Source organism: Streptomyces sp. ISL-98 (genome assembly GCF_018614055.1).
Taxonomy (GTDB): Bacteria; Actinomycetota; Actinomycetes; order Streptomycetales; family Streptomycetaceae; genus Streptomyces; species Streptomyces spiramyceticus.
This window is the reverse complement of the sequence record NZ_JAGGPB010000020.1, coordinates 1-114604: the sequence shown is the minus strand read 5'-3', so window position 1 is coordinate 114604 and position 114604 is coordinate 1. Positions and strand designations below refer to the sequence as shown.

Annotated in this window: 104 protein-coding genes and 1 riboswitch; of the genes, 33 read left to right on the top strand and 71 right to left on the bottom strand. The window is 70.4% G+C overall.

The window, feature by feature from the left end:
* Window positions 1-50: 50 nt before the first annotated feature.
* The 6 genes from J7I98_RS15120 to J7I98_RS15095 all read right to left on the bottom strand — a co-directional run bounded on the left by J7I98_RS15120 (window position 51) and on the right by J7I98_RS15095 (window position 4012).
* Window positions 51-425: an ectoine synthase gene (locus J7I98_RS15120; RefSeq protein WP_214921201.1), complete on the bottom strand. Its 375-nt coding sequence runs from the start codon at window positions 423-425 to the stop codon at window positions 51-53.
* Window positions 426-490: 65 nt separating this feature from the next.
* Window positions 491-769, bottom strand: coding sequence for an acyl carrier protein (locus J7I98_RS15115; RefSeq protein WP_214921200.1), 279 nt, complete (start codon window positions 767-769; stop codon window positions 491-493).
* Window positions 766-2289 (bottom strand): AMP-binding protein, encoded by a 1524-nt coding sequence (locus tag J7I98_RS15110; RefSeq protein WP_214921199.1) that lies wholly within the window; start codon window positions 2287-2289, stop codon window positions 766-768. Before J7I98_RS15110 ends, J7I98_RS15115 begins: the two co-directional genes overlap by 4 nt.
* A gap of 232 nt (window positions 2290-2521) precedes the next feature.
* Window positions 2522-2842 (bottom strand): multidrug efflux SMR transporter, encoded by a 321-nt coding sequence (locus J7I98_RS15105; RefSeq protein ID WP_069927346.1) that lies wholly within the window; start codon window positions 2840-2842, stop codon window positions 2522-2524.
* A 56-nt stretch (window positions 2843-2898) separates the two neighbouring features.
* Window positions 2899-3582 carry a DsbA family protein gene (locus J7I98_RS15100; RefSeq protein ID WP_214921198.1) on the bottom strand — a complete coding sequence of 228 codons (684 nt, stop codon included), beginning with the start codon at window positions 3580-3582 and terminating at the stop codon, window positions 2899-2901.
* Between the two features lie 34 nt (window positions 3583-3616).
* Window positions 3617-4012 (bottom strand): multidrug efflux SMR transporter, encoded by a 396-nt coding sequence (locus J7I98_RS15095; RefSeq protein WP_251020650.1) that lies wholly within the window; start codon window positions 4010-4012, stop codon window positions 3617-3619.
* A 103-nt stretch (window positions 4013-4115) separates the two neighbouring features.
* Here J7I98_RS15095 and J7I98_RS15090 point away from each other — a divergent pair, with 103 nt between their 5' ends.
* Window positions 4116-4475: a transcriptional regulator gene (locus tag J7I98_RS15090; protein ID WP_214921197.1), complete on the top strand. Its 360-nt coding sequence runs from the start codon at window positions 4116-4118 to the stop codon at window positions 4473-4475.
* A gap of 99 nt (window positions 4476-4574) precedes the next feature.
* Here J7I98_RS15090 and J7I98_RS15085 read toward each other — a convergent pair whose 3' ends face one another.
* The gene (locus tag J7I98_RS15085) at window positions 4575-5771 is read right to left on the bottom strand and encodes a glutathionylspermidine synthase family protein (protein WP_214921196.1); all 1197 of its coding nucleotides are present in this window, start codon (window positions 5769-5771) and stop codon (window positions 4575-4577) included.
* A 23-nt stretch (window positions 5772-5794) separates the two neighbouring features.
* The gene (locus J7I98_RS15080) at window positions 5795-6076 is read right to left on the bottom strand and encodes a hypothetical protein (protein ID WP_214921195.1); all 282 of its coding nucleotides are present in this window, start codon (window positions 6074-6076) and stop codon (window positions 5795-5797) included.
* 128 nt (window positions 6077-6204) lie between these two features.
* On the opposite strand from J7I98_RS15080, the gene J7I98_RS15075 reads away from it, so the two are divergent.
* Window positions 6205-7083, top strand: a complete 879-nt coding sequence (locus tag J7I98_RS15075; RefSeq protein ID WP_214921311.1) for a DMT family transporter — start codon at window positions 6205-6207, stop codon at window positions 7081-7083.
* 152 nt (window positions 7084-7235) lie between these two features.
* Here the strand turns inward: J7I98_RS15075 and J7I98_RS15070 are convergent, their stop codons facing one another.
* From J7I98_RS15070 to J7I98_RS15010, 13 genes are all read right to left on the bottom strand, one after another.
* Window positions 7236-7691 carry a DUF3592 domain-containing protein gene (locus tag J7I98_RS15070; RefSeq protein ID WP_214921194.1) on the bottom strand — a complete coding sequence of 152 codons (456 nt, stop codon included), beginning with the start codon at window positions 7689-7691 and terminating at the stop codon, window positions 7236-7238.
* A gap of 83 nt (window positions 7692-7774) precedes the next feature.
* A complete protein-coding gene (locus tag J7I98_RS15065) occupies window positions 7775-8740 on the bottom strand; it encodes an ABC transporter substrate-binding protein (RefSeq protein ID WP_374225125.1) in 966 nt (321 codons plus the stop codon).
* Between the two features lie 51 nt (window positions 8741-8791).
* Window positions 8792-10804 (bottom strand): proline/glycine betaine ABC transporter permease, encoded by a 2013-nt coding sequence (locus J7I98_RS15060; protein ID WP_214921192.1) that lies wholly within the window; start codon window positions 10802-10804, stop codon window positions 8792-8794.
* Window positions 10801-11901: a glycine betaine/L-proline ABC transporter ATP-binding protein gene (locus tag J7I98_RS15055; RefSeq protein ID WP_214921191.1), complete on the bottom strand. Its 1101-nt coding sequence runs from the start codon at window positions 11899-11901 to the stop codon at window positions 10801-10803. Before J7I98_RS15055 ends, J7I98_RS15060 begins: the two co-directional genes overlap by 4 nt.
* The gene (locus J7I98_RS15050; protein ID WP_214921190.1) at window positions 11901-13433 is read right to left on the bottom strand and encodes a GMC family oxidoreductase; all 1533 of its coding nucleotides are present in this window, start codon (window positions 13431-13433) and stop codon (window positions 11901-11903) included. Before J7I98_RS15050 ends, J7I98_RS15055 begins: the two co-directional genes overlap by 1 nt.
* A 105-nt stretch (window positions 13434-13538) precedes the next feature.
* Window positions 13539-15041: an aldehyde dehydrogenase family protein gene (locus tag J7I98_RS15045; protein WP_214921189.1), complete on the bottom strand. Its 1503-nt coding sequence runs from the start codon at window positions 15039-15041 to the stop codon at window positions 13539-13541.
* A gap of 228 nt (window positions 15042-15269) precedes the next feature.
* Entirely contained in the window at window positions 15270-15821 is a 552-nt protein-coding gene (locus J7I98_RS15040; protein ID WP_214921188.1) for a hypothetical protein, read from the bottom strand.
* Entirely contained in the window at window positions 15821-16066 is a 246-nt protein-coding gene (locus J7I98_RS15035) for a helix-turn-helix transcriptional regulator (protein WP_214921187.1), read from the bottom strand. The genes J7I98_RS15040 and J7I98_RS15035 overlap by 1 nt, the downstream gene beginning before the upstream one ends.
* Before the next feature lie 119 nt (window positions 16067-16185).
* The gene (locus J7I98_RS15030) at window positions 16186-17175 is read right to left on the bottom strand and encodes a malate dehydrogenase (RefSeq protein WP_214921186.1); all 990 of its coding nucleotides are present in this window, start codon (window positions 17173-17175) and stop codon (window positions 16186-16188) included.
* Window positions 17176-17488: 313 nt separating this feature from the next.
* Window positions 17489-18583, bottom strand: a complete 1095-nt coding sequence (locus J7I98_RS15025; protein ID WP_214921185.1) for an XRE family transcriptional regulator — start codon at window positions 18581-18583, stop codon at window positions 17489-17491.
* A gap of 432 nt (window positions 18584-19015) precedes the next feature.
* Entirely contained in the window at window positions 19016-20254 is a 1239-nt protein-coding gene (locus J7I98_RS15020) for an NADP-dependent isocitrate dehydrogenase (protein ID WP_214921184.1), read from the bottom strand.
* A gap of 78 nt (window positions 20255-20332) precedes the next feature.
* Entirely contained in the window at window positions 20333-21073 is a 741-nt protein-coding gene (locus J7I98_RS15015; protein ID WP_214921183.1) for a DUF3017 domain-containing protein, read from the bottom strand.
* A 20-nt stretch (window positions 21074-21093) separates the two neighbouring features.
* Window positions 21094-21969 carry a bifunctional methylenetetrahydrofolate dehydrogenase/methenyltetrahydrofolate cyclohydrolase gene (locus J7I98_RS15010; RefSeq protein ID WP_214921182.1) on the bottom strand — a complete coding sequence of 292 codons (876 nt, stop codon included), beginning with the start codon at window positions 21967-21969 and terminating at the stop codon, window positions 21094-21096.
* 246 nt (window positions 21970-22215) lie between these two features.
* Here J7I98_RS15010 and J7I98_RS15005 point away from each other — a divergent pair, with 246 nt between their 5' ends.
* The 3 genes from J7I98_RS15005 to J7I98_RS14995 all read left to right on the top strand — a co-directional run bounded on the left by J7I98_RS15005 (window position 22216) and on the right by J7I98_RS14995 (window position 25143).
* Window positions 22216-22824 (top strand): hypothetical protein, encoded by a 609-nt coding sequence (locus J7I98_RS15005; protein WP_214921181.1) that lies wholly within the window; start codon window positions 22216-22218, stop codon window positions 22822-22824.
* Between the two features lie 121 nt (window positions 22825-22945).
* The gene (locus tag J7I98_RS15000; protein ID WP_214921180.1) at window positions 22946-23719 is read left to right on the top strand and encodes an FHA domain-containing protein; all 774 of its coding nucleotides are present in this window, start codon (window positions 22946-22948) and stop codon (window positions 23717-23719) included.
* Window positions 23716-25143, top strand: coding sequence for a serine/threonine-protein kinase (locus J7I98_RS14995; RefSeq protein ID WP_214921179.1), 1428 nt, complete (start codon window positions 23716-23718; stop codon window positions 25141-25143). The genes J7I98_RS15000 and J7I98_RS14995 overlap by 4 nt, the downstream gene beginning before the upstream one ends.
* Before the next feature lie 83 nt (window positions 25144-25226).
* Here the strand turns inward: J7I98_RS14995 and J7I98_RS14990 are convergent, their stop codons facing one another.
* From J7I98_RS14990 to purN, 3 genes are all read right to left on the bottom strand, one after another.
* On the bottom strand, window positions 25227-25625 hold the full coding sequence (locus J7I98_RS14990) for a hypothetical protein (protein WP_214921178.1): 399 nt from the start codon (window positions 25623-25625) through the stop codon (window positions 25227-25229).
* Window positions 25626-25801: 176 nt separating this feature from the next.
* A complete protein-coding gene (gene purH, locus J7I98_RS14985) occupies window positions 25802-27364 on the bottom strand; it encodes a bifunctional phosphoribosylaminoimidazolecarboxamide formyltransferase/IMP cyclohydrolase (RefSeq protein ID WP_214921177.1) in 1563 nt (520 codons plus the stop codon).
* Window positions 27361-28014 carry a phosphoribosylglycinamide formyltransferase gene (gene purN, locus J7I98_RS14980; protein ID WP_214921176.1) on the bottom strand — a complete coding sequence of 218 codons (654 nt, stop codon included), beginning with the start codon at window positions 28012-28014 and terminating at the stop codon, window positions 27361-27363. The genes purH and purN overlap by 4 nt, the downstream gene beginning before the upstream one ends.
* Window positions 28015-28275: 261 nt before the next feature.
* Here purN and J7I98_RS14975 point away from each other — a divergent pair, with 261 nt between their 5' ends.
* On the top strand, window positions 28276-29094 hold the full coding sequence (locus tag J7I98_RS14975) for a hypothetical protein (RefSeq protein ID WP_214921175.1): 819 nt from the start codon (window positions 28276-28278) through the stop codon (window positions 29092-29094).
* A gap of 4 nt (window positions 29095-29098) precedes the next feature.
* On the opposite strand, the gene J7I98_RS14970 is transcribed toward J7I98_RS14975, so the two are convergent.
* Entirely contained in the window at window positions 29099-31039 is a 1941-nt protein-coding gene (locus J7I98_RS14970) for a DUF6350 family protein (protein WP_214921174.1), read from the bottom strand.
* 116 nt (window positions 31040-31155) lie between these two features.
* Between J7I98_RS14970 and J7I98_RS14965 the strand changes: the two genes are divergently transcribed.
* Entirely contained in the window at window positions 31156-32619 is a 1464-nt protein-coding gene (locus J7I98_RS14965; RefSeq protein WP_214921173.1) for a helix-turn-helix domain-containing protein, read from the top strand.
* 119 nt (window positions 32620-32738) lie between these two features.
* On the opposite strand, the gene sucD is transcribed toward J7I98_RS14965, so the two are convergent.
* The 8 genes from sucD to J7I98_RS14925 all read right to left on the bottom strand — a co-directional run bounded on the left by sucD (window position 32739) and on the right by J7I98_RS14925 (window position 42563).
* The gene (gene sucD, locus J7I98_RS14960) at window positions 32739-33623 is read right to left on the bottom strand and encodes a succinate--CoA ligase subunit alpha (RefSeq protein WP_214921172.1); all 885 of its coding nucleotides are present in this window, start codon (window positions 33621-33623) and stop codon (window positions 32739-32741) included.
* 21 nt (window positions 33624-33644) lie between these two features.
* On the bottom strand, window positions 33645-34826 hold the full coding sequence (gene sucC / locus J7I98_RS14955; protein WP_214921171.1) for an ADP-forming succinate--CoA ligase subunit beta: 1182 nt from the start codon (window positions 34824-34826) through the stop codon (window positions 33645-33647).
* A gap of 422 nt (window positions 34827-35248) precedes the next feature.
* Complete coding sequence (locus tag J7I98_RS14950; RefSeq protein WP_214921170.1) at window positions 35249-36148, bottom strand: hypothetical protein; 900 nt, start codon at window positions 36146-36148, stop codon at window positions 35249-35251.
* A 108-nt stretch (window positions 36149-36256) separates the two neighbouring features.
* Entirely contained in the window at window positions 36257-37129 is an 873-nt protein-coding gene (locus J7I98_RS14945; RefSeq protein WP_214921169.1) for a hypothetical protein, read from the bottom strand.
* A 96-nt stretch (window positions 37130-37225) separates the two neighbouring features.
* A complete protein-coding gene (locus J7I98_RS14940; protein WP_214921310.1) occupies window positions 37226-38338 on the bottom strand; it encodes a VWA domain-containing protein in 1113 nt (370 codons plus the stop codon).
* A gap of 206 nt (window positions 38339-38544) precedes the next feature.
* Window positions 38545-40911: a DUF5682 family protein gene (locus J7I98_RS14935; protein WP_214921168.1), complete on the bottom strand. Its 2367-nt coding sequence runs from the start codon at window positions 40909-40911 to the stop codon at window positions 38545-38547.
* Entirely contained in the window at window positions 40908-42056 is a 1149-nt protein-coding gene (locus J7I98_RS14930; RefSeq protein WP_251020648.1) for an AAA family ATPase, read from the bottom strand. The genes J7I98_RS14935 and J7I98_RS14930 overlap by 4 nt, the downstream gene beginning before the upstream one ends.
* 102 nt (window positions 42057-42158) lie before the next feature.
* Window positions 42159-42563, bottom strand: a complete 405-nt coding sequence (locus J7I98_RS14925; RefSeq protein WP_214921167.1) for a hypothetical protein — start codon at window positions 42561-42563, stop codon at window positions 42159-42161.
* A 146-nt stretch (window positions 42564-42709) separates the two neighbouring features.
* Between J7I98_RS14925 and J7I98_RS14920 the strand changes: the two genes are divergently transcribed.
* Both J7I98_RS14920 and J7I98_RS14915 read left to right on the top strand, forming a co-directional pair.
* Window positions 42710-44089, top strand: a complete 1380-nt coding sequence (locus J7I98_RS14920) for an SWIM zinc finger family protein (RefSeq protein WP_214921166.1) — start codon at window positions 42710-42712, stop codon at window positions 44087-44089.
* 533 nt (window positions 44090-44622) lie between these two features.
* A complete protein-coding gene (locus tag J7I98_RS14915) occupies window positions 44623-46263 on the top strand; it encodes a DUF5691 domain-containing protein (protein WP_214921308.1) in 1641 nt (546 codons plus the stop codon).
* Window positions 46264-46425: 162 nt separating this feature from the next.
* Here the strand turns inward: J7I98_RS14915 and J7I98_RS14910 are convergent, their stop codons facing one another.
* Window positions 46426-46839 (bottom strand): cobalamin B12-binding domain-containing protein, encoded by a 414-nt coding sequence (locus J7I98_RS14910; RefSeq protein WP_214921165.1) that lies wholly within the window; start codon window positions 46837-46839, stop codon window positions 46426-46428.
* Window positions 46840-47190: 351 nt separating this feature from the next.
* Here J7I98_RS14910 and J7I98_RS14905 point away from each other — a divergent pair, with 351 nt between their 5' ends.
* Together J7I98_RS14905 and J7I98_RS14900 are read left to right on the top strand one after the other, a co-directional pair.
* A complete protein-coding gene (locus J7I98_RS14905; protein ID WP_214921164.1) occupies window positions 47191-48051 on the top strand; it encodes a triacylglycerol lipase in 861 nt (286 codons plus the stop codon).
* A 215-nt stretch (window positions 48052-48266) separates the two neighbouring features.
* On the top strand, window positions 48267-49859 hold the full coding sequence (locus J7I98_RS14900) for a M23 family metallopeptidase (RefSeq protein ID WP_214921163.1): 1593 nt from the start codon (window positions 48267-48269) through the stop codon (window positions 49857-49859).
* 54 nt (window positions 49860-49913) lie between these two features.
* Here J7I98_RS14900 and pcrA read toward each other — a convergent pair whose 3' ends face one another.
* On the bottom strand, window positions 49914-52379 hold the full coding sequence (pcrA, locus tag J7I98_RS14895) for a DNA helicase PcrA (protein WP_214921162.1): 2466 nt from the start codon (window positions 52377-52379) through the stop codon (window positions 49914-49916).
* Between the two features lie 293 nt (window positions 52380-52672).
* Window positions 52673-52836: riboswitch (cyclic di-AMP (ydaO/yuaA leader) on the top strand.
* Between pcrA and J7I98_RS14890 the strand changes: the two genes are divergently transcribed.
* Entirely contained in the window at window positions 52835-54046 is a 1212-nt protein-coding gene (locus J7I98_RS14890) for an NlpC/P60 family protein (protein WP_214921161.1), read from the top strand. Its footprint overlaps the riboswitch before it by 2 nt.
* 63 nt (window positions 54047-54109) lie before the next feature.
* On the opposite strand, the gene J7I98_RS14885 is transcribed toward J7I98_RS14890, so the two are convergent.
* Complete coding sequence (locus J7I98_RS14885) at window positions 54110-54463, bottom strand: hypothetical protein (protein ID WP_214921160.1); 354 nt, start codon at window positions 54461-54463, stop codon at window positions 54110-54112.
* A 331-nt stretch (window positions 54464-54794) separates the two neighbouring features.
* Between J7I98_RS14885 and J7I98_RS14880 the strand changes: the two genes are divergently transcribed.
* On the top strand, window positions 54795-55868 hold the full coding sequence (locus J7I98_RS14880; RefSeq protein ID WP_308377771.1) for an NlpC/P60 family protein: 1074 nt from the start codon (window positions 54795-54797) through the stop codon (window positions 55866-55868).
* A gap of 23 nt (window positions 55869-55891) precedes the next feature.
* Here J7I98_RS14880 and J7I98_RS14875 read toward each other — a convergent pair whose 3' ends face one another.
* The gene (locus tag J7I98_RS14875) at window positions 55892-56278 is read right to left on the bottom strand and encodes a VOC family protein (protein ID WP_214921159.1); all 387 of its coding nucleotides are present in this window, start codon (window positions 56276-56278) and stop codon (window positions 55892-55894) included.
* Window positions 56279-56353: 75 nt separating this feature from the next.
* The gene (locus tag J7I98_RS14870) at window positions 56354-56860 is read right to left on the bottom strand and encodes a DinB family protein (protein ID WP_214921158.1); all 507 of its coding nucleotides are present in this window, start codon (window positions 56858-56860) and stop codon (window positions 56354-56356) included.
* A 100-nt stretch (window positions 56861-56960) separates the two neighbouring features.
* Between J7I98_RS14870 and J7I98_RS14865 the strand changes: the two genes are divergently transcribed.
* From J7I98_RS14865 to J7I98_RS14855, 3 genes are all read left to right on the top strand, one after another.
* Window positions 56961-57296, top strand: a complete 336-nt coding sequence (locus J7I98_RS14865) for a helix-turn-helix transcriptional regulator (RefSeq protein ID WP_214921157.1) — start codon at window positions 56961-56963, stop codon at window positions 57294-57296.
* 1 nt (window position 57297) lies between these two features.
* Complete coding sequence (locus J7I98_RS14860; RefSeq protein WP_214921156.1) at window positions 57298-58050, top strand: cation transporter; 753 nt, start codon at window positions 57298-57300, stop codon at window positions 58048-58050.
* 62 nt (window positions 58051-58112) lie between these two features.
* Complete coding sequence (locus J7I98_RS14855) at window positions 58113-58685, top strand: NADAR family protein (protein ID WP_214921155.1); 573 nt, start codon at window positions 58113-58115, stop codon at window positions 58683-58685.
* Window positions 58686-58694: 9 nt separating this feature from the next.
* Here the strand turns inward: J7I98_RS14855 and J7I98_RS14850 are convergent, their stop codons facing one another.
* Complete coding sequence (locus J7I98_RS14850; RefSeq protein WP_214921154.1) at window positions 58695-59393, bottom strand: response regulator transcription factor; 699 nt, start codon at window positions 59391-59393, stop codon at window positions 58695-58697.
* Window positions 59390-60682: an ATP-binding protein gene (locus J7I98_RS14845; protein ID WP_214921153.1), complete on the bottom strand. Its 1293-nt coding sequence runs from the start codon at window positions 60680-60682 to the stop codon at window positions 59390-59392. The genes J7I98_RS14850 and J7I98_RS14845 overlap by 4 nt, the downstream gene beginning before the upstream one ends.
* 168 nt (window positions 60683-60850) lie before the next feature.
* Between J7I98_RS14845 and J7I98_RS14840 the strand changes: the two genes are divergently transcribed.
* Both J7I98_RS14840 and J7I98_RS14835 read left to right on the top strand, forming a co-directional pair.
* On the top strand, window positions 60851-62194 hold the full coding sequence (locus J7I98_RS14840) for a PspC domain-containing protein (protein ID WP_214921152.1): 1344 nt from the start codon (window positions 60851-60853) through the stop codon (window positions 62192-62194).
* The gene (locus J7I98_RS14835; RefSeq protein ID WP_308377770.1) at window positions 62181-62504 is read left to right on the top strand and encodes a hypothetical protein; all 324 of its coding nucleotides are present in this window, start codon (window positions 62181-62183) and stop codon (window positions 62502-62504) included. Before J7I98_RS14840 ends, J7I98_RS14835 begins: the two co-directional genes overlap by 14 nt.
* Here J7I98_RS14835 and J7I98_RS14830 read toward each other — a convergent pair.
* The 4 genes from J7I98_RS14830 to guaA form a co-directional block, all read right to left on the bottom strand.
* Window positions 62414-62911 (bottom strand): DoxX family protein, encoded by a 498-nt coding sequence (locus J7I98_RS14830; protein WP_214921305.1) that lies wholly within the window; start codon window positions 62909-62911, stop codon window positions 62414-62416. The two genes, J7I98_RS14835 and J7I98_RS14830, sit on opposite strands and share 91 nt — an antisense overlap.
* 190 nt (window positions 62912-63101) lie before the next feature.
* Window positions 63102-64367: a hypothetical protein gene (locus tag J7I98_RS14825; protein WP_214921151.1), complete on the bottom strand. Its 1266-nt coding sequence runs from the start codon at window positions 64365-64367 to the stop codon at window positions 63102-63104.
* A 105-nt stretch (window positions 64368-64472) separates the two neighbouring features.
* Window positions 64473-65261, bottom strand: coding sequence for a class II aldolase/adducin family protein (locus tag J7I98_RS14820; RefSeq protein WP_214921150.1), 789 nt, complete (start codon window positions 65259-65261; stop codon window positions 64473-64475).
* A gap of 227 nt (window positions 65262-65488) precedes the next feature.
* The gene (guaA, locus tag J7I98_RS14815; protein WP_214921149.1) at window positions 65489-67072 is read right to left on the bottom strand and encodes a glutamine-hydrolyzing GMP synthase; all 1584 of its coding nucleotides are present in this window, start codon (window positions 67070-67072) and stop codon (window positions 65489-65491) included.
* Between the two features lie 316 nt (window positions 67073-67388).
* Between guaA and J7I98_RS14810 the strand changes: the two genes are divergently transcribed.
* Both J7I98_RS14810 and J7I98_RS14805 read left to right on the top strand, forming a co-directional pair.
* Window positions 67389-67679, top strand: a complete 291-nt coding sequence (locus tag J7I98_RS14810; RefSeq protein ID WP_214921148.1) for a chorismate mutase — start codon at window positions 67389-67391, stop codon at window positions 67677-67679.
* Window positions 67680-68436: 757 nt separating this feature from the next.
* Window positions 68437-69648 carry an LAETG motif-containing sortase-dependent surface protein gene (locus J7I98_RS14805; RefSeq protein ID WP_251020645.1) on the top strand — a complete coding sequence of 404 codons (1212 nt, stop codon included), beginning with the start codon at window positions 68437-68439 and terminating at the stop codon, window positions 69646-69648.
* A gap of 122 nt (window positions 69649-69770) precedes the next feature.
* On the opposite strand, the gene J7I98_RS14800 is transcribed toward J7I98_RS14805, so the two are convergent.
* From J7I98_RS14800 to J7I98_RS14770, 7 genes are all read right to left on the bottom strand, one after another.
* Complete coding sequence (locus J7I98_RS14800; protein WP_214921147.1) at window positions 69771-71579, bottom strand: GMC oxidoreductase; 1809 nt, start codon at window positions 71577-71579, stop codon at window positions 69771-69773.
* Between the two features lie 42 nt (window positions 71580-71621).
* Entirely contained in the window at window positions 71622-73241 is a 1620-nt protein-coding gene (locus J7I98_RS14795) for a succinic semialdehyde dehydrogenase (protein ID WP_214921146.1), read from the bottom strand.
* Between the two features lie 130 nt (window positions 73242-73371).
* Window positions 73372-75003 carry a serine/threonine-protein kinase gene (locus tag J7I98_RS14790; protein WP_214921145.1) on the bottom strand — a complete coding sequence of 544 codons (1632 nt, stop codon included), beginning with the start codon at window positions 75001-75003 and terminating at the stop codon, window positions 73372-73374.
* A gap of 166 nt (window positions 75004-75169) precedes the next feature.
* Window positions 75170-76876, bottom strand: a complete 1707-nt coding sequence (locus tag J7I98_RS14785; protein WP_214921144.1) for a serine/threonine-protein kinase — start codon at window positions 76874-76876, stop codon at window positions 75170-75172.
* Between the two features lie 22 nt (window positions 76877-76898).
* Window positions 76899-79799 (bottom strand): protein kinase, encoded by a 2901-nt coding sequence (locus J7I98_RS14780; protein ID WP_214921143.1) that lies wholly within the window; start codon window positions 79797-79799, stop codon window positions 76899-76901.
* A gap of 144 nt (window positions 79800-79943) precedes the next feature.
* Window positions 79944-81836, bottom strand: coding sequence for a serine/threonine-protein kinase (locus J7I98_RS14775; RefSeq protein WP_214921142.1), 1893 nt, complete (start codon window positions 81834-81836; stop codon window positions 79944-79946).
* 272 nt (window positions 81837-82108) lie between these two features.
* A complete protein-coding gene (locus J7I98_RS14770) occupies window positions 82109-83818 on the bottom strand; it encodes a glycerol-3-phosphate dehydrogenase/oxidase (RefSeq protein ID WP_214921141.1) in 1710 nt (569 codons plus the stop codon).
* A 234-nt stretch (window positions 83819-84052) separates the two neighbouring features.
* On the opposite strand from J7I98_RS14770, the gene J7I98_RS14765 reads away from it, so the two are divergent.
* Together J7I98_RS14765 and J7I98_RS14760 are read left to right on the top strand one after the other, a co-directional pair.
* Window positions 84053-85315, top strand: coding sequence for a nucleotide sugar dehydrogenase (locus J7I98_RS14765; protein WP_214921140.1), 1263 nt, complete (start codon window positions 84053-84055; stop codon window positions 85313-85315).
* 131 nt (window positions 85316-85446) lie between these two features.
* Window positions 85447-85932: a hypothetical protein gene (locus tag J7I98_RS14760; RefSeq protein ID WP_214921139.1), complete on the top strand. Its 486-nt coding sequence runs from the start codon at window positions 85447-85449 to the stop codon at window positions 85930-85932.
* Window positions 85933-86002: 70 nt separating this feature from the next.
* On the opposite strand, the gene J7I98_RS14755 is transcribed toward J7I98_RS14760, so the two are convergent.
* The 4 genes from J7I98_RS14755 to J7I98_RS14740 all read right to left on the bottom strand — a co-directional run bounded on the left by J7I98_RS14755 (window position 86003) and on the right by J7I98_RS14740 (window position 90309).
* Entirely contained in the window at window positions 86003-87127 is a 1125-nt protein-coding gene (locus J7I98_RS14755; protein ID WP_214921138.1) for a GuaB3 family IMP dehydrogenase-related protein, read from the bottom strand.
* A 103-nt stretch (window positions 87128-87230) separates the two neighbouring features.
* Window positions 87231-88733, bottom strand: coding sequence for an IMP dehydrogenase (guaB, locus tag J7I98_RS14750; RefSeq protein WP_214921137.1), 1503 nt, complete (start codon window positions 88731-88733; stop codon window positions 87231-87233).
* Window positions 88734-88868: 135 nt separating this feature from the next.
* Complete coding sequence (locus J7I98_RS14745; RefSeq protein WP_274561418.1) at window positions 88869-89444, bottom strand: sigma-70 family RNA polymerase sigma factor; 576 nt, start codon at window positions 89442-89444, stop codon at window positions 88869-88871.
* Between the two features lie 253 nt (window positions 89445-89697).
* Complete coding sequence (locus J7I98_RS14740; protein ID WP_003948568.1) at window positions 89698-90309, bottom strand: response regulator transcription factor; 612 nt, start codon at window positions 90307-90309, stop codon at window positions 89698-89700.
* 381 nt (window positions 90310-90690) lie between these two features.
* Between J7I98_RS14740 and J7I98_RS14735 the strand changes: the two genes are divergently transcribed.
* Window positions 90691-91041 (top strand): WhiB family transcriptional regulator, encoded by a 351-nt coding sequence (locus J7I98_RS14735; RefSeq protein ID WP_214921135.1) that lies wholly within the window; start codon window positions 90691-90693, stop codon window positions 91039-91041.
* An 86-nt stretch (window positions 91042-91127) separates the two neighbouring features.
* Here the strand turns inward: J7I98_RS14735 and J7I98_RS14730 are convergent, their stop codons facing one another.
* Complete coding sequence (locus tag J7I98_RS14730) at window positions 91128-92024, bottom strand: LysR family transcriptional regulator (RefSeq protein WP_214921134.1); 897 nt, start codon at window positions 92022-92024, stop codon at window positions 91128-91130.
* A gap of 90 nt (window positions 92025-92114) precedes the next feature.
* On the opposite strand from J7I98_RS14730, the gene J7I98_RS14725 reads away from it, so the two are divergent.
* Entirely contained in the window at window positions 92115-92771 is a 657-nt protein-coding gene (locus tag J7I98_RS14725) for an MOSC domain-containing protein (protein WP_214921303.1), read from the top strand.
* 87 nt (window positions 92772-92858) lie between these two features.
* The gene (locus J7I98_RS14720) at window positions 92859-93632 is read left to right on the top strand and encodes an SDR family oxidoreductase (protein WP_214921133.1); all 774 of its coding nucleotides are present in this window, start codon (window positions 92859-92861) and stop codon (window positions 93630-93632) included.
* A gap of 29 nt (window positions 93633-93661) precedes the next feature.
* Here the strand turns inward: J7I98_RS14720 and J7I98_RS14715 are convergent, their stop codons facing one another.
* Entirely contained in the window at window positions 93662-95485 is a 1824-nt protein-coding gene (locus J7I98_RS14715; RefSeq protein WP_214921132.1) for a DUF2264 domain-containing protein, read from the bottom strand.
* A gap of 185 nt (window positions 95486-95670) precedes the next feature.
* Between J7I98_RS14715 and J7I98_RS14710 the strand changes: the two genes are divergently transcribed.
* The 6 genes from J7I98_RS14710 to J7I98_RS14685 all read left to right on the top strand — a co-directional run bounded on the left by J7I98_RS14710 (window position 95671) and on the right by J7I98_RS14685 (window position 101771).
* Window positions 95671-96771: a substrate-binding domain-containing protein gene (locus J7I98_RS14710; RefSeq protein WP_214921131.1), complete on the top strand. Its 1101-nt coding sequence runs from the start codon at window positions 95671-95673 to the stop codon at window positions 96769-96771.
* Between the two features lie 100 nt (window positions 96772-96871).
* Window positions 96872-98188 (top strand): ABC transporter substrate-binding protein, encoded by a 1317-nt coding sequence (locus J7I98_RS14705; protein ID WP_214921130.1) that lies wholly within the window; start codon window positions 96872-96874, stop codon window positions 98186-98188.
* A 7-nt stretch (window positions 98189-98195) separates the two neighbouring features.
* A complete protein-coding gene (locus J7I98_RS14700; protein ID WP_214921129.1) occupies window positions 98196-99092 on the top strand; it encodes a carbohydrate ABC transporter permease in 897 nt (298 codons plus the stop codon).
* Window positions 99089-99943, top strand: a complete 855-nt coding sequence (locus tag J7I98_RS14695) for a carbohydrate ABC transporter permease (protein WP_214921128.1) — start codon at window positions 99089-99091, stop codon at window positions 99941-99943. The genes J7I98_RS14700 and J7I98_RS14695 overlap by 4 nt, the downstream gene beginning before the upstream one ends.
* Before the next feature lie 24 nt (window positions 99944-99967).
* Window positions 99968-101011 carry a hydroxyacid dehydrogenase gene (locus tag J7I98_RS14690; RefSeq protein ID WP_214921127.1) on the top strand — a complete coding sequence of 348 codons (1044 nt, stop codon included), beginning with the start codon at window positions 99968-99970 and terminating at the stop codon, window positions 101009-101011.
* 64 nt (window positions 101012-101075) lie between these two features.
* The gene (locus tag J7I98_RS14685) at window positions 101076-101771 is read left to right on the top strand and encodes an ester cyclase (RefSeq protein ID WP_214921126.1); all 696 of its coding nucleotides are present in this window, start codon (window positions 101076-101078) and stop codon (window positions 101769-101771) included.
* 118 nt (window positions 101772-101889) lie between these two features.
* Here the strand turns inward: J7I98_RS14685 and groL are convergent, their stop codons facing one another.
* From groL to J7I98_RS14665, 4 genes are all read right to left on the bottom strand, one after another.
* Window positions 101890-103515: a chaperonin GroEL gene (groL, locus tag J7I98_RS14680; protein WP_214921125.1), complete on the bottom strand. Its 1626-nt coding sequence runs from the start codon at window positions 103513-103515 to the stop codon at window positions 101890-101892.
* Window positions 103516-103611: 96 nt separating this feature from the next.
* On the bottom strand, window positions 103612-103920 hold the full coding sequence (gene groES, locus J7I98_RS14675) for a co-chaperone GroES (RefSeq protein WP_028812332.1): 309 nt from the start codon (window positions 103918-103920) through the stop codon (window positions 103612-103614).
* 228 nt (window positions 103921-104148) lie between these two features.
* Window positions 104149-104877 carry a polysaccharide deacetylase family protein gene (locus J7I98_RS14670; RefSeq protein WP_308377768.1) on the bottom strand — a complete coding sequence of 243 codons (729 nt, stop codon included), beginning with the start codon at window positions 104875-104877 and terminating at the stop codon, window positions 104149-104151.
* The gene (locus J7I98_RS14665; RefSeq protein ID WP_251020644.1) at window positions 104874-105773 is read right to left on the bottom strand and encodes a polysaccharide deacetylase family protein; all 900 of its coding nucleotides are present in this window, start codon (window positions 105771-105773) and stop codon (window positions 104874-104876) included. Before J7I98_RS14665 ends, J7I98_RS14670 begins: the two co-directional genes overlap by 4 nt.
* A gap of 109 nt (window positions 105774-105882) precedes the next feature.
* Here J7I98_RS14665 and J7I98_RS14660 point away from each other — a divergent pair, with 109 nt between their 5' ends.
* On the top strand, window positions 105883-107097 hold the full coding sequence (locus J7I98_RS14660; RefSeq protein WP_374225127.1) for a methyltransferase domain-containing protein: 1215 nt from the start codon (window positions 105883-105885) through the stop codon (window positions 107095-107097).
* A gap of 65 nt (window positions 107098-107162) precedes the next feature.
* On the opposite strand, the gene J7I98_RS14655 is transcribed toward J7I98_RS14660, so the two are convergent.
* From J7I98_RS14655 to tsaB, 5 genes are read right to left on the bottom strand one after another with little or no spacing between them, the layout of a single operon-like run.
* Entirely contained in the window at window positions 107163-107774 is a 612-nt protein-coding gene (locus J7I98_RS14655; RefSeq protein WP_214921122.1) for a hypothetical protein, read from the bottom strand.
* Between the two features lie 24 nt (window positions 107775-107798).
* Window positions 107799-108065 (bottom strand): hypothetical protein, encoded by a 267-nt coding sequence (locus tag J7I98_RS14650; RefSeq protein ID WP_214921121.1) that lies wholly within the window; start codon window positions 108063-108065, stop codon window positions 107799-107801.
* Window positions 108062-109159, bottom strand: coding sequence for a tRNA (adenosine(37)-N6)-threonylcarbamoyltransferase complex transferase subunit TsaD (tsaD, locus tag J7I98_RS14645; protein ID WP_214921120.1), 1098 nt, complete (start codon window positions 109157-109159; stop codon window positions 108062-108064). Before tsaD ends, J7I98_RS14650 begins: the two co-directional genes overlap by 4 nt.
* Window positions 109152-109655, bottom strand: coding sequence for a ribosomal protein S18-alanine N-acetyltransferase (rimI, locus tag J7I98_RS14640; RefSeq protein ID WP_214921302.1), 504 nt, complete (start codon window positions 109653-109655; stop codon window positions 109152-109154). The genes tsaD and rimI overlap by 8 nt, the downstream gene beginning before the upstream one ends.
* A 17-nt stretch (window positions 109656-109672) precedes the next feature.
* On the bottom strand, window positions 109673-110326 hold the full coding sequence (gene tsaB / locus J7I98_RS14635) for a tRNA (adenosine(37)-N6)-threonylcarbamoyltransferase complex dimerization subunit type 1 TsaB (RefSeq protein WP_214921119.1): 654 nt from the start codon (window positions 110324-110326) through the stop codon (window positions 109673-109675).
* A gap of 94 nt (window positions 110327-110420) precedes the next feature.
* Here tsaB and J7I98_RS14630 point away from each other — a divergent pair, with 94 nt between their 5' ends.
* A complete protein-coding gene (locus J7I98_RS14630; protein WP_251020643.1) occupies window positions 110421-111008 on the top strand; it encodes a hypothetical protein in 588 nt (195 codons plus the stop codon).
* Window positions 111009-111065: 57 nt separating this feature from the next.
* Here the strand turns inward: J7I98_RS14630 and J7I98_RS14625 are convergent, their stop codons facing one another.
* The 5 genes from J7I98_RS14625 to J7I98_RS14605 form a co-directional block, all read right to left on the bottom strand.
* Complete coding sequence (locus J7I98_RS14625) at window positions 111066-111203, bottom strand: hypothetical protein (RefSeq protein WP_374225123.1); 138 nt, start codon at window positions 111201-111203, stop codon at window positions 111066-111068.
* A gap of 190 nt (window positions 111204-111393) precedes the next feature.
* Entirely contained in the window at window positions 111394-111918 is a 525-nt protein-coding gene (gene tsaE / locus J7I98_RS14620) for a tRNA (adenosine(37)-N6)-threonylcarbamoyltransferase complex ATPase subunit type 1 TsaE (RefSeq protein WP_214921117.1), read from the bottom strand.
* The gene (locus tag J7I98_RS14615; RefSeq protein WP_214921116.1) at window positions 111890-113125 is read right to left on the bottom strand and encodes an alpha/beta fold hydrolase; all 1236 of its coding nucleotides are present in this window, start codon (window positions 113123-113125) and stop codon (window positions 111890-111892) included. Before J7I98_RS14615 ends, tsaE begins: the two co-directional genes overlap by 29 nt.
* A 12-nt stretch (window positions 113126-113137) precedes the next feature.
* Window positions 113138-114286 (bottom strand): alanine racemase, encoded by a 1149-nt coding sequence (gene alr / locus J7I98_RS14610; protein WP_214921300.1) that lies wholly within the window; start codon window positions 114284-114286, stop codon window positions 113138-113140.
* Between the two features lie 22 nt (window positions 114287-114308).
* Window positions 114309-114604, bottom strand: a 296-nt coding sequence (locus J7I98_RS14605) for a hypothetical protein (protein WP_214921115.1), incomplete at its 5' end; no start/stop codon positions are given.

Here is a 114604-nt window from a genome sequence, read left to right as displayed (position 1 = left end):
GGGGGAAGAGGGAAGGGAGAAGAGGTGAAACGGTGTGGACAAGAACCGGCTCAGTAGCGTGAGTAGCCGTCCGCGCTGAGCGAGTGGACCTCGTCGCCGCGCAGGGCGGGGGCGAAGGCGCACACGAGGCGGAAGTCCTCGTTCTCCGAGGCGATCAGCAGATGCGCGTCGTGCTCGTCGAGGGCGTACATCATTCCCTCCGATATCTCGATGCGCTCGCCCGCGACCGTCTCCACCGCACCGCTGCCGGAGATGCAGTAACAGGCCTCCAGGTGCTGCTGGTACTGGAGCTTGGAGACGGTGCCCTTGAAGACGACGGTGTCCGTGAGGGAGTACCCCATGCCGTCGGCCTCGGTCAGGAAGCGCCGGCTCAGGCCGTTGCCCCACTCCACGTGCTTGACGTCTGTCAGACCGCGAATGATCATTTCTGTTCTCTCCTCAACGGATCTCTGTCGATGGGTGATTCGGAAAAAGAGGGGTGCGTGACGGCTCAGAGAGCCGCGACGGGGGCCTTCGCCTCGGTGACGAAGCGGTCGATGGCCTCGACGGAGCGGAAGTTCTCGGCGGCGATCGGGATGTCGTCCAGGGGAAGCTCGAAGGTCTCCGAGACCCAGGAGATGACCCGTATCAGGCCCAGGCTGTCGATCACGCCGTTGTCCACCAGGTCGTAGTCCGCGGCCAGTTCGGAGGCGTCGACGTCCGGCAGGAACTGGCTGGTGACGAACTCGGTGATCTGGTCAGTCGTGGTGCTGGTGCTTCTGCTGCTCATGCTGCGTTCCTCTCGATCTGGTTCTTCTTGATGAGGTTGCGGTCGGGCTTCCCGGTCGGCGTGCGCGGCAGCGGTACGTCGCCGACGACGATCGATCCGGGGATGGCCGGGCGCGGGAGCGCCGCGGCACAGTGGGTGCGCAGCGACAGGCCGCCGAGCTTGGAGCCCTCCCGGCGCTGCACCAGGGCGTGCAGTTTCACGCCGGCCAGCTCGTCGGGGAGGGCGACCACGGCCGCCTCCCGGACGTCCGGGTGCTGGAGGATGACCTGCTCGACCTCCTGCATGTTGGTCCGCACACCGCGGACCTTCACGTGGAAGTCGTTACGGCCCTCCAGGACGTACGTACCGTCCCGGCGGCGGGTGACCATGTCGCCGGTGCGGTAATAGGCACCGAGGTGGGCGCCGTCCGGGTGCGGCACGAACACGCCCTCGTTGCGGGCGGTTTCGAGGTACCCGGAAGTCTGGAACGGCGTGGCGACCAGCAGTTCGCCGGTGCCCTCGCCGGGGATGATCCGTCCGTCCTCGTCGAGCAGCAGGGCGTCGACACCGGGGAGCGGGCGGCCGATCGGGATCTTCTCGTCCGGGGAGAGCCGTTCGACGTCGACCGTGTGGATCAGACTGTCGTTGGTCTCCGTGCAGCCGAAGAGGTTGTGGAAGCGGGCGGCGGGGAAGAGCGACGCGAGCCGGGTGAGCAGGGCGTACGGCATCGCGTCGCCGGTGAAGACGACATGCCGCGCCTGCTTGAAGACCAGACCGCCAACCTGTGCAGCCTCGGCCGCCTCCGCCAGCAGGCGGAAGAACATCGGCACGGCCTGGACGAGTTCGGGCCCCTCCTGCTCGAAGAGGCCGAGCAGATACGCCGGATCGGTGGCCCGGTCCTGGTCGACGAGGACGACCTTGCCGCCGGCCGCGAGGGTGGACCAGATGTCCAGCAGCGACAGGTCGAAGTTCAGGGGGGCGTAACTGAGGACCGCGCTGCCCGCCGCCACGGCGAACTGTTCGGCGCCCCAGTCGAGGAAGTTGTCCACGGCCGTACCGAGCAGCGGGACGATCTTCGGGGTGCCGGTCGAGCCCGAGGTGGTGAGGAACAGCGATGCCTGGGCGGTCGGCGGCAGTACGAACCCTTCGGCGCCCGGGGGCCCTGTCACCTCCCGTGCCTCCACCGTGGCACGGTCGCCGCCGTCGGCGTCGTACGAAACCGTCAGGATGTGGGAGCAGGAGGCCTGCCGCCCAAGGGTCTGCAGGACGTCCTCGCCGAGCTCCGGCGAGGGCAGCAGGATCTGCCGCTGCTCCATCAGAAGGGCGATGACCAGGGCGATCGCGCCGGGTGACTTCTTGGCGGAGACGGCGAGCGGCCGCCCGGCCGGGAGGCCGAGGTCCGCGAGCTGCTTACGCAGGTTCTCTGCCGTACTCAGAAGGTCCCGGTAGCTGACACGCTCCTCGCGGAAGACGAGGGCGGTCCCGTGCGGTCGCAGTGCCGCCTGGTCGGTGAGGTGGTCCAGGAATCCGTGGGAAGGCATGGTCTCCTCGCAATCGCTTTCGCAGAGGGGGGTGGGAACCCCGGCCGCCGGGCGGGGGATCGGTACTGGCGGCCGGGGTTCCGTCTTGGGTTTCGGCGCCGCGGTGCGGGCACGGGGCGCCGGAGTGGCGGGAGCGCGGTGGAGGCGCGGTGGGGGCGCGCGGTGACACTCCCGGCCGGGAGGCTCTGCTCGGGGAGGAGCACCAGCCGGAGCACCGGCCGGAGCCGGCCGGTCAGATGCCCGAGGCCAGCTTGAGGCCGATGATTCCGCCGACGATCGACGCGAAGCACAGGACCTTCTCCTTGGTGATCTTCTCCTTGAAGATCACCGAGCCGAGGAGGACGGTGCCGACGGAGCCGATGCCGGTCCAGATCGCGTAGCCGACGCCGACGTCCAGCGTCCTGAGCGAAAGGCTCAGGGTGAAGATGCCGCCGGCGGCGGCCAGCAGGGTGAAGACCGAGGGCCACAGGCGGGTGAAGCCCTTGGTGGCGTTGGTGCCGAGGGCGAAGGCGACCTCGAAGACGGAGGCGATGAGCAGCCAGATCCAGGCCATGACGTGGTTCTCCTTGGTGATGTGGGTTCTTGGGGGGGGTGCGGCGCGGCGGGCCTTCAGGCCACGGGGAGCGGTACTGCTGCGGGGTGTTCTGCCGCAGGCTGTTGTTCTGTCGCAGGGTGTTCTGCTGCGAGCTGTTCTGCCGCGAGTACCTCGTCGACGACCTTGGTGAGGAAGGAGCGTTGGGGCATGCCCTCGACCTTGGTGCGGCCCTCCCCGATGAAGATGGTGGGCACGGTCTTGATCCCGAGGTCCTCGTGTGCGTGGCGCTGGATCCGCTGGTGTGTCTCGTAGTAGCGGCCGGTCTGCAGGGCGGTGCGGTACTGCCCTGCGTCCAGGCCCAGTCCGGCGGCCAGTTCGGTGAGGACCTCGACATCGCCGATGTCGCGCTCCTCTATGAAGAAGGCCGTCAGGAGTCGTTCGTTGTACTCGGTTCCCTTGCCGTGCTCCAGCGCGAACTGGTAGCCCTCGAAGGCAAGCCGGCTGTACGGCTGCGGTGACACGTCCGGCAGGACGATCGGCGATTCCATGCGGGCCGCCATCGGGTAGACCACGCTTTTCCAGATGGTCTGGAGGTAGTCGCCCTCGACCAGCAGGGTCGGCGTCGGTTCCGGCCGCAGCTCGTACGGATGCCAGGTGATCTCCACGTCCTTGTCCTCGGTCGCCTGATCCAGGACCTTCTTGGCGAGAAGGCAGAACGGGCAGACGTAGTCGGACCAGATCTCGATCTTCAGAGGCATGTCGGTCACCCGTCGGTCGTCGTGGCGGGCCGCGTCAGCGGACCGGCTCGGGGACCGTCGCCGTCGCTGCGGGGATTGTCGCTTCGGCTTCGGCGGAGCTGCGGTCGACCAGCTTGAGGCCGATGATTCCGCCGAGGATGGCGACGAAGCAGACGACCTTGCCGAGGTTCAGCGACTCGTCGAAGATCACCGTGCCGAGGAGGACGGTGCCGACGGAGCCGATGCCGGTCCAGATCGCGTAGCCGACGCCGACGTCCAGCGTCTTCAGCGCGAGGCTGAGGAAGAAGATGCCGAAGCCGGCTGCGACGGCGGTGAGCAGGGACGGTCCGAGCTTGGTGAAGCCTTCGGTGGCGTTGGTGCCGAGAGCGAAGATCACCTCGAAAACCGAGGCGATGAGCAAGTAGATCCAGGCCATGTCGAGATCCTCCATATTCATTGCTTGCGCAAGCGTTGCTTGTGCACGCAATATTGCCTCGTGAAGGAGAGTGCGTCAACCCGGAAAAGTGAAGACGTCAGGAAGAGGGGGAACCGCCGTGCAGAACACGGGAGTTGGGGGCGCCGGCCGCGAGCTGGCGCACCCGGCGCGGGAGGAGATACGGCTGGAGAGCGTGCTTCAGGCTCTGGCCGATCCGGCACGGCTGCAGGTCGTCTGCGTGCTCGCGGCGCTCGACGAGGGGGGCCTGGTCAGTTGCTCAGCGGCAGCGGCGGAGCTGGGGGTGAGCAAGTCGACGTCGACGCATCACTTCAGGGTGCTGCGGGTGGCGGGCGTGATACGCCAGCGGTACCGGGGGACGGCGAAGATGAACACGCTGCGGTGGGCGGATCTGGAGGCGCGGTTTCCAGGGCTGCTGGGGGCGGTTGTGGGGGCTGCGAGAGGTGGCAGAGTCCGCTAAATAGGGCGCGGTGCGCGGCGGTGCGGTGCGGCGCAAGCGGTGCGCGGCGCAAGCCTGCGGCGCATCCCGCCCGCATCCCGCACCCGCACCGCGCCCCGCCTAAAGAATCACGTGCGGCAAGAAGCGTGCGTATTCGTCCGTCACCAGGCCCGACGACTCGCGGATGCCGAGCCCCGCCGCCTCGTTCTCCACGACCCACGCACCGAGCACCACCCGGTTGCCGTCGAAGTCCGGCAGCGGCGCCAACTCCTGGTAGCAGACCGGGGGTTCGCCGGGGCTCCGAGCCGGAGGAGGCGAGCCCGGCTCGTGGATCGTGACCCCCGCCCCCTCACGCCCGAGCAGCGGCTTCGCGACGTACCCGGGACCGTCCGCCCCCGCCAGCTCGCGCGGCCCGTCCACGTACGCGGCCAGCAGGTTCGGGTGGCCGGGGTAGAGCTCCCAGAGGATCGCGAGCAGCGCCTTGTTGGAGAGCAGCATCTTCCAGGCCGGCTCGATCCAGCACGTAGTGCCCGTACCGCCACCGTTGTCGAGCGTATTGAGGACGTGCGGCCCGAAGCGGTCGGTCGCCAGCCACTCCCACGGGTAGAGCTTGAAGCAGCTGCGGATGAAGCGCAGCTTGGTGTCGACGAAGCGGCCCGAAAGCCGGTCCCAGCCGATCTGTTCGACCGACAGCGCCTCCGTGGCGAGCCCGGCCTGCTGCGCGGTCTCGCGCAGATACGCGACCGTCATCAGGTCCTCGCCCAGCTCGTCGCCCTCCGAGTGGACGAAGTGCACAGGACCGGGCGGCAGCAGCGGAGCCTGCCGCTTCCAGGCGTCGACGAGCCGCTCGTGCAGCGAGTTCCACTGGTCGGCGCCGGGGAAGCGCTCCTCCATCCAGAACCACTGCGGGCTGGCCGCCTCCACCAGGGAGGTGGGCGTATCGGCGTTGTACTCCAGCATCTTGGCCGGGCCGGTGCCGTCGTACCGCAGATCGAACCGGCCGTAGATCGAGGGGAGTTCGGCACGCCGGCGCCAGGACGTGGCGATCCGCGAGACCAGCCTCCGGTCGGTGATGCCGAGGTCGGCGAAGCGGTCGTGCTCGACGATGTGCGCGGCCGCGGCCAGGCACATGGCGTGCAGTTCCTCGACGACGTCCTCCATCGCCTCGACCTCGGGCAGCGAGAACTCGTAGTACGCGCTCTCGTCCCAGTACGGGCGCAGAGAGCCGTCGGGATAGCGGGTCAGCGGATAGATCAGGCCCTGTTCCTCGACGGTCTGCTGCCAGCCGGGGCGCGGTTCGATCGTGTGACGCTTCATCAGTACGTGCCGCCTGCGATCCGTCAGCCGCCGCTGGAGCCGGAGGACCCGAAGCCGCCGGTGTCGACCGCGGACTTGTCGAAGCTGCCGCCCGAGACCCTGCCGTTGCTGACGCTGCCGCCGTAGTAGTACCGACCGCTACTGCTGCTGTCGTCGCACTCGTAGTCCGGCAGCACTTCTTGGGTGATCGCGTCGACGCACCGCTCGTCGGGCTCCGAGCCGCACGCCGTGAGCGTCGCGGCGAGCACCCCCATGCCGCCGAGCAGCACCGTGCCGGACCTCATCTTGCGCCGTGTTACCGCCATGTACTGGCCCCTACCCCGTCGTTCGAACACACTCTCCAGACCGTCCGACAGACTAGAGGGCCCGCTCCCGCCGCCGGAACCCGGTGCACGATCCCTCCCCATCTAAAGTCGCTTTTGTGATCCTTGGGATGATCTGCGCGCTCTCTTCGGCGGTCTGCATCGGTACGGCCTCCGTGCTGCAGGCCACCGCGGCCCGCTCCGTGCAGCCGGGCACCGGCAGCGGCGTCGACCTCGTTCTGCTGATGCGCGCGCTGCGCCAGTGGCGTTACGTCGCCGGTCTCACCCTCGACTTCTTCGGCTTCGTACTCCAGCTCGTCGCCCTGCTCACCGTCCCGATCTACGCCGTCGAGGCGGCCCAGGCCGGCAGCCTCGCGGTCACAGCGGTGATCGCCGCCCGCGTCCTGAAGGTGCCCCTCAATCGCATCGAGTGGAGTGCGGTGGCCGTCGTCTGCGCGGGCCTGGCGGCGCTCGGGTTCTCCTCGGGCGCGGAGGGCGACATCCACACCCCGCCGGCCCTGCCGTACGCCCTGCTCGGCGTCGCGTGCGCCGTGCTGGTCGCGGGCGCGCTGGCGGGCCGCCTCCGCGACCCGGCCCGCTCCCTGCTCCTCGGCTTCGGCGCGGGCACGGGCTTCGGGGTGGTGTCGGTCTCCGTGCGGCTGATCAACGAAGACCCGGCGCCGTCGGCGGTCTTCGCCAATCCGGCCCTGTACGCGCTGCTGCTCGGCGGCGGCACGGCGTTCCTGTTGTTCACCTCGGCGCTCCAGCGCGGCTCGGTGACCACGGCGACCGCGGGCATGGTGATCGGCGAGACGATCGGCCCCGCCCTGGTGGGCGTCGTCTGGCTCGGCGACCGTACGCGCGAGGGCCTGGCATGGCTGGCGATCAGCGGCTTCGCGGTGGCGGTGGCGGGCGCACTGGCCCTGGCACGGTTCGGGGAGGCCCCGGTCGCGGCGGTCCCGGGCGCCGAGCGGGCCGCCACGCCTTCCGCAGATGACGGACGCAAATGACTCAGGTGTGCGGGAACAAGCCGGACTGGTTTATCGTTCATCTTTACGTGAGCGTGGCACCGCCATCCGCACTCACCCATGTACGGCCCCGGTCGGTCCCCCCGTCCGGCCGGGGCCTCTTTTTCTGCTCAGAAACCGCTCAGAAGCAGAACTCAGAAGTCGAAGACCGTCGCGTACGTCAGCGCGAAGAAGACGCAGAACGCCGTCACCACCCCGCAGAACCCCACCACGAACACCGCACCCACCGTGGCCCGCGTCGCACGCTCCGGCGACAGCGCCGTGGCCCGTTCCGGGCGGTCGGCCGGGTAGTGGACGGGAACGATGTCGCCCTCGATGACCGTGCCCGGACCGTCCGTCTCCTCGAAGCGGACGGGGCGGCCGTCTCCGCCGGGGACAGTGAACTCGTACACGTGATGCATCGTCGTGCGGAGGCGGTTGTCGTCGCCGCTCCGGCTCGTCGTTGTGTACGTACGGACGCAGCGCCCCTCCGCGGTGAGCCCGCTGCGCCAGGCCGCTTTCAGCCGCAGCAGCGAGGCGACGGTCTTGCCCGCCATGAAGAGCGCCAGCGCGGCGATGAGCGCGGGTATGGCATAGAACATGAAGTCCATCGGTGGTCCCCCGTGCTGTACGTCGTCGCATGACGAAGGGCCTGTTTACCAGAAACAGGCCCCTCGTCACCGCGCGCCGAAAGCTACTTCTTCGGCATCCAGGCCTTCCATGTCGACTCGTTCGCCTTGACCCACTTCTCGGCCGCGGCCTCGGGCGAGAGCTTCTCGTCCGCGATCATCAGGGCGACCTCGTTCTGCTGCTCGGTCGTCCACTTGAAGTTCTTCAGGAACTCCGCCGCCTTGCCGCCCTTCTTCGCGAAGTCCGCGTTGAAGAACTTCTGGAGCGGCGTGTTCGGGTAGGCGCAGGCGACCTTCTTCGGGTCGTCCGCACAGCCGTCCTTGTACGCCGGCAGCTTGACCTCGACCATGTCGATCTCGGCGTTCAGCCACTGCGGCGTCCACCAGTACGTCAGGAACGGCTTCTTCGCCTTGGCGTACTTCTTCATGGCCGTGATCTGGCTGGCCTCGGAGCCCGAGTAGTTGGTCTTGAGGTTCAGCTTCAGGTTCTTGATGATCGCGTCGTCGTTGGTGACGTAGTCGGGCGAGCCTTCGAGGATCTCGCCCTTGTCACCGCTCTCCGCGGTCTTGAAGTCCTTGGCGTACTTGTTGAGGTTCTTCCAGTCCGTGACGTCCGGGTGCTTGTCGGCGTAGTACTTCGGCACGTACCAGCCGATGTGCCCGGTGACACCGAGGTCGCCGCCCTTGACGACGGTCTTCTTGGTGTCGACGTACTGCTTCTCCTCCTTGGGGTGCCCCCAGTCCTCCATGATCCCGTCGATGTCGCCCTTCGACAGGGCGTCCCACGCGAGGACCTCGCCCATCTGCTGGGTCTTGACGGTGTAGCCGAGCTCCTTCTCCAGGAGGTACGAGGCCACGGCCGTGTTGGCCTGGGCGCCGACCCACGACGGGACCGTCAGCTTCACGGTCTTCTTGCCGCCGGGCTCGTCGCTCTTGCCGGTCTCGGCGGCGCCGCACCCGCTGAGGGCAAGCAGGCCGAGGGCGGCGGCGGAAGCGGTCGCGGTACGGAGTATTCGCGTATTCATGCGCATGGTGAGGGTGTCTCTTTTCTTTGGCGGGGAGTCAGGCAGAGGGGGAGGTGGTCAGCTGTCGTTACGGCCGCGGGAGCGGCCCGCGCCGGGCTGAGTCAGGCGGTCGAGGACGAGGCCGAGGCAGACGATCGCGGCGCCGGCCGTCATGCCGATGCCCATCTCGCCGCGCGAGAGGCCCTTGACCACGTCGTAGCCGAGCGCGCCACCGCCGACGAGGGCGCCGACGACGACCACGGCGAGCACCAGGACCACGCCCTGGTTGACGGCGAGCTGAAGCGCCGGACGGGCCAGCGGCAGCTGCACCTGGAAGAGCTGCTGCCGGGAGCTCGCACCCATCGAACGCGAGGCCTCCAGCGCCGAGGGGTTCACGTCCCTGATGCCCTGGGTGGTGATGCGTACGACCGCGGGCAGCGCGTACACGACGGCCGCGATGATGGCGGACGCGCGCGTGACGCCGAACAGGGCGACCACCGGGATCAGATAGACGAACTGCGGCATGGTCTGCATCGCGTCCAGCACCGGCCGCATCCACCGTTCGAACCGGCCCGCCCGCGCCGCCGCGACACCCAGCGCGAAGCCGAGCGCCAGGGTGACCACGAGCGCCGCTATCACCTGGGACAGCGTGTCGAGGGACTTCGTCCATACGCCGAGTACGCCGATGAGGCCCATTGCGAGTGTCGACGTGAGCGCGGTCGCCCACGTGCCGACCAGCCACGCCAGCGCCGCGACGAGCAGCAGCACGGACCACCAGGGCAGCCAGAGCAGGCCGTCGCGCAGCGGGTTGAGCACCCACAGCGTGAAGGTCTCCGACCAGACTTCGGTGCCGCCGAGAACGGGGACACCGGAGGAGATGTGCTCGGTGATCCAGTCCTGCGCCTTGTTGACGGGCGTGGAGATGTTGTACGTCCAGCTCTCCGGCCAGGTCTGCGAAGCGAGCGCACGCCCGGCGACGGCGGCGGCCGCAGTGACGGCGCCGACCAGGGCCCAGGCTCGCCAGCCGTGCAGCAGCGAGAAGCCTTCGCCCGGCACGGACGTGCCGATGCGCTCGCCCGCCGCAGCAGTCGTACGGTCCAGCCAGACCGCGATCAGCACGATCGGGATGCCCGCCGCGAGCGCCTTGCCGACGTCGACCGTGGAAAGCGCCGAGTAGACCTCTTCGCCGAGACCGCCGGCGCCGACGAGGGCCGCGATGACGACCATCGAGAGAGCCATCATGATCGTCTGGTTGAGGCCGAGCAGCATTTCCTTGCGGGCGAGCGGCAGCCGCGCCGTCCACAGCCGCTGGCGGCCGCTGGCGCCCAGCGAGGCCGAGGCCTCCAGCACACCGGCGTCCGCGCCGCGCAGGCCGAGCGCCGTGAGGCGGGCCATCGGCGGGGCGGCGTAGATGACGGTGCAGAAGAGGGCCGCGGGCGTACCCGTGCCGAAGACCAGCACGAACGGCAGCAGATACGCGAAGGCCGGCATGACCTGCATGGTGTCGAGCACCGGGCGCAGCATCCGGTTGAAGCGGTCGGAGAGACCCGCCGCGAGCCCGAGCAGGATGCCGACCACGGAGGCCAGCCCGACCGCGACCACCATCAGGGCGATGGTGAGCAGCGTCGCGTCCCACATGCCCAGCAGCCCGCACACCGCGAACACGCCGACCGCGATGCCCGCGGTCTTCGCGCCGCGCCGGTCGAGCCCGGCAGCGCGCCAGGCGAAGAGCACCGCCATGACGGCGAAGCCGACCCAGCCGAGCGCGTCGAGGCCGTTGTAGACGGCGTTGACCGCGTCGGTGGCGGTGTTGGAGAGGTGCAGGAGGAAGTAGAGGAAGAGGGGGTGGGTCTCGCGGTTGTCGATGACCCACGCGTTGGCGTCGTCGAGGGGCCCGGAGATGTCCACGGTCAGGCCGGCGGGCCAGCTGCCGCCGCCCCACAGCACGACCCCGAGCGGTACGAGCACGAACGCGGCGACCGCGAGCGGCAGCAGCTTCCGGCCGACCCGGTGGCGTACAAGGGCGGCGAACCGGCCCTTCTCGCTTGCCGTTGCCCGGTCCTTCACGGGCGCGGTGACGGCCGCCGTCATGCGGCGACCGCCTTCGGGTCCGAGGGCCCGATGCCCGCGACGACGGCGAGCAGCCCCTTGTGGTCCACGATGCCGATGCAGCGGCCGTCCTGCATGACGCGGGCGGGCTCGCCGGTGCGGGCGACGGCCTCGATGGCGTCGGAGACAGTGGCGTCGGGGGCGACGGACGCGCCGGTCTCGGCCTCGCCGGCGTCGGCGGGGCGCATGGCCGTGCGTACGGTCATGACCTGCTCGCGCGGTACGTCGCGGACGAAGTCGCGTACGTAGTCGTCGGCGGGCGCTCCGACGATCTCCTCGGGCGTGCCGAGCTGCACGATCCGGCCGTCGCGCATCAGCGCGATCCGGTCGCCGAGCCGCAGCGCCTCGCTGAGGTCGTGGGTGATGAAGACCATCGTGCGGCCCTCTTCGCGGTGCAGGCGGATGACTTCTTCCTGCATGTCACGGCGGATCAGCGGGTCGAGCGCGCTGAACGGCTCGTCGAAGAGCAGCACTTCCGGGTCGACAGCGAGGGCGCGGGCGAGGCCGACGCGCTGCTGCTGGCCGCCGGAGAGCTGACCGGGGCGGCGCTCTTCCATGCCCGCGAGGCCAACCTTCTCGACGACCTCGGCGGCCTTGGCGCGGCGCTCGGACTTGCCCATGCCCTGGATTTCCAGGCCGTAGGCGACGTTGTCGACGACGGAGCGGTGCGGCAGCAGGCCGAAGTGCTGGAAGACCATGGAGGCGCGGTGCCGGCGCAGTTCGCGCAGCCGCGACTTGTCCATGGAGAGAACGTCCTCGCCGTCGATGGCGACGGCGCCGGAGGTGGGCTCGATGAGGCGGGTGAGGCAGCGTACGAGGGTGGACTTGCCGGAGCCCGACAGCCCCATGACGACGAAGACCTCGCCCTTGTGCACGTCGAAGGAGACGTCACGCACGGCGGCGGTGCAGCCGGTGCGGGACCGCAGCTCTTCGGCGGACAGCTCCGCGTACTCCTTGCTGGCCGGTATGCGGTCGGCCTTCGGTCCGAAGACCTTCCACAGATTACGAACGGAGAAGACCGGTTCGGTGGCGGTTGTCTTTTCGGTGGTTGCTTCGGTGGCTTTTTCAGTGGCGGTCATCACGCATCACCTCCCGGTGTAGTGGTTGCGGCAAGCAGTTCGGCGCACTTCTCCCCCACCATCAGGACCCCGATCATCGGGTTCACGGCTGGCATCGTCGGGAAGACGGATGCGTCGGCGATACGGATGCCTTCGAGGCCACGGATTTTCAAGTCCGGTGACACTACGGCAAGTTCGTCGTCGGAAGCGCCCATTCGGCAGGTTCCCGCAGGGTGGTAGACGGTGTGCGCGACCTTGCGGGCGTACTCGCTGATCTCCTCGTCGGTGGTGACGTCGGGACCGGGGCACACCTCGCGCGTCAGCCACTTCGCCAGCGGTTCGGCCTTGGCGATCTCGCGGGCGATGCGGATGCCGTCGACGAGCGTGCGGCCGTCGTAGTCGTCCTCGTCCGTGAAGTAACGGAAGTCCAGCGAGGGCTTGACCGACGGATCGGCGCTGGTCAGGAAGAGACGGCCGCGGCTGCGCGGCTTGGGGATGTTCGGGGTCATCGACACACCGTGCTCGGGGCGCTCGTACCCGAGCCGTTCCGGGTTGTCGGTGAACGGGATTTGGTAGAAATGGAACATCAGGTCGGGGCCCCGGCTCTCGGGGTCCCTTCGTACGAACAGACCCGCGTCGGAGTCCATCGCCGAGTTCTCGGGGATCGGCCCGTCCGTCTCCCAGACGATGACCGACTCGGGGTGGTCGAGCAGGTTCTCGCCGACGCCGGGCAGGTCGAGCACGACGGGAATGCCGAGCGCTTCGAGGTCGGCCTTCGGGCCGATGCCGGAGTGCATCAGCAGCCGCGGGGTGTCCACCGCGCCCGCGCACACCAGCACTTCACGGCTCGCCTCGACGAGGATCTCCGTGCCGTCCTTCGTCCGGACCTGCACGCCGGTCGCCCGGGTGCCGTCCAGCTCCAGCTTGTACGCCCAGGTCTCCAGCATGATGTGGAGGTTCGGCCGGTCGAGGAACGGGTGCAGATACGCGACCGAGGCGGACGAGCGCTTGTTGTTCTCGGGGTGGTACGCGAGGTCGAAGAAGCCGACACCCTCGTGGAAGGGCTTCTTGTTGAAGCCCTCGACGCGCGGCACCCCGAGCGCGTCCTGGGCCGCGTCGACGAAGTCGCGGGCGATGGCGTTCCGGTCCTTCTCGTCGACCGGCACGATGTTGTTGCGGAGCTTGTGGAAGTACGGCCCCATGGCCGCGGCGTCCCACCCCTCGGCCCCGGCCTCCGCCCACTCGTCCCAGTCGGACGGCAGCGGCTGGAAGGCGATGAGGGTGTTGTGCGAGGAGCAGCCGCCCAGGACGCGGGCGCGGCTGTGCCGGATGTGGGAGTTGCCGCGGGGCTGCTCGGTGGTGGGGTAGTCGTAGTCGAGGTCACCGCCGAGCAGGCCCATCCAGCGGCGCAGCGTCAGGACGTCGGGCCGGTCGATGTCCGTGGGGCCGCCCTCGATGACGGCGACACGGACCGACGGGTCCTCGGTGAGACGGGACGCGATCACCGATCCTGCGGTGCCGCCCCCGACGACGACGTAGTCGTATACGGGCATGGGTTGTGCTCCTCTTTCGTGCGGCCACTGGTCCGGGACGAAGCCCCTCACGCGGCGGCAGCCGCAAAATGTCACTGCGGGAAGGGATGGGGTGGGGAAGAACCCTCAGCCCGCGAACCAGCGCACAGGGCGCGGATCCAGGTTCTGGTAGACGTGCTTCGCCTCGCGGTACTCGGCCAGTCCGGACGGCCCGAGCTCACGCCCGACACCCGACTTGCCGAACCCACCCCACTCCGCCTGCGGCAGGTAGGGATGGAAGTCGTTGATCCATACCGTGCCGTGCCGCAGCCGCCCCGCGACCCGCCGCGCACGCCCGGCGTCCGCCGTCCATACGCCGCCCGCCAGGCCGTACTCGGTGTCATTGGCGAGGGCCACGGCCTCGTCCTCGGTGTGGAAGGTCTCCACGGTCAGGACCGGCCCGAAGACCTCTTCCCGTACGACGCGCATCTCGCCGTGGCACAGGTCGAGGACGGTCGGCTCGTAGAAGTACCCGCCCTCGGGCCGTACGTCGGACGGCCCGGGCCGCGCGCCGCCGGCGCGCAGTACGGCGCCCTCCTCCAGCGCGGAGGCGACGTACATCTCGGTCTTCGCCAATTGCTGCGCGGACACGAGCGGTCCGCACTCCACGCCGTCGGCCGTGCCGCGGCCGAGGCGTATCTTCGCGGCCCTGCGGGCGAGTTCGGCGACGAAGCGCTCGCGCACCGACTCCTCGATGATCAGCCGGGAGCCGGCCGAGCAGACCTGGCCGCTGTGGATGAAGGCGGCGTTGAGCGCCTGGTCGACGGCGGTGTCGAAGCCCTCTTCGGTCGCGCAGGCGTCGGCGAAGACGACGTTGGGGTTCTTGCCGCCCAGCTCCAGCGCGACCTTCTTCACGGTCACGGCGGCGGCCTGCATCACCTTCGTGCCGCTGGCGAGGCCGCCGGTGAACGAGACGAGGTCGACGTCGGGGTGCTCGGACATGCGCGCGCCGACGGGGTCGCCCGCGCCGGTCACGAGGTTGGCGACACCGGCGGGAAGGCCCGCTTCGACGAGGAGCTCGACGAGCGCGACGGTCGTCAGGGGGGTGATCTCGCTGGGCTTGAGCACAAAAGTGTTGCCCGCGGCGAGAGCCGGGGCGATCTTCCAGCTGGCCTGGAGCAGCGGATAGTTCCATGGCGCGATGAGCGCACAGACGCCGACCGGCTCGTGCACGACGACGCTGTGGATGTCCGGGGAACCGGCGTCGACGACGCGGCCGCCGCTCTCGTTCATCACGAGGTCGGCGAAGTACCGGAAGGCGTCGGTCACGCAGTCGACGTCGACCCGGCCCTCCTCCAGCGTCTTCCCCGCGTCGCGGCTCTCCAGGAGCGCGATCTCCTCGCGGTCACGCTGGAGGAGCTCACCGACGCGGCGCAGCAGCGCGGCCCGCTCGGCCACCGGGGTACGGGGCCACTCGCCGGTGTCGAAGGCCGTACGGGCAGCCCCCACGGCCGCATCGACATCCGCGGCACCGCCCTCGGCGACAACGGCGAAGGGCTTGGCGTCCGCGGGGTCGATGATCTCGCGCGTGGCGCCGGAAGCGGCTGCTTGCCACTTTCCGCCCACATGGATGGTCTGTTGTGCCGACACGTCGCGTTTTGCCTTCCGTTCCCGTTATGTTCCTCGCCGGTTTGTAACCAGCAGCCTGGAGCCCTCCCCCCGGGGCCGGGAACCATGCGCAATAGGTGTCCGAAAGTGCCCTGTATCACGACCGCGATCGGTCAAAAAGGGTCATTTTGGTGCGAAGAGGCGACGGGTACGACAGAGGGGTGTGGCGTCGCCACACCCCTCGGCCCTTCAGGCGTACGACTCGCTCACTCAGTCGTCCACAGACGTGTCGGCGGGATCGTCCCGCACCATCAGGCCGGCCACCCACAGCGGCATGAGCCAGTGCGCGACAAGCACGGCGATCAGCACGGGCGCGATCAGCCCCTCGACCCGCACATCTCCGAGCCACCCGGCCGCACCGACCCCGAGAGCGGCAGCCAGCAGCAGCCCGGACGTCAGACGGTGCGCACGCGCGCGGGCCCGGTCGCGCTCGGCGAGCTGCCGCTCGTCCAGAACGCGGCCACGCAGTTCCAGGAGGCCACGGGTGGCACTGTTGATCACGCCGGTCGCGAAGCACCAGGGCAGGAGCAGCGCGAGCGTGACGACGAGGGCCCACACCTGGCGCTCCCCGAAGACGACCAGGTTCCACGCCGCGACAGAGGCGACGGTCAGCAGCACATGGGCGCCGACGACAATCCGCCTGCGGCTCGCCGTGGCGTGGAGGGCGGCACCCTCCGGCCGGTTCATCAGCGCGAACATGCGCCGGTCGTAGCGCGTGCCCTTGGCGCCGGTGCCTGCACCCGCGCCCGTAACTGCGGTCATTACTGCTTCCTCCCGTAGACCTCATCAGTGAGCGGCCGGAACGGCCGGAGGGAGAACAGCGCCTCCACCGGCAGTTCGAAGAACTCGGCGACTTTCAGGGCGAGGTCGAGACTCGGGTTGTACTGCCCGCGCTCGATGTACCCGATGGTCTGGTAGTGCACCCCGACCGCCTCGGCCAACGCCTGCCGGGACACCTTGCGCTCGGCCCGGACCATCGCCAGCCTGTTGTGTACCTGCTCGCTCATATATAAGAAGTACTACATTCCGAAGCTGAAGTGCAAGGCGCCGCGCGGAACTTGGCGCGGGAACGCAAAAGGTCCCGGCCACCCGAGTGGGCCGGGACCTCCGTGCGTAAAGGGTCGTACTAGATCAGGCCGAGCTCGCGGACCGCGTCGCGCTCTTCCTTGAGCTCCTGCACCGACGCGTCGATGCGCGCGCGGGAGAACTCGTTGATGTCCAGGCCCTGGACGATCTCGTACTTGCCGTTCTTCGTCGTGACCGGGAAGGAGGAGATGAGGCCCTCCGGGACGCCGTACGAGCCGTCCGACGGGATGCCCATCGAGGTCCAGTCGCCGTCCGCCGTGCCGTTGACCCACGTGTGCACGTGGTCGATGGCGGCGTTGGCGGCCGAAGCGGCCGAGGACGCGCCGCGGGCCTCGATGATCGCCGCGCCGCGCTTGGCGACGGTCGGGATGAAGGTGTCGGCGAGCCACTTCTCGTCGTTCACTACCTCGGCGGCGTTCTTGCCGGCGATCTCCGCGTGGAAGATGTCCGGGTACTGCGTGGCCGAGTGGTTGCCCCAGATCGTGAGGCGCTTGATGTCGGAGACCGTGGCGCCGGTCTTCTTCGCGAGCTGCGAGAGCGCGCGGTTGTGGTCCAGGCGGGTCATCGCGGTGAAGCGCTCGGCCGGTACGTCCGGGGCCGCGGCCTGCGCGATGAGCGCGTTGGTGTTGGCCGGGTTGCCGACGACGAGGACCTTGATGTCGTCCGCGGCGTTGTCGTTGATGGCCTTGCCCTGCGGCTTGAAGATGCCGCCGTTGGCGGACAGCAGGTCGCCGCGCTCCATGCCCTTGGTACGGGGGCGGGCGCCGACGAGGAGCGCCACGTTCGCGCCGTCGAAGCCGACGTTCGGGTCGTCGGTGATCTCGATGCCGCGGAGCAGCGGGAAGGCGCAGTCGTCGAGCTCCATCGCGGTGCCCTCAGCAGCCTTCAGGCCCTGCGGGATTTCGAGGAGACGCAGCTTGACCGGCACATCCGCGCCGAGCAGGTGGCCGGATGCGATGCGGAAAAGCAGCGCGTAACCGATCTGGCCGGCCGCGCCGGTGACGGTGACATTCACGGGAGTGCGGGTCATGGCGATCTCCGTAAGACAGCTGGCGGTTGGGGGTCCCTGCCCCTGGTGCGGGACATCTCCGCACATCGCGCAAATCTTGACGTGAAGAGATATCCAGCGGTCAGGCTATCCGACCCCGGCAGTGCCGGTCCCCCGGCCCCATGTGGTGCCGCGCACATACCCCCGAAAGCGGGCGGCCGTCCGCGCCAGAGGGGGGAGCGCGGACGGCCTGCACAGGGGGCTGTGCACCCGTGGGGGGATACCGTGCGCCTGCCCCGTAATGGCGCGGGCATTCCCCCTTACTCCACCTGCTTCACCAACTTCTGTTCGTCGGTCACTCCTGCGTGGTGGTGCAGCCCTTCACGCCGGTCGTCAGGGTGACGCAGGCCTTCGCGTCGGCGGCCTTGGTGACGGCGACCATCGGCGTGTACGCGTCCTTGTCCGCGTTGACCGTGCCGTTCTGGCCCTTGTCACCGGCCTCGGAGGCCGACGTGACCTGCACCTTGTCGCCCGGTGTGGCCTGGGTGATACGCGCCCACGCCGCCCCGCACGTCTTGCTGTACCGGACCTCGACGAGGGCGGTACCCACGGTCACGCTGGACGTCGTCCTGGCGAACTCGCCGCCGCAGCCCATGTTCTCCGGGTCCTCGCCCGTGCAGTCGTCGCCGCTGCACTTGACGCCGAGCGGCAGCTCGGGCGCCGAAGTGGTCGGGCTGGGCGTGGGCTTGGTGTTCGCGACGGGGTCCTTGTCCTTGCCGCCGAGATCGGTCAGCAGCACGGCCGCGGCTATCACCAGAAGCGCGCCGACGACACCCGCGAGGAACATCGTCACCTTCCTGCGCCTGCGACGGCCGTCCGGCGAGCCGGAGCCGCCGCCGAAACCGCCGGGAGGCGACTGCGGCGGTATGCCGGAGCCGGGCGGCGCGGTGACCGGCATACGCCCGCCCGTGCCCGTACCCACGGAGCCGAGGCCCGGACTGCCGATGGAGCTCGCACCGGCTCCGACTCCCGCGGCAGCCGGTCCGGGGGCGGAGTCCGTGGCGGTACGCCGGGCCGACCTGCCGCCCTTGACGGGCGCGGGGCTCTGGCCGAACTCACCCAGCGCGGCGCGCGCCTGGGAGATCCGTATGGCTTCCATCGTCATGTCGTGGCGCATCTCGGAACGGCTCCAGGCGCGCTCCGCAAGCTCCCACATCGTGGTCAGGTGGCCCGAGTTCGTACCGGTCACCTCGGCCAGTGCCACAACCGCGCCCTTCGGCGCGAGCAGCCGGCCGTTCAGATAGCGCTCCCAGGACGTCTTGCTGTACCCGGTCCGGTCCGCCACCGCCGCGATGCTGAGACCGCTCCGGTCGACGAGCCGGCGCAACTGGCTCGCGAATTCCCTGACCTGTGGGTCGAGTTCCTCCGGTAGAGCTTTCCAACGAGGCATTGCTTCCCCCCTTGTCCCCCCATATGTGCCTGATGTGCCCCGTGCTCTCGTGCTCCCCCTGCCCCGCCCTCCGCGTCGTTCCGGACTACTCCGGACTACTCAGAGGGATGCGCAAAGCCAGGATGTCAGTTCCTCGGGTGGGAGCGCACGGGAGCATTCAGGACTCTGGCGAGCCCCCTTGCGCGCCCCCGGTCCCGAATTCCCTGCACAGTGTCCCATCTGCCGCCGCCCGGATCCGCCCGTAACCCCCCTGTTGCGCAGTGTTCGCGGGGTGCCGGAATGGTCACCTCCGTGCTACAGGGCGTAACCGGCCCTTGATCGCCTTTGGCGCGTCCATGACGCTTGAGCAGGTGACGGCGCCCGTCCTCCCTCGGGGGAGAGGACGGGCGCCGTCGTGTTCGCTCATCAGGCGGATCGGGCCGACCGGGCGGATCAGGCCCCGGAGCCGTACTCAGTCCCCGCCATCTTCTTCTGCAGGTTCTCGTCGAGCGCGTCGAGGAACTTCTCGGTCGTCAGCCACGGCTGGTCCTTGGACACGAGCAGCGCCAGGTCCTTCGTCATCTGGCCGCCCCCGACGGTCTCGACGCAGACCTGCTCCAGCGCCTCCGCGAACCTCGTGACCTCGGGGGTGCCGTCCAGCTTGCCGCGGTGGGCGAGAGCGCGGGTCCAGGCGAAGACCGACGCGATCGGGTTGGTCGACGTGGCCTTGCCCGCCTGGTGTTGACGGTAATGACGAGTGACGGTCCCGTGCGCGGCCTCGGCCTCGATGGTCCTGCCGTCGGGGGACATGAGGACCGAGGTCATCAGGCCGAGTGAGCCGAAGCCCTGGGCGACGATGTCGGACTGGACGTCACCGTCGTAGTTCTTGCACGCCCAGACGTAACCGCCCTCCCACCTCATGACGGCGGCGACCATGTCGTCGATGAGGCGGTGCTCGTAGGTGAGCCCCTGCGCGTCGAACCGGTCCTTGAACTCGGCGTCGAAGATCTCCTGGAAGAGGTCCTTGAAGCGACCGTCGTACTTCTTGAGGATCGTGTTCTTCGTGGACATGTAGACCGGGAAATTCCGGCTCAGGCCGTACGCGAACGAGGCGCGCGCGAAGTCGCGGATCGACGCGTCCAGGTTGTACATGGACAGCGCGACACCGGCGCCCGGGAAGTCGTACACCTCGAGCTCGATCGGCTCCGAGCCGTCCTTCGGGGTGAAGGTCATGGTGAGGGTGCCCTCGCCGGGGACCTTGAGGTCGGTCGCGCGGTACTGGTCGCCGAAGGCGTGACGGCCGACGACGATCGGCCTGGTCCAGCCGGGGACGAGCCTCGGCACGTTCTCCATGATGATCGGCTCACGGAAGATCACGCCGCCGAGGATGTCGCGGATCGTGCCGTTCGGCGAGCGGTACATCGCCTTGAGCTTGAACTCGGCGACCCGGGCCTCGTCCGGCGTGATCGTCGCGCACTTGACCCCGACGCCGTGCTCCTTGATGGCGTTGGCGGCATCGACGGTCACCTGGTCGTTGGTGGCGTCGCGGTGCTCGATGCCCAGGTCGAAGTACTTCAGCTCGACGTCGAGGTACGGAAGGATCAGCTTGTCCTTGATGAAGGACCAGATGATGCGGGTCATCTCGTCGCCATCGAGCTCGACGACGGGGTTGACTACCTTGATCTTGGCCATGAGGCGGAACATCCCTCTCACGCTTCGGCTGGGTCGGCGAGGCCGGATGACAGCGATCCGAGCGTACGGGACAGACCTCTAGCGCACGGTGAAGCGGACCGCCGACTCCAGGAACGGGATTTCCAGCCACGGTTTGGGCTGCGCCATCAGTGCGAGCAGCACGATGACGATGCCCAACAGTCCGTACGTCGCCATGTCGGTGAAGCGCGAGCGCACCGCCAGCATGCCCACTGACGGGATCAGCCGGCGCAGCACGGCGGCGGCGATCAGGGCCAGACCGATCAGCAGCGTGCCGAGCCGGAAGCCGATGCCGAAGGCGTTGACGCCCACGAGCAGCAGCCCGAGCGCCACCGCCCCCAGGACGGTCAGGAACGGCCACTGCCGGACCGGCGCGGCCGCGCCCCCGGGCGCGGCGCGACCGCCGCCCTCGGGGCGTGCGGTGTCGCGGGTGAAGAGCGGAAAGCGCCGCGACCGGACGGGCGCGGCGGGCGCGGGAGCCGTGCCGCGTTCGCGGCCGGATCCTTCAGGCCCGGCCCCGCCGGACTCGGGAGCCGCACAGCCGTCGGACCGGGGGCCGTCCGGCCCGTGGGCCGCAGAACCGGCAAGCCCCGCGTCCCCGGCCAGAGGCACGTCGTCCTCAAGCGCGGCGCCCTCAGGGCCGCCCGACCCGGGGGCGAGCGGCTGCTGTTCGGGGGCCGCCGCACGGGCGGCGACGGAGCCGGCTGCGGTCGTGTCCTCCGGGCCTGCGTCCTGCACCGCGTCGGCGTCGCCCCGGCGGGCGGTCGCCGGGTCGTCCGGGCTGCTCGTACTGGCACCCATGGGAGGCACTTCCTTCCCGCTCAGCTCGTGGCAGCGTCGGCGTCGGCAGCGGCTCGCTCTGCTGCCTCCACCACGTTGACCAGCAGCTGGGCGCGCGTCATCGGGCCGACACCGCCCGGGTTCGGGGCGACCCAGCCGGCCACCTCGGTGACGCCCGGGTGGACATCGCCGACGATCTTGCCCTCCTCGTCACGGCTCACGCCCACGTCGAGCACGGCCGCGCCCGGCTTGACGTCCTCGGGCTTGATCAGGTGCGGCACACCCGCCGCGGCGATGATGATGTCCGCCTGCTTGAGGTGCGCGGCCAGGTCGCGCGTACCGGTGTGGCACTGCGTCACGGTCGCGTTCTCGGACTTGCGGGTCAGGACCAGCGGCATGGGGCGGCCGATGGTGATGCCGCGGCCGACGACCACGACGTTTGCGCCGTTGATCTCCACGCCGTGGTGACGGAGCAGCTGGACGATGCCGTACGGCGTGCAGGGCAGCGGGCCCGGCTCGCCGATCACGAGCTTGCCGAGGCTCATCGGGTGCAGGCCGTCGGCGTCCTTGGCCGGGTCCATGAGGGCCAGGACGCGGTTGGTGTCGATGCCCTTGGGGAGGGGGAGCTGGACGATGTAACCCGTGCACTCCGGGTTCTCGTTGAGCTCCCGTACAACCGCCTCGATCTCCTCCTGGGAGGCGGTCGCGGGCAGTTCGCGCTGAATCGACGCGATGCCGACCTGGGCGCAGTCGCGGTGCTTGCCCGCGACGTACCACTTGCTGCCCGGGTCGTCGCCGACCAGCAGAGTGCCCAGCCCGGGGACGATGCCCTTGGCCAGGAGGTCCGCCACGCGGGCGGCCAGGTCGGACTTGATCGCGGCTGCGGTGGCCTTGCCATCGAGAATCTGGGCGGTCATGCCGCCCATCCTCGCGGATGGACCCGCTCTGGTTCCAATCCGGCCGCCAAAGACCGGCCCGCGAGCGCCTGTGAGGTTGCACTTGCACAACACATACGGATACCGACTGGACAAATTAACGACACAACTACGACGATGATCGGCGCAGTGCCGCGGGCAGCGGCGGGGGGCAGACGGCTTGTCATGGTGCAGTTCCTTCCGCGCCGGCCGCGTCGTCCCCAGCACTTCCAACGGAGGAAACCCGCCATGAGCTTCGGCGACCCGAACAACCCGTACGCCCAGGGCCAGCAGCCCCAGCAGGGCCAGCCCGGCTACGGCTACCCGCAGCAGGCGCCGCAGGGCGTACCGCCGCAGGGCCAGCCCGGCTACGGCTACCCGCAGGCGCCCCCGGTCCAGCAGGCCTACGCAGGCGGCGGCTACCCCGGCGTCCCGCAGGAGATGCCGGGTGGCGTGAAGGCCGCCCGCGTCATGCTGTACGTCATCGCGGGCTTCCAGGTCCTCGGCGCGATCCTCTGCGGTCTCTCCGCCGCGACCATCGGCGCTGCGCAGGACGACCCGGCCCTCAAGGACGAGGTTCAGTTCCAGCAGCTGGCCGACTACTCGACCGGTGGCCTGTGGGCCGCGACCATCGCGATCCTGCTGTGGGGCGCGCTCGCGATCTTCCTCGCCGTGAAGTTCGGCAGCGGCGGCAACGGCATCCGCATCACCGCGCTGGTGTTCGGCATCATCACCGCGATCCTCGGCATCTACCCGTTCGTCCTGGTCGGCCTGGTGCACACGGTTCTCGCGATCCTGATCGCCGTGTTCGTCGGCAAGCAGGACGGCGGCGCCTGGTTCAACCGCCCGCGCTTCTGAAAGCAGCACTGACGGGTTCCGAAGGCCGCAATTCCTATGGGAATTGCGGCCTTCGGCCTTTCTCCGGCCGCTCTTTTCTCCCTAGGCTGTCTGGCTGGTCCATCGGGGGAAGGAACCAGAGATGCACAGCATCATTGTGGTGCCCGCACACAGCGCGGGACCGCGAGACCAGGTCCGGCTCGAACCGGGCGAGACTCTCCGCTTCGGGCGCTCTTCGTCCCCGCCCGGGGGCAAGTGGCTCTCCATCGCGCACGACGGAGTGTCCCGGTCGGCAGGGGAGATCACGGCGAACGGCGCCTACTGGGTACTCAGCAACCTCAGCGCCCGTCAGACGTACGTCGTCGAGAACCCGGAGGGGGCCGGCGAGCACATCAAGGTGGCGCCGGGCCGACTCGACGCACCCGTGCCGTTCGAGTTCTCGCGGGTGGTACTGCCCGCCGCCGGGGACCTGCTCAGCTTCGAGGTGTGGGCGCCTCGGCACGATTACGCGAGCGGGCCGCGCGAAGGGGCGGAAGCGGCGGGAGCGACCGAAGGAGCCGCCACCGCACCGGCGTTCGCGCTCGACCGCTCCAAGCGCTATTTCGCCGTACTGACCGCACTGTGCGAGCCGCGGCTGCGCGGCGAGCCGCACGCCCCGCTGCCGACGATGGAGCAGGCCGTCGAGCGGCTGCGGCCCGGCTGGCCGTCGGCCAATCGGGCCACTGTGCAGTGGAACATCGACTACCTGGCGGTGAAGCTGCGTCTCAAGCCCGCCCCGGACACGGGTGACTGCGGACCCCGCCTCAACGGCAAGAAGGAATCGCTGGTCTCGCTCGCGCTGCGCTTCGACCTCGTACAGGAGACCGATCTGCGCGGCCTCCCGTCCCTCGGGCAGGCCGGGAAGGTGCAGCCGTGACCGGCCGGCCGCCGCACTCCACCATCGCCGTCGCCGTACCCAAGGGCTACCGGGTCGGGCGCTGGGAGGTGGGCGAGCACCTCGCGTCCGGGGCCTTCGCCAGCGTCTACGCGGCACGCCGCGTCGCGGGGCCCGCAGGGCCCGGGCAGGGCGTCGGACTGCCGCGGCGGGCCGCGCTGAAGTTCCTGCCGACCGGGACCCGTACGACCCGGCAGCTGCGCCACTTACAGGAGCTCGCCGAGCGCGAGCTGGCGTTGCACCGCAGGCTCCGCCATCCCCGGCTGATCCGGATGTACGAGGCGCTGACGGTGGACGACGCCGCGCAGCCGGGACTCGACGGCGCCACCGTGCTCGTACTCGAACAGGCCGAGACGTCACTGGACGAGCTGCTGGCCCGGTCGCCCCGCCCGCCGACGGGCCCCGCGCTGCTCGCCCAGATCTGCGAGGGCCTGCACCAGCTCCACCACGCGGGCTGGGTCCACGGTGATCTCAAAACAGCCAACGTCCTGCTGATGGCGGATGGTTCCGCACGCCTGGGTGATTTCAACATGGCGGCCGAGATGGACGGTACGCACGCCTACACAGCGGCCTTCGCGACACCCGACTACACACCGCCGGAGCTGCTCTGGGCCGAGATGGGCGAGCACGGCCAGCAGATCCGCCCCACCGCCGACATCTGGGCCTTCGGCGTCCTCGCGCACGTCGTGCTCACCGGTTCGCCGCCGCTGCCGGGCGGCACGCCGGCGGCTCGCAGGGACGCGGCGGTCCGCTATGCACGCGGCGCCGACGATCTGCGGCTCTCCGCCGAACTGCCCGCCGAGTGGCGGCAGATCGTCACCGACTGCCTCGCCCGTACGCACGAGGAGCGGGCCGGGCAGGACACGGCCTCGCTGCTGCGCCGGGTGGAAGAGGCGGCGGGTGCGGCGCGTTCGGCGAAACTGCCCCGGCTGGGTTCCCGTTTCCGTTTCCGTAGAGGCAGGGGACTGCGCCCGGCGTACATGGCAGCGATCGCGGCGACAGGGGCGGCGGCGCTCGCTGTCGCGCTGACGACCGCGCTGCGGGAGGAGCCTGTGACGTACGGATACCACCGCTGCGAGGCGGGTTCCGTGTGCTTCTTCAGCGAGCGCAACGGCAATGGGCTCATGTGCAGTTGGCGCGGCAACGACAAGGACTGGCGTTCGGGTCGCGAGACATGCGAGTGGAGCCGCACCCGGAATGTGCGGTCGGTCTTCAATAACGACCAGGAGTCGAGGACGACCCACGATCTCGCGTTCTACTGGGAGCGCGACTGGAGGCCCAAGGCGTACGGCGACGACCGGGCGGTCAAGGGCGACGCGCGGATCGGCTGCTCCACGGTGAACACCCAGGGCAATCTGACGGGCGAGTACGCGCCGCTGTCGCACCGCTGGATCACGCACTGCTGACACGGCGCAGTGTGACGGGCCCTGCCGGACGCCGGCGTCCGGCAGGGCCCGTCACAGCCTTCCGGCCGGGGCTGCCGGCCGGGTCAGCCCAGGGTCACCCTGGCGTCGGCTCCGCGCTTCCAGCCGGTCTTGAAGTTGTTGTAGCCGGTGCCGCAGTCACGCTCGGTCTGCTTGTACGAGCCGATCCTGATGGTGGCGTAGACGCAGCGGCCGTTGCCGGGCCGCGTGTCGTCCACCCGGCCGTCGACCTTGGAGTAGTACCTGCCGTTGACCTTCGTCCGGCACTCCTTGTAAATGAGCTTGCCCTGACTGGTCCTGATCGTGCGCCACGAACTGCACACGGCCCGCGCCGCCGAATCCTGCGACGCGACAGCCACCTGCCCCGACGTGGCGGCGGACGCCGGCGACGACATTGCGAGGGTTCCCACCGTGGCCGCGGACGCGATCAGAAGCGCGGCGGCCTTCCCCTGGAACTTGTGCACTTTGGTTCCTCTCGTCACGGCCCTCGGTACCCCCCGTGGACACCGAACTGCGCCGTGAGAAGAGCGAACCACCGGTGGTGCCTCTCCCGGCACCTGTGAAGTCAGAGGTTGCGCACACGACGGGAAGGCCGCGCCCCCGAAAGGGGACGCGGCCTTCCCGTGCAGTGCGTTTCGAATCAGTGGAAGAAGTGGCGCGTGCCGGTGAAGTACATCGTCACGCCCGCCTTCTTCGCGGCCTCGACGACCAGCTCGTCACGGACCGAACCGCCCGGCTGCACCACGGCCTTGACCCCGGCGTTCAGCAGGGCCTCGAGCCCGTCCGGGAACGGGAAGAACGCGTCGGAGGCGGCGTAGGAACCCTGCGCCCGCTCCACCCCCGCCCGCTCCACCGCGAGCTTCGCGGAGTCGACACGGTTGACCTGCCCCATGCCGACGCCGACGGAGGCGCCGTCCTTGGCCAGCAGGATCGCGTTGGACTTCACGGCGCGGCAGGCACGCCAGGCGAAGGCCAGCTCGGCGAGGTCGCCCTCGGACAGCGCCTCGCCGGCCGCGAGCGTCCAGCTCGACGGGTCGTCGCCCTCGGCCTGGAGGCGGTCGGTGACCTGCAGCAGCGCGCCGCCGTCGATCGGCTTGACCTCGACCACGTCGGACGGGGCGTCGGGGCAGACGAGCACGCGGATGTTCTTCTTACGGGCGAGCACCTCGACCGCGCCGTCCTCGTAGCCGGGCGCGACGACGACCTCGGTGAAGATCTCGGCGACCTGCTCGGCCATCGCCACGGAGACCGGCCGGTTGACGGCGATCACACCGCCGAAGGCGGACAGCGGGTCGCATGCGTGGGCCTTGCGGTGCGCCTCGGCCACGTCCTGACCGACGGCGATGCCGCACGGGTTGGCGTGCTTGATGATCGCGACACATGGCTCGGCCTGGTCGTACGCGGCACGCCGCGCGGCCTCCGTGTCGGTGAAGTTGTTGTACGACATCTCCTTGCCGTGCAGCTGCTCGGCTTCGGCGAGGCCGCCCGTACCGGACGCGTAGAGCGCGGCGGGCTGGTGCGGGTTCTCGCCGTAACGGAGGACGTTCTTGCGCTCGTACGTCGCACCGAGGAAGTCCGGGAAGCCGCTGTCGTCCGCCGCCGCGTAGTCGGCGGCGAACCAGGACGCGACAGCGACGTCGTACGCCGCCGTGTGCTGGAAGGCCTCCGCCGCGAGGCGCTTGCGCGTCGTCAGGTCGAAGCCGCCGCCCTTGGCGGCGTCGAGCACGTCCGCGTACCGCTCGGGGCTGGTGACGACCGCTACCGACGGGTGGTTCTTGGCGGCGGCGCGCACCATCGACGGGCCGCCGATGTCGATCTGCTCGACACACTCGTCGGGAGTCGCGCCCGAGGCGACGGTCTCCTTGAACGGGTAGAGGTTCACGACGACGAGGTCGAAGGGCTCGACGCCGAGCTCGTCCAGCTGCGCGCGGTGCGCGTCGAGCCGCAGGTCGGCGAGAATGCCGGCGTGCACGCGCGGGTGCAGCGTCTTGACACGGCCGTCCAGGCACTCGGGGAACCCGGTGAGCTCCTCGACCTTGGTGACCGGCACCCCGGCCGCGGCGATCTTCCCGGCGGTGGAGCCGGTGGAGACCAGGGTCACCCCCGCCTCGTGCAGACCTCGGGCCAGCTCCTCAAGACCCGTCTTGTCGTAGACGCTGACCAACGCGCGGCGGATGGGCCGCTTCGTACCTTCGGCGGTCACTTGACAACTACCTTTCGTCCCTCAATGTGAAAGCCGTTACGGGCCATGCGCCCCACGACATCGACGAGCAGCCGTCGCTCGACTTCCTTGATCCGCTCGTGAAGAGCGGCTTCGTCGTCCTCGTCCCGCACCTCGACCACGCCCTGCGCGATGATCGGGCCGGTGTCGACACCGTCGTCGACGAAGTGGACGGTGCACCCGGTGACCTTCGAGCCGTACGCGAGAGCGTCGCGTACGCCGTGGGATCCGGGAAAGCTGGGCAGCAGGGCGGGGTGGGTGTTCACGAACCGCCCGCCGAAGCGCGCGAGGAATTCCTTCCCCACAATTTTCATGAAGCCCGCGGAGACGACCAGATCGGGCTCGTACGCCGCTGTGGCCTCGGCCAGTGCCAGGTCCCACTCCTCGCGGGTGGGGTAGTCCTTGACGCGGCAGACGAAGGTCGGCAGCCCGGCGCGTTCGGCACGCTCCAGACCCGCGATTCCGTCCCGGTCGGCGCCTACGGCCACGATCTGCGCGCCGTAGGCGGCGGGGTCGTCGCCGATGGCGTCGAGGAGAGCCTGAAGGTTCGTACCCGAACCGGAGACCAGGACGACAAGGCGGGCCGGTGTGCGGGCGGACGGCGGGAAGGGCGGGGACGGCGGGGAGGCCACGGCGGGGCTCTTTCTCGCGGATGGTGCGGTTTGTGTGGTCGTACGAACGAATCACGCCCCCCGATACGGGGAACTCTACGAAGGCGCCGACCGTCGGCAACGATACCGGCACACCGAGCGGCCCCCACGGGACGGGTGCACGGCCGGGAGGTAGCGTCAGGGGACAGGTTCCGTTTATGGACGGAAACAATCCGTCTCCGGACGGGAACAGACGACACAAGACCCTCTGTGCACGGGGTCTGAGGGGAAGACGTTCACCAGATGACGGACCGACGCCGCCGCGCGGCTCTCCGCCTGCCGCTGTCCGAGTCGTATGCGGGACAGGGCGGTTCTCAGTGGCTGCTGCGGGAACGCCAGTCCTCGTCGACCCCGCCCTCGTCGCCGCAGGGGGACGACAATCCGTTCGCGCCGCCGCCCGAGGGCAGGCCGGACCAGCCGTGGCAGCCGCGCAAGCCGTCCAACGACGAGCCGGGCGGCAAGCACCCTGAAGACTCCTCCGGCTCCTCCGACTCCTCGCCGGAGGAACGGCCGAACGGGGGCAGCCAGTGGAGCCCGCGCCAGCCGGGGCGCCAGAGCGGCGGTTTCGGCGGCCCCGGCGGACGCCAGAGCGGCCCCGAAGGACCGAGCGGCGGCAACGGCAGCACAGGAATGCGCTGGGATCCGACGGACCCCATGCAGCGACGTGCCCGTTACGCCCTGCTCTCCGGCATGTGGGCCTTCTTCTTCGCCCTCTTCGACCTGCCCGAGGTGGCGCTGCTGCTCGGGGCGCTCGCGCTCTACTGGGGCATCAGCTCACTGCGCGCGAAGCCGCGCGATCGCCAGGAGGCGGCTGCGGGACAGTCTCCGGCGGGGCCCCCGGCGCGTGCCGGCACCGGCAACAGGCCGCAGACGACGGCGGCGGTGAGCGGCCTGGTGACGGCGGTGCTGGCACTGGCGATCGTGGCGACGACCTTCACTGTGCAGCTCGTCTACCGCGACTACTACACGTGCGTGGAGGACTCCCTCACCCAAACCGCACAGGTGGCCTGCAACGACCTGCTGCCGAAGTCTCTGCGCCCGATTTTCGGCGTGAAGGAGTAGCCGCTCAGCGCTCCTCGGCCCCGGCGACGCCCGGGGAGGGCACCTGCCCACTGTCCCGCTCACCGGGACCGGCCTCGCCACCACCAGGACACCACCAGGCCGAGGACCTGCCGGAAGCACCGGAAGCCACCTCCGCCTGCTGGGCGCCACCCACCCCCGGCCCTCCGGCCCCGGGCGGCTGAGCAGCGGGCGCAGGATCACCGACACCGGCACCCGCGGTACCCCGGCGCCACCACGGGGACGATTCGCCGGGCGCAACAGCGGACGCCTGGAGACCGGCACGAACCGATCCACTGCCCACGGGCTCGGCAGCACCAACACCCGCACGGCGGCCCCCACCCCGCCCCGCCGCCGACTGCTCAGGAGCGGGGGTGGCTGCCTTGCGAGCCTGCGCGGAGACCCGCAGCCCACGCCGCCGAGCACTGGGCACGCCGTCACCGACAACCGCATCCCCCGCACTCCGGCCTCTGCGCCACCACGGGGCCGACCCGCTGGGCGTAACAGCAGCCGTATGAGCGACCAGAGCGCGCGTGTCCGCCGGGGCCCCAGTCCTTCGCCGCTGCGGCGTCCCCTCCGTAGAGGGACCGGCCTTCGGCACGGCTGCCCGGCTCCCCCTCCGCCACCACGGCGTCCTCTCGCCCTCCCCTGCCTCCTTTGCCCGCGCACCCCGCCGCCCCCACCATGACTGCGGCGCACGTGCGCGCAGCCGCCAGGCGCGGAGGGTCAGTGCGCCCGGGACTCCGAGTGCGACTGTCCACACCAGCGCAGCAGCGCCCGTACGCCACCACACCGGCCCGAATTGCGTCAGGTCCCCGACGCCCAGCGGCCCGCCGGCCAGCGCCGCGAGTGTCGCTGCGGCCACCCCGCAGCCGACGCCCGCCAGCGCCGCCGTGACCGCCGTATCCCGGCAGCCCCACGCTTCCTCGCGCAGGGCGTAGGGAGGCGCCGCCGTAGCCACCGTGAACCACGCGACCGCGCCCGCCGCGCCGACCGGCACCGCGAGCGAGGCCCAGGCGACGGGTGACGCCGCCCCCTCGCCCGGGAGTGCCGCGAGCAGCGGGAAGTGGGGCAGCGCAGGGGTGCCCGCCACGGCCAGCGGCGTCGCCGTGGCGCCCGTACCAAGGGCGAAGCCCGGTCCGAGACCATACGCGGCGCCCCACACGGCGGCGTTCGGCACCAGAGCCACGACCAGCAGCATCAACGCGAGCCGGCCCGACCACGCCCCCGCGAGCTGCAGAAACGCACCCTGCGCCGACCCCGTGTGCCACACCAGAGAGGCCGCCACGAGCAGCGTGCCACCGCCCACCAGCGCCACAACCCCGGCGCCCCCGGCCAGAACCGCGGCCCTGGTCCGGGAGCGCGCAAGCGCCTCCCTCACGCGCTGCGGCACCCAGCGAGGCAGGGGGCCGCGCGGACGCCCACTGGCCGTCCAGACCCCAGCGGCCGCAGCAGTCGCCGCGACAAGAGGCAGATGGAGCGCGGCGCTGAGCGGCGCGGCGGGCAGCGGCCCGCCCGACGCGTAGAACAACGCGCCCGCACCGACCACCAGGTACCCGCTCGTCACGCCCCAGAAGGCAACGCCCGCCGACGGCTTCGCGCGCCCCTCCTCCGGCTCCAGCGCATCCCGGGCGGCCCGGTGCGCCAGCCACACCGGCAGCACGACGAGCATCATCGGGGTCAGCCCGACCGGCGCGGGGACACCGGAGAGCGTGTCGTACCGGACGATTTCCGTGCCGTGGGCGAGCAGCCACAGCCCGGCGGCGACGTGCAGAGCAGCGCCGGGCCCGCTGTCGGGGTACGGCGAGCTGATCCACAGCACCATCACCACCGCGGCCAGCGAGCCCAGCCCGAGCCCCGCCGCGATGGCCCCCCGTACAAAACAGGCGGCCTGCGCCGAAGAGCGGCTGTGCACGGACAGCAACAGAGGGCCAGTCACTTGAGTCACGCGGCCATGCTGCCAACGACACGCGCTTATTCCGCGTAACAGGCGAATGACTGCCGTGTCGCCCAATATACGTTTATGTACTTTTTTGCTTGGTACAGCGCTGCGGGGAGCCCCTCATGACACAGAGCGCCCACACCCCCTCGGCCGCCACCCTTCCCTCCCCCAAGGAGCGGCGCAGGCTGCGCCAAGCGAAAGCAATGTCCCTGGAGCAGCTCGCGGCCGAGCTGGGGGTGAGGTGCGAGACGCTCCGTTCGTGGGAGTCGGGCCGCACGAATCCGAAGGGCCGCAAACGCGCGGCGTACGCGAAACTGCTGTCCACCATCAGCGTGGAGAAGGAGAAACAGCCCCCCGCCGTTGCCGACACGGAGCCGCCAGGAGGGGACGCGCAGGAGCGCTCCCCGCAGGGTGTCGAACACAGCCTGGACGGCGTACAAACACACCCCCCCGCCCGTTCGGCACCCGAGGAGACACCCCAGCACGGCACCGCCCCCGAATCCACGGCTCCCGCGCCCACCACACCCACGGAAAACGAACCGCCCCCGGACACGCCGCAAACCGCCCCGCCCGAGGACACCGCACCACCTACCGACACCACGCCCCAGGACACCGCACCACTCCCCGACGCGACGCCCCCGGACACCGCACCGACCCCGGACGCCACACCACCAGAGTCCGCGCCGCCCCCCGACACCACACCACCAGACACCGCACCGACCTCCGACGCCAGTGCACCCGAGCCCACACCCCCCGCACCCCCCGCCCGCACCCCCGCCGAAGCCTTCGACGCCCTGTACATCCGCGCCGCCCCCGCCCTCCTGCGCCAGGCCTACCTCCTCACCGGACGCCGCCGCCTGGCTCAGGAGGCCGTCGAGTACGCCTTCCACCTCGCCTGGCAGCGCTGGCCCGAGGTGGCGACGGACCGGGACCCCGCAGGCTGGGTGCGCGCAGCGGCGTACGAGTACGCGATGGCCCCCTGGCACCGGCTGCGCCGCGCGCACAAGCGCCCCGACCGGCCCCCCACCGACCCCGCCACCCGGGCGCTGCTCGACGCCCTGCTGCGCCTGCGCCCCACGCACCGCCGCGCGCTGCTCCTGTACGACGGACTGGGCCTGGACCTCCCCGATACGGCGGCCGAGACCGAGGCCAGCACCCCCGCGGCCGCGAGCCGCCTCCTCAACGCACGCGCGGCGCTCATCGAACGGCTGCCGGAACTCGCCGAGGCGGAGACACCCGCCGAACTGTCCGCGCTGCTCCAGCAACGCCTGCACGCCCTGGACCAAGCCGTCCCACAGATCGGGCTGGTCCCCGCCCGCGCCGTACGGACAGGCAGCGAGCGCAAGACGAGCTTCTGGACGAGAGCGGCCCTCGCGTTCACCGCACTGATCGTCGGAGCGACGGCGTTCACGGTGGTCAACGCCCCCACGCGGTACGAGCCTCCGCCCTCCCCGGGCAGACCGATCAGCGGCGTCCCGGTCAGGGGAGGCCCGCAGATCCTGTCACCGGAGGACATGGAACTGCGCGACAAACTCCGCGCGGAACCCATGAGCGGCCCGCACCGCCTGGCACCGGAAGCCCAGTGAACGCGTGCGGGCCCGTACCCCACAAGGGAGGTACGGGCCCGCACGGTCAGCGCGAAGCTGGATAGCCACCGCAAAAGCGGAATCAACCAGCGTCAGCCGCCAAAGCAGCGCACCGGATGTCAGCCGGCAAGAATCGCACGCGCCAGCTTGGCCGTCTCGGTCGGCGTCTTGCCGACCTTGACGCCCGCGGCCTCGAGGGCCTCCTTCTTGGCCTGTGCGGTGCCAGAAGAACCGGAAACGATCGCACCGGCGTGACCCATGGTCTTGCCCTCCGGCGCGGTGAAGCCCGCGACGTAGCCGACGACCGGCTTGGTCACATTCTTCGCGATGTAGTCGGCCGCACGCTCCTCCGCGTCGCCACCGATCTCACCGATCATGACGATCAGGTCGGTGTCGGGGTCGGCCTCGAACGCGGCGAGGGCGTCGATGTGCGTCGTACCGATGACCGGGTCGCCACCGATGCCGACGGCGGACGAGAAGCCGAGGTCACGGAGCTCGTACATCATCTGGTAGGTCAGCGTGCCGGACTTGGACACGAGACCGATGCGGCCGGGCTTGGTGATGTCGCCCGGGATGATGCCGGCGTTGGACTGGCCCGGGGTGATGAGACCGGGGCAGTTCGGGCCGATGATCCGCGTCTTGTTGCCCTTGCTGGAGGCGTACGACCAGAAGGCGGCGGAGTCGTGCACCGCGATGCCCTCGGTGATGACAACGGCGAGACCGATCTCGGCGTCGATCGCCTCGACGACCGCGGCCTTGGCGAACGCCGGCGGCACGAAGAGAACCGACACATCGGCGCCGGTCTTCTCCATCGCTTCCTTGACGGAGCCGAAGACCGGAACCTCGGTGCCGTCGAAGTCGACGGTCGTGCCGGCCTTGCGCGGGTTCACGCCGCCGACGATGTTGGTGCCGTCAGCCAGCATGAGCTTGGTGTGCTTCATGCCCGTGGCACCGGTCATCCCCTGGACGATGACCTTGCTGTCCTTGGTGAGGAAGATAGCCATGGTTGTGGTGTCCCTCGTCCCTTACTTCGCAGCCGCGGCGAGTTCGGCGGCCTTGTCGGCCGCGCCGTCCATGGTGTCCACGCGCTGCACGAGCGGGTGGTTGGCGTCGGAGAGGATCTTGCGACCCAGGTCCGCGTTGTTGCCGTCGAGGCGCACGACCAGCGGCTTGGTGACGTCCTCGCCCTTGGACTTGAGCAGCGCCAGGGCCTGAACGATGCCGTTGGCGACCTCGTCGCACGCAGTGATGCCACCGAAGACGTTGACGAACACGGACTTGACGTCCGGGTCGCCGAGGATGATCTCCAGGCCGTTCGCCATGACCTCGGCGGAGGCGCCGCCACCGATGTCGAGGAAGTTGGCGGGCTTCACGTTGCCGTGGTTCTCACCGGCGTACGCGACGACGTCCAGGGTCGACATGACCAGACCGGCACCGTTACCGATGATGCCGACCTCGCCGTCGAGCTTGACGTAGTTGAGGTTCTTGGCCTTCGCGGCAGCCTCGAGCGGGTTGGCTGCGGCCTTGTCCTCGAGCGCCTCGTGGTCGGGCTGGCGGAAGTCGGCGTTCTCGTCGAGAGACACCTTGCCGTCGAGGGCGATGATGCGGCCGTCGGCGACCTTCGCGAGCGGGTTGACCTCGACGAGTAGCGCGTCCTCGGCGACGAAGGTGTCCCACAGCGTCACCAGAACCTCGGCGACCTGCTCGGCGACCTCGGCCGGGAACTTCGCCTGGGCGACGATCTCGCGGGCCTTCTCGATCGTCACGCCGTCATTGGCGTTGACCGGGACCTTCGCGAGGGCCTCGGGGGTCTTCTCGGCGACCTCCTCGATGTCCATGCCGCCCTGAACGGACGCCATGGCGAGGAAGGTGCGGTTGGTGCGGTCGAGGAGGTACGAAACGTAGTACTCCTCGGCGATCTCGGGCGCGGTCTCGGCGATCATCACCTTGTGGACCGTGTGGCCCTTGATGTCCATGCCGAGAATGTCCGTCGCACGGGCGACGGCCTCGTCCGGGGTGGCGGCCAGCTTGACGCCGCCGGCCTTGCCGCGGCCGCCGACCTTCACCTGCGCCTTGACGACCGACTTGCCGCCCAGCCGCTCGGTGGCCTCGCGCGCCGCCTCAGGCGTTTCGATGACTTCACCGGCCAGCACCGGTACACCGTGCTTGGCGAAGAGGTCCCTCGCCTGGTACTCGAACAGGTCCACGCGCGTCCGTCCCTTTTCTGGTGATCGCGGTTCGTTGCTTTGAATGCGATGGGCGTGCCGCGAAGGGCAACGTGACGGCACTGTCACAAGGGAGGCGTACACGGTGTCCGGTACGCGGCATGTCCGTCTCGCAGGTTATCCCCGTGTGCCGTAGGACCCTAAATCGCAGATCACACCTGAGCGGTGATACCTGTCACAGATCACACATGTGAACAGGTCGGCAGGGCTCGGAGGAGAACACAGCAGTGGACACGGAGCCGGGCGGCCTCCACCCCAATGGAGACCGCCCGGGGAACATCGGACCCGCCTGTCGGACGTCCCGCGGCAGACGCCGCGCGCCGGATGTCACATGCCAGATGTCACATGCCAGATGTCACATGCCAGATGTCACGCGACGGATGTCATGCGACGGATGCCTCGCCTCAGATGCCCTGGGTGACGTACGACGCGTAGCCCGGGGTGACCGTGGTCGCCGTGCCCTGGGCGCCAGAGATCGCGTTGCCGGCCAGCGGGGTCGAGTCGACCGTGCCGTACAGGTCCTGCGCGAACGGCTGGACGTCGGACACGACGCCTCCGGCGAACGGCGTCACGTCGTCGGCGACACCGTGCGCAAGGTTGTCGGCGCTGCCGCCGACTCCCTGCACGACGGGCTGGACCTGGTTGACGACGGTGTCGACGAACGGCCGGGCCGCACCCTGGACGCCGCCCGCGAACGGGCCGACCTCGGAGACGACGCCACCGGCGAACGGCTGGACATCGCTCGCGACGCCGCCCGCGAAGGGCGTCACATCGGCGACAGCGCCCTGGGCGAGACCGCCGGCGTCGCCGACCGCCTGGCCGGCGACGGGCAGCGCGCTGTTCACGGCCCGGGCGGCGATGGGCGGCAGGACGTCCTGAGCGGCGGCGTCCACGAACGGGGAGGCGGCGGTGACCGCACCCTGGGCGCGGTCGGGGGCCTGCTCAAGGTCCGGCGCGAACGCGGAGAGCGGCCCGAAGAGGTAGTCCACCTCGCCCTGGGCGTCGGCCGCGTCGGGCACGTCAGCCACGGAGGGGGCGGCGGGCAGGTCGTGACGCACCTCGCGCACGTCCTGGTGAACGTCCTGCGTGGCGGCCTTGGCGTCCTGGACGACGTCGGTGTCGACATCGACGTCGACGCCCTTGAGCTCCTCGACAGCGTCGGCTGCCGTGTCGACTGCCGTGTCGGGCGTGGAGAGCGGCACCGAGACGGGCAGCTCGGACGCGCTCGCGGCAGCGGTACCGAGGGCCCACATACCACCGGCGGTGGCGGCGACGGCTATGGAACGGCGGATGTTCTTGTTCATGCTTGCGTCAGATCCTTCGAATTCATTCGGCTGGCCGGAGATTTCCGGATGGCGGGCAGACCTGTCCCGCCCCCGCGCGGCAGGTCATTGAGCGGGGGACGGTCTGCCCTAGCCGGGGAATTCGAGAATTTCGTCAGGTCGTTCGCAGGTCGGTGCGGCGGTCGCCGGAAGCGCGGCCCCGCGCACAAGTCCGAAGCGGGTGTCGTCGGCGAACGCTGCCGCCGGATCACCGGAACGCGGCGCGCTCACGTCACCGGCCGCCGGTCGTACGCCGTCACGGCACGGCCCGCCGGGCGCCTGCACAGGCGCCTGGCCGTACCGAGGAACCTCCGGGCTCCGGTAGCCATCCCGATGCCCGTCGGGGACCGACTCGCCCCAACCGCCCGCCAGGTACAGAGACAGGTACGACCTGTCGGCCACACCGGCCTTGTGCGTTACGGGCAGGGTTACGTCCCCACTCGCGCCCCGCTGCGCCCGCTCGCCGGTGCCCAGGTGCGCAGCCTGCTCCGCACCGTCCGAGGACGGATCCGGAACCGGTGACGCCGCGGGAAGCTCCGACGCCCCAGGTATCCCGGGCGCCTTCGGCAGCACCGGCAGCTCCGCCGCGGGCGGTTCGCTCATGGGCAGCCGCCTGTCGACCTGTTCGGCCACCTCGCCGACGGCCCGGGTGGCGCGCTGCGCGACCCCAATCACTGGCTCAGCCACGACAGTCACCGACTCCGCGGCCTCACGCACGGCCTCGGCGCCCTCGCGCACAGGCCGGGTCGACTGCTCCTCGACCGGAGCCACGACAGCGCCGGCAACGGCCGGTTCCGCGTCACGAGCCGGCGTCGGCGATTCGACGGCGTACGCCTGCCCGCCCCACAGGAACCCGAGCGCCAGCAGTCCCCCGAGCACCAGCACCACCTGCAGCGCACGCCGCCCGGCCGCCCGGCGCATTACGCGCAGGACAGCGGCGGGTGGAGCGACTACGGCAGTCAAAGTGACCGGAATCCTTCAGAAACGACGGAGGGAACGACGGAGGGAACGACGGGGGTGATGCTTGCACGAGACTCCCGGGGTTACGCAAGTCTTGTGTTACTGATGAGTCACCATGTCCGGTATGGGCAGTGGCCGTTTCTCAATTGCCGCCGCCATCACCTCCGGAAAGAGATCGGGCGTACAGGCGAAAGCGGGGGCGCCCAGCGCCGCGAGGGCCGCCGCGTGCTCACGGTCGTACGCCGGGGCGCCCTCGTCGGAGAGCGCGAGCAGCGCGACGAACTGCACGCCCGACGCCTTCATCGCCGCTACCCTCTTCAGCATCTCGTCCCGTATCCCGCCCTCGTAGAGGTCGCTGATCAGCACGACGACGGTGTCGGCAGGCCGCGTGATCTGCGACTGGCAGTACGCGAGGGCCCGGTTGATGTCCGTACCGCCGCCGAGCTGCGTGCCGAAGAGGACGTCGACCGGATCGTCCAGCTGGTCGGTGAGATCGACGACGGCTGTATCGAAGACGACGAGGCGGGTGGCGATCGAGCGCATGGAGGCAAGGACCGCGCCGAAGACGGACGCGTAGACGACGGATGCGGCCATCGACCCCGACTGGTCGATGCACAGGACGACGTCCTTCTTCACGGACTGCGAGGCCCGGCCGTATCCGACGAGCCGCTCGGGGACGACGGTCCGGTACTCCGGAAGGTAATTCTTGAGGTTGGCCCGGATCGTACGATCCCAGTCGATGTCCCGGTGCCGTGGGCGGCTGACGCGGGCACTGCGGTCGAGGGCGCCCGTCAGGGTGGCCCGGGTGCGGGTGGCAAGCCGCTTCTCCACATCCTCAACGACCCTGCGAACGACCGCGCGCGCGGTCTCCTTGGTCGTCTCGGGCATCGCCTTGTTGAGCGAGAGCAGCGTCCCGACGAGGTGGACGTCGGCCTCGACGGCTTCCAGCATTTCCGGCTCCAGCAGCAGCGCCGAGAGTCCGAGCCGCTCTATGGCGTCCCGCTGCATGACCTGGACGACAGAGCTGGGGAAGTACGTACGGATGTCGCCGAGCCACCGCGCGACGGACGGCGCGGAAGCACCGAGCCCGGCGGAACGACTGCGCCCCGCGTCGCGCCCGCCGCCGTAGAGCGAACCGAGCGCCCCGTCCATGGAACTGTCCCGCCCGGTGAGCGAGCACCCGGTCCCATCCCCCTCCCCGCCGCCCAACACAAGCCGCCAGCGCCGAAGCCGCTCCGACCCCCCGCCACCGCCGCCGGGCCCACCAGCCCCACTGCCTCCTGAACCGCCCCCAAAAGGGCCACCGCCGTCACCGCGCACTACGCCACCCCCTGTGCCGCTCACCTCGCCATCCGACACCCAGGCACCCCGCACCGACGCATCCGCCAGTGCCGCCCCCACGTCCCTGCCCTTCACGCTCATCGGGCCTCCCCCGCCAGGTCGTCCACCAGGTCATCCACCACGTCACTCGCCCCGTCGCCCGGAACCTCGCCCCCGCCATCCGTGCCGCCCAACAGCAGCCGCAGCACCGGCACCACAGCTTCCGCGCGGTCCTCGTCGAGCCCGGGGCCGAAACCGGGTGCGCCGGCCTCCGTTCTCGCCGGGCGTGCGGCCGACGGGCCGCGTCTGACCAGTTCGCCCAAGGTGCGCCGTACTCCCGGCTCGTACGCCGAGAACGTGCGGCGCAGCAGCGGCAGTACGTCGATGAAGGCGTCGTCGGACACGCCGGTGAGCCATGCGTCGACCAGACCCAGCAGCCGCTCGTCGTGCACCAGGAGCATTCCGCCGCCCGCCGCTCCGCCGACGAAGCCCTCGACCCAGGCCGCGGCGTCGGCCGGCAGCGTGCCCGGGGAAAGGGCGAGCCCCATGAAGCGCGCTGCTTCGTCCTCCCCGAGCCGCCCGTCGTCCAGCAGCAACCGCACAGCCCGCCCGCGTATCACCCCGCCCACGGTTTCCCGCACGGCCAGCTTGCGCAGCACGCCGGCCCAACGCCCGCGCAGGTCGGCATGGTCGCCCGCCGGCGGCTCGGCCAGGAGACCGATCGCCGTGTGAACGGCGTCGACGTGGCGGCGCATCTCTGCCGCGCCGTCCGCGTCGAGTCCCGTGCAGGCGGGCGGCAGCCCTACGCAGATCCTCTCGGCCAGCCCCGCCGCCACCTCACCGAGCGCGGCCGTGTCCGTACCGCGCACGTCCCCGTACCGGAGAGAGCGGGCGAGGGCGGGCAGCGCCTGGGCGAGGTGGCCGACGTCCGCGTCCAGCGCGGCGCGGTCGGCCAGGGCCCGCATCACCACCGGGAGGGCGTCGGGCAGTTCGGCCAGGAGGCACCGCTCGGCGAGCGCGGTGACGTCGGCGAGTGCGGTGGCCGAGGCAGCCTGTGTCTCGGCCTTGGCGGTGGCGGCGGAGAGCACGGTGGTGCCCCATACCCCGGCCTCCGCGACCCGCACCGACAGCTCCGGCTCCCAGCGCAGCCGCCAGCTCTCCCGGAACGTACCCGTACTCCCGCGCGATGCTGCGGGCTCGCCCCAGCCGATGGACAGGAGCCGCAGCCGGTGCAGCAGTCGGCTGCGGGCCGCGTCGTTGTCCTTGCGCAGGTCGAGTTCCAACTCGCGGTCCTGAGCCTCCGCTTTGAGGCGCAGGCTGCGCTGCGACCGGGTCAGGTCGCGCTGCAACGGCACGGCGGGCGCCGCGTCCGGGACCTCTCCGAGTACGTCGCCGACGACGAGCCGGTCGCGTACGAGCGCGAGCGGGACGTCGGAGCCCTCGCACATCACCGCGCGCACGGCGTCGGTCGTCTCGGTCAGGCCTGCGAGGGGGCGGCCGCGCATGGCGGCGAGGGTCTCGGCGAGCCGGACGGCTTCGATGACATGGGCGGAGGAGACCATCCGGTCCTCGTCCCGCAGCAGCCCGGCGACCTTGGTCATCCAGCGCTCGACGGGCCGGTCAGGAGCGCCGAAGAGGTGCCCGTACCAGCCGGGCGAGTCGATGCCCGCGCCGTATCCGCTGCGCCGGGCGAGCCTGCGGTGGGTCCAGGGCACCCAGGTCATCTCCGCCTTGACCTTGGGCAAGCCCTTGAGCAGCGCCCGGTCCGCGGTGGCGGTGGCGACCTTGTCACCGAGCGCGGGCACGTGCCAGGCACCGCAGACTACGGCGATGTCGGCGCCGTACTCCTTGCGTGCGGCGCGGAGTTGGAGGCGCATGTACGCCTCGCGCACACGGTCGCGGGGGTGCCCGCCGTCGCCGTGCATCTCACGCAGCGCGCCCATGGCCTCGGCGAGCGCGCCGAACGGAGCGAACGGATCGCCGCCGCCTCCGCCGCCCCCCCCACGGTGCTCGACGACGTCCTCCCACCACCGCTCCGGATCGTCGTATCCAGCGGCTTCCGCGAGCACCGCAAGGGGATCGACCGCCGGATCCTCCCCCGGGCCCGCATCGGCTTCGCCCGAGTCCCCCGTCTCCTCCGCGAGCGCCAGCGAGTGCGCCGCCGGAAGATCCATGAAACGCACGGGCACGTCGTGCCCCAGCGCCCAGCGGATCGCGACCCACTCCGGGGAGAACTCGGCCAGCGGCCAGAACGCGGCCCGTCCCGGGTCGTCCGTGACATGCGCCAGCAGGGCCACGGGCGGGCGCATCGCATCGTCCGCCGCCAGCGCCAGCAGCGCGTCGCCCTCGGGCGGTCCCTCGATCAGTACGGCCCGGGGCTGCGCCGCATCGAGCGCGCCCCGCACCGCGCGGGCCGACCCGGGCCCGTGGTGGCGCACGCCCAGCAGCAGAGGGCCACCCGTCATCCCGATACCTCCCGGCAGGCGCGGTAGAAGTCCTTCCAGCCGTCACGCTCGCGGACGACCGTCTCCAGGTACTCCTGCCAGATGACGCGGTCCGCCGCCGGGTCGCGCACGACCGCACCGAGGATCCCGGCCGCGACGTCGCCGGAGCGCAGAACGCCTTCCCCGAAGTGCGCGGCGAGGGCGAGGCCGCCGGTGACGACGGAGATCGCCTCCGCCGTGGACAGCGTGCCCGAAGGGGACTTGACCTTCGTACGCCCGTCGGCCGTGACGCCGTCCCGCAGCTCGCGGAAGACGGTGACCACACGCCGGATCTCGTCGAAGCCGTCGGGCGCGGCCGGCAGATCGAGGGAGCGCCCGATCTGGTCGACGCGGCGCGACACGATGTCGACCTCCGCGTCCGCCGTCGCGGGCAGCGGCAGGACGACCGTATTGAAGCGCCGGCGCAGCGCGCTGGAGAGGTCGTTGACCCCCCGGTCGCGGTCATTGGCGGTGGCGATGAGATTGAAACCGCGCACAGCCTGCTGCTCCTGCCCCAACTCGGGAATGGGCAGCGTCTTTTCCGACAAGATCGTGATCAGGGTGTCCTGCACGTCGGCCGGGATGCGGGTGAGTTCCTCGACCCGCGCTGTCATGCCGTCGGCCATGGCCCGCATGACGGGGCTGGGCACGAGGGCTTCGCGGCTCGGTCCGTGCGCGAGCAGCCGGGCGTAGTTCCAGCCGTAGCGAATGGCTTCCTCGGGCGTACCGGCGGTGCCCTGCACGAGCAGCGTGGAGTCGCCGCTGACGGCGGCTGCGAGGTGCTCGGAGACCCAGGTCTTCGCGGTGCCGGGGACGCCGAGCAGCAGCAGGGCGCGGTCGGTGGCGAGCGTGGTGACGGCGACTTCGACGATCCGGCGCGGGCCCACGTACTTGGGCGTGATCACCGTGCCGTCGGGCAGGGTCCCGCCGAGCAGGTACGTGGCAACGGCCCATGGCGACAGCTGCCATCTGGCGGGCCGCGGCCGGTCGTCGGCCGCGGCCAGCGCCTTGAGCTCGTCGGCGAACGCGTCCTCGGCGTGCGGCCGCAGGGCCTCGGCGCTGTCCGCACCGGCGGCGCGGCCGGTACTGGCGACACCGTCGACAGGCTTGATTTCGGGCACGGTCATGGATCCCCCTCCAGATTTCCCGGATGTGGGATCCACCGTGCACCACGCCACTGACAATCGACCGTCGCCGCAGGTCAGGGCCCAAATGGCAGAGCGCGGAGGTTACTTCGCGATCGGCGAGGCCGCGACGCAGCCAGCGACCATGGCCTTCTCGCCCTTCGCTTCCTTGATCGTCTCGCCCTTGTAGATGACCTTGCAGGTCAGGTCGGCCGAGCCGTCGATGCTGATCGGCGAGACGGCGGGCGGCATGATGCCGCGCAGCGTGACCGTCTTCTTCCAGGGCAGCGTGGGCTTCTTGGCCGACTCCATCTTCGGGTTCATGGCCGTGCCCTCGCCGCCCGCGTACTCGATGGATTCGACGCTCTTGCCCGTGACCTCGTACGTGACTTCGTACGTCTCGTTGACGGCCTTGTCGACCTCGTCGACGGTCGTGGCGCAGGCGCCCAGGCCGAGAGCGAGGCCGGTGACGGCGGTGGCGCAGACGGCTGAGCGGACGATGCGGTTCATGAGGGACCCCCCGGTTTTCTGCTTCAGGACCTCGCGCCCGCCAAGGGGGCGAAGTGCAGTCATGATACGTCGGCTCCGGCCCGCCTGCACGCGGCGAAACCGCAGGTGGGAGCCGATTGTCAGTGGTGGCCCGTAGCGTCTTTCCCATGAATCAGCAGGGGGTGCGCTGGACTGCGGAACAGGTGCTGGCTTTGGCTCCTGACGATGCGTCACGCAAGACGGGAAGCAGGCTCGGCACGGCCGGTCCGTGGTCGGAGGCGGGGAGCAATGGTTCAGGAGCCGTCTGGGGGCTCTGCAAGGGCAGCGGCAACAAGCCCTATCGGACGGTGGTCGATACGGCGGCCGGCAGCCCGGCGTACAAGTGCAGTTGCCCGAGCCGGAAGTTCCCGTGCAAGCACGCGCTGGGACTGCTGCTGCTGTGGGCTGCGGACGATCCGGCCGTGCGGGACTCGGACATGCCCGACTGGGCCGGTGAGTGGCTCGCGGCGCGCGGCGAGAGGGCCGGACGCAAGGCGGGTTCGCCGGACACGAAGTCCGGGGAAGACGAGGGGACATCCGGCCGGGCGGCCGACCCGGAGGCGGCCAGGCGCAGGGCAGAGCGCCGGGCCGAGCGGATCACCCTGGGGGCCACGGAGCTGGAGCAGCGGCTGACGGACCTGCTGCGCGGCGGTCTCGCCGCCGCCGAGCAGACGGGGTACGCGATGTGGGAGGAGACGGCCGCCCGCATGGTCGACGCGCAGGCGCCAGGACTGGCCGCTCGGGTACGGGAATTGGGTGCGATACCGGCGTCGGGGCCGGGCTGGCCCGTGCGGCTGCTGGAGGAGTGCGCGCTGTTGCATCTGCTGGACGTGGCCTGGCTGGGCCGCGACCGGCTGCCGGAGCCGCTGGCCGCGACCGTGCGGACGCGCGTCGGCCTCACCGCACCCGCAGCGGGCCCGCCGGTGCGGGACCGCTGGCTGGTGCTGGCCCAGTACGACACCCCGGACGGCAAGCTCGTCACGCGCCGCATATGGCTGTACGGCAAGGAATCGGGGCGTACGGCGCTGGTGCTGTCCTTCGGCGTCGCAGGCCGCGCACCCGAAATCGCCCTGCCCGTGGGCCTGATGCTCGACGCGGAGCTCACCTACTACCCCGGGGCGGGGCAGCTCCGCGCCGACGTCGGTGAGCGGTTCGGGGCCCCGGTCGCGATCGACGCGCCACCGCCGGGCCGGGGCACGGCCGAAGCCCTCAGCGCCTACGGGAGGGCGTTGAAGGACGACCCATGGCTGGAGGCGTGGCCGGTGACCCTGAGCGGCGTCATACCGGCCCCTTCCGGCGACGGCTGGCAACTGGCCGAGGGCTCTGAGGGAGGAGCAGCGCTGCCCGTGGACCCCAAGGCGCTGTCCCGGCCCGGGCTGTGGAAGCTCACCGCCCTGTCCGGCGGCGGCCCGGTCACGGTCTTCGGCGAGTGCGGCCACCGCGGCTTCACCCCACTGACGGCCTGGCCCGAAGGCTCGGCGGAAACAGTCCCGCTCATCGACACCTGACCGTACGGAGGGCCCCGATGACCACCACCACAAGCACGACAGGCAGCACCCCCGCAGCCGCCACGAGCAAGGCAGGCGCCACCGGCGCCGCCCGCGCCACCACGGCAGGCGCCACCAACGCAGGCACCGCCACAGCAGGCACGACCACCGCAGGCGCCACCACCACCGCACGCACCACCGCGGCCGCTCGCATCACAACCGCCTGCACCACCGCAGGCATGGCCGCCGCAGGCACGACCGCCGCAAGAGCCGCTGGGGCGCGGCGGTGGCATCAAGCCACCACCACCGCAGACGCCACCATCACCGCACGCACCACCACTACAGACGCCACCGCCGCCACCCGCGCCACAACCGCGCGTACCGCCACGCGCACTGCCACCGCAGGCGCCACCGCCGCCGATCAGACCACCGCGGCAGGCGTCAGCGCCGCCACGCGCGCCACAACCGCACGCACCACCGCGGCACGCACCACCGCCCCAGGCGCCTCCGCCCCCGCCACCGCCACCGCCACCGCCACCGCCACCTGGGAAACCATCGCCTGGGAGGAGCTCGTCACCGTGGCCCTGCTCGGCACCGATCGCCGGACGGCGCCCGCCTCCGACGCCGGCAAGGAAGCACCGGTCGCGCTGCTGGACGCCGCGGCGCACCAGACCGTACGGCGCAGGGCCGGTCTGCTCCCCGCGCCCGCCGCCGCGCGCCCCGAGCCCGCGCCCCGCGATCCGCGTCCCGCGCTGCCCCCGGCCGCCCGGCGCCGCCTCGCCCAGCTGCTGGCCGGACGGTCGGCGTCGCAAGCCGGTGCCGGAGGGCGTCGTGGCACGACGCCCGACCTCACCGAGTTGCTCCCCCAGTGGCTCACCGCTGCCAACCGGCGCCGCTATCAGGCACCACCGGCCCTGCTGCCCGCACTGTTGGACGCCGCCCGCGCCCGTACGGACCTGCGGCCGCACGCGCTGACCTTCGCCGGGCCGCGCGGACTGTGGCTGGCCGGGCTCAATCCCGACTGGCGGTTCGCCCTGCGCGGTGCGTCGGGGGCCTCACTGCCCGACCCCCGGGACGCCGCCGCCGTACGACGCCTGTGGGAGGAGGGCCTGTTCGCGGAGCGCGTCGGCCTCCTCGCCACCGTACGGGCGCACGAACCGGGCGCCGCGCTCGCGCTGCTCGCCACGACGTGGCCCACCGAGCGGGCCGAGGACCGCCTGATGTTCCTCGACTCGCTGCGCACCGGCCTCTGCGACGCGGACGAGTCGTTCCTGGAACAGGCCCTGTCCGACCGCAGCCGCAATGTGCGCTCGACCGCTGCCGAGCTGCTCTCCGCGCTGCCCGGCTCGGCCCTGGCGGCCCGGATGGCTGCCCGTGCCACTACGTGCGTCAGCCTGGATCGCTCCGACCGCATGAGGGGCGGCGAGCGCATCGCCGTGGAAGCCCCGCACGAATGCGATGCGGACATGCAGCGCGACGGCGTCGTGCCGAAGCCCCCGGCCGGGCGGGGCGAACGATCATGGTGGCTGGGCCAGTTGGTTGAGTCGGCTCCGCTGTCCGCGTGGACGCACCGGCTCGGCGGCCGTACGCCGCAGGAGATCGTCGCTCTGCCGGTGGCCGACGGCTGGCGGGAGGAGCTGCACGCCGCCTGGTGCCGGGCGGCGGTGCGCCAGCGGGACGCCGACTGGTCCCGGGCGCTGCTCGGCGCACCCTCCACACCCCCGGACACCGGCCCCGGCACGTCATCGCTCGCGGAGCGCTCGAAGCTGCTGGCGACGCTGCCCGAGGGGGAGCGCGCGGAGTGGGTGGCGGCGTTCATCGCGGCGCACGGCCTTTCCGAGGCCTTCCAGCTGCTCGGGGTCTGCACCGTGCCCTGGGCCGAGCCGCTCGGCCGTTCGGTGGTCGACGCGCTCGACATCGCGCGGGACGCCGGGAGTTACCCGTGGAGCTTCAGCGGGGTCATGGGCCTGGCGGAGCGCTGCCTGGACCCCGGCGAAGCGGGCCGCCTAGAAATACTCACGACGACGCCGGACGAGCAGGAGGGCGCGTCGCCCGGGGCCGGCGGGTACTGGTCGGAAGCGTTCCAGCGGCTGGTCGGCACGTTGCGCTTCAGAGCGGCGATGCTCGCGGAGCTGCAGGGGGTGCCGCAGCCCGTGGCGGGCGGAGCCACCCCGCCCCGCCCCTTCCCGCTGTGACATTTTGCGGCTGCCGCCGCGTGGGGGCTCCGCACGGGCCCCGGTCCTCGTACTCCCCCAAGGACTGCGCCCAGGGAGGACACCACGGGCTGGCATAGCCAGCCCCTCCCAGTGCCCAGCCCCTCCGGTGTCCAGCCCCTCCCGTATTTGCGACGCCTACGCCTACGCCTGCGCCGCCTGGCGGACGTGGGTGTTGACCCACTCGACGATCGAGTGCGTCGTCGCGCCCGGGGTGAAGATCTCCGCGACGCCCTGCGCCTTCAGCGGCGCGATGTCCGCCTCGGGGATGATGCCGCCGCCGAAGACCTTGATGTCCTCCGCGTCGCGCTGCTTGAGCAGCTCGATGACCTTCACAAAGAGCGTGTTGTGCGCGCCGGAGAGGATGGACAGGCCGATCGCGTCGGCGTCCTCCTGGATGGCGGTGTCCACAATCTGCTCGGGCGTCTGGTGAAGTCCGGTGTAGATGACCTCCATACCGGCGTCGCGCAGCGCACGCGCGATGACCTTCGCCCCGCGATCGTGCCCGTCGAGTCCCGGCTTGGCGACCACCACGCGGATCGGCCCGGTCACACCCATCACTGCCTCCATGTACCGACTGCGCCGTCATTGGCACGCGCCCCCGCACCTGAAAGGACGGGGAAGTGAACGAACGTTATCTCCAGCATCCCGCAACCGGCCGTTTCACGGTGGATAGGGAGGGGGAAATCACACGTGGGACATGTTCGCTATGCGTCGCTCCTGCCACAAAGGGCAGCAACAGCAGCAGTCGGGGGCGATCGCAAGGGGAGCCGCAACGAGGTCGCCGTACCACCGCGCCGTCAGCCGCCCGGCGCGGTGGTACGGCCGCTGAGTGTCTCGGCCCGGCACCCCATGAGGGCCCACGGGGGGACAGAGCCGCCGCCCCGCGTGCCGTTCGGGAGGTCGGCCATGAGGGTCTTACCCTTCTTGTTTTTCTTTCCGCCCCGTCTGCGCCGGATACGGCTGTCGGCCGCGCTCCTGAGAGCCACCGCCCTGGAGCTGGCGATCCTCGCCGGGCACCTGTTTCTCTACCCCTCGGGCATCGCCCAGGAGCGCCGGGACTCCCCCGCCCCACCCCCCGAGCCGGTCGCTCCGGTCCCGCCCGAAGCCTCCCGGCTGCCCACGGCCGGACCGGACCACCTGCCCGTCGTCCTGCTCCACGGCTTCGTGGACAACAGGTCCGTCTTCGTCCTGCTGCGCCGCTCTCTGGCCCGGCACGGCTGGCGCCATCTGGAGTCGCTCAACTACTCACCGCTGACCTGCGACATCCGCACCGCCGCCGAGCTGCTCGCCCGCCATGTCGACGAGATCCGCGAGCGTACGGGCCACACCGAGGTCGACATCGTCGGCCACAGCCTCGGCGGCCTGATCGCCCGCTATTACGTGCAGCGGCTCGGCGGCGACATCCGGGTACGCACCCTTGTCACCCTCGGCACCCCGCACTCGGGCACCACAGTGGCCCCACCCATGAACGCCCACCCCATCGTGCGGCAGATGCGCCCCGGCTCCGATGTGATCGAAGAGCTCCGCAGGCCGGCGCCCGGCTGCCGCACCCGGTTCGTGAGTTTCTGGAGCGATCTCGACCAGTTGATGCTCCCCGTGGAGACGGCCTGCGTCACGCACCAGGACCTCATCGTGCAGAACGTCCGAGTGACAGGAATCGGCCATCTCGCCCTGCCCGTACACCCGGCGGTCGCCGTCGGCATCCGGCAGGCGCTCCAGACTCAGGACGCGGCGGCGGGAGCGTCGGGCTCGGTCTCGGTCGCCTGAACCACAGTCGAACACTGGTCGAACGTAGGATCAAAGCTGTGCCCGCCGTCCGCCAAAAGACGGCCGAATGCCCGATTCCGGTGCCCTCAATTCCTGGCGAAGATTGTCGCCGTCCCTTACCGCCGGGTACAGTCGCGCCACTGCTTTGCCTCTGGGGCCCCTCCCGGGACCCCAGCCCCCACAGGTCCTGATTTGCCGAGGCGAGAGAGAAGTTGGTGGACGACCAGCACGCCCACGCCGGGTACGACGGCTACTCCACCGGCAGCTTCCAGACAGACCCCCTCTTCGGCGCCCTCCCCGACGCGGAAAGCCACTACGGGGCAGGGCACAGCGGTCAGTACGACTCCACCCAGTGGGACACAACGGGCGCCCAGGCGCCGAGTTACGACGCCTACGCCACGCAGCAGTACGACACCACCGGAACCTGGGCCACCGTCGGCTATCAGACAACCGCGGACATTCCGGCACAGTCGACCGGCCAGTGGGACTCCAACGCCTGGAATCAGACAGGTCAGTTCGGGACCGGCTCATACGAGACCGGCCCCTACGAAAACGGCCAGTACGAGACCGGTCAGTACGAAGCGACGCAGTTCACGCAGGCCGCGGACACCACCGGCCACTGGAACACGACGCCCGGATACGACACAGGCGCGTACGAAACCGGCGCGTACGACACCACCGCCTGGAACACCGGCCACACGGACCACACCGCACCCACCACCAGCCACACCGGTGCGTACGCCACCATCCCGCCCCAGCAGCAAGTCTCCTACGAGACCGCAGAGTTCCCGGCGGTCGACCTGGTCGAGGCACCTGCGGCGTACAAGGCAACGCACGACGCGGCGCACGACACCCAGGGCACCCACGACACGCCCGACGCCTACGAGCAGCCGTACGGTCATGCGTACGAGCCTGAACCCGAGCCGTACGACGCACCCGAGGCCCAGCCGGGGGACGAACCGGAAGACGAACCGGCGGGCTACGAAAGCGAACTCGCCTCCGCCACACCCGTCGCATCAGTATCCGTCGGCCCCCGCTCCGCCCGTCGCTCCGCGAGCCGCAGCCGCCGCCGCACCCCCGCCAAGCGCTCCGCCCTCTTCACCGTCGCCGTGCCCTCCGCCTGCGTGATGGGCGTCGCCGGTATCGCCGCGGCCTCGGTCAGCGGCGTCGGGTCCGGCGCCCCCGAGGAGAAGAAGGGCACCGCCACCACGGCCTCTGCCACCGACCCGGGTTCGGTCAAACCCGTGGCCGTGAACAACAAGCTGGACACCCAGCTCGCCAACCTCAGCGCGGACGCCGACGACTTCGCCGACCGCGCCAGCCGTACGCAGGAGCGCATCGACCTCAGGGCCCGCCAGGCCGCAGAGAAGAAGCGCAAGGCCGAGGAGGCCGCCCGCAAGGAGGCCGCCCGCCCCAAGTTCGCACTGCCGGTCGAGCAGCAGGGCCTCAGCGCGTACTACGGCCAGGCCGGGGTCAACTGGATGTCCGTGCACTCCGGCATCGACTTCCCCGTCTCGTACGGCACACCGGTCCAGGCCGCGACCGACGGCACGGTCCGCACGCAGTACAACACCGCTTACGGAAACATGGCCATAGTGACCGCCGCCGACGGCACGGAGACCTGGTACTGCCACCTCAGCAGCACCAAGGTCCGCTCCGGCTCGGTCCAGGCGGGCGACGTCATCGCGTACTCCGGCAACTCGGGCAACTCCACCGGCCCGCACCTCCACTTCGAGGTGCGCCCCGGCGGCGGCTCGGCCGTCGACCCGCTTCCGTGGCTCCGCAGCCACGGCCTCAGCCCGACGTAAAACCGAACCACCCCTCCCCCGCTACGGGGGTCGACGGTCGGCAACCCGCCGCCGCTACAGCTTCTCGACCGGCGCGTACCGCAGCAGCAGCTTCTTCGGCCGCTCGTCGCCGAAGTCGATCGTCGCCTGCGCGTCCGCCCCGGTCCCCGTCACCGTCATCACGGTGCCGAGCCCGAACTGGTCGTGCGTGACCCGGTCACCGACCGACAGCGCAATCACCGGCTTGTCCGAAGCCCGACGCGTCGCGAACCCCGAAGCGCCACCGCCGGACCGCGACCGCGAGGACAGCGAAGCCGACAGCGACGAAGCGACGCCGGACATCGAACCCGAGCCGGCGCCCGAACCCGCTCCGACCTGCGCACCCTTCCGCTTCCACGTCAGATGCGTCTCCGGGATCTCCTCCAGGAAGCGCGACGGCGGGTTGTACGAAGGCTGCCCCCATGCACTGCGCATCGTCGACCGCGTGAGGTAGAGCCGTTCGCGGGCGCGCGTGATGCCGACGTACGCGAGCCGCCGCTCCTCCTCCAGCTCCTTGGTCTGGCCGAGCGCGCGCATGTGCGGGAAGACGCCGTCCTCCATGCCCGTCAGGAACACCACGGGGAACTCGAGGCCCTTGGCTGTGTGCAGCGTCATCAGCGTGATGACACCGGACCCGTCCTCGTCCTCGTCGGGGATCTGGTCGGAGTCGGCGACGAGCGCGACCTTCTCCAGGAATTCGGCCAGCGTCCCGGGCTCCTCACCCTCGCGCTCCTGCTCGAACTCCAGGGCAACAGCGGCCAGCTCCTGAAGGTTCTCGATACGCGTCTCGTCCTGCGGGTCGGTCGAGGCCTGCAACTCGGCGAGGTAACCGGTCCGTTCGAGGACGGCCTCCAGCACCGTGGCGGGCCCGGCTCCCGACTCGACGACCGTACGGAGCTCTTCCATCAGCGTGTTGAAGCGCTTCACCGCGTTGGCCGAGCGCGCCGCCATGCCGTACGCCTCGTCCACGCGCCGCAGCGCCTGCGGGAAGCTGATCTTCTCGCGCAGCGACAGCGCGTCGATCATCGCCTCGGCTCGGTCGCCGATGCCCCGCTTCGGTACGTTCAGGATGCGGCGCAGCGGAACGGTGTCCTCCGGGTTCGCCAGGACGCGCAGATACGCCAGGACGTCCCGGACCTCCTTGCGCTCGTAGAAGCGGACGCCGCCGACGACCTTGTACGGCAGCCCGACCCGGATGAAGATCTCTTCGAAGACACGGGACTGGGCGTTCGTACGGTAGAAGACGGCGACGTCGCCGGCCTTCGCGTCGCCCGCGTCCGTCAGCCGGTCGATCTCCTCGGCGACGAACTGGGCCTCGTCGTGCTCGGTGTCCGCGACGTAACCGGTGATCAGGGAGCCGGCACCGGCTTCCGTCCACAGGTTCTTGGGGCGGCGGTTCTCGTTGCGCTCGATGACCGCGTTGGCCGCGGTGAGGATGGTCTGCGTCGAGCGGTAGTTCTGCTCCAGCAGGATCGTCTTCGCGTCCGGGTAGTCCTCCTCGAACTGGAGGATGTTGCGGATGGTCGCACCACGGAAGGCGTAGATCGACTGGTCCGCGTCACCGACGACGCACAGCTCGGCCGGCGCACGGTCCTCGCCGGAAGGCCCTACCAGCTCGCGCACGAGCGTGTACTGAGCGTGGTTGGTGTCCTGATACTCGTCGACCATGACGTGGCGGAAGCGCATCCGGTAGTGCTCGGCGACGTCCGGGAACGCCTGGAGCAGATGCACCGTGGTCATGATGATGTCGTCGAAGTCCAGGGCATTGGCCTCGCGCAGCCGCGCCTGGTACATCGCGTACGCCTGCGCCAGCGTCTTCTCGAAGCCGTCGGCGGCCTGGCCCGCGAAGGTCTCTTCGTCTATCAGCTCGTTCTTCAGGTTCGAGACCTTGGCGCTGAAGGCCTTCGGCGGGAAGCGCTTCGGGTCGAGGTCGAGATCGCGGCAGACGAGCGCCATCAGGCGCTTCGAGTCGGCGGCATCGTAGATCGAGAACGAGGACGTGAAGCCGAGCTTCTTCGACTCGCGGCGCAGGATGCGCACACACGCGCTGTGGAACGTGGAGACCCACATATGGCCCGCGCGCGGGCCCACGAGGTCCTCGACGCGCTCCTTCATCTCGCCTGCGGCCTTGTTGGTGAAGGTGATCGCCAGGATCTGGCCGGGGTGCACACCCCGCTTGGCCAGCAGGTATGCGATCCGGTGGGTCAGGACCCGGGTCTTGCCCGAGCCCGCGCCGGCCACGATGAGCAGCGGCGACCCGGCGTGCACGACAGCGGCGCGCTGCTCTTCGTTCAGGCCGTCGAGCAGCGCGGCGGCGTCCACGGCGGGGCGCGGGGCGCCGTCCCTGTAGTACGTGTCCCTGGCCGCCGGAGGCGCGTCGAAAGCACCGCCGAAGAGGTCGTGCGGGACCTCCTCCGGGGAGGTGTCCTCGGGGGGCGGCGGGGCCGATTCCTCCGTGGGCTGGAGGTCGGCCAGGAAGCTGTCGTCAAAGAGGCTGCTCATCGTCTACCAAGCTTAGGCGCGACCACCGACAGCCCGCCCCGGATTCCCCCGCTCCCCTCACTTCGGGCGGGAGGGGACCCGTATCCGGCGTGTGTGACGTTGACCACCCCGCCACGCGAAGGCGGGCGGGGTGGGTGGGGGGCGGCCCGCAGCGCCCGCGCCGATCACCCCGACCACAAAGGTCACGAAAATGTATCGGGCATTTCGAACATCAGACTTCCCAGTAGTAACGGGAGTTGGCTAACGTGCAGCGACGGGCGGCTCGTACCCCCACCGGCGAACGGCGTCGGAGCGGGCGGCCCACGCCGAATCCGTGCTGCCACAGGGCAGTTCGGAACCGGGGACCCACACGCACCACCTGGGGTGAATCGGTACGTACTTCCCACGGACCGTAGGGCAGCCTTCCGTTCCGCCCGAACCCGACAGCTAACCCGGTAGGCGGTCCACGGAAGGAGATGCCGACCTTGGCGTCGCATCGCAAACCGCGCAATCGCACACGCACCGCCGCGCCCGCCCTCGGCATATCGACGGCCGCCCTCGCCTCCGTCGGCCTGCTCGCCCAGAGCGCCGGTGCTGCGCCGGCCGCTCCTGTCGCGCCGATCTCCCCGGCCGAGCCCAAGCCGACGGTCGAAGAGGTGCAGAAGAAGGTCGACGACCTCTACCGCCAGGCCGGCACCGCGACGCAGAAGTACAACAAGTCGAAGGAAGCCACCGAGCAGCAGCGGAAGTCGGTCGACGGCCTGCTCGACGCCGTGGCCAAGCGCACCGAGAAGCTGAACGAGGCCCGGCGCAAGCTCGGCAACTACGCGGCCGCGCAGTACCGGACGGGTGCGATCACCCCGACCGCCGCGCTGCTCCTCGCGGACAGCCCGCAGGCGTACTTCGACCAGAACCAGATGATGGACCGGATGACGGACCGTCAGCAGGCAGATGTCACCGACTTCGAGAAGAAGCAGGCGGAGGCGTCGAAGGAGCGCGCCGAGGCGTCGAAGAGCCTGGAGAGCCTCACGGAGTCGCAGGCCTCCCTCAAGACAGCCAAGCAGGACGTACAGCGCAAGCTCGGCGAGGCGCGCGAGCTGCTGTCACAGCTGACGGCGGAGGAGAAGGCGCGGCTCGCGGAGCTGGAGAAGAAGCGGGAAGCGGAGGCGCGGCGCAAGGCGGAGGCCAAGGCCAAGGCGGAAGCCGAGGCGAAGGCCGAGGAGGAGCGCCGCCGCCAGCAGGAAGAGGCACAGCAGGACGATCCGGGTACGGGCACAGGTACGGGCACAGACACCGGGACCGGAACAGGCACAGGAACCGACGCCGGTGACGCGTACGCCGCCAAGGCCGAGAAGGTCATCGCCTTCGCCCGCGCCCAGATCGGCAAGCCCTACGTCTGGGGCGCCACGGGCCCCAGCTCGTACGACTGCTCCGGCCTGACCCAGGACGCCTGGAAGGCCGCCGGGGTGGACCTCCCCCGCACCACCTGGGACCAGGTCGAGGTCGGCACGCGCGTCGCCACCGAGAACCTCAAGCCGGGCGACCTGGTCTTCTTCTACGACGACATCAGCCACGTAGGGATCTACATCGGCAACGGCAAGATGATCCACGCCCCGAAGCCCGGAGCGTACGTCCGCGAGGAGTCGATCTACTACATGCCGATCTACGGCAGCGTACGACCCGCCTAGTCCCCCGGCCCCGCACCGACTCTGGACCTGAGCCACCCGCAGGCACTCCGCCCCCCGGTCGGCTCAGGTCCAGAGCACCGCGATGAAGATGTTGGCGACGGTCAGTCCGCCGACCGCGCCGAAGAGCGCCTTCTCGATCTTCTCGTCGTCCCGCTTGACGTACACCAGGCCCAGGATCACCACGAGGATCGCCAGCTTGATCCCGATCTTGAGGTTGTTCACCGTCTGGTCGTCCGCCTGGTTGAGCCCCACCAGCGCCACGCCCGTGACCAGCATCGTCACCGCGCCGTGCAGCATCGCCGGGGTGAAGCGGGCCGTGCCCGCGCCCATGGCCTTCATCTGGGTCAGGAAGCCGCCGAGCAGCGAGGCGATTCCGATGATGTGCAGGCCGACGAAGACATTGATCAGTACGTCCATGGGCCGGAGCCTAGCCATGGCCCTAGCAGCACCCGGCGCCCAGGTACCCCTCATTCGCCACATCGGTCACGGAAGTACGGGAACACCCCGCTCCCCCGTGAGTCCACTTGTCACTCACGATCACCACATCACCTAATTCAGTCACTGTCGGCTATTCCGTCACTCTCCCGTGACCTCCGGTTTAGCGTCCCTCCCAGGTGACCGGCTCCCCACCGCCGCCCCTCCCCGGAGCGGCAGTCGGCCGCCTACCGCCGAAAGTCCGGCGGCGGCCCGCTCCCCCTGTGGCGGACCGCCGCCGGACGCGAACGGACGACGTACAGGACGGAAGGACGTGGACGCCCTCGTGGCCGCGCACCGAAAGCCCAAGCAGCGCACGCTCACCGGCAGCACCGCCCGCACCGCCGCTACCCTCGCCCTCGCCGGAGCCGCGAGCGCCACCGCCTTCGAGGGTGCCGGACACGCGGAGCCCGCCCTCACCCCCGCTCAGGTGAAGGCCAAGGTCGACCGGCTCTACCACGACGCCGAGGTCGCCACCGAGAAGTACAACGGCGCGAAGGAGAAGGCGGGCGAGGCCCGCGAGTCGCTGGACGAGCTGCGCGACGAAGCCGCCCGCAGGACCGACCGGCTCAATGCCTCGCGCAACGCGCTCGGTTCGCTCGCCACCGCCCAGTACCGGACGGGCGCCATCGACCCGGCCGTGCAGGTCGCGCTGAGTTCCGACCCGGACCAGTACCTGGAGCGCGCCTCGATCGCCGACCGGGCCGGTGACCGGCAGTCCGCGGCCGTCACGGGGATCCGCCGGCAGCTCGGCGAGATCAGCAGGCTGCGCGGTGAGGCGGACGACCGCCTCGAAGAACTCAAGTCCCACCAGGCGGTGCTGAGGAAGAGCAAGGCGAAGATCCAGGACAAGATCGGCGCCGCCGAGGACCTCCTGTCCCGGCTGACCGCGGCTCAGCGCGCGCAGTACGCCGCCGAGGACGGCCACGGCAACTCCACCGCCGTCCCCCGCGCCGACCGCGCCGCCGCACGCGGCGCGGGTCCGGTCCAGGCCCCGAACGCCCGGGCCTCAGAAGCGATTTCGTTCGCCTACGGAGCCATCGGCAAACCCTACGTCTGGGGCGCTACGGGCCCCTCGGCCTTCGACTGCTCGGGCCTCACGCAGGCCGCCTGGCAGGCGGCGGGCGTCGCCCTCCCCCGTACGACGTACACCCAGATCAACGCCGGGCAGCGCATCCCCCGCTCCCAACTCGCCCCCGGTGACCTGGTCTTCTTCTACTCCGGCATCACCCACGTAGGCCTCTACATCGGCGACGGCCAGATGATCCACGCCCCCCGCCCCGGCGCCCCGGTCCGCGTCGCGCCGATCGACGAGATGCCGTACGCGGGGGCGACGCGGCCGGCGTAGGCGGGCCCGGGGCGGTACGCGGGTCACTCCCCGGCGGGAGTGACCCAGTCGACGAGCTGGATGATCACGCTGTTGGGGTCGGTGACCTGGAAAAGGCGCTCGCCCCACGGCTCTTCACGCAGCTCCATGCTGATGTCGACGCCCGCGCCCTTGAGCCGCTCGTACTCCGCCGGAAGGTCGTCGACGGTGAACGCGACGATCACCCCGGCCGCGTGCTGATCCCGGAACCCCTCGGGCAGCACCTCGATCCCCCGCTTCAGGAAGATCACGTTCACCGCGTCCTCCCGCGTGAGCGAAGCGAAGCCGTCGGCAGCCATGGCCTCCTGGAAGCCGAAGTGGGTGGTGAGGAAGCCGACCGAGGCGGGTACGTCGTCGACGGTCAGCGATATGGCGGTGGCGGTGATCTTCACGTGTGCTCCTGGGAGTTGGTACGGCTGATGCGTATGGGGTGCGTATTGGGTCTGACTCACTGGCCAGAGGCTGATCTACTCACCGGTGGTTCCATCGATGCGCTCCCGGAGCAGATCCGCATGGCCGTTGTGCCTCGCGTACTCCTCGATCATGTGGGTGAGGATGTAGCGCAGCGAGAACACCTCGTCGCGGTAACTCCCGGTGGCGTCAAGGGATTCGGCGGCGTCCACGATGGCGCGGGAACGCGCGCACTCCTCGTGCCAGATCCTGAACGCTTCGTCGGGATCGGCGGATTCGATGTCGAACTCGGCGAACTCGCCGGGCTTCCCACCCGGCCAATGGGCCTTGCTTCCCTCGCCGTTCAGCGTGTTCCGGAACCAGCCCCGCTCGACCTCGGCCATGTGCCGGACCAGCCCGAGCAGCGACAGCCCGGAGGGAGGAATGGCCTTCTCCTTGAGCTGCCCGGTGGTCAGCCCGGCGCATTTCATGGCGAGAGTCTCGCGCTGATATTGGAGGAAACCGGTCAGCGAGGCGCGCTCGTCGGCCACCAGGGGAGGCTCGGTTCTCTCATGATCTTCCATCGGAGCATCATGCCAAGGCTTTGGTCAGGAGGCGGTAGAGATTAGAGATGGCGAGAATCCAGGCTTCTATGAATTCAGTAATCCATGTACTGTCGTGGATGTGCTGACTCTCGCTTCCGACGTCGAGGTGCTGGTGCGGTTCGGCCGCGCGCTCGCCGACCCGATCCGCTGCCGGCTGCTGCTCGCCCTGCGCCAGGCGCCCGCCCATCCGTCCGACCTTGCCGAGGCGCTCGGGATCTCCCGTACCCGGCTGTCGAACCACCTGGCCTGCCTGCGCGACTGCGGCCTGGTCATCGCCGTGCCCGTGGGCCGTCGCACCCGCTACGAGCTGGCCGACCCCCGCCTCGGTCACGCGCTGGACGACCTGCGCACCGCTGTGGTGGCGGTGGAGACCGACCGTACGTGCGCCGACGCCGACGAAAAGGGCTGCTGCTGACATGAGCGCGGAGACATCCACCGGCCCGGCGCCGGCCCGCCTCGATGCGCTCACTCGCCGTGTACGGATGCTGGTTGCCGCCACCATCGCCTACAACGTCGTCGAGGCGGCCGTGGCCATCACGGCGGGGACGCTCGCCTCCTCCACCGCGCTGGTCGGCTTCGGCCTGGACTCGGTCGTCGAGGTCTCCTCCGCCGCGGCGGTCGCCTGGCAGTTCTCCGCCCGCGAGCACGCCGTGCGCGAGGCGCGGGAGAAGACCACGCTGCGGATCATCGCCGTGTCGTTCTTCGCGCTGGCCGCCTACGTCACGTTCGACGTCGTACGGGCGCTGGCCGGCACCGGCGAGGCGGAGCGTTCCGTCCCCGGCATCGTGCTCGCCGCCCTGTCGCTGGCGGTCATGCCGGTCCTGTCGGCCGCCCAGCGCAAGGCGGGGCGCGAACTCGGCTCGGCGTCGGCGGTAGCCGACTCCAAACAGACCCTGCTGTGTACGTACTTGTCGGCCGTACTGCTGGTCGGCCTGGTACTCAACGCCACCCTGGGCTGGTCATGGGCCGACCCGATCGCCGCGCTCGCGATCGCAGCGGTGGCGGTCAAGGAGGGGAGGGACGCGTGGCAGGGCAAGGCCTGCTGCGCGCCTCACGCCCCCGCCCCCGCCGCCGCGGTGCCGGCGCCGCCGCAGGCCGAGGCGGATGGCCGCGGCTGCCGTACTGGGTGCGACTGCTGCAGCGGAGCCGCGTGTGTGCGGGATCGGTAAAACGGTGTGGTTCGAGGTCAATTCGCTTGAGGCTGTCGGCACCCGTATGTAACGGTGCGTCAATGTTGAACGACCGGCACACCGCGCTCCCCATGTCCGTAGAGGAGGCCATCGCAGCAGAACAGAGCACCGAACGGCCCCTCCGCTATCTCTACTTCTGGGGCCACCGGCCCACCCGCGGCGCCGCCGCCGGTCCCGGCTGTCTCAGCCAGTGGTGGCCCGTGGACTTCGTCGAGGACGGCCACACCTACCGCTCCGCCGAGCACTACATGATGGCTCACAAGGCGTGGCTGTTCGACGATCCCGCAACCGCCGCCAAGGTTCTCGACGCCAAGCATCCCGCCGAGGCAAAAGCCCTGGGCCGCCAGATCCGCAACTTCGACGAGAAGACGTGGCGCGAGCACCGCTACGGCATCGTCGTACGCGGCAACATCGCCAAGTTCGGCCGGCACGACGCCCTGCGTGAGTACCTCGGCGCCACCCGCAACCGCGTCCTGGTCGAAGCCAGCCCCCTCGACCGGGTCTGGGGCATCGGCCTCGCGGCCGACGACGAACGGGCCGCATCGGCATCCACCTGGCGCGGGCTCAACCTCCTCGGCTTCGCCCTGATGGATGCCCGTAATCAGCCGCAATAGGGCAGTACGTCAGACCAGGCGGCGGGCCGTCGCCCAGCGCGTCAGCTCGTGCCTGTTCGACAGCTGCAGCTTGCGCAGGACCGCGGACACATGCGACTCGACCGTCTTCACCGAGATGAAGAGCTGCTTCGCGATCTCCTTGTACGCGTAACCCCGCGCGATCAGCCGCAGCACCTCCCTCTCCCGCTGCGTCAGCCGGTCCAGGTCCTCGTCCACCGGCGGCGCGTCCGTCGACGCGAACGCGTCGAGTACGAAGCCCGCGAGGCGCGGCGAGAAGACCGCGTCGCCGTCCTGGACGCGGAAGATGGAGTCCACCAGGTCCGCACCCGTGATCGTCTTCGTCACGTAGCCGCGCGCCCCGCCCCGGATCACGCCGATCACGTCCTCCGCCGCGTCCGACACCGACAGTGCCAGGAAGCGCACCGCGTTCTCCGCCGCCCCCATCATCGGCGCGCAGCGGCGCAGGACTTCGACGCCACCGCCGCCCGGGAGGTGCACGTCGAGCAGGACGACCTCGGGGCGGGTCGCCGTGATGACGGTGACCGCCTGGTCGACGTCGGCGGCCTCGCCGACGACCTCGACGCCCGTCGTCTCGGTCTGGCCGATCTCCGCCTGCACGCCCGTGCGGAACATCCGGTGATCGTCCACCAGCACCACTCGTACCCTGCGTTCCACGCTGTCCCCGGTTGCCTCGGTTGCCTCGGTCATGCGTCCGCCGCCCTCTCCATCTCCAGCTCGACTTCCGTGCCCCCGTCGGGCGCGGAACGCAGCCTCGCCGTACCGCCGTTGCGCCGCATACGGCCGATGATTGATTCTCGTACGCCCATACGGTCGCCAGGCACCGAATCCAGATCGAACCCGGGTCCCCGGTCCCGTACGGAGACGAAGACCGTCCGGCCCTCGACCTCCGCGTAGACCTGCACCGCTCCGCCCTCGCCACCGTACTTGGCGGCGTTGACCATCGCCTCGCGTGCGGCCTGCATCTGGGCGCCCAGTTTGTCGTCGAGGGGGCAGTCGCCGACGACCACGACCTCCAGCGGTACGCCGTGCTTGTCCTCGACCTCGGCGGCGGAGCGCTTCACCGCCTCCGCGAGGGTGGCGGGCTCCTCCGACTCCTCCTTGCCGTTGCCCTCGGGCTTGTACAGCCAGTTGCGGAGCTCGCGTTCCTGCGCGCGGGCCAGGCGGCGCACTTCGCCCACATCCTCCGCGTTGCGCTGGATCAGGGTGAGGGTGTGGAGGACGGAGTCGTGCACGTGGGCGGCGACCTCGGCGCGTTCCTGGGCGCGGATGCGCATCAGGCGTTCCTCGGAGAGGTCCTGGGTCATGCGTACGAGCCAGGGGCCCGCCAGCAGTGCGATGCCCACGAGCACCGCGAGCGCCGCCGTCAGTACGTTGCCCAGTTGCGCCGCGGAGCCGCGTACCACCAGGAACGCGGTCAGGCCCATGCCGACCAGGGCGACGCCCGCCATGCCGCGCGCGATCTGCAGCATCCGGCGGCGGCGGCCGGTCTCCATCCAGTGGGCGCGGCGCGCGTTGTCCGCCTGGCGCCAGACGAGGACCACGCCGAGGCCGATCAGCAGCGTCGGCCAGATGTACCGTCCGGCATTGCCGCCCACCTCGACGTTGCTGACGAAGGTGACGGCGCCGACGAGCAGTGCGAAGAGCGCGAAGACCTGGCCCTTGTCGGGTTTACGCAGCCTGCGGCGCCCGTCGAGCGTGGTCTCGAAGACCGATCGCGGCGCGTCGACGCCGCCCACGCCCAGTGGGACGACGAACCAGAAGACGGCGTACAGCAACGCGCCCATGCCGTCCGCGAGGAAGAGCGCCAGGAAGACGATCCGTACCCACACCACCGGCAGCCCGAGATGCCCGGCGAGCCCGCGCGCCACGCCGCCCAGCATCCGCCCTTCGGCGCTGCGGTACAGCTTGCGCGGCTGCGGCTCCTCCGGCTCGGGGGCGCGGGAGCTGGTGGCCCGGCGGGGCGTGGCGACTGGCATGTCCCGATAGTCACATGTACGGGTAGGCAGGGGCATCAGGGTCGGCCCCCTACGTGTCCCTTACGTATCCCGCGCCACGTGCCGAAAAGCCCTCTCGGGGTCGAAATCAGGGATGGTCCAGGGTCGCCGATGGTCCCACCGCGCCGAACCGCCCGTCACCATGGACCCATGACAGATGCGCAGCAGGCCGCCCCGGTGGGCGCCGACGCCGAACCGGGCCCGGGTCAGCCGCCGCTGCGCCGCATGAAGCGGCAGAAGGTCGTGGGCGGCGTGTGCGGCGGACTCGGCCGGCATTTCGACCTCGACCCGGTGATTTTCCGTATCGGGCTCGGCGTCCTGGCCGTGACCGGCGGCATCGGCCTGATCTTCTACGGCTTCGCCTGGCTGTTCATCCCGCTCGACGGCGAGGACGAGAACGAGGCCCGCCGGCTGCTGACGGGCCGCGTCGACGGGGCCACACTTGTCGCCGTGCTGTTCGCCCTGGTGGGCTGCGGCCTGTTCCTGTCGATGCTGAACAACGGCAGCGTCCTCGGCTTCGCCGTGATGCTGTCGATCGCCCTCACCGGCGCCACGTACTGGTCCCAGCGCCGCCGCCACGCCGACCCCGAGACCGGCCCGCTCGACCCGGTGGCCGCACAGGCCGTGGCGGTCGCGCCGCCCGAGACGCAGGCGCCGCCCGTTCCGGGCGCCCCCTCGTGGTGGCGGGACCCGATCATCAAGGACGGCACGACGGGCCCGGTCGGCATCGGTTACCTGTGGGGCCCCGAGGGCGCGGCCGTGGACGACGTACCGCCTCCGGCCACGGGTCCGTCCCCGCAGCCGGGCCGCCCGCCGCAGCAGCCGCGCCGCGACCCGGCGACGCGCGGGCCGCGCGGCATCGGCGGCCGGGTGTTCCTGCTGGCCGTGCTCGCGGGCGGGCTCGGCACCGGGCTGTCGTGGGACGCCCAGCCGTTCGGTACGAGCCTCCAGATCGGCCTCTCCTGCGCGCTCACCGTCTTCGGCCTCGGCATAGCGGTCAGCGCCTTCCTCGGGCGTACGGGACTCGGCACGATCCTGCTCACCGTGGTCACGGCGGCGCTGCTGGCCGGGTCGGCCGCGCTGCCGAAGGAGATCACGACGGACTGGATGCGTACGGACTGGAAGCCCACGACGGCCGCGTCCGTGCAGCCGGTGTACGAACTCGGGTCCGGCATCGGCACGCTCGACCTCAGCGGCGTACGCATCCCGCCCGACGGGACGGTCACCACCCGGGTGCAGGTGGGCGCCGGGCAGGCCAAGGTCGTCGTACCGAGGGGCGCGACCGTGGAGACGGACATCGACGTGGGCCTGGGCGACGTACAGCTGCCCGGGGAGAAGCGGCAAGACGCTGGAGACATCGACATCCGGACCGGTGTGGACACGCAGAAGACACTCAAGGCCCCGATGGACAAGGGCACCAAGCCCGCCGGGACGCTTGAGCTGCACCTGGAAGTAGGCGTAGGACAGGTGGAGGTGACCCGTGCCGCACGGTGAGAACGACAGCAGCGAGAACCACAGCACCAGTCCTGAGCGGCGACGCTCCCGCTTCCGGCACGAGTTCCGTCCCGGCAAGCTGATCATCGGCCTGGTGATGGCGGGCACGGCCGGCGCGTACCTCGGTGACGCCGCGGGCGCCTGGCAGACCCCGTCCTACGTGGCGCTTCCGGCGGTCTGCTTCGGGCTGCTGCTCGCGGGCGCGGCGACCTGGGTCAGTTACGGCCTGCGCCGTCGCGCCGCCAGGGCGGCGTCGACGGACAGCACGGACGCACCCGCCAGCAGCAGCGGCAGCCACGCCATCAGGTAGGCCAGGTCGTTCCCGTAGTAGTACGGCTCGGTCTGCCAGCTCACGGTCAGCCACAGGCTCAGCGAGATCAGCGCCCCGCCGAGCGCGGCGAGCCGTGCGAGCAGGCCGATCAATGTGCCGAGGCCGACGGCGATTTCACCGGCCCCGATGGCGAGGCCGAACCCCTCCGGGTTCTTCAGGGCCAGGTCGACCATCTCCGGGATCGCCGCGCTGTCGCGTACCGCGTTCATCATCTCGCCGATCGAGCCGGTGCCGCTCGCGGAGAGGAAGACGTCGTCGGTGATCTTGTCCAGGCCCGCGTAGATGAAGGTGACACCGAGGAAGACCCGCAGCGGCAGCAGTGCGTACCGGCTCGCGGTCGCCTTCCAGCCGCCGGGCCCGCGGGGGCCCTCGTCCATGTCCGTCATGATGCCGCCGGTCGAATAGCCGCCGTGAGCCATGGTGGTCCGCCTCTCCCAAACGCCCTTGCGGCGCGGGGCTGATTTTCCCCGCGCCCCTCGAAGAGGCATACGTATGCCGCACCGGTCGGGCTCAAGTAGCGATCAATTCGGGTTCGAGCCGGGATCGAGCCGGGTTCAAGTCAGGCGCAAGTCGGGCTCAGTCAGTGACGTCGATCGTCACCCGATCGGTCTCCGTACCCGCCGCAGTGATCACCTGTACGTCGACCCGCCCGGGCTCGACCTCAACCGGCACAGGCACCGTCAGCACCGTGTCCGTCGGGTTGGAGAAGCCGCCCGACACCGGAATCAGCGGCACATGGACGTGCACCGTGCCGATCCGTACGACCAACCTGGCCAGCCGGTCGGGCGTCTGCGCGCCCGGCGGTACGAATCCCGCGCCCCGGATCTCGATGTCGTCGCCGGTACGGATGGGCGCGTCCAGATCGCCCGCCTCCCTGGCCCGTACGACGGAGAGGATGACCGGACGCCCGCCCTCCGCGTACTTGCCCGCGAAGTACGTCGCCGCCGACACGGCCACCAGCAGGGCGAGGCCCCACGGCAGGTCGGGCAGCTGCTCGGGGCGCCGGGCCAGCCGCACCGCCGCGAAGACGACGGCGACCGCGCTCACCAGGACGTACTGGACGTCGGCGAAGCTGCCCCGGCCCGCGTCGTCGGTGAGGAGGTCGGCTGCGCGGGGGCGGTCGGCCCGTACCTTCTGGAGGCGCTGCGCGAGGATGCGTACGGTCACCACGTGGCGTACGAGGACGGCGATTCCGCAGGTCAGCGCGAGGACGGTCACCATGCCGACGCCACGGGCGAGTTCGAGGCCCGCGATGAGCGCGTCACGGTCGGCGTGGTCGGACGCGCCGGCCAGCTGGATCGCGATGACCAGCACCGCGAAGACGACGAGCAGCACCCAGGCCGCGGCGACGGCCCGCGAGGTGGACAGCCGGTTGTCTTCACCGATGACCGGCGCGAGGAGCCCGCCGCGCGCCCGGTGCACGCGTGCCGCGACGGTCAGCAGGGCGGCGGTGATGAGCCCGGCCAGCATCCCCGCCGTACGCGCGGTCGTCCATCCGGCGCCGATGGCGGTGAACGCCTGCGCGAGTACGAGCACGATCACCCCGCCCCACACCACGAACAGCGTGCTCCGCCACACCAATTGCAGCCACGCCTCGCCCGCCTCGCGGCTGCGCTCGGCGACCGCGCGGGCGGACTGGGTCAGCTCGTCGGACACCCACTGGCGCGAGGCACCGGTGGAGTGCGCGACGGCGGCGGGCAGCCCCTGGCCGGTGGCCAGGCCGTCCCGCTTGGCAAGGAATTCCGCCACCGCGCGACGGTGTCCCTCACGCGCACCGTGCGGGCAGTCACCGCACATGCAGCCACCACTGTGCGTGCTCTGTCTCGCCTCTTGCACCGCCACGGAAAACGCCGCCCTTGTCTTTCGAACCCGTTGAAGAGAACTCCCCCACGCTGTCCGGAAATTGTGCCGTACGAAGAGCAGACCGCGCGCAACCAGCCGTACGAGCTACACCAGCAGCTCGGGCTCTGCGCGGCTGATCTGCCGCCACAGCGGCTGGTGGTTGATCCACGCGACAAGATCACTTCCGAGCTGCTCGCGGGTGGCGACCGCGTCCTTGTGGTCGATCAGCACGGGCCTGCCCGCCGCCCGCGCCGCGAGCTGCACCTGACAGGAGCGCTCCATCGAGATGAACCACCAGGCCGCCGCGTCCACCGAGTCCCCGACAGTCAGCAGCCCGTGATTGCGCAGGATGACAGCCTTGTGAGCGCCCAGCGCACCGGCGATCCACCGCCCTTCCTCCTCGTCCACGGACACTCTGGTGTACGCGTCGTACAGAGCGTGATCCTCGTAGAAGGCACAGGCTTCCTGGGTGATCGGGTCGAGCAGCTCGCCGAGCGCGGACAGGGCCCGGCCGTGGACGGAGTGGGTGTGCGCGACGGCCACGACGTCCGGCCTGGCCCGGTGCACCTGGGCGTGGACCATGAAGGCCGCCTGGTTGACGTGGCGGCTGCCTTCGACGACCTGGCCCTCCCCGTTGACGAGGATCAGATCGCTCACGGTCATGTCCGCGAAGGCGAGACCGAAGGGATTCACCCAGAAGCAGTCGGGGTACTGCGGGTCGCGCGCGGTGATGTGCCCCGAGACGCCTTCCTCGTACCCGTACCGCCCGAACAGCCTGAGCGCCGCGGCCAGCCGTTCCTTGCGGTACCGGCGTTCCTCGGCGGCGGTCGCATGGGTGGGCGGCATCGCGAAGGCCAGCTGCTCGACGGGCACGGGCGTGGGCGTCTCAGTCATGCGCCGGAAGCTACCGCGTGGTACCGGAGGTGAACAGAGGTGTGCGTGATCAGTCGCCGGCAGGCCGACCGCGGTTGATCGCGGTGAGGTCGATGTCGATGTCGAACGGGACCGTCTCGCATGCGACGGAGTCTCGCGTGCAAAGTCGGCGCACCCAATGGGAACGACAACGCCGCCGCTCAAACGAATGAGCGACGGCGTCGGCGTTGAAGGGGGCTGAGCGGGGACTACTCCCACTCGATCGTGCCCGGCGGCTTCGACGTCACATCGAGCACCACCCGGTTCACGTCCGCGACCTCGTTCGTGATGCGGGTCGAGATCTTCGCCAGTACGTCGTACGGCATCCGCGTCCAGTCCGCCGTCATCGCGTCCTCGGACGAGACCGGGCGCAGCACGATCGGGTGGCCGTACGTCCGGCCGTCACCCTGGACGCCGACGGACCGTACGTCCGCGAGCAGCACGACCGGGCACTGCCAGATGTCGCGGTCCAGACCGGCCGCCGTCAGTTCCTCGCGGGCGATCGCATCGGCCTCGCGCAGCAGGTCGAGGCGCTCCTTCGTGACCTCGCCGACGATACGGATACCGAGGCCGGGGCCGGGGAACGGCTGGCGCTGGACGATCTCCTCCGGGAGGCCGAGCTCCTGGCCGACCATCCGGACCTCGTCCTTGAAGAGCTGGCGCAGCGGCTCGACGAGCTCGAACTCCAGGTCCTCGGGGAGGCCGCCCACGTTGTGGTGGGACTTGATGTTCGCGGTGCCGGTGCCGCCGCCGGACTCGACCACGTCCGGGTAGAGCGTGCCCTGCACGAGGAACGCGACGTCCTCGCCCTCCGCGCCGGCCTCGGCGACGATCTCCGCCTGGGCCTGCTCGAAGACGCGGATGAACTCGCGGCCGATGATCTTCCGCTTCTCCTCGGGGTCGGAGACCCCGGCGAGCGCGCTCAGGAAGCGCTCCTGCGCGTCGACGACCTTCAGCTGGATGCCGGTCGCCGCGACGAAGTCCTTCTCGACCTGCTCGGTCTCGCCCTTGCGCATCAGACCGTGGTCGACGTACACGCAGGTCAGCTGGTCGCCGATGGCCTTCTGCACGAGCGCTGCCGCGACCGCCGAGTCCACGCCGCCGGACAGGCCGCAGATGGCGCGCTTGGTGCCGACCTGCGCGCGGATCGCGGCGATCTGCTCCTCGACGACGTTGTGCGTGGTCCAGTCGGGCTCGATGCCCGCGCCCCGGTAGAGGAAGTGCTCCAGGACCTGCTGGCCGTGCGTGGAGTGCATCACCTCGGGGTGGTACTGCACGCCGTACAGCTTCTTCTCGTCGTTCTCGAAGGCGGCGACCGGCACGACGTCCGTGGACGCGGTGACGGTGAAGCCCTCGGGCGCCGCCGAGCAGGCGTCGCCGTGCGACATCCACACCGACTGCTCGGTGGGGGTGCCCTCGAACAGCGTGGAGCCGGTCTTGGAGACGGCGAGAGGGGTACGCCCGTACTCGCGCGCACCGTTGTCGTCGACGGTGCCGCCGAGCGTCGTGGCCATCAGCTGGAAGCCGTAGCACATGCCGAAGACGGGGACCCCGGACTCGAAGATCTCACGGTCGAGGGTCGGGGCGCCCTCGGCGTACACGGAGGACGGACCACCGGAGAGGATGATCGCCTTGGGGTTCTTGGCCAGCATCTCCGCCACCGGCATGGTGCTCGGGACGATCTCGCTGTAGACCCGGGCCTCACGGACACGGCGGGCGATGAGCTGGGCGTACTGCGCGCCGAAGTCGACAACGAGGACGGCGTCGGGGGCGGCGGGGGGCACTGCTGGCACGGGGCGGCCTTCCGGCGGTGAAGGGGAGTCGTTGTTGTCGATTCTAACGGCGGCGCCGCATTCCCCTTGTCTCACCATCCGAACCCGGAATTGGCCGACCGGAGGGACCGGGCCATACTGGGCGCCATGCACAAGCAGCTGAGCTTCCTCTTTACCTATGGCACCCGGTCCGACCGGTGCCATAGGCCGAGCTGCTTGAGCAACTGACAAGCGACTTCGCAGGCGCCCCGGGCCGACAAGGCCCGGGGCGTTCTGTCTTTTCCGGGCCGGGTCGCCGCCTGGGGTGCCGTACCCCTTCACTTCAGGAGTTACGGACATGAGCATCCCCACTGCCACTGAGAAGACCGGCGCCCGCACCGACGAGGCGGCCGATCTCATCGGCAACGCCCGCGAGCGCATCGACTCGCTCGACGACCGGATCATCGGTCTGATCCAGGAACGGATGGCCGTTTCGGCCGTCATCCAGGAGGCCCGGATCACCTCGGGCGGGCGCCGCGTGAACCTGTCCCGCGAGATGGAGGTCCTCGCCCACTACAGGGACGCGCTCGGCAAGCCCGGCACGGCGCTCGCCATGACGATGCTGGAGCTGTGCCGCGGCCGCATCTGACCGCATCTGAGTTCGGGCACGTCCTCACCCGTACGGCGCGTGACCGGGTCCCGAGGGCTTCGTTGGTCCCGGTGTCCGCGCCAGCCAGGGGCGGTCTCGCAGGAAAGAACCACGCGTGGCTACGCCGGGGCGTGCGGTGCACCGCAGGTGCGTCGTGGGACCTCGCCCCGGCGCGTGTGACCGGTCCGCAGGGGACAGCGGCCCGGTCACGTAGGGCGGCCGGTTCCGGGGACGCCCGGAACCGGTCGGCCGCGGCTCCTTCAGCCGCCTGCAGCCGCCTGCAGATGTGGTCGAAACTGTTGCGCAGGCCGCGGCCGGTCGGCACGATGCAGAGACAGGCCCACCCGCACGCCGCACCGCGACTGCCATTGGTCGACACCACTCGAGCGCCCCCTGTGCGCCGGGTCGGCGACCGGCGCACCACCCGGACCACGTGCTCCGCCTACCGCACCACTGCACCTGCTCCACCGCACGAGCCAGCGGCGCAACCCCCCGGCGCCGCCCCTCGGCACCGGCGCTGCCCTGACGTCGGTGCTGACGGCCAGGGGCCCCGCGGACTCCGGTCCGTGGGGCCCTTCGCATTGAGGCGCGGTGTGACGTACGACATATGAGAAATTCATGAGAGTGCGCGCAACCCTTTACGCCGGTCACAGGTCATCCATGCGTACCAACGGCCACCCGTGCACCCCCACACCACGGCGGGCTCTCACATCTCGTACCGCCTCGTGCGCGGTACGCCAGACTTTCTGAGGTCTACATGAAGCTTCGCCGTGCCATGGCCATTGCGGCCGCGACGGCCGTCATGGCTCCCGCCGCTTTCCTCGCGGCGCCGGTCGCCTACGCCGACGGTGACCCCTCGACCGACACCAGCACCAGCACGCCGGACACGGCGACCGACCCCGACGCCGACACGGACCCGGACACGGCCACCGACCCGTCGGACGCCACGGACCCGGCGGACGCGACCGACCCGGCCGACACCACCGACCCGGCCGACGAGACCGACCCGGCCGACACCACGGACCCGGCGGACACCACCGACCCCGCCGACGAAGACCCGGCCGACACGACCGACCCGGCGGACGAGACCGACCCCGCCGACGAGGACCCGACGGACGAGACGGACCCGGCCACCGACCCGGCCGACGAGGACCCTGCCACGGACCCGACGGACGAGGACCCCTCGGACGAGGACCCGGCCACGGATCCCGGCGAGGACGAGGACCCGACGGACCCGACCGACCCGACGGACCCCACGGACGAGCTCTGCGAGCCGGACCTCGGCGAGGACGAGAACGGCGACATCGTCGACTTCGACTCCGCCCTGGACCTGCAGATCTCCGGCCTCCCCGGCAAGATCGTCGCGGGCAGCGGCTGGCACAACTTCACGATGACCGCGTCCAACACCTCCGACGCGGCGCTCGGTGAGGTCCACTGGGCGGCGTTCGTCGACAACTACTCGGAGAGCGGGAACGAGAACGACTGGCTGAGCTCGTACGCCCAGCTCCAGTTCTTCGACGAGAACAGCAAGACCTGGTCGTCGTTCAGCGAAGAGTTCATGGGCAAGACCGAGCTCGGCCCGCAGGACGTCGTCGACCTCAAGCTCCGCGTGAACATCGACGCGAAGGCCCCGGCCGGCGACAGCTTCGCCCTCGGCTTCGGCGGCTACCTCGACGCCGAAGAGGAGTGCTACCACCAGTCGATGGCGTTCTGGGAGTTCACCGTCCTCGCGCCCGGCAGCGAGAACGAGAACCCGGGCAAGCCCAAGCCCACCACGCCCGACAAGAAGCCCGGCAACGTCACGGAGCCGCAGGGCGGCGCCAAGGAGATCCCGGTGACCGGCAGCCTCGCCGAGACCGGTTCTTCGTCCGCGATGCCGATGTTCGCCCTGGCGGGCGGCGCGGCCGTCGCGCTCGGTGCCGGTGCGATGTTCGTCGTACGCCGCCGCAAGGCCGGTTCCGAGGCCTGACCGAAGTAGTCACAAGCCGGTAAGAGGGGCTGCACTCGGAGGGGAGTGCAGCCCCTTTTACCTGCCCTGTTACTTCTTCCTGCCCTCTTACTTCTTCGGCCTCTTCGGATTCTTCGGCCCGCTCACTTCTTCGGCGGAACCGTCGGCATCCCGAGGAACGGCAGCTTCAGCGCGCCGAAGGCATCCGCCGGGACCGCCGGGGACTTGGGCTCGACCGCGGCGAGGCGCTCGTACGCCGCCTCCTGGGCCGGGCGTACGTCCGGTTCGCCCTTGTTGGGCCAGTAGGACATGGCCCGCTCCGCCTGTGCGGTGATCGTCAGCGACGGGTTGACACCCAGGTTCGCGGAGACCGCGGCGCCGTCGACGACCGAGATGCCCGGGTGTCCGTACAGCCGGTGGTACGGATCGATGACGCCCTGCTCCGGGGATGCGCCGATCGGGCAGCCGCCCAGGAAGTGCGCGGTCAGCGGCGTGCCGATCAGCTCGCCGACGTTCGATCCGGCGAAACCGTTGATCTCCTCGGCCAGGAGGGTCGCCGCCCGGGTCCCTTCCTCGATCTGCTTGGGGTTCGGGGCGCCGTGCCCCTGCCGGGCCGTGAGCAGGCCCTTTCCGACGCCGCCCGGCTTGCGGTACGTCGTCAGGGAGTTGTCCAGGGACTGCATGACCAGGCCGATGATGGTCCGCTCCGACCAGCGGCGGTTGGAGAGGGAGCGGACGGCGAGCGTCGGGTGCCTGACGACATTTCCGAGCCAGCCGAGGAACCGCCGGGATCCGTACGGGACCTGGAGGATCGACATCGCGCCCATCGCGTTGGATCCCTTGCCGTATCGCACCGGTTCGATGTGGGTGCTGGCGTTGGGGTGGATCGAGGACGTGATGGCGACGCCCCGCGTGAAGTCTGCCCTGGCCGCGCCGTGCTTCTTGCGGTAGCGGCGGTCGGTGGTCTGCGAGCCGACGAGGGCTTCGGAGTTGGTACGGGTCAGCTCGCCGAGCCTGGCCGAGATGCGGGGCAGGTCGCCGCGGTCCTTCATGGTGTGCAGCAGGGTCTGCGTGCCGTACGTACCGGCTGCGACGACGACCTTGCGGGCACGCAGGGTGCGGGGCTCGGCCTTGCGGCGGGCGTCGGTCGGGACGGTTGCCACGCGGTAGCCGCCGTCGGGGTGTTCGGCGAGGCCGACGACGGACGTCATGGGGTGGATGACGGCTCCGGCCTTCTCGGCGAGGTAGAGGTAGTTCTCGTTGAGGGTGTTCTTGGCCCCGTGGCGGCAACCGGTCATGCATTCGCCGCACTCGGTGCAGGCCTTGCGGGACGGGCCCGCGCCGCCGAAGTACGGGTCGGGAACTTCCTTGCCGTGCCCGGCCGTTGAATGACCGTCGGCGTCCGCCCCGTCGCCGAAGAAGACACCGACCGGTGCCATGTGGAAACTGTCGCCCACCCCCATGGCCTCGGCGGTCGCCTTGAGGTGTACGTCCGACGGCGTCATGGTCGGGTTGAGCCGCACCCCCAGCATGCGCTTGGCCTGGTCGTAGTACGGCGCCAGCTCGTCCTGCCAGTCGGTGATGCCCGCCCACTGCCGGTCCTCGAAGAAGGGAGCGGGGGGTACGTACAGCGTGTTGGCGTAGTTGAGGGAGCCGCCTCCCACACCCGCGCCGGCCAGCACCATGACGTTCCCGAGCAGGTGCACGCGCTGGATGCCGAAGAGGCCGAGCGCGGGTGCCCACAGGTAGTTCTTGATGTCCCAGGAGGTTTTGGGCAGCGTTTCGCGGGTGAAGCGGCGGCCTGCCTCCAGGACGCCGACCCGGTAGCCCTTCTCCGTCAGGCGCAGCGCGGAGACAGACCCGCCGAAGCCGGATCCGACGACGATGACGTCGTAGTCGTACGCGGAATCGTCCTCAGCCTCCTGGCTGCGGACAGAGCTCTCCTGTGACATTGGCGCTCCTCATTGAGAACCCGGGGGTTCAGAAAGGGTGAATCAGCGGAAACGCAGAACCTTGAGCGCCTTGAGGCTTGTGCTCATGAACGCCGTGTACTTCTCGTCGTCCATGCCGAAGGCCGGGGCCATCGGGATCAGCCGCTGGTGGGCGACGGTCTGGGCCTCGGTGTACTTGAGAATGCCCTCGGAGCCGTGGCGGCGGCCGAGACCGGAGTCCTTCATGCCACCCATCGGCGCCTGGACACTGCCGTACGCCGGGGCGTAGCCCTCGTTGATGTTGACCGTGCCGGTGCGCAGGCGGGCGGCGATCGCGTGGCCGCGCTTGCCGTTCTTGGTCCAGACGCTCGAATTCAGACCGTACGCGGTGGCGTTGGCCTGCGCCACGACCTCGTCCTCGTCGGTGAACCGGTAGATGGAGACGACCGGGCCGAAGGTCTCCTCGGCGCACACGGCCATCGGCGCCTCGACGCCGTCCAGGATGGTCGGCTCGAAGAAGAGCGGGCCGATGTCGGGGCGGGCGACGCCGCCCGCGACGAGCGTGGCGCCCTTCTCGACGGCCTCTTCGACGTGGCGCTTGACGTTCTCCAGCTGGCGCTCGCCGACGAGCGAGCCCATGTCGGCGCCGTACGCGAGAGCCGTGCCGAGGCGCATCGCCTTCGTACGGGCGGCGAACCGGGCAACGAAGTCGTCGGCGATCGACTCGTGGACGTACAGCCGCTCGATGGAGATGCACAGCTGCCCGGCGGAGGAGAAGCAGGCGCGCACTGCACCGGCCGCGGCCTTCTCGACGTCGGCGTCCTCAAGAACCAGCATGGCGTTCTTGCCGCCGAGTTCGAGGGACACGCCGACGAGACGGGCGGCCGCGCCCTGGGCGACCTCGCGGCCCGTACGGGTGGAGCCGGTGAAGGAGACGTAGTCGGCGTGCTTGACGACCTCGGGGCCGACGACCGGGCCTTCGCCCAGGACCACCTGGAAGACCTCGGCGGGCAGGCCGGCCTCGACGAGCAGGTCACGGGCCCACAGGGCGGTCAGCGCGGTCTCGGTGTCGGGCTTCATCACGACGGCGTTGCCGGAGACGAAGGCGGGCAGCGCGTCACCGATCGACAGCTCGAAGGGGTAATTCCAGGGTGCGATCTGGCCGACGACACCGCGCGGCTGGCGCAGCTCGGTGACCTTCGTGAGGGTCGGTATCGCGCCGGTGCGCCGCTTGGGCTTGAGGTAGGAGGAGGCCTTGCGCCCGTAGTGGCGCGCGGCGATGGCGACGGCCTGGACCTCTTCGTGCGCGTGCAGGCGGGCCTTGCCCGTCTCCAGCTGTATGAGGTCGAGGACCTCGGCCTGGCGCTCCAGCACCAGGTCGTGGAAGCGGAGCAGAATCGCGGCGCGCTTCCGGACGGGCGTGGCCGCCCAGGCGGGCTGGGCGGCCCGCGCCCGCTCGAAGGCGGTGGCGACGTCCTCGGGGCTGGACTCGGGCAGGTCCGCCAGCTTCTCCCCGGTGAAGGGCGTGTGGTTGGCGGTACGGCCGGAACCGACCACTCCGCGGGTGAGCTGCGCGACCACCTCGGGGGTGACCACGTCGGCCGCGGTGCGGGCACCTGCGGGGGCGGCGGCGAGCGGGTTGGTGCCGATGGCAGGCGCTGCGGGGGCCTTCGAGTCCGTCATGAGGGCGAGAGTAGGCCCGATCGGAACCTTTTGGTACCCGTCGGTAACGGCTTTTCACCAGGCCCACACCACCGCGCCAGTGTCCACTGGCAGATAAGTCCTGATCAGGGGCTCGTCGCCGCCACCCGGCTCACAGGTTCTGGATTTGCAGATGCTTCACGACGGTGTCGAAGAGCTCCTCGCCGTCCTTCGCCGCCGCGCCCTTGTCGGGCATGCTGACCGTGAGCCGCCAGTACGCCGTCTTCTTGTCGTTGACGTAGAGGCGTTCGTGCCAGCGGTTGTAGAGGTCACCCTCGGAGGCGCTGTAGTCGCGGTAGCTGGTCACGATGTCACGGGCGTCCTTGCCCTGCTGCTGGGCGGGCTTCACGACGCTTTTGACGTCCTGGATGCTGGTCTTGTTCTCACCGCCCTGGCGGTAGTAATCAACCCATTCGTCCGCTTCCTTGTCGACGCCGTCGAGGCCCTTCGAATCCAGGACGCGCGTCAGGGAGATGGTGAAGACACCGCTCGGGTCGTTGTAGCTGACGCCGTCGTTGGCGTCGTTCTGCACCCGCGTGTAGTCCTCGGGTACGGCGATGTCCGCAGCGACCACCTCGGTCTCGGGACGGACTATCCAGTTCTCCGGGAGCTCGTCGCCCTTGAACGGGTTGGCGAAGATCAGCACCAGCGCGACGGCCACCGCCAGCACACCGCCGCCGAACCCGAACTGCGCCTTCCGGCTGCCCTGGAGCACCGGCGGCACCCAGACGCTGCCGCCGGCTGTCGTCCCCGCGCCTCCGTACAACTGCGTCACGGCCTGCGGCGGCCGCTCCACCGACTCCAGCGTCTGCCGGATCTCGGCGCTGCCGGGCCGCATGGCCGGGTCCTTGCGGAGCAGCTGCATCACGAGCGTGCCGAAGGCGCCCGAACCGCGGGCCGGCATCTGCGGCTCGGCCGACAGCACGGACTGGAGAGTGGCGGGCGTGTTCGAGCGGCGGTACGGGGACATGCCTTCGACGGCGGCGTACAGCACCACACCCAGCGACCACAGGTCGGACTCGGGGCCGGGCCGCTGGCCAAGCACCCGCTCCGGCGCGATGTATTCGGGCGAGCCGACGAACGAACCGGTCTCGGTCAGGCCCTGCTCGCCCTCGACCTGCGCGATGCCGAAGTCGGTCAGGACGACCCGGTCGCCGCGGCCGAGCAGCACGTTGTCGGGCTTCACGTCACGGTGCAGTACGCCGGCCTCGTGCGCGGCGGTGAGCGCGCCGAGGACCGCGGAGCCGATGCGCGCGGCCTCGCGGACGTCGAGCGTGCCTTCCTGGAGACGGTCGCCGAGCGACTGTCCCGCCACCAGCTCCATCACGATCCACGGCTTGCCGTCCTCGACGACCACGTCGTGCATCGTCACGACGGACGGGTGGTCGATCCGGGCGGCGGCGCGGGCCTCGCGCTGCATGCGCAGGTAGACGTTCTGCCGCTCGCGCTCGCTCAGGTGATCCGGCACGCGCGGTTCCTTGACGGCGACGTCGCGGTCCACGACCTCGTCGTGGGCACGCCAGACCGTACCCATGCCGCCGTGCCCGAGCCGCGACACCAGGCGGTAGCGCCCGCCGATGAGGCGGTCCTGGCCGGGGACGGTGGGCGCGGTGGTGGGACTGGTGGGCGCCGAAGCGGCCTGGGTGGGCTGGTAGTTGCTCGCCTGCGGTGGCACGTGCGGTGAGTTCGGCGGCCGGAGCCCGTAGCTCGTGGGCTCGTTCGCCCATCCCCCATCGTTGGTCATGCCCACATCCTGGCGCACGCGCGGGGCGGGTTGCCAGCGGGGCCAGGGGTGCGGGTTGCCTGCGGCGCCTTCCCCTGGGGCGTGTCCGGCGGATCAGGCCGACTTCAGAGTGCGGCGCCATCTCAGCGCGGCCCAGGCCTGATCCGCCGGACACGCCCCTGCCCCCCTACCGGCGGGTGAACGAATCCAGCGCCGTGTCGAAGTGGCGTTTCGCGTCGTCCTGGCGGCCGACCGGCGCCGACACCCACACGTCGTACATCAGCCCGCCCTCCTCCCAGCACAGGTCGTACGTGTGCCGGTCCTCGTCCTCCGGCTGGAAGCCGTCCCACGTGAACTCCCAGAGCGCGGCGGTCAGTCCGTTGTACGTGGTCGGCGTGACCTTGCCGTCGCGGTAACCGGGGTTCGTGTCGGGCCCGTTCGCGTGCGCCAGCCGCATCGCGCCCAGCGGGCCCCTCGACACAGCGGCCTGCTGCCGTACGCCGATCCTGATCTGCTGGTCCGGCGAGATGTAGAAGACCCGCTTGTCGTCGGTCGACCGGTTGTACCCCTCGGGGACGGCCAGCGAGAATCCCGCCGGGTCGCTCACCCTCCGGTACCCGGCAGGCGGCGTGAAGGAGGGGGTGGGGGTGACCGATGCGGTCGGGACCGACGACCCGCTCGGCGCAGTCGAGGTGACGGTACGGGTGGGAGGGGTGGGCGGCGTAGAAGCAGCGTCCGTACGTCCGCCGGACTCGCCGTTCGAGCCACCCGCGCCCTCCCCGCCCCCGCCGTCACCCAGGAACAGCACCGCGGTCGCCGCCCCCGCCCCCGCCATCGCGACAACCAGCGCGCCCGCGACAAGCGCTCCCCGGATCCGGCCGACCCGTGGCCGCGCCTGCTCGGCGGCGGCAAGGGAGGTGCCGGGGACGGGAACAAGTATCGGGACAGCCGTCGGCGGCGGCGCGGTGAGCGGTACGTCCCATTGCGTGGGCGAATAGGGCGGCACCTGAGCGGCCGCCTCCGGCGTCACACCGGTCGCCAGGTGCGCGACCAGCAGCCGCTCCGCCTCCTCGACGCCGAGCCTGCGCTCCGGATCGCGCTCCAGCAGGCCGCGTACGACGGGCAGCAGCGGACCGGCCGCGGCGGGTGGCCGGATCTCGTCGTTCACGACGGCGTTGAGCACACCGCCCAACGAGTCCCGGTGGAACGGAGATTCGCCGCTCAGCGCCGTACAGAGCAGCACTCCGAGCGACCACAGATCGGACGCGGGACCCGCGCCGACGCCCTCCATGCGCTCGGGCGCCGTGTACTCGGGGGAGCCGACGAAGGATCCGGAGTCGGTGAGCGTCGTGGCGCCGGAGAGCCGCGCGATGCCGAAGTCGGTGAGCACGACGCGTCCGCTGTCCGCTTCCAGCAGGACATTGGCGGGCTTGATGTCGCGGTGGAGTACGCCGTGTTCATGGGCCGTACGAAGCGCCCCGAGCAGCGCGAGCCCGATCCGGGCCGCCTCGCGGGTGTCGACGGGACCGCTCGTCGCGACCCGGTCGGCGAGCGATTCGCCGTCGATCAGCTCCATGATGATGTACGAAAGCCTGGTGTCCTCGTCGTCGACGACATCGTGCACGACGATCACATTGGGGTGGACCAGCTGAGCCACGGTCCTGGCCTCACGCAGTACGCGTTCGCGCCACGACCGTACGTCGTCGTCGTCAGCGGCGGCGGCAGGCAGGCCTGCCTCGTGCGCGCCGATGTCGATATTGAGTTCCTTGACGGCGACCTGCCGGCCGAGCAGCTCGTCGGTGGCCCGCCACACCGTCCCCATGCCGCCACGGCCGAGCCGCACGCCGAGCCGATAACGCCCGGCGATCAGGCGTCCGTTGCCTTCGGTGGTCATCCCTGTCCTGTCCGGTGCGCGCTCAGCCTGTCACCCGGTAGGCGGACGACGCCTGTTCGTAGATCTCGGTGACCTTGTCCCGCTGCGACTCGGGGCCGATCACCTGGACCACGTGGTACCGGTCGCCGACGATGATCGCGAGGTTACGGACGTACACATCGCGGCCGCTGCTGTCCTGCCAGGTGAACTGGCCCTCTGCCATGACCTGCCGGCCCACGTCGATACGCCGCAGCCCGTTCGAGGTCGACCAGGAGGAGTCGCGGACGGCCTGCAGCTCCCGCTCCTTCTTCAGCTGGTAGTCCATCGGGTCGCTGCCGTACTCCTTGACGGTGTCCCGGCCCGGGACGATCACCAGCTCGAAGCCGCCGCCGCGATAACGGACCTGTCCCGCGTCGTTGATCGGCCGCCGCTCCCAGTCCTTGTCCACGGCGGTCTGGAAGCCCTCGGGGTCCTTGCGGATCGCGTACCCCTTCGCGACGTCGGAGGCGGGGACGGAGGTCTGCGGCTGCTGCGAGGAGGGCGTCTTGTCCGGAGTCTTCTGCGGGGGCGGCTCGGCGGAGTCGGTCCCTCCGGAGGGACCGGGGGTCGGCGGCGCGCTCGTGCGCAGCTCGTCACCGACGTTCTTGGCGTCGCCCTGGTCGCCTTCCCCGTTGCCTTCACCGGCCTTCGGCATGAAGACCAGCGCGTACACAAGCGCGGCGACCAGGCCGAGGAGGATCACGACGAGCAGTGTGCGGCCGAGGGAACGCGGGCCACCGCGCTGCTTCGGCTGGATCCGCGGCTCCTTGATCCGCGGCTCTCTGGCGGCCCGGGGCTCCTTCTCGCGTCTGTTCTCCCGGCCGGCCCCGGTGTTCCTGCTGTCCTTGGCCTTCTTGTGCCGGTGCCTGCCGTGCTGCGCCTCGGCCGAGCCGCCGCGGCGCTTGCGTACGAGCTCGCCCCGGCGGCGCACGATCGGAAGCCGCGCGCTGTCGACGGACGGCAGCGGAACGACGTCCACCCCGGCCTCAGGCTCGGGGGCGGACCGTACGAGCGAACGCAGCCAGCCGCGCAACTCCTCGAAGTCCGGCCGCTCGGTCGGGTCCTGGCGCAGCAGCGACTCGACGACGGGCCGCAGCGGGCCGCACTCCTCGGCGAAGGCGGGCGGCTCGGCGCAGACGAGCTGCACCAGCTCTATGGCGCTGTCCTCCGGGTACGGGGCGTGTCCCTGCACGGTACGGAAGAGCAGGGCGCCCAGCGCCCAGAGGTCGGTCGAGGGCCCGATGGGCGGCGCCAACTGCCAGTTCCCATGCACGGAGCCCGCCTGCTCGGGCGCCCAGCGCTCGGTGACGGCGCCCACGACGGCGATACGCGCCTGCCGGGCACGCTCGGCAGCGAGCGGGTTGGCGGGACCGCGGTGCGCGGGGACGTGGCCCCCGGCAACGTATTCGTCCCAGCGCCCGGCGGCGGAAGACGACGCTGGGCCTTGCCCGCTGTGTCCAGCTTGCCCGCCCTGCCCGGCATGTGCGCCCTGCCCGGCGTTTTCGCCTCGTCGGCCTTGCCCGGCTTGCCCGCCGAACGGCTGCGCGTACGTGCGGGCCTGCGTCTGGCTGCCGGGAGCGCCGGGCCGTGCTTGCGCCGGGACGCCACGCTGCGTGCCGGACTGCGCAACCGCCTGGCCCTGCGCGTAGCCCTGCGTCGGCGTCAATGCCTCGGCCTGCTCGCGGGGGTGCGCGTGTCGCAGGCCGTCGGCGCGCAATCCGTCTCCGGCCCCTGAGCGGGGTACGGCGCCGTGCCAGGTCTCGTCGAAGTCGGCCCCGGCGCCTGTACGGCCGCCCGCGGAGGCCGTCGACTCGTTACCTGCCGATGCGCCGGGCCCGCCCGGCCCGGAGTGCCAGCCGCCACCGGCACCCAGCGCCCCGCGTGCGCCGGTCGCGGCACCAGCACCGGTACCCGTACCGGTGTCGGCGTCCAGGTCTACGTACGGGCTGATCGCACGCGGCCCTCCGGCCGGGCGCAGCGCGGGCCGCTGGGCCGGGAGCGGGGCTGTGCCCTCCGGCCGCTGCTCCTCGCTGACCCTGGCCGCCGCACGGGCACCCGCGCGGTACGCCGCGATCGCCCCGGCGCGGGCGGCACGGACGTCGGCGGCAGGATTCGCACCCGGCCGACCGCCCCCCGAGGGCAGCGCGGCGCGCGTGCCCGGCGGGACACCGGCGTACGGCACCGCCTCCACGCCACCGGTGGTCGAGAGCTCGTCGTGCCCGGGCGCACCGGCGCTCCTGGGCTCGGCAGCCGTGCCCCAACTGCCGTCGTCCTCATCCGCATCCACCGCCGGCTCCGCCGGCACCGGCACGGGGGCGTAACCGCAGAGCGCTTCCTCCGCGGCCCCGGCGGCGAGGCCCGTCAGGACGATGCGGCCGTCGTCGCAGACGAGCACCGTACGAACGGTGATGTTCCGGTGGGTCCAGCCGTGCGCGTGCAGCACCCTGAGCGCGGTCAGTACATCGGCGGCGATCTCCGCCGCCCGGTATGGGTTCAGCGGCCTCTCGGCGAGCAGCGCCGCCAGCGGCCTCGCCGCCACCAGTTCGCTCACTATCCACAGCGAACCGCCCTCGGCGAAGACGTCGAAGACCTGGTCCAGCCTGGGGTGATCGGGGATCTGCGCCGCGGCCTGCGCCGCCTCTATGGCGCGGCGCACGGCGGGATCGGTGGGCCGCCGCGTCGTACGTCCGGCCGCCCGGCGCACGCCCCGCGCCGCACCCCCGCCGCCGCCCTCGCCGTCCAGGAACTCCGCGTCCACGACCTCGGGTAACGGCACCTGACGGACGAGGACTTCCTGCCCGCTGTACGTGTCGAAGGCCCGGGTTTCGACCAGTTCGTACTCATCGGAAGGCGGCAGGGGAAGGCGGTAGCGGTCGGCAAGCACCCGTCCCGCATAGTCGTCCACGACGCCTCCCCAGAGCGCGCTGTTCCCCCGGTCCAGGACCGCACCAAACCGTCAATTCCGGTCGCGTACAGTCCACGAGCTCTCACGATACGGGGCAAGACCCGACCGCGCCGCCGGGTCTTGGCAACCCGGCCCCTCCGTACGTCAGTCCTTGGGCTTGAACGTGTCGAACGCGGTCTCCCGCAGCGTCCGGCACTCCTTGCCGTCCCACTCGCTCGCCTTGCAGCTCACCATGATGGAGTAGCCGTGACGGGCGTCCACCTTGAAGCCGCGGTTGAGCACATGAACCCGCTGCCCCTGCTGGTCGCGCTCGAACTCCCAGTCGGCGGTGGTGGGATAGCCGTTGTAGTCGACGGGCCTTATCCCGAGGTGCTTGTAGTTGGTACTGGTCGCGGCGACACCGAGCCTCGCCGCCGCCCAGGCGGCGCGGGCGTCGTCCGTCGGGCTGGCATTGAAGTCGACCTGGACGCGCGGGAATCCGCCGTCCTTGTTGTATATGCCGCCGGAGTTCAGGCCCGCTATGCGGTTCCGCTCGAAGCCCTCGGGCATCGCCATAGTGAAGTGGAACCGGTCGTCGCTGACCTTCTTGTACCCGTCGGGCAGCCCGTCCGACTTCGGCGGGTCGTCCGTCTTGGACCCGCCGGTGTCCTGACCGCCGCCCTCGCCCTTGCCCGGGTCCTGGCCTTGGCCCTCTTCCTTGCCCTGGTCCTTGTCCTTGCCCTTGCCCGTTTCCTTGTCTTCGTCCCCGCCCTTGGCGCCCTCGCCGGCCGTGACGCCGCTCGAAGCGGACGTCCCTTCCTTGGACTTGCCCTGATCGCCCTCGTTCTGGCCGCCGTTCAGCGCGACAGCGAGCACGGTGCCGATCACCGCGAGCGCGGCGACCAGCGCGACGATCACCAGCGTGCGACGCGGCACGACATCGGTGAGCGGAGCCCGCACGGGCGGCTTGGGCCCGGCCGCGGCCTGCGACTGCTGCTGCGCCTGGGACCGCGCCTGGGACGCCTGCTTCTGCTTGGCCGCCTGGGCCGCCGCCGCGTTGCGTACGGACTTCAGCGCACCGCGAACCCGGTCGCTGCCGCCTTCGCCCGCGCCGGCGTCGCTCCTGGTGCGCGACGCAGGAGCCGCGTCCTCCGGTACGGGCGGCAGCGCTACCACCCGCGTCGCCTCGGGCGACGGCTCCGGCTCGGTCGTCTTGTCGGGCGCCTCGATCACGTCGATCAGGAGTGCCCGCGCCCCCGCCTCGTCGAGCCGCTGCTCGGGGTCCTTGGCCAGCAGGCCGTAGATGACCTCTTCCAGCGGCCCCGCGTTCCTCGGCGGGTCGAGCGGCTCCGTCATGACCGCCGTCAAGGTCGCGATCGCCGAGCCCTTGTCGTACGGCGGAGTGCCCTCCACCGATGCGTACAGCAGACCGCCCAGCGACCACAGGTCCGCTGCAGGCCCCGGCTTGTGACCACGGGCCCGCTCCGGCGAGATGTACGAGGGAGCGCCCACCAGCATGCCGGTCGACGTGATCGACGGGTCGCCCTCGACCTGTGCGATACCGAAGTCGGTCAGCACGACCCGGCCGTCCTCGGAGATGAGGACGTTGGACGGCTTCACGTCGCGGTGCAGGATGCCCTCGCGGTGCGCCGAGCGCAGTACGTCGAGGATGGCGAGGCCCACTTCGGCGGCACGACGCGGCGTCAGCAGCCCGTCCTCGCGTACCGCTTCGGCCAGCGACTTGCCCTCGATCAGCTCCATGACGATCCACGGCCGGTCGTCCTCGTCGACCACGTCGTAGACGGTCACCGCGCCGTTGTTACGGATCCGGGCGATCGCCTTCGCCTCGCGCAGCGTGCGGGTGATGAGCCGGCGCTTCTCTTCCTCGTCGATGCTCGTGGGGAAGCGCAGTTCCTTCACCGCGACGGTGCGGCCCAGCGTCTCGTCGACGGCACGCCAGACCGTGCCCATGCCACCCCGGCCGAGCACATCTCCGAGCCGGTACCGTCCGGCGAGAAGACGTCCCTTGGTGTCCTTGGACTGCTCCGCGTCCGACATGCGTCCCCTCTGCGATCCCTGATCTACGCCCGCGACCCGTGATGGCTGCGTTCCAGGGGGAAGCAGTAACCCGCCCTGGCAGAGCCATCATTGTCCCTCACCGCGCGACCGATCGTGGTCCCGGGTCACCGGGAGCCGTTCACAGAACCGACGAAAGGGACCTTGCGCAGGTCACAGCCGTGCGAGGACGGTTCCACCGAACCTCCCCACACCACACGCGACTTCCCCCCTTTACAAGATCGGCCCTCTGCCGCCACTCTCCGCGACGGCGCTCACTGGAGCGGTGCGATGTCCGGCGCCCCCAGCCGCGCCGCGTCCGCCGTCAGGTCGTCCGGCTGCCGCTGCGATTCCCGCTCCGCCTCCACCCTCTTCTCGTAGTGCTCGACTTCCTTCTCGATCTGCCCCTTGTCCCACCCCAGCACCGGCGCCATCAGCTCCGCGCACTCCCGCGCGCTGCGCGTCCCCCGGTCGAAGGTCTCGATCGAGATGCGCGTACGCCGCGTCAGTACGTCGTCGAGGTGCCGCGCCCCTTCGTGCGACGCGGCGTACACAATCTCCGCCCGCAGGTAGTCGTCGGCGGCCGCCAGCGGCTCGCCCAGCGACGGCTCGCCGACGACCAGCTCCAGCACCTCCTCGGCCAGCGCGCCGTACCGGTTCAACAGGTGCTCGACGCGCACCACATGAAGCCCCGTCCGCGCCGCGATCCGCGCCCGCGCGTTCCACAGCGCCTTGTACCCCTCGGCCCCGGCGAGCGGCACATCCTCCGTCACGCACTCCGCGACCCGCTGGTCGAGGCCGTGCACCGCCTCGTCCACCGCGTCCTTCGCCATCACGCGGTACGTCGTGTACTTGCCGCCCGCGACCACGACGAGCCCCGGCACCGGATGCGCCACCGTGTGCTCGCGCGAGAGCTTGCTGGTGGCGTCCGACTCCCCGGCCAGCAGCGGCCGCAGTCCGGCGTACACCCCCTGGACGTCGTCCCGTGTCAGCGGCACCGCGAGCACCGAATTCACGTGCTCCAGCAGGTAGTCGATGTCGGCGCTGGACGCCGCCGGGTGCGCCTTGTCCAGATCCCAGTCCGTGTCCGTCGTCCCCACGATCCAGTGCCGCCCCCACGGGATGACGAACAGCACCGACTTCTCGGTCCGCAGGATCAGCCCGGTCGACGAATGAATCCGGTCCTTGGGCACCACCAGATGGATGCCCTTGGACGCCCGCACATGGAACTGCCCGCGCTCGCCGATCAGCGCCTGCGTGTCGTCCGTCCACACCCCGGTCGCATTGACGACCTGCTTGGCCCGGATCTCGTACTCCCCGCCGCCCTCCACGTCCTGGACCCGCGCCCCGACAACCCGCTCGCCCTCCCGCAGGAAGCCGATGACCCTGGCCCGGTTGGCGACGTGCGCGCCGTACTGCGAGGCCGTGCGCACCAGCGTCGCCACATAGCGCGCGTCGTCCATCTGTGCGTCGTAGTACTGCAACGCGCCCACCAGCGCGTCCTTCTTCAGCGCGGGGGCGACCCGCAGCGCGCGCTTGCGCGACAGGTGACGGTGCATCGGCAGCCCGCGCCCGTGCCCCGAGGACACCGACATCGCGTCGTACAACGCCACGCCCGACCCGGCGTACCACCGCTCCCAGCCCTTGTGCTGGAGCGGGTAGAGGAACGGCACCGGTTTCACCAGATGCGGCGCCAGCCGTTCGAGGAGCAGCCCGCGTTCCTTCAGCGCTTCCCGTACGAGCGCGAAGTCGAGCATCTCCAGATAGCGCAGCCCGCCGTGAATCAGCTTGCTCGACCGGCTCGATGTGCCCGACGCCCAGTCCCTCGCCTCGACGAGACCGGTCGAGAGCCCGCGGGTGGCGGCGTCGAGTGCCGTCCCCGCACCGACCACTCCGGCGCCCACGACAAGCACGTCCAGTTCACGCTCGGCCATCCCCGCGAGCGCCTCGGCGCGCTCCGCAGGTCCCAGTGTCGCTGTCCTCACTGCTGCCTCCCGTTGTGGTCGGGGTGGTCGGGATCAGATCCCCACCCCCTCGATTCTGTCTGTGCTCCCCGGGTTCAGCCACCGCCTGTGGACAACACTCCCGCACCACAGCCGCAAGCAATGCCGCATAACGGTCATATTTACGCCTAGTCTGACATTGCGCTCGCCCGAACTGTCCACAGGGCTTGCGCCTTGCCTCCCCTCCGGCTATTGGGAAGGACGCGGCTCACCGCCATGCCCGCAGATCTCGCCGTCATCGGACTCGGCCACCTCGGCCTCCCCCTCGCCCAGGCCGCCGTCGCCGCCGGCATCGACACCATCGGCTACGACACCGGCCCACGCCTCCTCGCGGAACTCGCCGCGGGCCGCACCCCGGCCGACGGCTCCCTCACCGCCGCCGGCCTGCGCAGGATGCTCGCGGGAGGCTTCCGTACCGTCACCGAACCGGCCGCGCTGGGCCGGGTCCGTACCGCGGTCATCTGCGCCCCCACCCCGCTCGGCGCGGACCGTACGCTCGACCTCACCGCCGTCGGCGACGCCGCCAGAGCCCTCGCCGCGCAACTGCGCCCGCACACCACCGTGCTGCTCGAATCCGCCGCCTACCCGGGCACCACGGAAGAATTCCTCCGCCCCATCCTCGAAGAGGGCTCCGGGCTGCGCGCGGGGCGGGACTTCCATCTCGCGTACTCCCCCAGCCGTGTGGACCCCGGCAACCGGGTGCACAGTTACGCCAACACCCCCCAGGTCATCGGCGGCCTCACCCCCGCCTGCACCGAATCGGCCGCCGCCTTCTACGGGCGCCTCACCGACAAGGTGGTCCGCGCACGCGGCCCCCGCGAGGCCGAGACCGTCGGCGTACTCGAAACGAACTACCGGCACGTCAACATCGCACTCGTCAACGAAATGGCCGTGCTCTGCCACGACCTCGGCGTCGACCTCTGGGACGTCATCCGCTGCGCCGAGACCAAGCCCTTCGGCTTCCAGGCCTTCCGCCCGGGCCCCGGCGTCGGCGGCCACGGCGTCCCCGTCGACCCGAACTACATCCCGCACAGCAGCCGTACGCCCGGCCACCCCCTGCGCATGGTCGGCCTCGCACAGGAAATCAACGACCGCATGCCGCAGTACGTCATCCAGCGCTGCGCCACCCTCCTCAACGAGCACGGCAAGTCCGCCCGCGGCGCCCGCATCCTCCTCCTCGGCGTCACCTACAAGCAGGACCTCGCCGACCAGCAGGGCTCCCCCGCCCAGGAAATCGCCACCCGCCTGATGGACCTGGGCGCCCAGGTCGGCTACCACGACCCCCACGTCCCCGACTGGCGCGTCCGGGACGTCCCCGTGCCCCGCGCCGACTCCCTCTACGAGGCGGCCGCCAACGCCGACCTGACGATCCTTCTCCAGCACCACCGCACCTACGATCTCCAGGGCCTCGCGGTGAAGGCTCAGCTGCTCCTCGACACGCGTGGAGCGTCCCCCACAGGAGCAAGCCACCGCCTATAAGGCAGCCATCAGGCACCGATAAGGCACTGCGACTCGCAATTCCGGGGCCCACAGTCGTACGGGACTGCTAGCCTGCGGCGTCATTTCCCGCACACCTGTGCGCACGCATCATCCCTGGGGGGATTTTTCACATGAGCCAGCCCGTGCCGCCGCCGCAGTCCGGCAACCCGTTCGCCGACGGCGCCTACCCGCAGGCCCCGGCCCCCGCCCCGGCCCGCGACAACGTCGTCCTCGGCATCGTGGCGGCCTTCGCCGCAGCAGTCGTCACCGCCGGGATCTACGGCGCCATCATCGGCGCCACCGAGTACCAGATCGGCTTCGCGGCCGTCGGCGTCGGCTACCTGATCGGCTTCGCGGCCGGCAAGGTCGGCGGCAGCAACCCGGCACTGCCGGTGATCGGCGCGATCCTGTCGCTCGGCGCGGTCTACCTGGGCCAGCTGCTCGGCTTCGCGATCGCCCTGTCCGACGTACTCCCCGTCACTGTGACGGAGATGTTCTTCCAGGAGTTCAGCGTGCTGACGACGGGCTGGAAGGAGGAGGCGGGACCGATGACCTTCCTCTTCCTCGCCATCGGCGCCTTCGCCGCCTTCTCGGCCGCCAAGAAGTCCGCCGCGTAACGACGCTTGTACGGAAGGGGCCCGGACCGCACAGCGGTCCGGGCCCCTTCCGTACAGACAGCCAAAAACGTCAGCGCTTGTGCTCCGCCGGGGAGACCGTCACCTCGACGCGCTGGAACTCCTTGAGCTCGCTGTAGCCCGTCGTCGCCATCGAACGGCGCAGCGCACCGAAGAGGTTCATCGAGCCGTCCGGCGTGTGCGACGGGCCGAGGAGGATCTCCTCGGTCGTGCCGACCGCACCCAGGTCCATCCGCTTTCCGCGCGGCACGTCCTCGTGGACGGCCTCCATGCCCCAGTGGTGACCGCGGCCGGGCGCGTCCGTCGCGCGCGCCAGCGGCGAGCCCATCATCACGGCGTCCGCGCCGCAGGCGATGGCCTTCGGCAGGTCGCCGGACCAGCCCACACCGCCGTCCGCGATGACGTGCACGTACCGGCCGCCGGACTCGTCCATGTAGTCGCGGCGGGCGGCGGCGACATCGGCGACCGCGGTCGCCATGGGCACCTGGATGCCCAGCACGTTGCGCGTGGTGTGCGCGGCGCCGCCGCCGAAGCCGACGAGGACGCCGGCCGCGCCCGTACGCATCAGGTGCAGCGCGGCGGTGTACGTCGCACAGCCGCCCACGATGACCGGCACGTCGAGCTCGTAGATGAACTGCTTGAGGTTGAGCGGCTCGGCTGCGCCCGACACGTGCTCGGCGGAGACCGTGGTCCCGCGGATCACGAAGATGTCGACACCGGCGTCCACGACGGCCTTGGAGAACTCGGCCGTACGCTGCGGAGACAGCGCGGCGGCGGTGACGACACCCGAGTCGCGCACCTCCTTGATGCGCTGCCCGATCAGGTCCGCCTGGATGGGGGCGGCGTAGATCTCCTGGAGGCGGCGGGTGGCGGTGTCCTCGTCCAGCTCGGCGATCTCCTGGAGCAGCGGCTCCGGGTCCTCGTACCGGGTCCACAGACCTTCGAGGTTCAGTACGCCCAGGCCACCCAGCTCACCGATGCGGATCGCGGTCTGCGGCGAGACGACGGAGTCCATCGGAGCCGCCAGGAAGGGCAGCTCGAAACGATAGGCGTCGATCTGCCAGGCGATCGAGACCTCCTTCGGGTCCCGGGTGCGCCGGCTCGGCACGATGGCGATGTCGTCGAACGCGTACGCCCTGCGGCCGCGCTTGCCGCGCCCGATCTCGATCTCAGTCACGTGTGTGGCCTTTCCCTCTTGGTATGCCGTTCCAGTATCCCCGACACACACGTGAGGGGCGGCCCCGGGAAACTCCGGGGCCGCCCCTCAGCACGCGTGCGTATTACTTCCTGCTGTAGTTCGGCGCCTCTACCGTCATCTGGATGTCGTGCGGGTGGCTCTCCTTGAGACCCGCCGACGTGATCCGGACGAACCGGCCGTTCTGCTGAAGCTCCGGAATCGTACGGCCGCCGACATAGAACATCGACTGACGCAGACCGCCCGCGAGCTGGTGCACAACGGCGGACAGCGGGCCACGGTAGGGCACCTGGCCCTCGATGCCCTCGGGCACGAGCTTGTCGTCGGCGCCGACGCCCTCCTGGAAGTACCGGTCCTTGGAGTACGACTTGGCCTGGCCGCGGGACTGCATCGCGCCGAGCGAGCCCATGCCGCGGTACGACTTGAACTGCTTGCCGTTGATGAAGAGCAGCTCGCCCGGCGACTCCTCGCAGCCCGCGAGCAGCGAGCCGAGCATCACCGTGTCGGCGCCCGCGACGATCGCCTTCGCGATGTCGCCGGAGTACTGGAGGCCGCCGTCGCCGATGACCGGCACACCGGCCGTCTTCGCGGCGAGGGAGGCCTCGTAGATCGCGGTGACCTGCGGCACGCCGATACCGGCGACGACACGGGTCGTGCAGATCGAGCCGGGGCCCACGCCGACCTTGATGCCGTCGCAGCCGGCGTCGATGAGCGCCTGGGCGCCGTCGCGGGTGGCGACGTTGCCGCCGATGACGTCGACCGTGGAGTTCGACTTGATCTTGGCGACCATGTCGCCGACCAGCCGGGAGTGACCGTGCGCGGTGTCGACGACGATGAAGTCGACGCCCGCCTCGATGAGTGCCTGGGCGCGGTCGTACGCGTCACCGGCGACACCCACGGCCGCGCCGACGAGCAGACGGCCCTCGGCGTCCTTGGCGGCGTTCGGGTACTTCTCGGCCTTGACGAAGTCCTTGACCGTGATGAGGCCCTTGAGGATGCCCGCGTCGTCGACCAGCGGAAGCTTCTCGATCTTGTGGCGGCGCAGCAGCTGCACCGCGTCCACGCGGGAGATGCCGACCTTGCCGGTGACCAGCGGCATCGGGGTCATGATTTCGCGGACCTGGCGCGAGCGGTCCGTCTCGAAGGCCATGTCGCGGTTGGTGACGATGCCGAGGAGCTTGCCCGCCGGGTCGGTCACCGGTACGCCGCTGATACGGAACTTCGCGCACAGCTCGTCGGCTTCGCCGAGCGTGGTGTCGGGGCGCACGGTGATCGGGTCGGTCACCATGCCGGACTCGGACCGCTTGACGAGGTCGACCTGGTTCGCCTGGTCGGCGATCGACAGGTTGCGGTGCAGGACACCGACACCGCCCTGACGGGCCATGGCGATGGCCATGCGGGCCTCGGTGACCTTGTCCATCGCGGCGGAGAGCAGCGGGACGTTCACCCGTACGTTCTTCGAGATGTACGAGGAGGTGTCGATCTGGTCGGGTGCCATGTCCGACGCGCCAGGCAGCAGCAGCACGTCGTCGTAAGTCAGCCCGAGCATCGCGAATTTTTCGGGCACTCCATCGACGTTGGCAGTCATGACACCTTCCCAAATGGTCTTGCTCGGCGCGGATGTCCATGCTAACGGGATCGCGAGGTGTCTCATTCCACGATCAAGATCACCCAGAGAGTTTGTACGTTCGCACGGCCTGCGCGGGGGGCCCGGTTCGGCCCGTCACTGCCCGGCGAGCGCCCGCAGCCGACTGAGCGCGCGATGCTGCGCAACCCGCACGGCACCTGGGGACATGCCCAGCATCTGCCCGGTCTCCTCGGCGGTCAGCCCGACCGCGACCCTGAGCACGAGCAGCTCGCGCTGCGCCTGGGGAAGATTTGCCAGAAGTTTCTTGGCCCACTCCGCGTCACTGCTGAGCAGCGCGCGCTCCTCGGGCCCGAGGGAGTCGTCGGGACGCTCCGGCATCTCGTCGGAAGGCACGGCGGTCGATCCGGGGTGCCGCATGGCGGCCCGCTGCAGATCGGCGACCTTGTGCGCGGCGATGGCGAAGACGAAGGCCTCGAAGGGCCTGCCGGTGTCCTTGTAGCGCGGCAGCGCCATGAGGACCGCGACGCAGACTTCCTGCGCGAGGTCCTCCACGAAGTGGCGGGCATCACCGGGAAGCCGGCTCAGCCGCGTACGGCAGTACCGCAGGGCCAGCGGGTGAACCCGGGCCAGGAGGTCGTGCGTGGCCTGCTCGTCGCCATCGACCGCACGGCGGACGAGTGCACCGATCACCGTCGTCTCGTCGTCGCGCATCGGTCCATGGTGCCTTGGCGCCGAACCTTCCGTGGCACCACGCCCGTAGTTGTGCACCGAAGCGTTATGAGCAGGTACGCCGGAACTCATCTCCTGAGCCCTCCCCTCCCGCTCGACCGAATCGTCCCCGAGGAACTCCACCCCTCAAGGATGCGGCATCGGCGACGGAACGGGGCACGGACGTCCGTCACCCCGCCCGCCGGACGGCGGACGGGGCACGTCGTACCCGTGCAGCAGCGCACCGGCCCCGGTCCTAACGGACCAGGCCCCAGCGGAATCCGAGCGCGACCGCGTGCGCCCGGTCCGAGGCGCCGAGCTTCTTGAAGAGCCGCCGGGCATGCGTCTTGACCGTGTCCTCGGAGAGGAAGAGCTCACGGCCGATCTCCGCGTTGGAGCGGCCGTGGCTCATGCCTTCGAGCACCTGAATCTCACGTGCGGTGAGTGTGGGCGCCGCACCCATCTCGGCCGAGCGCAGTCTGCGCGGGGCGAGCCGCCAGGTCGGGTCGGCGAGCGCCTGCGTGACGGTGGCTCGCAGTTCGGCGCGCGAGGCGTCCTTGTGCAGATAGCCACGGGCACCGGCGGCGACCGCGAGCGCGACGCCGTCGAGGTCCTCGGCCACCGTGAGCATGATGATCCGGGCGCCCGGATCGGCGGAGAGCAGCCGGCGCACGGTCTCGACACCGCCAAGACCGGGCATGCGTACGTCCATCAGAATCAGGTCCGAGCGGTCGGCGCCCCACCGGCGGAGGACTTCCTCACCGTTGGCCGCTGTCGTCACGCGCTCGACGCCGGGCACGGTCGCGACCGCGCGGCGGAGCGCCTCTCGGGCAAGGGGGGAGTCGTCGCAGACGAGGACGGATGTCATGGCCGCCCTCCGCAGCTGATGCGCGTCACCTTGAGCCTCCAGGCTGGTACATATTTCGTCACCTGTGCGATTGACGCTCTCGGACATCTGCCCGATCGCTTGTTCTTTCAACCGCCTCGCACTCTCAACGACGGTCACTCGAAAGAGTTACGGGGTGGACGGCCATCTTCGGCACTCTACGTGAGGGCCCGGTTGCAGAGAAGCGCATCGCGGGGTGCGATGTCTCCAAAGTAAAGACATGCCCCGTTTAGCGGCTTTTCTTCCGTTTTGCTGGCGCCTGTGGCTAGATTCGCAATGGGTCATATTTACATCTGCTTACACAAGTGGGTGCCGCCTCAGCCCAGATGCGCTCTCGATGCAATCGATGCAAGGGGACAAGCAATGGCAGATTTCTCCCGCCTTCCCGGACCCAACGCCGATCTGTGGGACTGGCAGCTGCTTGCAGCCTGCCGCGGGGTGGACAGCTCGCTCTTCTTTCACCCGGAGGGGGAGCGGGGTGCCGCCAGGAGTGCGCGCGAGAACTCGGCAAAGGAGGTCTGCATGAGGTGCCCGGTACGTGCGGAATGCGCGGCGCACGCACTCGCGGTCCGTGAGCCCTACGGCGTGTGGGGCGGGCTGACCGAGGATGAGCGCGAGGAGCTCATGGGCCGCGCGCGCAACCGTCTGATCACCGCCTCCACGGGGGCTCCGGCGGCGCCGGCCACGAGGCCGACCGCCACACCAGGCCGCTGAAACGTTTTTTCACTTCTTTCCCTCGTCACCAACTTCACCAGGACCGCTCCACCTCACAGCCCCGACTCCCAGCCCCGGCCGCCGGCTCACCGGGCGGCTGCGAGCGCCAGCTGGTCCAGCGTGGCCGCTACGGCCGGGACCTGAGCCAGGTCGGGCAGGGTGAGCGCCACGATCTCACGCTGCACGGCGGGTACCAGCGCCACGGTGCGCGCACGCTTCGGACGTACCGACTCCATGGCCAGCTCCGGCAGGACCGCGACTCCGAGTCCGGCGCCGACCAGGCCGATCACCGCCGGGTAGTCGTCGGTCGCGAAATCGATGCGGGGCGCGAAGCCCGCGCTCTCGCACACCTCCACCAGCTGCCTCCGGCAGCGCGGGCAGCCTGCGATCCACGGCTCGTCCGCCAGCTCCCCGATGCCGACTTGGCCGGCCTCCGCGAGCCGGTGCCCCTCGGGGACGAGGCCGACGAGACGGTCGGTGAGCAGCGGGCGTACGACCAGGTCCTGCCAGTCCTCGGTGGCGCCGCCGGGCCCGTAACGGAAGGCCAGAGCCACGTCGCAGTCGCCCTCGCGCAGCATCTCCACCGAGCGCGGGGGCTCCGCGTCGATGAGGGAGACCCTGGTGCCGGGGTGGGCGGCGCGCAGGGCGGCCAGCGCGGTGGGGACCAGGGTGGAGCTGCCGCTGGGGAAGGACACCAGGCGCACCCGGCCTGCGCGCAGTCCGGCGATGGCGGCGACCTCCTCCTCGGCGGCGGTCAGTCCGGCGAGGATTCCGGCGGCGTGACGGACCAGGGCTTCACCCGCTTGGGTGAGTCGCATCTCGCGGCCCGTGCGGATGAGGAGCGGGGTGCCTGTCGAGTGTTCGAGGGCCTTCATCTGCTGGCTGACGGCGGGCTGTGTGCAGCCCAGTTCGCGCGCGGCAGCCGAGAAGGAACCGGTGGCGGACACGGCGCGCAGGACACGGAGATGACGGGCTTCGATCACCCCTGAAGCATAAGTGACTCTTGGGGTGATCGCAGGAGAGCGATGTGCAGCTTTGAGGGCCGCCCCGTTAGCGTGCGTGCCATGGACTTGATGAAGCTACTGACCGTGAACGTGGGGCGGCCGGAGGCCGTGGACTACACCGATGCGCCGAGCGGGACGACGGGCGTGCACAAACATCCGGCCGATGGGCCCGTACGGGTGGTGGCGCCGGGTCCCAAGGGTGTCGGCGCGAGCGGAGTGGTGGGCGACGCGGTGTGCGACACGCGTCATCACGGCGGCAACGACCAGGCTGTGTACGCCTTTGCTCGCGAGGACCTCGACGGGTGGGAGCGGGAGCTGGGGCGTCCGCTGGCCAATGGCGCGTTCGGGGAGAACCTCACCACGCTCGGGCTCGATGTGAACGGCGCGCTCATCGGCGAGCGGTGGCGTATCGGGGCGGAGTTGGTGCTGGAGGTGACCTGCGGCCGCATTCCGTGCCGTACGTTCGCAGGCGCTCTCGGCGAGAAGGGGTGGGTCAGGCGTTTCACCCAGCATGCCGCCCCGGGGGCGTATCTGCGGGTGATCGAGCCCGGGGAGATCCGCGCGGGCGACGCCGTCGAGATCGTGCACCGGCCCGACCACGACGTCACGGTCAGCCTGCAGTTCCGGGCGGCGACGACGGAACGGGAGCTGCTGCCGCGCATCCTCGCGGCCGGCGAGGCGCTGCACCCCGAGGCGCTGGCGAACGCGCGCAAGTACGTGTCGTAACACGTGCCGTAGTGCGTGTCGTCATGTGTGTCGTGAGGGGGAGTCCCTGACGGACGGGCGGGACACGCGAAGCACTAACGTGCCGCTATGACGACTGCACTGATTACGGGAGCTACAGCAGGCATCGGCGCCGCCTTCGCGCGGCGCCTCGCCACGGACGGGCACAACCTGGTGCTGGTGGCCCGCGACACCGGGCGGCTCCAGGAGCAGGCGACAGAGCTGCACGACCTGCACGGCATCGAGGCTGAGGTGCTGACCGCCGATCTGGCGACGGACGACGGGATCGCGGCGGTCGAGGCGCGACTCCTGGACCGCAAGCATCCGGTCGATCTGCTGGTCAACAACGCCGGGTTCGGCAACAAGGGGCGCTTCCTCGAAGTGCCCATGGCCGACGAACTGACCATGCTGAAGGTCCACTGCGAGGCAGTCATGCGGCTGACGGCGGCGGCCGCGACGGGCATGAAGGAGCGGCGCCGGGGCGGGGTCGTCAACGTCGCGTCGATCGCGGCCTTCGTACCGCGCGGGACGTACGGCGCCTCCAAGGCGTGGGTCGTGCAGTTCACGCAGGGCGTGGCGCGGGACCTCGCGGGGTCCGGCGTACGGCTGATGGCGCTGTGCCCCGGCTTCGTACGGACGGAATTCCACGAGCGGGCCGGGATGGGGACGGACAACATCCCGGGCTGGATGTGGCTCGACGCGGACAAGCTGGTGGCCGCAGCGATGGGCGATCTGGCACGCGGGAAGTCGCTTTCGGTGCCGGATCCCCGGTACAAGGTGGTGATGGGGGCGGTGAAGCTGGTGCCGCGCGGCCTGCTGGGAGGGATCACCTCCAAGACCGGGCGGAAGTACGGGCCTCAATAAGCGTTCCGCGCATACTGCTCCTTTCGCGCTTACTGCTCCTTCCGCTCGTTCAGCTCGTCCGGGCTTAGGGACAGCCGGGCAGTTGGTCCGTTCCTCCAGGTCACCTGGAGGGTCCTGCGGCCCGTGATCCGGACGTCCGCGAGGGTGGCGACGGGCGCCGGGGCGGTCTCGGCCGTGAGGGACGCCAGGGCGACGAAGAGCGACTCGCCCTCTGTCGTGCGGCCTTCGAGGGCTGCGGTACGGGTGCGCGGGGCCGCCAGGGTCGGGCCGGTGGCCGACTCGTGGGCGCTGTCGTAGCCGTGGACCGGGTGGAGTTGGGCGGTCACCAGGTGGTCGGTGGCCCAGCCGGTCTGGCGTACGCGCGTGCCCTCCGGTGCTCCGACGACGAGATGGGCGCGGACTTCGGCGCGGCCGTGGACGGCGGTGGCGGAGACGACGCGGATGCCGGGGGCCGGGGTGTGTTCGGACGCGGCCCAGCCGGGGCCGTGGCCGAGCGGCTGGGCCGGGCCGCGTGTCGTCGGTACGCCGCCGATGAGCAGGGCGAAGTGGTTGTCGGCCGGGTCGCCGTCGGTGGTGGGGCCGGTGCGCGTGGAGTAGGCGAAGCGGGCGTAGCCGGGGTCGTCGTCCGCGGTGACGTGGTTACTGCCGTGGTTGTGGAGGCGTACGAGGCCGTCCGCCACGGTGGACTGGATCAGCATGTTGGGCGGGGCGAGTGTGGTGACCGCGTCCTGCGTTTCGGCGGGCAGCGGCTCTTCCGGGTCGGTCCAGGCCGGGTGGTCGGCCGGGAGAAGGAGGCCGATGAAGCCCTTGGACGCCCAGTACGGGGAGGCCGGCCCCGAGTACGTCTGGAGGACCGGTTCGTACGGGCCGTACCAGCCCAGCGAAAGCAGCCCGTTGTCGCCGACCGCGCCCCGGTCGAGGAAGTGGCGCAGGGTGCCGGAGGCGAGGCGGCGGGTCGCGCCGGGGCTCAGCGGGGTGTGGCCGGTCAGCGCGCCGAGCCAGGGGGCGGAGGCGGCGGCGAAGCGGTAGGTGAGGGAGCGCCCGTACGGCATGGGGGCGCCGTTGGCGTCGAAGAGACGGGTGTGCGCTTCGAGTTGGGCGTACAGCCTCGGGCCGTAGAGGTCGAGGAGCTTCTGGTCGCCGGCTAGGTGGGCGTGCACGACGGGATAGAAGTGCAGGGCCCAGGCGTTGTAGTGGTCGAAGGCTCGGTTCGGTCCGTCGCTGTACCAGCCGTCGCCGAGGTACCACTCCTCGATGCGGGCGAGGGAGCGGTCGACGGTGGCCCGGGCGCGGTCGGTCTCGATGCCGATGTCCTGGAGGAATCCGGCGACGGTGAGGCCGAACAGCCACCAGTTGTTGTCGACGGGGGACGGGTCGAGGGCGGGCAGCAGCCAGTCGACGGTGCGGTGGCGGGTGCGCTCGTCGAGGTTGTCCCAGAGCCAGGGGCGGGTGAGGCGCAGGGCGAGGGCAATGGAGGCGGATTCGACGACGGCCTGGCATACGCCGGCCATGAGCGGCCAGGCTTCGGGCGCCTCGGCCGTCAGTTCGCCGGTGGGGACCGGATTTTCGGTGCCCGCGGTGAGGCCTTCGGAGTAGCGGGCGAGATGGCCGTGGGGGTCGTGGCCGTCCGCGCCCGCGACGCGGAAGGCGGCGAGCAGGAACGTACGGGCGTAGCCTTCGAGGCCGTCGGAGCGAGGGCCCGACGAACTGGCGCGCTTGCCCGGCAGATTGATGAGGCCGCGGCGGGGGGACGCGTGGGGGCGTACAGCCAGCAGGAGCTGGTCGGCTGTCGCCTCCCAGTTGTTGCGGGTCCAGCGGGTGTACGAGCTGCTCCGCCGGTTTCCGAACGGCATGATGCTCCCTTGGTGCCTTGATGCCTGGAGGCCTGGAGGCAGGCTGCTGCGTTGACGGAATCTAGAACCCTGACTGATCGAACGTCAACGCATTGCGGTTGAATGATCGAAACTTCTATCGTTCGATCACACTGGCCTGCGCCACACATTGCGATGCGCCACACACTGCGAGGGGGACTGCCGCCGTGCGCGAGAGTGCTGCTGAACGTCACGACCGACTGCTGGGGCTCGTACGGGAACGGGGCTCGGCCCGCGTCTCGGACCTCGCCGCCCAGCTGGGCGTCTCGCCCGTCACGGTGCGCCGGGACGTGGAGGATCTGGCCGGGCGAGGTCTGCTCGACCGGGTGCACGGGTCGGTGTCGTGGCCGCAGGAGCAGGGCTCTGCCGGCGCCGCTTCGTACGGGGCCGGCGGCGGGCCAGTGCTCGGCATGCTGGCGCCCTCGGCGACGTACTACTTCGCCGAGGTCATCCGGGGTGCGCACGAGGCCGCGGCGCGTGCCGGGGCCCGGCTGATCCTGCGGATCTCCGACTACCGCCCCGAGGAGGACCAGGCGCGCGCCGAGAGCCTGCTGGCGGCGGGCGCCGAGGGCCTGCTGGTCGCGCCGGGCTGGCGGCGGCCCGGGGACCCGGCGGCATACAGCGACTGGATCGCCTCGCTGCCCGTACCCGCCGTACTGCTGGAGCGGCAGCCGGTGCCGGGGTCCCGGCTGGACGGCATCGACCGGGTCTGTTCGGACCACCGGCGCGGCGCGCTGCTGGCCGTGCGGCACCTGGCGGAACTGGGGCACGGGGCGCCGCTGCTGATGGCCCGCGACGACTCGCCGACGGCGCTCGCGGTGCGGTCCGGGTACGAGGAGGCGCTGGGCGTGCTCGGGCTGCGCGCGCCGCGGGACGTGATCGATTCCGTACCGGCGGAGCTGTATCCGGACCGCTTCGAGGCGGCGGTGCAGGCTCTGCACGCGGCGGTCTCTTCGGGGTCGGCGACGGCGGCGCTGATCCACAACGACGTGGATGCGATCCAGGTGGTGCAGCGGCTGGCGGAGCTGGGTGTCCGGGTGCCTCGGGACCTGGCGCTGATCGCGTACGACGACGAGGTGGCGGCGCTCGCGGACACTCCGCTGACGGCGGTGGCACCGCCCAAGCGGGAGGTCGGGCGGCATGCGACGGAGCTGCTCGTGGAGCGGCTCGGCCAGGCGCGGGGCGCGGGCGGCGAGGAGCCGCGGAGGCACGTGACCCTCCTTCCGCAACTGCGCGTCAGGGCTTCCTGCGGCGCCTCAACGGTCTGATCTTTTTTCGATCAATCAATCTTTCGCTCTTGACTTCGGTCAGGGCTGGCTCAAGGATCACGGCCAACGAAACTGTCGCCGCCCTTTCAGGAGCCGTGCCGTGAGCCGCAGTTGGAACAGAACGTCGCATGTCATAGTCGGCGCCGCCACCGCCCTCGCCGTTCTCACGGCCTGCGGCGGCGGTGACGACAACGCAAAAGGCAGCCAGGACAAGCCCGTGACCATCACGTTCTGGGGCTGGGCCAAGGGGTCGAAGGAGGTCGTCGACGCCTTCAACGCCTCGCACAAGGACATCCGGGTGAAGTTCGAGGAGATACCCTCCGGCAACGCCGGCGGCTACGCGAAGATCTCCAACGCGGTGAAGGCGGACAACGCCCCCGACCTGGTCTCCATCGAGTACCCGATGCTCCCCGAGTTCGTCAGCCAGGGCTCGGTCCAGGACATCAGCCCGTACGTCACCGACGACGTCAAGAAGAAGTTCCTGCCGCAGGCGGTCGAACTGACCACCCTCGGCGGCAAGAACTGGGCCGTCCCCTTCGACGCGTCGCCGCAGGTCTTCTACTACCGCAAGGACCTGTTCGAGAAGTACGACGTCGAAGTCCCCAAGACCTGGGACGACTTCCGCAAGGCGGCCGAGAAGGTCAAGAAGGCCGACAAGAAGGCCCGCATCGGCACCTTCTTCCCCGACGACCCGACCACGTTCCAGGCTATGGCCTGGCAGGCCGGCGCCCAGTGGTTCAAGGCCGAGGGCGACACCTGGAAGATCAACACCACCGACGCCGCGACGACGAAGGTCTCCACGTACTGGCAGGGACTCCTCGACGACGACCTGGTCCACAACAACGCTTCCTTCAGCCCGGAGTGGACCAACTCCCTCAAGAACGGCAGCACCGTCGGCTACCTCGGCGCCTCCTGGGGCGCGGGCGTCCTCACGGGCACCCTCCCCGAGCAGAGCGGCAGGTGGGCCGTCGCCCCGATGCCGAGCTGGGACGGCAAGCCGGCCAGCGGCATGCTGGGCGGCTCCACGTTCGCCGTGACCAAGGGCAGCAAGAAGACCGAGGCCGCTGTCGAGTTCGCGACGTGGATGACGACCACCGAGGATGGCATCAAGTCCCGGATTGCGTCCGGCACTTCGAGCGCTTTCCCGGCCGCCGCCGAGCTGCGTCCGGCCGCGAAGAAGGCCTTCGACGCGACGTACTTCGGCGGCCAGGACATCTACCGGCTCTTCGAGGACTCCGGCGCCTCCATCGGCCGCGACTGGACGTGGGGGCCGGGCACGGGCACCACGAACACCGTCATCAAGGACCAGTTCGGCAAGATCGCCAACGGCGGCGCCACGATCGCCGACGCGGTGAAGGCCGGGCACGAGGCGACCGTCTCCGAGCTGAAGAAGCGCGGCCTGAAGGTGGAGGGCTGAGCAGAACGTGAAGGCCCGCACCCGCACCAATGCCGCCGCCGGCGTACTGCTGACTCCCTTCTTCGTCCTCTTCACCCTGGTGATGGCGGTGCCGATCGGATACGCGGTCTGGCTGAGCCTGTTCACCGAGAAGCAGTCAGGACTGGGCTTCGGCGGAACGGAGACCGTCTTCAGCGGCCTCGACAACTACACGGCGGCGCTGGGTGACCCGGCCTTCCACGAGGGCTTCGCCGTACTCCTCGGATACTGCGTCTTCTACATCCCGCTGATGATCGGCGGAGCCCTCGCACTCGCCCTCCTTCTCGACTCGGCGCTCGCCCGCGCCCGGCGCTTCTTCCAGCTCGCGCTCTTCCTGCCGCACGCAGTCCCCGGCATCATCGCCGCGCTGATCTGGGTCTATCTCTATACGCCCCAACTCAGCCCGGTCGTCGACGCGATGGAGGCCGGTGGCATCGGCTTCGACTTCTTCTCACCCGAAGGCGCCCTCCCCTCCGTCATCAATATCGCGCTGTGGGAATGGCTCGGCTACAACGTGGTGATCTTCTACGCCGCCCTCCAGGCCGTCGACCGCTCCGTGCTCGAAGCGGCCACCGTCGACGGTGCGGGCTCCTGGCGCATCGCGTTCAGCATCAAGGTCCCGCTGATCCGCGCGTCGGTCGCGATGGTCGCCCTGTTCACGGTCATCGGCTCGTTGCAGCTGTTCACCGAGCCGCTGATCATCAACAAGGGCACCGGATCGTCCGTCACCTCCACCTGGACGCCGAACATGTACGCCTACACCGCGGCCTTCGACCGCAACGACTACGGACTCGCGGCCGCCGCATCCGTAATCCTCGCGCTCACCGCCGCGCTGCTCTCCTTCGCGGTCACCCGCTTCACCGGCCGGAAGGGCAAGAAGGCATGAGTTCTTCGACCTCCACCCACCGATGGCTGTCCAAGACCGCGGTCAACGGCGCGCTCGTCCTCGCCATGCTCTACATGCTTCTCCCCCTCGTGTGGCTGATCACCGCCGCCACCAAGGACACCGGTGGCCTGCTCGCCGGAAACGCCTTCTCCTTCGAGGACTTCAACCTCGGCGCGAACCTCTCCGCCCTGGCGGCGTACAGCGACGGCGTCTATCTCCGCTGGTACCTCAACAGCCTTCTCTACGCGGGCGGCGGCGCCGTCGTCAGCTCCCTGATCAGCGTCGCCGCGGGCTATGCCTTCGACAAGTACGACTTCGCCTGCAAGGAGAAGCTCTTCGGCGTCGTCCTGCTGGGCGTGCTGGTCCCGTCCACCGCGCTCGCCCTGCCCATATATCTGCTCGCCAGCGAGGTGGGCATCGTCAACACCTACTGGGCCGTGCTCGTCCCCGTGCTGGTCCACCCGTTCGGCGTCTACCTCGCCCGGGTCTTCAGCGCCGGTTACATCCCGGACGAGGCCCTGGAGGCCGCCCGTATCGACGGAGCCGGGGAGCTGCGCACCTTCTGGTCCATCGGTATGCGCATGATCATGCCGGGCTTCGTGACCGTCTTCCTCTTCCAGTTCACCGCGATCTGGAACAACTTCTTCCTCCCCCTGGTGATGCTCTCGGACCAGAAGCTCTTCCCCTTGAGTCTCGGCCTGTACGCGTGGAACAGCAACGCCCACGCCGAGCCGGACTTCTATCCCCTCGTCGTCACCGGCTCCCTCCTCGCCGTCATCCCCCTGATCGTCGCCTTCGTCTCCCTCCAGCGGCACTGGAAGGCCGGGCTCACCGCCGGAAGCGTCAAGTGACTCAAGAGGAGCCCGAGTTCCACCATGCACCACGCCACTGACAATCGACCGTCCGCGCCCCGACCGTCCGCGCTGCTCGCCATGGGCCCCGGCGTCGCGGAGCGCCTGTTCACCGACCACCACCGCAGCCGCCTCGCCGGGCTGGCGCGCACCGACCCCCACCTCGTCGCCCACGACCTCACCGCCCCCGCACCGCACATCGCGGCCGCCCTCGCCGACGCCGAGGTCCTGTTCACCTGCTGGGGCGCCACCCCGCTCACCGCCCAAGTCCTGGACGCCGCCCCGAAACTGCGCGCCGTCATCCACGCCGCGGGCTCCGTCAAGCACCACATCACCGACGCCTGCTGGGACCGCGGCATCGCCGTGACCTCGGCCGCAGCGGCCAACGCCCTGCCCGTCGCCGAGTACACGCTCGCCGCGATCCTCTTCGCCGGCAAGCGCGTCCTGCACTCCGCCGACCGCTACCGCGCCCTGCGCACCGCCCACGACTGGCGCGAGGAACTCCACGCCGCCGGCAACTACCGCCGCACCGTGGGCATCATCGGCGCCTCCCGCATCGGCCGCCGAGTGATCGAACTGCTGCGCCCCTTCGACCTCCGCGTCCTGCTGTACGACCCGTACGTCACCCCACAGGAAGCCGAAGCGCTCGGCGCCGAACCGGCCGCACTCGACGACCTCTGCGCCCAGAGCTCCGTCGTTTCGGTCCACGCCCCCCAGCTCCCGGCGACCCACCACATGATCAGCGCCGACCGGCTCGCCTCCATGCCGACCGGCGCAACCCTGATCAACACCGCCCGCGGCTCCCTCGTCGACGAGTCCGCCCTGCTCACCGAACTCGCCTCCGGCCGCCTGAACGCCGTGCTGGACGTGACGGACCCCGAGCTCCCGCCACCCGATTCACCGTTGTACGACCTCCCGAACGTCCTCCTGACCCCCCACATCGCAGGCTCGCTCGGCGGCGAGCTCCACCGCATGGCCGACCGGTCCCTGGACGAGCTGGAGCGTTACGCCGCAGGACTTCCCTTCGCCGACCCCGTCCACCCGGCGGCCCTGGATCACTCTGCGTAACCCACTCGCTCGGGTGCATTCCTCCCTAAACTGGAGATATCACCCTCCATCGCCGGGAGGCGCCATGAAGTTCGTACAGATAGTCGACTACAAGACCCAGCGGTTCGACGGCATGAACCAGCTCATGGACCGGTGGGTCGAACAGACCAAGGGCAAGCGGACCGCCACCCACAGCCTCATAGGCAAGGACCGCGCCGACGGTTCGCACTTCGTCGAGATCGTCGAGTTCCCGTCGTACGAAGAGGCAATGAAGAACTCCCAGCTTCCGGAGACCGACCAGATCTTCCAGGAGATGGTGGCGCTCTGTGACGGGATGCCGTCGTTCACCGACCTCGACGTGGTCCGCGACGAGCAGCTGAACGCCGCGACCGCCCGCCGCTTCTTCCACGAGGTGGCCGTCGGAGGCAACCTCGACGCCATCGACGAGATGTTCGTGGCCGACTACAAGGACCACGACATCATGAAGGAAGAGGACACCACGACCGGGAGCGACGTCATCCGCAGCGACGTGACCGGCTGGCGCGACGCCTTCGAGTTCACCTTCAACCTCGACAGGCAGATCGCCGAAGGCGACGACGTAGTGACGTTGTGGACCTGGGTCGGCACCCACAGGGGCACCTTCATGGGCATCGCCCCCACCGGCCAGCAGTGCAAGATGACCGGCACCACGGTCTTCCGCTTCCACGACGGAATGATCCAGGAAGGCTGGTGGCACTTCGACGCACTGGGCCTGATGCGGCAGCTCGGCGCGCTGGGCTGAAACGAAAAGCTGGGCTGAAACGAAAACAGGAAGCCCCTGTTCCCGCCGCCGAGCGGCAGGAACAGGGGCTTTCCACGACGCGTCAGGCGGACGCGTCAGACGTCATACGTCATAGACGTCAGTGGGAGTGGCCGTGGCCGCCGTGACCGGCGTCCGCCTCGTCCTCGGCCGGCTTCTCGACGACCAGGGTCTCGGTCGTGAGCAGCAGCGACGCGATGGACGCGGCGTTCTCCAGCGCGGAGCGGGTGACCTTGACCGGGTCGATGACGCCGGCCTTGACCAGGTCGCCGTACTCGCCCGTCGCGGCGTTGAAGCCGTGACCCTTGTCGAGCTCGCTCACCTTGGCGGTGATGACGTAGCCCTCGAGGCCGGCGTTCTCGGCGATCCAGCGCAGCGGCTCGACGACGGCGCGGCGTACGACCGCGACACCCGTGGCCTCGTCGCCGGTCTTGCCCAGGCCGTCCTCCAGGACCTTGGCGGCGTGCACCAGAGCGGAGCCACCACCGGAGACGATGCCCTCCTCGACCGCGGCGCGGGTCGCGGAGATGGCGTCCTCGAGACGGTGCTTCTTCTCCTTCAGCTCCACCTCGGTGGCGGCGCCGACCTTGATCACGCACACGCCGCCGGCCAGCTTCGCGAGGCGCTCCTGGAGCTTCTCGCGGTCCCAGTCGGAGTCCGTGGACTCGATCTCGGCCTTGATCTGGTTGACGCGACCGGTGACCTCGGCGGAGTCGCCACCACCGTCGACGATGGTGGTGTCGTCCTTGGTCACGGTCACGCGGCGGGCGGAGCCCAGCACGTCCAGACCGGCCTGGTCGAGCTTGAGGCCTACCTCTTCGGCGATGACGGTCGCACCCGTGAGGGTGGCGATGTCGCCGAGCATGGCCTTGCGGCGGTCACCGAAGCCCGGGGCCTTCACCGCGACGGCGTTGAAGGTGCCACGGATCTTGTTGACGACCAGGGTCGACAGGGCCTCGCCCTCGACGTCCTCGGCGATGATCAGCAGCGGCTTGGAGCCACCGGCCTGGATGATCTTCTCCAGCAGCGGCAGCAGGTCCTGGATCGAGCCGATCTTGCCCTGGTGGATCAGGATGTACGGGTCGTCGAGGACGGCCTCCATACGCTCCTGGTCGGTCACCATGTACGGCGACAGGTAGCCCTTGTCGAAGGCCATGCCCTCGGTGAAGTCGAGCTCCAGGCCGAAGGTGTTGGACTCCTCGACGGTGATGACACCGTCCTTGCCGACCTTGTCCATCGCCTCGGCGATGAGCTCGCCGACCTGCGAGTCCTGGGCGGAGAGCCCGGCCACGGCAGCGATGTCGGACTTGTCCTCGATCGGTCGGGCGTTCGCGAGGAGGTCCTCGGAGATCGCCTTGACCGCGGCGTCGATGCCCTTCTTCAGGGCGGCCGGGGAAGCGCCGGCGGCGACGTTGCGCAGACCCTCGCGGACCAGCGCCTGGGCCAGCACGGTGGCGGTGGTGGTGCCGTCACCCGCGATGTCGTTGGTCTTGGTCGCCACCTCCTTCACGAGCTGGGCGCCGAGGTTCTCGTACGGGTCGTCGAGCTCGACCTCACGGGCGATCGTGACACCGTCGTTGGTGATGGTGGGGGCGCCGAACTTCTTGTCGATGACGACGTTGCGGCCCTTGGGGCCGATCGTCACCTTGACCGTGTCGGCAAGCTTGTTGACGCCGCGCTCGAGGGCGCGACGGGCGTCCTCGTCGAACTTCAGGATCTTCGCCATGGAGCTGTCTCAGTCCTCTCAAAACGAACTGCGCCCCTGCCGCCCGGCAATCGCTGGGGGGCCAGGGGCGCAGATCAAAAGCAATCTTCGGGCGAGTTACTTCTCGATGATCGCGAGCACGTCGCGAGCCGAGAGGACGAGGTACTCCTCGCCGCTGTACTTCACCTCGGTGCCGCCGTACTTGCTGTACAGCACGACATCGCCGACGGAAACGTCGAGCGGCAGGCGCTCGCCGTTCTCGAAGCGGCCCGGGCCCACGGCCAGGACGACGCCCTCCTGGGGCTTCTCCTTGGCGGTGTCCGGAATGACCAGGCCAGAGGCCGTGGTCTGCTCGGCGTCGAGCGGCTGGACCACAATGCGGTCCTCGAGCGGCTTGATGGCAACCTTGGAGCTGGTGGTCGTCACGGTCCGGTCTCCCCCTTCGGAGATCTCACGGGGTTAACTGATGTGGGGTGGCGACCAGGTGGATCCGTCGTCGCGGGTGCCGGACCTGCCCGTCGCTACTGTTGGCACTCCCCAGTGGAGAGTGCCAACGCCGAGACTATGACGCGGTTAGCACTCGGTCAAGCGGAGTGCCAATCCAGCGCGGCCGGAAGTGCGTTCCCGCTCTCCCCCGGCCCGCCCTTTCCGCCATCAGAGGTAATCCTCAATACGCGCCACCGCGAAACCTTGTTCGTGGATACGGCGCAGAATCCGCGCCGTCGTCTCGTCTCGGCCCCGCAGTCCCCCGCCGCCCGCAGTGTCCGGCTGTTGTACGCCCCGTACGGCGGCCGGAAGAGCCGTGCCGGGTGCGAAGCGGGCCTCCGGGCGGTCCTGCCGGCCGCAGATCTCGGCGCGCTGTCCGGCGTACGGCAGACCGGGCAGATAGGCGTGGCCGACCGTGTGGTTCTGTACGGCGCTCAGGCCGCCGCCCGCGCGCCTCAGCCGGTCGAACTGGTCGTATCCCGGCGAGGCCACGCTGTCCGTGAGGAACATGCTGATCGGCAACTTCAGGTCGTCGCCCATCCGGACGAATGCGGGGTCGCGCTCCGCGCCGTCGTCGACGCTGAGGAAGACGGCCTTGTCGCGGGTGGGCACGCGGTCCACGACGAAGGGTCGTTCCGGCTTACGGGCCGGGGGCGCCGGCGCCGGGCGGAGCGGCGCGGGCAGGCCCCACCGCGTGTACGCCCCGGCGCGCGGCCGCGACTGTCCCTTCGGCCTCGCCCGCGGCCCCGCGTGCGGGCCCTCCTCCGCCCTCGCCGGCGCGACACTCCGCACCGCTTTCCTCCCCAGCCGCTCGATCGGGCCGACGGACTGCGTACACCCGGCGACCAGGAGCGCACCGGCCGGCAGCCCGGCCGCCGGCCGGTGCGCGTGACTCACAGGTAGTCCTCCAGCCGGGCTACGGCGTACCCCTTGCCGGTGACCGTCTTCATGACCCGCCGGATCATGTCCGGCATGGTTCCCTTCCAGTCCCCGCGCCCACGGAAGTGGGTGAGGATGATGTCGCCGGGGTGCAGGTCGCGGTCCCACTCCCGCCACTCCATCCGGTCCGGGAACGCCTCGGCTGCCCACAGGGGCACGGCCTTGATCCCGCAGGACTTGGCGGCGCGCAGGGTCTCCCCGTTGTAGCTGCCGTACGGCGGCCTGAAGAGCGACGGCCGTTTGCCGTACCGCTTCTCGATGAGAGCCTGCTGGCCGCAGATCTCGTGCTGCTGCTCGGCGTACGAAAGACCGGGCAGGTAGGGGTGGTTGAGGGTGTGGTTCTGCAGGGAAACACCTCGGTCCTGCATCTTCTTGAAATAGCCGTAGTCCTCGCGCACCAGGTAGTCACTGAGGAAGGCGCTGTACGGGATGCCCAGCTCGGTCATCATCCGCAGCAGCTTCGGATCCTTCTCGGCACCGTCGTCCATCGTCAGGAAAACAACCCGTTCCTCGACCGGGACAGTGGTGAAAACGGGTGGCAGTCCGGGGCCCGCCTCGAACCCCTTCCGTGTCTTGATCTCCGGTTTCACCGAGGGCGGCGGCGGTGTGGGCAGCGGGGGCTGGACGAGCCCCCACTTCTTGGCGGCGGCAACGCGCGCGACCTGACTACGCCGCAGACGCTCGGCGTACTCGGCAAGGGACCCCGCAGGAGCCGCTTGGTACTCCCGCTGCTGGCCGGGGGCGGGGGCGGGGTTCCCGGCCGGTTTTCCCTCGGCGGCACAGGCGGGGCCGACCGCGGCGACAAGGAGCACGGCCAGGGCCACCCGGGCCCGCCTGCCCCCCTTTCCGGTCATTCTGTCGTTTTGTCGTACTAGTTGCATGGAGTCGGATCCTGTCAGCGCACGGGCCCGCCGCCCGGCCGACACCGCGACCGGGCGCGCACGGTCCCCCGGCTGGCCCACAATTGACCGGGTGAACGACCTCGACGCCTCCGACGACGCCCCCGACACCCCGCTGGCCTCCTTCGCAGCCCTGCGCACCGACGAGGGCCGGGCCCTCCTGACCTCGCTCCGCGACTACAACCCGGCGGAGGAGCTGGCCACCGCGACCCGGCTGCGCCGCGACCACCCGGCCGCGCTGGTCTCGGCGGCGCTGGGGCAGGCGCGGCTGCGGCAGCGTGCGGTGGCGAAATTCGGCGCGGAGGACGCGTACCGGATGTTCTTCACGCCGAACGGCGTCGAGCAGGCCACCCGTACGACGGTCGCGACGTACCGCGCGGACCGATTCGCCGGGATGGGCGTACGGAGCGTGGCGGACCTGTGCTGCGGCATCGGAGGCGACGCGATCGCCCTCGCCCGCGCCGGAATCTCCGTCCTGGCCGTCGACCGCGACCCGCTGACGGCGGAGGTCGCCCGCGCGAACGCGGAGGCACTGGGCCTGTCCGCGCTGATCGAGGTCCGCTGCGCCGACGTCACGGCGATCGACACGTCCCCGTACGACGCCGTCTTCGTGGACCCGGCGCGGCGCGGCGGCCGCGGCCGGATCTTCGACCCCGAGGCGTACTCCCCGCCGCTCTCCTGGGCGATCGAGGCGGCTCGTACGTCCGCACACGCCGCACTCAAGATCGCTCCGGGCGTGCCGCACGAGGCAGTGCCGGACGACGCCGAGGCGGAGTGGATCTCCGACGGCGGCGACGTGAAGGAGGCGGTGTTCTGGTTCGGCACGGCTGCGAAGGCGGTCCGCGCGACACTGCTGCCGGGCCCGCACACGCTCCTCGGCACCGGCCTGCCGGACCCGGCGCCGGGCCCGGTCGGCCGCTACCTCTACGAGCCGGACGGCGCGGTAATCCGCTCGCACCTGGTGGCGGAGGTCGCGGAACGGGTCGGGGGGCGGCTCATCGACGAGACGATCGCGTACATCACGGCGGACGAGCTGCGGCCGACGCCGTACGCCACGGCGTATGAGATCACGGATCAACTTCCCTTCAGCCTGAAGAAGCTGAAGGCGCTGCTGAGGGAGCGGGGGGTCGGCGTCCTGACGGTGAAGAAGCGCGGTTCGGCGGTCGAGCCGGAGGAGCTGCGCAAGAAGATGAAACTGGCGGGGGCGAATTCGGCGACGGTGTTCCTGACGCGGGTGGCGGGCGCCCCGACGGTACTGATCGGCCACCCGGCACGGTGACGCAGCCGGGCGGGTGCCTGCGGCGCAGTGCCCTCAAACGCCGGACGGGCTGGAAAGGGCCACCGTCACACCCGCAACGCCCACCGGTAGTGGCCCACCGCCTTCGACACCCCAATCAGCCCCGCCACCCACAAAATGACGCCGAGCCCGATGAAGAACACCGCCTCCAGGTACGTCTCCGACCCCCTCCGCGCCCCCAGCGCGAACCCGATCGACGACCACAGCCCCAACCCGCACACCACCACCGAAGGCAGCAGCCACGCAAGGCTGAGCCCGGGCGCGCGCCAGCGGCGGGCGGCGGAACCGTGGCTGCGCCCCACCTCGGCCCACTCGCCCAGCAGTTGACGGATCGTACGGTCGCGCCCGACGCCGATCCCGATGAAGATCCACGACGTCACCACACCCGCCACGCCGACCGCACCGGCCGCCGCCCCGAACACCGCGACCAGTGGATCGATCAGCCCCTCGAACGACTGAAGGGCCACCCCCACAAACCCCCAGCCGAGCACAGCACCGGCCACCTGCGCCCAGTACAGCGCCAGCCGCCCCGGCCCCAAGTGCCGCCTGCTCAGCTCGTCCAGAGCCCTCGCCCGGTCGGCGAGCATCGCCTCGGGGCGGGGCCAGGCCTGTATGTGCGCGGGTGGAGGTGGAGGAGGCAGCGGCGTACGGAGGGACATGCCGCCGAGATTACCCGTCCTCGTTCACGCGTTCCCGTCGACCGACTCGAAGCGCCAGCGGTGCACGGCGCGGCTGATCAAGTGCGCGTCGGGCTCCGGCAGTTCGGGAAGCTCGGCGTCGTACGGAGCGTCCCACCACGTAATGACCAGCACGCGGTCCTGCGGCGCCCGGAAGAGCTCCCGGCGCACCGGCTCGGCGGCCAGGACCTGCACCTGCGCGCGGGCCCACTCCAGCAGCTCCGCACCCGCGCCGTCGGCAGCGCGGGCCTCCCACATCAGAGCGACGGTCATGAGTAGAGGTTGTCCTTGCTGATCTCGTGCACGTGATCATGATCGTGAGCGGCACCCGGTACGTGCGTCTCGGTCACCGGCAGCGACGAGTCCGCCGACAGATCCCAGTCCGACGCCGCCCGGTTGCGCGCCACCATCTCCGCGCCCAGCGCCGCCACCATCGCCCCGTTGTCCGTGCACAGCCCCGGGCGCGGCACGCGCAGCTGGATGCCGGCCCGCTCGCACCGCTCCGCCGCGAGCGCCCGCAGCCGGGAGTTGGCAGCCACGCCGCCGCCGATCATCAGGTGGTCGACGCCCTCGTCCTTGCAGGCCCGGACGGCCTTGCGCGTCAGTACGTCGACGACCGCCTCCTGGAACGACGCCGCCACATCACGCACCGGCACGTCCTCACCCGCGCTGCGCTTGGCCTCGATCCAGCGCGCCACCGACGTCTTCAGCCCCGAGAAGGAGAAGTCGTACGCCGCATCGCGCGGCCCGGTCAGCCCGCGCGGGAAGGCGATCGCCTTCGGGTCGCCCTCCTTCGCGAGCCGGTCGATGACGGGACCGCCGGGGAAGCCCAGGTTCAGCACCCGCGCGATCTTGTCGAAGGCCTCGCCCGCCGCGTCGTCGATGGTCGCGCCCATCGGACGTACATCGCTCGTGATGTCCGGGGCCAGCAGCAGCGACGAGTGGCCGCCGCTCACCAGCAGCGCCATCGTCGGCTCGGGCAGCGGCCCGTGCTCCAGCTGGTCGACGCAGATGTGCGAGGCCAGGTGGTTCACGCCGTACAGCGGCTTTCCGAGCGCGTACGCATAGGCCTTCGCCGCGGACACCCCCACCAGCAACGCACCCGCGAGCCCGGGACCGGCCGTCACCGCGATGCCGTCCAGGTCCGAGGCGGCGACGCCCGCCTCCTTCAGCGCGCGCTCGATGGTCGGAACCATCGCCTCCAGGTGAGCGCGCGACGCGACCTCCGGCACCACACCGCCGAAGCGGGCGTGTTCGTCGACGCTCGACGCGATCGCGTCGGCGAGGAGGGTCGTACCGCGGACGACGCCGACGCCGGTCTCGTCGCAGGAGGTCTCGATGCCGAGGACGAGCGGTTCGTCAGCCATGGTGAATCTCGGTTTCTTCTGCTGTGTTTGCGGGGTTCGCTGTGTTTGCCGGGTTCGCCGGGTCGGTGAGTCGCATCACGAGCGCGTCGATGTTGCCGGGCTGGTAGTAGCCGCGCCGGAAGCCGATCGGCTCGAAGCCGAAGCGCTCGTACAGCTTCTGCGCGCGCGTGTTGTCGACGCGCACTTCGAGGAGCACCTCGGCGCATTCGAAGGCGGTCGCGTGCTCCAGCAGATCGGTGAGCAGCCGGGCGCCGAGCCCGGTCCCCCACTGGTCGCGGGCGGCAGCGATGGTCTGTACGTCGCCGAGGCCTCCGGCGGCGGCGAGCCCGGCGTACCCGACGATCTTGCCGTCCTGCTCGGCCACCACATAGCGGCGGGTGGCCTGCGGCCCTCCCGCGTGGGCGAGCTCGGACCAGAACATCCCGGGCGACCAGGCGTCCTCGGGAAACAGCTCGCGCTCCAGTTCAAGCACCGGATCGATGTCCCACCAGCGCATCTCGCGCAGCACCGCGGTCACTTGGGCGTGACCACCTTGTAGTTCTTCGGCACCTGCGCATCGGGCCTGCGCAGGTACAGCGGCAGCGGAGCCAGGAAGGACTCCCCCGCCGCGAGCTTCTCGGCGGCCAGCGCCGCGAGCGCGCCCGCCGACTGGTGCTCGGGGCCGCGCGCGTCGGGGAAGGAGTCGGGGTACAGCAGCGCCCCGGCGCCGACCACGGGCAGGCCCTCCAGCTCCTCGGCGATGTCGGCGGGCCGGTCGACGGCGGGTTCGGAAACGCGCGTACGGGCATCGGCGTACCGCGCCCAGTAGACCTCCTTGCGGCGCGCGTCGGTGGCGACCGCGAAGGGGCCGGTGACCCCCGCGGCGTACGCGAGACCGTCCAGCGTGCACAGTCCGTGCACGGGCACGCCGAGCACGAGGCCGAAGGTCTCGGCCGTCGCGAGGCCGACCCGCAGCCCGGTGTACGGACCCGGTCCCACGCCGACGACCACACCGGTCACGGCGTCGAGTTTCAGACCGGCTTCGGCGAGCACCCGGTCGACGGCGGGCAGCAGCAGCTCCCCATGCCGGCGCGCGTCGACCTGACGGGCTTCGGCGAGAACGGACGTGCCGTCATGGAGGGCGACGGTGACGGCGGGCGTGGCGGTATCAACAGCGAGCAGGAGCACACAAACAGCCTACGGCCCGCACACGGGAAGCACGGCGTCCCGTCCCTTCCTGCCCCTGCTGCTACCGTCACCACAAAACGGCGCGCGGCAGAACATGAGGTGGAGCACGGTGGCTAGGAGCAGCTCGGGATTCGTGGCCGGGCTCACCGCGGCAGCCCTCGCGGCCGTCGCCTTCCTCGCCTACCAGGCATCGGCGAACGCACCGGCCGACCTGGCAGCACCAGGCAAGTCGCCGTCGGCCAACGCCTCGCTCGCGCCCCAGGACAAGAGCAAGGGCAGGGGCAAGGACGGCAGGGACCCGCTCTCGGTGCCGGCCCGGTCGGGCAAGGGCGTGCGCGTCGTCTACTCGCTGAGTGAGAGGCGGGTGTGGCTGGTGAGGCCCAAGGGCCAGCAGACGCAGACCTTCACGGTCACGCCGAGTACGGTCAGCCCGCCGCCCGGCAGCTACACGGTCGGCTCGCGCTCCGGAAGCATCACCGGCTCGGACGGGGTGCAGGTCGAGCACGTCGTGCGGTTCACGAACGTCGACCATGTGGCGATCGGCTTCAGCGCCGCGGTCGACGGGACGATGCCGACCCCGGACCCGGCCTCCAAAACGGGCGGCGTCCGCATGACGCGGGCGGACGGCGACGCGATGTGGTCCTTCGCCACGGTCGGCGTGAAGGTCGTCGTAGTCCCGTAAGAACCAGTCCCGGTCGCAGTCCCGTAAGAACCAGTCCCGCAAGAGCGCCCGTACGAGCTATGCGGCGTCCTGTGCGGCGTCACGCCCGGGCACACGCTTTTCCACCGGCCCAGCGGCTTCGGCCTTCTCGTCGGGCTCCCGGGGCGGTGTGGAGACCGCCGAGGCCGCTGCGCACGAGGCCAGCAGATCGCGCATGGACACAGGCTGAGGGTGCGGCTGCGGCGCTTCTCGTTCTGAAGCCGACATGGATGCCTCCTGGGCTCCGGGGGCAGGCGCGTGGTTAGGTAGACCTAACCAGGTCTCGGTACCCATGTGACCACGCTCGGCAGCACTGGCGCAACATCTTGCCGACGTCTTGTCGGAACGTACGGACGGACACGCCGGTTCAGGCGCCCAGCGCGGCAAGATCCTCGCCGCTCCACCGCTCGCCGACACCGACGAGGGTCACCTCGCGCACCTCGTCGTCGGTATCACCCACGGCCCGGTGGATCACCACATGCAGCCGGTCGTCCGACAGCTCCTCGACCTTTCCTTCGCCCCACTCGACGACCACCACCGAGTCCGGCAGCGAGACGTCGAGGTCGAGGTCCTCCATCTCGTCCAGCCCACCGCCCAGCCGGTACGCGTCCACATGCACCAGCGCGGGACCCCCGGTCAGCGAGGGGTGGACGCGGGCGATGACGAACGTCGGCGACGTCACAGCGCCGCGCACCCCGAGCCCTTCGCCCAGCCCGCGTGTCAGCGTCGTCTTGCCCGCGCCGAGCTCGCCGGTGAGCATCACCAGATCGCCGGGGCGCAGCACTTTCGCAAGTCGGCGCCCCAAATCCTGCATCAGGTCGGGCGCGTTGACGGTAAAGGTGGCGGTGACTGTGGCGGTGGGGTCAGCCACCGGGCTGTGCGGTGCTTCCATACGTCCCAACGTTAGCCGCTGCCGGTACGGCGCCCACGCGCGCCAGCAGGTCCGCGAGACGGTCGGTGACCACCTCCGGGTGCTCCAGCATGACGAGGTGTCCGGCGTCCGGGACTATCACCAGCTCGGCGTCGGGCAGCAGGTCCGCGATGCCCTCGCTGTGCTCGCTGGGCGTCACCAGATCCCTGTCGCCCGCGAGGACGAGCACCGGCACCTCGGCGAAGATCTGCAGCGCATCCGCCTTGTCATGGTTCGTGAAGGCCGGATAGAACTCGGCCACCACATCGATCGGAGTGCTCTCGATCATCCTCTCGGCGAACCGCGTCACCGCCGGGTCGACGTCCTTCGAGCCGAACGAGTACCGCTTGATGAGCCCGGCGAAGAGATCGGCGGTCGCACGCCGGCCCCGCTCGACGATCTCCGCCTGCGAACCGAGCGCCCGCAGCACACGCGGCAGGACACGGCGTACGGCCGCCACGCCCGCGACCGGCAGGCCGAAATTGACCTCCCCGAGCTTCCCCGACGACGTACCGACAAACACGGCTCCGACCACACGCTCACGAATGAGCTCGGGGAACTGGTCAGCCAGGGCCATCACCGTCATGCCACCCATCGAGTGCCCCACCAGCACCAGCGGCCCCTCGGGCGCTGCCGCGTCGACAACGGCCTTCAGGTCGCGCCCCAGCTGCTCGATGTCGACCGCCACCCCCTCGGCCTGCGCCGAGCCGCGCGCCGAGCGCCCGTGACTGCGCTGGTCCCAGTGGACGGTGCGTACGACACCGCGCAGCGCGGCGCGCTGAAAGTGCCACGAGTCCTGGCTCAGGCAGAAGCCGTGACTGAAGACGACGGTGACGGGAGCCGGCGTCTTGCGCCCGAACAACCGACGGCGGCGCGGCCCGGCAGAGCCACTGTCGACGTCGACCTCGTCCACCTCGTAGTAGATCTCGGTGCCGTCGTCGGCGAGCGCCCGGCCGGGCATTCCGCGCAGAGCGCCGTACGGTCCGGAGGCGTCGAGCGCGAGCCGCGCCTTCCTGCGCATCCCCCGCCCGACGGTCATCCGCTCGATCGCGACGCCCGCGGCAGCACCGGCCGCGACCACACCTATCGCCGCGCCGGCCACACCCGCCCGGCGCCAGTTGCCGACGGCGGCAGCGGTGGCGGCCTCGGCCGCCACCTCCACCGCGCTCGACGCGCTGCTCTCGCTCACGGTGCCGCTCTCCTAGCTTCGGGGATCCTCATTCACATAGACGCGTGGAACCCGCGATCCGATGCGAGTGACAATTTCGTACGCGATGGTGCCCGCCGCCTGCGCCCAGTCCTCGGCCGTCGGCTCGCCCCGGTCGCCCGGGCCGAACAGCACGGCCTCGGCCCCCGGCTCCACCTCGTCCCCACCCAGATCGACCACAAACTGGTCCATCGCAACCCGCCCGGCGACCCGACGCCACTTGCCGCCGACCAGCACGGGCCCGGTGCCGGAGGCGTGGCGCGGGATGCCGTCCGCGTACCCGGCCGGGATCAGCGCCAGGGTGGTCTCCTGACCGGTGACGTAGTGATGCCCGTAACTGACGCCATGCCCCTCGGGCACCTGCTTGACCAGCGCCACGGACGCCGCGAGCGTCATGACCGGCCGCAGCCCGAGCTCGGCGGGCGTCCCCACCTCGGGGCTGGGAGAGACCCCGTACATGGCGATTCCGGTCCGTACGAGATCGAAGTGCGCCTCGGGCAGCGTCAGCGTCGCGGGCGAGTTGGCGATGTGCCGCACTTCGGGCTCGGCGCCGGCCTTCTCGGCGTACGCGAGCATCTCCCGGAAAGAAGCGAGCTGAGCGGCAATTGACACATGACCGGGCTCGTCCGCGCACGCGAAATGCGACCAGAGCCCGGTGATACGCACCGTGCCCTCCGTCTGGGCGGCCAGGGCGCTGTGCACCAGTTCCGGCCAGTCGGCGGGCTGGCAGCCATTGCGCCCCAGCCCGGTGTCGGCCTTGAGCTGCACCCGCGCCGCGATCCCGACGGCACGAGCGGCGTCAACGGCCTCCCGCAGCGCCCACATCCCGCTCACCGAGACATCGATGCCCGCCTCGACGGCCTCGCGCCAGGGCCCTCCGGGCGTCCACAGCCAGCACAGCAACGGCCCACCGAACCCGGCGTCGCGCAGCGCCAGCGCCTCTTCGGGGGTCGCGGTCCCCAGCCACGTCGCCCCCGCGTCGAGGGCCGCCCGGGCACACGGCACCGCGCCGTGGCCGTACGCGTCCGACTTGACCACAGCCATCAGCTGGGCGTGGGGAGCGCGGGCGCGCAGGGCACGCACGTTGGCGCGCAGCGCCGCCAGATCGATCTCGGCACGTACGCGCATGGGGGTCTGGGTCATCGCGGTCATCGGGCCAAGTGTCTCAGAGCCCCAGGACACCCCCTCCCCCAAGCCCCGGCCCTGCCACCCCGAACAACAACTTCACCCACTTCCCCCGCAAGGCAACGCCCTCGGCCGAGGCTTCGCGGCGGTGCCGAGGGGCGGGGGCGTTGCGGGAACCGGCGGTGGTGCCGCACGCCGCGAACACCGACCGGCGCCGCCGGCGGACCAGGGTGAAGGGGGTGGGGGCGGCTGCGAGGGGGCGGGTTGCGAAGGGGGCGCTGTTCGGGGCGTAGAGCGTGATGTGTGCGCCAGTTACTGGCCTCGCGAACGCAGCCC

Bases quoted from the DNA above. Each gene is read 5' to 3' on its own strand.
- J7I98_RS15030 (WP_214921186.1), bottom strand. From the start codon at position 17,175: ATGACCCGCACTCCCGTGAATGTCACCGTCACCGGCGCGGCCGGCCAG.
- J7I98_RS14785 (WP_214921144.1), bottom strand. From the start codon at position 76,876: ATGACCACCGAAGGCAACGGACGCCTGATCGCCGGGCGTTATCGGCTC.
- J7I98_RS15065 (WP_374225125.1), bottom strand. From the start codon at position 8,740: ATGCGCATGAATACGCGAATACTCCGTACCGCGACCGCTTCCGCCGCC.
- J7I98_RS14735 (WP_214921135.1), top strand. From the start codon at position 90,691: ATGGCAGATTTCTCCCGCCTTCCCGGACCCAACGCCGATCTGTGGGAC.
- J7I98_RS14965 (WP_214921173.1), top strand. From the start codon at position 31,156: ATGACACAGAGCGCCCACACCCCCTCGGCCGCCACCCTTCCCTCCCCC.
- J7I98_RS14870 (WP_214921158.1), bottom strand. From the start codon at position 56,860: ATGGAAGATCATGAGAGAACCGAGCCTCCCCTGGTGGCCGACGAGCGC.
- J7I98_RS14890 (WP_214921161.1), top strand. From the start codon at position 52,835: ATGCCGACCTTGGCGTCGCATCGCAAACCGCGCAATCGCACACGCACC.
- J7I98_RS15070 (WP_214921194.1), bottom strand. From the start codon at position 7,691: ATGGACTTCATGTTCTATGCCATACCCGCGCTCATCGCCGCGCTGGCG.
- J7I98_RS14950 (WP_214921170.1), bottom strand. From the start codon at position 36,148: ATGAACAAGAACATCCGCCGTTCCATAGCCGTCGCCGCCACCGCCGGT.
- J7I98_RS15040 (WP_214921188.1), bottom strand. From the start codon at position 15,821: ATGACCGCAGTTACGGGCGCGGGTGCAGGCACCGGCGCCAAGGGCACG.
- groL (WP_214921125.1), bottom strand. From the start codon at position 103,515: ATGGCGAAGATCCTGAAGTTCGACGAGGACGCCCGTCGCGCCCTCGAG.
- J7I98_RS14765 (WP_214921140.1), top strand. From the start codon at position 84,053: ATGCCCGCAGATCTCGCCGTCATCGGACTCGGCCACCTCGGCCTCCCC.
- J7I98_RS14800 (WP_214921147.1), bottom strand. From the start codon at position 71,579: ATGTCACAGGAGAGCTCTGTCCGCAGCCAGGAGGCTGAGGACGATTCC.
- J7I98_RS14655 (WP_214921122.1), bottom strand. From the start codon at position 107,774: ATGTCCCTCCGTACGCCGCTGCCTCCTCCACCTCCACCCGCGCACATA.
- J7I98_RS14925 (WP_214921167.1), bottom strand. From the start codon at position 42,563: ATGAACCGCATCGTCCGCTCAGCCGTCTGCGCCACCGCCGTCACCGGC.
- J7I98_RS14790 (WP_214921145.1), bottom strand. From the start codon at position 75,003: ATGACCAACGATGGGGGATGGGCGAACGAGCCCACGAGCTACGGGCTC.
- sucD (WP_214921172.1), bottom strand. From the start codon at position 33,623: ATGGCTATCTTCCTCACCAAGGACAGCAAGGTCATCGTCCAGGGGATG.
- J7I98_RS14650 (WP_214921121.1), bottom strand. From the start codon at position 108,065: ATGACCGTCGCTCTGATGTGGGAGGCCCGCGCTGCCGACGGCGCGGGT.
- tsaE (WP_214921117.1), bottom strand. From the start codon at position 111,918: ATGGAAGCACCGCACAGCCCGGTGGCTGACCCCACCGCCACAGTCACC.
- J7I98_RS14760 (WP_214921139.1), top strand. From the start codon at position 85,447: ATGAGCCAGCCCGTGCCGCCGCCGCAGTCCGGCAACCCGTTCGCCGAC.
- J7I98_RS15010 (WP_214921182.1), bottom strand. From the start codon at position 21,969: ATGACCGCCCAGATTCTCGATGGCAAGGCCACCGCAGCCGCGATCAAG.
- J7I98_RS15025 (WP_214921185.1), bottom strand. From the start codon at position 18,583: ATGCCTCGTTGGAAAGCTCTACCGGAGGAACTCGACCCACAGGTCAGG.
- J7I98_RS14805 (WP_251020645.1), top strand. From the start codon at position 68,437: ATGAAGCTTCGCCGTGCCATGGCCATTGCGGCCGCGACGGCCGTCATG.
- J7I98_RS14810 (WP_214921148.1), top strand. From the start codon at position 67,389: ATGAGCATCCCCACTGCCACTGAGAAGACCGGCGCCCGCACCGACGAG.
- tsaD (WP_214921120.1), bottom strand. From the start codon at position 109,159: ATGGCTGACGAACCGCTCGTCCTCGGCATCGAGACCTCCTGCGACGAG.
- J7I98_RS14840 (WP_214921152.1), top strand. From the start codon at position 60,851: ATGACAGATGCGCAGCAGGCCGCCCCGGTGGGCGCCGACGCCGAACCG.
- J7I98_RS15085 (WP_214921196.1), bottom strand. From the start codon at position 5,771: ATGAAGCGTCACACGATCGAACCGCGCCCCGGCTGGCAGCAGACCGTC.
- J7I98_RS14855 (WP_214921155.1), top strand. From the start codon at position 58,113: ATGTTGAACGACCGGCACACCGCGCTCCCCATGTCCGTAGAGGAGGCC.
- J7I98_RS15100 (WP_214921198.1), bottom strand. From the start codon at position 3,582: ATGCCTCTGAAGATCGAGATCTGGTCCGACTACGTCTGCCCGTTCTGC.
- J7I98_RS14820 (WP_214921150.1), bottom strand. From the start codon at position 65,261: ATGACTGAGACGCCCACGCCCGTGCCCGTCGAGCAGCTGGCCTTCGCG.
- J7I98_RS15120 (WP_214921201.1), bottom strand. From the start codon at position 425: ATGATCATTCGCGGTCTGACAGACGTCAAGCACGTGGAGTGGGGCAAC.
- J7I98_RS14630 (WP_251020643.1), top strand. From the start codon at position 110,421: ATGAGGTGGAGCACGGTGGCTAGGAGCAGCTCGGGATTCGTGGCCGGG.
- J7I98_RS14690 (WP_214921127.1), top strand. From the start codon at position 99,968: ATGCACCACGCCACTGACAATCGACCGTCCGCGCCCCGACCGTCCGCG.
- J7I98_RS14685 (WP_214921126.1), top strand. From the start codon at position 101,076: ATGAAGTTCGTACAGATAGTCGACTACAAGACCCAGCGGTTCGACGGC.
- J7I98_RS15035 (WP_214921187.1), bottom strand. From the start codon at position 16,066: ATGAGCGAGCAGGTACACAACAGGCTGGCGATGGTCCGGGCCGAGCGC.
- J7I98_RS14745 (WP_274561418.1), bottom strand. From the start codon at position 89,444: ATGCGCGACGACGAGACGACGGTGATCGGTGCACTCGTCCGCCGTGCG.
- J7I98_RS14665 (WP_251020644.1), bottom strand. From the start codon at position 105,773: ATGACCGGAAAGGGGGGCAGGCGGGCCCGGGTGGCCCTGGCCGTGCTC.
- J7I98_RS15020 (WP_214921184.1), bottom strand. From the start codon at position 20,254: ATGGCCAAGATCAAGGTAGTCAACCCCGTCGTCGAGCTCGATGGCGAC.
- J7I98_RS15000 (WP_214921180.1), top strand. From the start codon at position 22,946: ATGCACAGCATCATTGTGGTGCCCGCACACAGCGCGGGACCGCGAGAC.
- J7I98_RS15060 (WP_214921192.1), bottom strand. From the start codon at position 10,804: ATGACGGCGGCCGTCACCGCGCCCGTGAAGGACCGGGCAACGGCAAGC.
- J7I98_RS15055 (WP_214921191.1), bottom strand. From the start codon at position 11,901: ATGACCGCCACTGAAAAAGCCACCGAAGCAACCACCGAAAAGACAACC.
- guaB (WP_214921137.1), bottom strand. From the start codon at position 88,733: ATGACTGCCAACGTCGATGGAGTGCCCGAAAAATTCGCGATGCTCGGG.
- J7I98_RS15110 (WP_214921199.1), bottom strand. From the start codon at position 2,289: ATGCCTTCCCACGGATTCCTGGACCACCTCACCGACCAGGCGGCACTG.
- J7I98_RS15115 (WP_214921200.1), bottom strand. From the start codon at position 769: ATGAGCAGCAGAAGCACCAGCACCACGACTGACCAGATCACCGAGTTC.
- J7I98_RS14830 (WP_214921305.1), bottom strand. From the start codon at position 62,911: ATGACGGACATGGACGAGGGCCCCCGCGGGCCCGGCGGCTGGAAGGCG.
- J7I98_RS14885 (WP_214921160.1), bottom strand. From the start codon at position 54,463: ATGGACGTACTGATCAATGTCTTCGTCGGCCTGCACATCATCGGAATC.
- J7I98_RS14930 (WP_251020648.1), bottom strand. From the start codon at position 42,056: ATGACCGTGCCCGAAATCAAGCCTGTCGACGGTGTCGCCAGTACCGGC.
- J7I98_RS14795 (WP_214921146.1), bottom strand. From the start codon at position 73,241: ATGACGGACTCGAAGGCCCCCGCAGCGCCTGCCATCGGCACCAACCCG.
- J7I98_RS14905 (WP_214921164.1), top strand. From the start codon at position 47,191: ATGAGGGTCTTACCCTTCTTGTTTTTCTTTCCGCCCCGTCTGCGCCGG.
- J7I98_RS14725 (WP_214921303.1), top strand. From the start codon at position 92,115: ATGAAGCTACTGACCGTGAACGTGGGGCGGCCGGAGGCCGTGGACTAC.
- J7I98_RS14975 (WP_214921175.1), top strand. From the start codon at position 28,276: ATGACGGACCGACGCCGCCGCGCGGCTCTCCGCCTGCCGCTGTCCGAG.
- J7I98_RS15105 (WP_069927346.1), bottom strand. From the start codon at position 2,842: ATGGCCTGGATCTGGCTGCTCATCGCCTCCGTCTTCGAGGTCGCCTTC.
- J7I98_RS14920 (WP_214921166.1), top strand. From the start codon at position 42,710: ATGAATCAGCAGGGGGTGCGCTGGACTGCGGAACAGGTGCTGGCTTTG.
- J7I98_RS15075 (WP_214921311.1), top strand. From the start codon at position 6,205: ATGATCTGCGCGCTCTCTTCGGCGGTCTGCATCGGTACGGCCTCCGTG.
- alr (WP_214921300.1), bottom strand. From the start codon at position 114,286: ATGACCCAGACCCCCATGCGCGTACGTGCCGAGATCGATCTGGCGGCG.
- J7I98_RS14775 (WP_214921142.1), bottom strand. From the start codon at position 81,836: ATGTCGGACGCGGAGCAGTCCAAGGACACCAAGGGACGTCTTCTCGCC.
- J7I98_RS15095 (WP_251020650.1), bottom strand. From the start codon at position 4,012: ATGGAGGATCTCGACATGGCCTGGATCTACTTGCTCATCGCCTCGGTT.
- J7I98_RS15050 (WP_214921190.1), bottom strand. From the start codon at position 13,433: ATGCCCGTATACGACTACGTCGTCGTCGGGGGCGGCACCGCAGGATCG.
- J7I98_RS14695 (WP_214921128.1), top strand. From the start codon at position 99,089: ATGAGTTCTTCGACCTCCACCCACCGATGGCTGTCCAAGACCGCGGTC.
- pcrA (WP_214921162.1), bottom strand. From the start codon at position 52,379: ATGAGCAGCCTCTTTGACGACAGCTTCCTGGCCGACCTCCAGCCCACG.
- J7I98_RS14860 (WP_214921156.1), top strand. From the start codon at position 57,298: ATGAGCGCGGAGACATCCACCGGCCCGGCGCCGGCCCGCCTCGATGCG.
- J7I98_RS15080 (WP_214921195.1), bottom strand. From the start codon at position 6,076: ATGGCGGTAACACGGCGCAAGATGAGGTCCGGCACGGTGCTGCTCGGC.
- J7I98_RS15015 (WP_214921183.1), bottom strand. From the start codon at position 21,073: ATGGGTGCCAGTACGAGCAGCCCGGACGACCCGGCGACCGCCCGCCGG.
- J7I98_RS14740 (WP_003948568.1), bottom strand. From the start codon at position 90,309: ATGACATCCGTCCTCGTCTGCGACGACTCCCCCCTTGCCCGAGAGGCG.
- J7I98_RS14625 (WP_374225123.1), bottom strand. From the start codon at position 111,203: ATGCGCGATCTGCTGGCCTCGTGCGCAGCGGCCTCGGCGGTCTCCACA.
- J7I98_RS14720 (WP_214921133.1), top strand. From the start codon at position 92,859: ATGACGACTGCACTGATTACGGGAGCTACAGCAGGCATCGGCGCCGCC.
- J7I98_RS14845 (WP_214921153.1), bottom strand. From the start codon at position 60,682: ATGCCAGTCGCCACGCCCCGCCGGGCCACCAGCTCCCGCGCCCCCGAG.
- J7I98_RS14910 (WP_214921165.1), bottom strand. From the start codon at position 46,839: ATGGGTGTGACCGGGCCGATCCGCGTGGTGGTCGCCAAGCCGGGACTC.
- J7I98_RS14715 (WP_214921132.1), bottom strand. From the start codon at position 95,485: ATGCCGTTCGGAAACCGGCGGAGCAGCTCGTACACCCGCTGGACCCGC.
- J7I98_RS14850 (WP_214921154.1), bottom strand. From the start codon at position 59,393: ATGACCGAGGCAACCGAGGCAACCGGGGACAGCGTGGAACGCAGGGTA.
- J7I98_RS15005 (WP_214921181.1), top strand. From the start codon at position 22,216: ATGAGCTTCGGCGACCCGAACAACCCGTACGCCCAGGGCCAGCAGCCC.
- J7I98_RS14935 (WP_214921168.1), bottom strand. From the start codon at position 40,911: ATGACGGGTGGCCCTCTGCTGCTGGGCGTGCGCCACCACGGGCCCGGG.
- rimI (WP_214921302.1), bottom strand. From the start codon at position 109,655: ATGCGCTGGTGGGACATCGATCCGGTGCTTGAACTGGAGCGCGAGCTG.